We start from the raw sequence: 115343 nt of genomic DNA, 5'->3' as shown, positions 1-115343 counted from the left end.
TCGAAAATTCGCAACAACGGCTCGATCGTCTCGTGGCGGCTCATGTTAAACCCGAACCGCAAATCTTTCACCTCCTCGCCGTCATACTCAACCGTCACATCATACCAACGCTCGACCATCCGCATGATGTCCTCCAAGCGCACATCACGGAATCGGAACTTACCGTCTTTCCACGCCGTGTAGTAACGACTATCCACCTTCTCCACGCACACCTTCCCTGTCGTTTTATCCAAAACCAACCGCTCATCGACCTTCAACCTCCTCGAACCGTCAATTCCTTTCCCCGACACAGCCACGGCACCCTGCGCCAACGTCGTACTCGACTCGATCTCGTTACGATACGCGAAAACATTAAACCGCGTCCCCAAAACCGTCACGTCGTAACACGCCGTCTTCACGACAAACGGCTTAGCCTCGTTCCGTGCCACCTCGAAATAAGCCTCTCCCTCCAGTTCCACCTCTCGGGAATCCCCGCCAAACTGGACAGGATAACGAATCCGGGTCATCGAATTCAAATATACCAGCGTCCCGTCGCTCAACACCAACTGGTACTCCCCGCCTTTCGGCACCGTCACCACGTTATATACCAAGCTATCCGTCGGCACCATCCCCGTCGTGTCCCGGTAAGAAAGCAAACTACCGCTATTCCGCACGATCATACCCTCGTCACCCCGGATATTCCCGGAAATTGTTGCCAAATCAACCACGTCACCGGTCGACAACGTCAACGAGGCCCTCGAACCACCCGGTTCTATCACGTGGCTCGCCATTACCGGCAAACCGTCCTTGTCCCCGTTCCATTCCTTCCAGAAATACAATACCACACACAAGGGAATCAGCAACACCGCCGCGTAACGGGCAACTCGTACCCACACGTTGATATACCTTCTTTCACGGCTCAATTTCCTCTTGTAACCTTCCCACCCGGCATCCTTATCAAAAGAAGCAAAACGCTCCTTCTTCGCCTTCCGGTTCTCCTCATCCAGCACACGTTCATACAATCGCCTGTTTTTATCGGAACGATCTCTCCATTCAGCCAATTTTCTTTCTTCCTCCTCCGCCAACTCCCCCGCCAGAAAAGCTGCAATCCACTCCGCCACTTGAAAAGGAGTGCCGTCCCGCCACATCCCGTTTTTACTGGAATCATTCATCTTGTCATCTTTTCTTCTCGTCATCATAGATAAATTTATTGTCTATAAAATCGTTCTTTTACTCCTATAACACGAAAATCCATATCCATGGGGAACGGGAAATCCATTTTTTTCAATTATTTTTTCAAAAACACAAAATAATCAGGCTACCAACAATTTAAATCCTAAAGAAAATAACTACAATACTTACAAAAAACAATATTAAAACACAGTCAGGCAACAAAAGCTTTTACACCCCATTACCTGACTGCAACTTTTAGAAACAATAAACTCTACACCATCTTCATCACCCTAAAATCATGACCATCAATACCAGTCTTCAAAACTCGTATGCCAGCCGATCTGCTTCATGGAAACGACCTTGCCACCCACATTCTTTTTAAAGAGCAACCGCGGAGAGGCTATATTGGTTATATCATAAGCAAAAATATTTCCGTCTTCACAACCTACCCACAATTGATCCAAATTGGCATAGGCATAAGCCAAGGACGTAATTTTAGAAGAAAATTCAGCATTGAACTCTAAAAACCGCACGCTTTTATCATAATAACCCGTATTGCGCTGTATGTAATACAATTTATTGCCCACAGTATAAAAATCTCTATATTTTGCGGCATTAACTTCTGCACTAATGTCACGTTGCGATGCACTGACAAGAAAAACCGAAGAGGCATCCAATTTCACGGGCAAACGGAACCAACGCTCAAACCCCATATATGTCAATGCACTATTCCTATTATCATACGAAAAATCACCAACAAACGTGTTTTCAGTAGATCTCGTGGGATCGTTATAATAAATCGTAAAAAGTCCTGTCGTTCCACCATATCCCCAACTGATATGATTTTTTGCGGAAAGATAAAGGACTTCCGTCCCTTCCGGGAATCCAGCTACTTCCACCGCATAATCCTCTTTGATCGGAATTACCCGTGTCTTGTAAACAGAGGTACCTTCTCCCATTTCCCCACTTTCATTAACATCTACCCTCCAAGTAGTCGCCATCACAACCCTTCTGTTCTTTTCGTCATAGCAGGGTATCATCCCTCCATATAACGAATGTCCGATCTTCGTAATTCTATATCCCTTCGCATCAATATAATAAGGTTCCGAGAGATACTTCCCGCTCAAATAATTTGCGGATCTCATTCGGGTAAACAACCGCCCATCTTTCGTGGCAACAAAAGAAGCCGCCCCCTCCCCGAAACTCGGGCTTTGCGGGGCTTTCTCTTTCATAATGGCAATATTGAAATTCTCAGGCGTACCATCCAAAAATTGATCTTTCACCTCGCTCACCTTCTCCATGTTCTGGGTATTCACCTCGTAGGCCACTTGATCGGTAAGAATCACGCAAGCGCCACTGGGACTCACGTCACGCGAAGTCTCCATCACCAAATCAAGCGGTTTACCCGGCACCTCATGCCCGTTAATCTGCTTGTAGACATTATCGTTCAGCTCGTAGCCCCAAACCTTTTCCCCAGCTTCCGAAACGACTCGCCGGCGAATAACCGAAACCTTAGAGTTCCCGCCATTCTCGGACAAGATAAACCAATCATTCACCGCAAATCTCGGGTAAATCCACACGTAAAGACGGGCGGGGAAAACAACCCCGGTCTTTTTCTCGATCACGTTAAACGTTCCCCACTCTCCTTGGCTGTTACTATAACGTTTCATACCGATCTTCTCCACCAATTCATCCGTAGGTATCTCAAAATCCAATTCTTCACCAATTACCACATCCCCGATTTTCCACTCGTAACGCACCTCTGCGGCACGGGCGGCAGAATCGCCTTCCCAGCGGAACATGCTGCTACCTAAAAATTTCATCACCTCACCATCACCCGCATAACCATATATATTCTTGGGGGATATTTCATTAAATTCTTGTACCCAGATCGGGGGATTTAACTCTGAATAGGTGTAGTTTCCCTCATCTTCAAAACATCCGGTCAACCAACCGAACATGAACAATACAAAATATAGTTTTATATTTTTCATCATACATTCTCGTTTATCAATTAAATTTCCACTTTCATCCATTCATAATGCTCCTCATCCCAAGTCGGATTCTCTGCCAGATATTGCTTGAACAACTTCGTCAGTTTGAACGCCTCATCCGGATAATTTTGGATCATCTCGCCATCTAATTCATAAGCTCCCGGCACATTCTCCAAGAACAATTTATACTTCAACGACGAATAATTCCCCAACAATCCGGCGGTAACTTCACCCGTCCACCATACCGGTTTCACGGCATCCTTCGTCAAGTGAATCACGGCTCGGGATCTCTCGTATTGACCGACATACAACTCTTCCGTCGGCACGATCTCCACAGTCAGACGAAGCCCCTCCGGCAATTCATTCAAACGGGCACTCCGGTTCATGCGAATCTGTATCGTATCCAAAATCAACTTGTCCCCCTCTGGAATCTCGCGGGCACGAAACGTGTAAACATCATCCAAAACATATTCATCCGGCTTTGCTGTGGTCATCTCATCCACCACTTTCAACCCGAAATGAAGATCCTTCGTCAAAGGTCTTCCTGCCAATGCCACTACCACATCTGCCATCACGTGGTCATCCGTCGGCTTGGCAAAAAAGAAAGTCACATCCGTGGAATCGGCCTTTGACGTACCCGGTTCCCTCTCGTCCATGAAGAACTTATAGAAATAAATTTCATGACGATCACCGAACGGCTCAATATCCTGCTCGGAACAAGCCCCGAATACGACAGCACAAATAGCGAACAATAATATTCTTTTCATACTCTTTCAATTTTAACGATTACATATTTTGGTTATCCGGCACGGGCAACATATACTCCGATTTATTCAATTCACGCACTTCATCCGGCTTCAAAGATATCTTGGCCCCCAAACGTTTGTACAAGTAGAATAATTGCCCCTCGGAAATCCACTCCCGTTGAGCATCGCGAATCAAATCCCGCTGGAAGGTCGCATAATCCGAAGCGACAGGCAAATCCTCCATCGTCACCCAATCCGGGTATCCACCATCCGGTCCCTGCACTTCTGCCCAATCCGAACGATCCCGACGAATATTATTCAATATATCATAAGCCTCTCCAAATTGTTGTTTCTTGGCGTAGTACTCTGCCATGATATAACGCATCTCCGTCGCCCGGATCACCGGCAATATCTGAACATTTGCCCGTCGGATACTTGCATCTTCACTGCAATACCACTTGGCGGATATCTTGTAATTCCCCCATATATTCCGGTCGTCCGGCTTGTAAAGCAAATAACTGGAGCGAATATCCACGTTTGACTCATCCATCGTTCCGTCCGGTCGTTGAAAAATATTCTGGTTATCTAAATCAAGCATTAACCAGTTACCTTGATTATTCCCGTCCGCTTTCTTTCTGAAGAAGCTGCTCAAGCCGTAATCATTATACGCCTCTTCGTTATAGATAGCAAAGATCAAGCCGGACACATTCTTCAAATCGGTTTTTTCCTCGTAATTACTTCTACGGATACCGTTAAAATCATCCCGGGAAAACATATCGTACGAACTTCCTCCGGGACCCGTCGCCTTGAATTCCAAAACCTCCTTTGCCATGCGGAAGGCATCCTCTTGCATATCCGCATATTGATATACCCTTGCTAACAAAGCCGTAATCGCATAGTAACTCAAACGGTAACCTCTTCCCTGGTAAAAGCCATCCACCGTTGCCTCTTTCTGGTATCCCTCCATTCCGTACTCCAACTCACCGTAAAAACGGGATTTACCGGATGCGCTCATACTCATTCCCAAAGCTGTAGTATCAAACTCCATCGTCAATTCCCGTGCCGTTTTCAAATCCCGGATCACCTTCTCCAAGAATGGCTTCACGCCGATCCCGTTCGGCTGAATATTAGGATAATCCTCCACGTAAGGTACACGTTGTTCCCCCTCATCATGTATGGGGGCGGGAGCAAACAGACGCAACAAGTCAAAGTGCATCAACGCCCGGCAAGCATAAGCCTCTCCCAAGATCATCTTCCGCTCCGGCTCACCTCCCGCAAATAAATCTGAAGAAACATTTTCCAGATTCAAAATCAAGTTATTTGCGTTGGCAACCACGTTGAAACCGTCTTTCCAGATGGCATCAATCATGGAACGTACGTCCGTGTGATAATAATTGTATTCCCGGGCAATCTTGTACACGTTATCAGATTCTCCTCCTATGTTATATTTCCAACTCCACGTATATTGTCTCGAAATACAATCCACCAACCCGAACTGCAACTCTACACCATACAAGTTCTTCGACGCCATCGCCTGATAAATCCCCGCCAAGACGGAACGATACCCGTCGCCCGTGGCAAACAAGTCGTCACTCGTTGCCTGTCCTTCCGGTTGCAAATCCAACCAATCCTTACATGAACTGAATGACAGCAAGGACAATAAAAGCATCATTTGTAAAAATATTTTCATATCCTAAATCATTAAATAATTTAAAAACCAAGTGTCAGCGTGAAACTGTAATTTTTAGCATAAGGATAACTTGTTCCTCTCTCTTGCTTGATGGACGACCAACGACATACATCATTCATGTTAAATCGCAATCCCAGCGAAGTCAAGCGATATTTACGTATCTTTTCTTGGCTGAAGTCATATCCGCAAGAAAGGCCGCTAAACGCCAAGTAATTATTGTCCTGCACAAAACGGGAAGTCGGTTGCGTCTTCTCCCTTCTTGCCAAATCAAAGAACGGAGCCACATCTCCCGGCTTTTTCCAGCGTTGCGTCAACACGCGTCGATCCACGTTGCTACCATCGATATCAGCCTCTTCCACCTTATTTTTGAGTGTTTCATTGTAGTCCTGCGCCCCCCATTGATACAAGAACGTCGTGTTCACGTAAAATCCTTTCCAAGCGATATTGATACCGAAAGAACCTTGTGCATCCGGGCTCTTATCCCCGACTACCACCTCGTCGGCTGCATCCCACACGTAAGTGCTCCGACCGTTTCTCTTGCGGAACAACTCCTTGCCGTTAGAAGGATCAATCCCATAAGAAGGCACGGCATAAATAGCCGTCGTCGATGCTCCCACGTAATACTGGGTCAACGGGATATAGAACAACTCACCACGAGCCTCTTTATCCTCATCACTCAAATCCGCCTCATCTTCTAGCCTTTTCCCATTGTGGAAATCTTGGATGGTTTGATTGTATCTCTCTGCTTCTTGTCCTAACTTTGTAATTTTATTTTTATTGGCAGCCAAAGTAGCATTCACCGCCACCGTCCAATCCCGATTTTGGAATACCGTGGCATTCAATTTGAACTCGAACCCTTCGTTCAAGATCGAACCCGCATTCGTATAGTAACTTGAAAATCCAGAAGAGGTTCTGACTGACAATTGTTCCAACTGATTTTTCGTCTCTTTCCGGTAATAGTTCCCCTCGATGACATAACGGTCATGCAGAAGACCTAAATTGAAACCGGCATCCACCGTATACGTTTTCTCCCAAGTCAACTTCGGGTTACCCAACGCAACCAACGTATTCGACGGAGTGTTGTAATACCACTTATCGGAAGTCTGGTAAGTGGAGATAGCGGCATATGCCGGGAAATTCACGTTACCGGTTACACCGTAAGTTCCACGCACGCGCAAGGTGCTGACCAACCAATGATCTTTCAACCACGAATAATTATGCACGTTCACCCCGACACCAAATGACCAAAAAGGAGCGAAACGTTTGTCTTTCCCGAATTTAGAAGAACCATCCATACGGAAAGAAACATCAAACAGGTAGATATTATCGTATGAATAATTGGCAGATGCCAATATACCGATCAAACGGCTCTTATCTGTGGACACGCTTGCTTTGCGGGTTTGCTCCGCGGCGTAAGTCGGCGAATGCAGGTTGCTCAATTGGAATCCCTGATACTCCAATAAAGTCGTCTTATTGTGCGATTCTTGGATATTCAATCCGGCAGTGGCATTAATGAAATGCCCCCCTATAGACTTATTGAAATAAAACATCGCATTTGTGTTCCAGGTAAACGATTTATCGGAAGAAATCGACAATGAACCTCTTTCACGCGTGGAAATTGTCTTGTAAGAAGGGTCTTTCGGATCCTTAAAACTTTCCGTTTCAGAATCGGAACGTGTCATGGAAAGCTGCCCCTTAAAAGAAAAGGCTTCCGTGAAATAAATATTGATACTGAAATTATTCGTCAAGTCATTCAATCTCATTTTCCCGGTATAACTGCCTAATTCCCGGGCTCGATACAACGGATTAACCGTTTTCCCGTCTTTCAACGTTTCCAACAACTCCCCGTCATTCGAATACGGCGCCCAATAGGGTTGCAATTGCGTGTACAAACTGAATGTGCCATAAGGGGAATCCGATGCTCTCGTCACGTTAAAAGTAACGGAATTCATCACTTGCAACCACGACTTATTCCGGTAATCCAAATTCAGACCTACGCCCATGTTATCGCGGTAAGAATCGATCATTGCCCCATTATGGGTACCGTAATTCAAGTCCAAGCTGTAACGGATACTCTCCACACCACCGGAAACATTCAAACTGTGCGTGTGATTGAACACGTTCTGCAACGGCTGTGCCAACCAATCGGTTTCCACACCTCTCCGCACTTCATTCACCAAATCATTGTAAGCGATATCTTTGATCAACTGCATCCCCGGATCACCATCCGACGCAATATATTTTCCTGACAACCGTTCCACTTCCACTTTCTCCCACGCATTACACAAATTGTAATCCGACAAATCAGGGAATTCCGCTCCGGCATTGAAATTATAAGTCACCCGCAACTCACCAGGCTTCGGGGCTACCGTAGTCACGACCACCACGCCGTTCGCTGCACGCGAACCGTACATTGCCGTCGCTGCCGCATCTTTCAATATCGTCATGCTCTCGATACGGTTCATATCCATATCGTAAATCTTCTGCACGGATACCTCGAAACCATCCAAAATAAATATAGGCAAATTCGGGTTGTCTTTCAAATTCGTCCGCTGTGAACGTCGGGCTTGCTCCATATCCAAACCGCGGTTCATACCGATACTCCCCTCGCCCCGAATCGTGAACTCTGGCAGCGAGTTCGGGTCTGAACCGAACAACTTGTTCTCCTTGATGCGGAAAGAAGGATCAAATGCCTGCAAGGCGGCAATCACGTTCTTGTTATTCGTCTTCAGCAACTGATCCTTGCTCACCGTCGTGGCATTTCCCGTGAAACTCTCCTTGCGCACGTTCATATACCCGGTCACCACCACCTCGTCCATCTTCACCCGGTCCTCCTTCATCACCACGTTGATCGTGTCCTTGCCCGTGTACTTCACCTCTTGGGTAACCATGCCCACGAACGTGTAAACCAACACCACCTCCTTCATCTCCGGCAACGCCAGCGAATAGCGTCCCTCGGCATTCGTGGCAGTTCCGAGATTCACACCTTTGACACGCACCGTCACCCCCGGCAAAGGTTGTTTTGCCTCGTCCGTCACCCGACCGGCAATACGGATTTCTTTCTTCTTCTCGTCCTCCTTCACCGGTTTCAACACGATCACGGCATCCTCGATCACGTAAGTCAAACCCGTCCCTTTCAAACATGCCCTCAAAATCTCCTCGATACCGGCAGCCTTGACATTCACGCTAACCTTCCCGGCTTTATCCAAATCCTCCTGGTTATACATGAACACGAAAGTTGTTTGACGCTCTATCTCCCATAAAACATCCTTCAAATAAGAATCTTTCATCGAGATAGAAATTTGTTGCCCAACCTGAGAATACACGGATGCATTCACGCTCGTGATTCCCAACAAAACAAATAATAGTGTACACTTCATCATAAGCCACAACTTTTTAAACTTCCCGAGATTACCTCGTGGGAACATCGACTTTTTTTCCATAAATTTGTTTTCTAAATGCGTTAATAAATTATCTCTGACCTAACGGGGATAATTCTGGCAGGAAATGTTACCGGCATTTCCTGCTCTCTTTATCTGCCGTGTTTAATTTTAAAATTTAATCCATTTTCTTTTTACTTTATAATTTAACTCTAAAATTCTTCACCTCATCACATTATTGAAAAAGCCGCCCCATCACTAATTATATAACACAAAAAACCATTTTCATGGGGAACCCAAAATCTATTTTATTTCATTTATTTTTCCAAACGAAACAAAACTTTCAGATTTACAATGATTTAATTTTTAAAGAAAATCAACAAAGAAATACAAATACCAGATAATAATACTCCTTCAACGCCACGCGCAGCTTCTTGTAAGCAAGTTTTTTCAACGTGTGTACGGAACTCTCAGCTACCCCCAGCCGTTCCGCAATCTCGGAATTTTTCAGACCGTCCAGAGCCAACTGTATCACTTGGCGTGTCTGCGCGGGAAGGGCATCCACCGCCTCGTAAAACATCCTGTATGCCTCCTCCTCGATTAAAGTCTCCGTGTAAAACTCCTCCGACATCACCACGGATAAATCCTCCCGGATCAGTTTGTTATCCCGAATATAATTCAAGCAGTGATTACGCACCATCGCGTAAAGGAAAGACTTTATATTAAAGGCATCATCCAAATCGGCTCGACGACGCCAAAACTTCACGAAGCACTCCTGCACGATATCCGCCGCCAAAGTATCATCCCTCAGGTAAGTGGCGGCAAACACGCACAAAGCCTGATAATACGCATCGAACAACTCTCTGAAAGCCTGCTCGTCACCCTGTCTGATTTTTTCGATAGATAACCCCATTCCAGCTATTTTTCGGGATGATTTGAATACAAAATTATAAAAAATCGACTAAATAAATTACTTTACAAAAAAAATCAGGAACAAAATTTATATTTCAAGATACACGAAACGATTCGCCTTTTTCATCACGACACGGTCAAATCGTCTACTAATCAAACCTATAACTCGTATCAATACAATTACATTCCCGTATTAATTCCGGTTTAATTACGTCATGAACGCTATACGAACCCTATACGAACGCTATACGAACCCTATTATTAATAGCGTTCATAAAGGATAACTAAAGCTTATGAACAATCTTTTTAACACTATTCCACCGGAATTCACACGGAAGTATTACTTTATTCATTCAGGTGATGAGCGTGAATAGGATAGTTCTCGTGTTACCCCGTGCTGATTCTCGCTTTTTATCATTATATTTGCCGCGTAAGATAAAGATAGTATGTACATAGATACGCATTCGCACATTTACGCGGAAGAATTTGACAACGATCGGGACGATGCCGTGCAGCGGGCTTTTGAAGCCGATGTGCGGTATATTATTTTACCGGACATCGACCAGTCCACTAGACAATCCATGCTGGCTCTTGCCGAACGATACCCGAACAACTTGTTCCCCTTGCTGGGAGTCCACCCGACCTCGGTCAACGCCGCTTACCGGGAAGAGATGAAGGCGTTCGAAAAACTGCTCGGGCAAATACCTATATATGGTATCGGGGAATGCGGGATCGACCTCTACTGGGACAAGACATATTATAAAGAGCAAATCGCCGTTTTCGAGCGGCAATTGCATATCGCCCGGGAAATGGACCTCCCCGTGGTCATCCATTCCAGGGAATCCCTTCCCGAAATCTTCGCCGTGTTGAAAAGGCAGCATTACAACATGAAAGGCATCCTCCACTGTTTTCCCGGCAACGAGGAAGACGCCCGGCGGGCTATCGACCTCGGGTTCCTGTTAGGCATCGGGGGAGTCGTTACCTTCAAGAAATCCTCCATGGCGGAAGTCGTGCAAAAAATAGGAACAGAACATCTTGTCCTCGAGACAGATGCCCCCTATCTCGCTCCCGTTCCCTTCCGGGGAAAACGGAACGAAAGTAGTTATATTCCGTGCATAGCTGCTAAAATTGCTGAAATTGGAGGTATTGACACAAAAAAAGTGCAGGAAATAACAACGAATAATGCACGGAATTTATTTAATTTGCATAGCAAAAGTGTGAAAGAAAAAAATTGATTTATGACAAAACCCGTGTTGATCATATATACTGGCGGAACCATCGGAATGGTGAACGATCCCGAAACCGGAGCATTATGCCCGTTCAATTTCGACCAGATAGCTTGTGAAGTTCCCGAAATCAAAGAATTCGGGTTCACGATCGATAGCTACACGTTACCGGAAATCATCGACTCGTCGGATTTGCAACCACAGTTGTGGAAAGACTTGTGCCAGATCATCCTGAAGAACTATGACGATTACCGGGGATTCGTGATCCTACACGGGACGGATACCATGGCTTACTCGGCTTCGGCTCTGAGTTTCATGTTGAACAACCTGACGAAACCGGTTGTTTTCACCGGTTCGCAATTGCCTATCGGGAAAATTCGCACGGACGGGAAAGAGAACCTGATCGCCGCCATCGAGATCGCCGCGGCTTACGACAACGAGCAGGCGATCGTGCCCGAAGTGAGCATCCTGTTCGGATCGAAACTATTCCGGGGGAACAGGACGACCAAGATTAACGCCGAAAGCTTCGACGCGTTCCAGTCTTACAACTATCCCCCGTTGGCTAGTATCGGGATTCATATTCATTACGATTATAGCGCAATCGATTACAACCCGAGGGTTAATCCCGTCGAGGCGTTCTGCGACGTGGACACGAATATTGCCATATTGAAAATATTCCCGGGTATGCGCCCGGAAGTAATAGACGCCGTGACGGGAATACCGGGATTAAAAGGTATCATCCTGGAAACTTACGGGTCGGGGAACGCCCCCACGAATAAAGTTTTTCTTAACAAAGTGAAGGAAGCCTTATCCAAGGGTATTTTCATATACAACGTGACCCAATGCCAGGGCGGCAGCGTGGAAATGGGTAAGTATGAAACAAGTAGAGAACTACTTAACGCCGGGGTTATCAGCGGGCATGATATCACGACCGAAGCGGCAGCGTGTAAAATGATGTACGTGCTGGGCAAATATAAAGACCCTAACGAAATAAAAAAATATTTAAATAACGCCTTGAAAGGAGAAATATCTCCCAAATATATTGGCTTTTAACATTTTTTTTATACCTTGGTGCCCGATTTGGACTCAAGGTGGTGCAAATGGAAATAAATAACAGCTTAAAACAAAATATAGAGTTAAAATTTAATTATTAATAAACTAAAAATCAGTTAAATTGATCATGAGAAAATTATTTGCACTAATAGCAGTTTTAGGAATGCTTTCTATTGGAGCATCATCTACGCTAATGGCTCAAGAGGATGAAATGACTCAGACCGAGACCACCGAAACTTATCAAGACGAAGAGACAACCACAGACCCGACCATTCTTGAAGATGAAGGAGAGATCGAAAGTACCTCCCTGCACGCTGTTATCAAACAGAAATTCATCGAAGGTGGTGCCATGTTCATGAGCTTCGTTATCTTGGCTTTGATCTTCGGTCTTGCCATCTCAATCGAGAGAGTTATCTACTTGAACTTGGCAGCTACAAACACGAAAAAATTAATTGCCAGCGTTGAGGACGCACTGGAAAACGGCGGAGTTGAGGCAGCGAAAGAAGTATGCCGCACGAGTAGAGGTCCTATCGCAAGCATCTTCTATCAAGGATTGTCCCGTTATGACCAAGGTATCGAAATGGTTGAGAAATCAGTTGTATCTTACGGATCCGTTCAGATGGGACTTTTGGAGAAAGGGATGTCTTGGATCGCCTTGTTCATCGCTTTGGCTCCTATGTTAGGATTCTTGGGAACAGTTATCGGTATGATCGACGCCTTCGATAAGATCCAGGCTGCAGGTGATATCCAACCGTCATTGGTTGCGGGAGGTATCAAAGTTGCATTGATCACGACGGTTGCCGGTTTGATCGTTGCCATGATCCTTCAAGTATTCTACAACTACTGTGTTGCAAAAGTTGAAAGTATCGTGAACGATATGGAAGACGCATCCGTAACCTTGTTAGATATTCTTGTGAAATACAACCAAAAACACTAATCATGCTTAAAGTAACCAAGTTATTAAATATCCTGACCATTGTAATGTTCGCCATTACAGTCGTGTTAATTGGGTTATTTGTCTTCGGGGGAGAACTTCCGAATTCCCAATATCCATCGCCTGTATACACTGACGAACTGATATGGTGGGCTTATATACTGCTGGCGCTCACTGCTATCGCGGCCATTGCTTTCCCGGTTGTCAAATTATTCTCCAACCCGAAACAAGCGCTGAAAACATTGATCGCCATTGTTGGAATATGTTTATTAGTTTTGATAGCTTACTCCTTGTCTGACGGAACAATCATGAAACTGCCCGGGTATGACGGTCCGGATAACGTGGAAGGTACCTTGAAATTCGCCGATACCATGTTATTTACCATGTATTTCCTCGGGATCGGAGCTGTATTGGCTATCATCGTAACGGAAATCATTAGACGAGTAAGATAAATGTTTTCTCTGAAAGGAGATTATAATTAAAATATTATATGGCAAGAAAAAAGACACCGGAAATTAATGCCACTTCAACGGCGGACATCGCATTCTTGTTGTTGATCTTCTTCTTGGTATCAACAACAATGGACGTCGATTCCGGTTTGTTCAGACGTTTACCGCCCATGCCGCCTGAAGACATGGTGCAAATTCCTCCCGTTGCCAAACGTAACGTTTTACAGGTAATGGTGAACAAGGAAGACCAATTGGCGGTGAACTCGGAACTGATGGATATTTCCCAATTGAAGGCAAAGGCTATCGAATTTATCCTGAACAAGGATAATAAACCCGACCTCCCGAGCAAGAAGATCAAAGAGCTTCCTTTCTTCGGACAAGTCGAGATTTCGAATGGTATCGTTTCGTTGCAAAGTGACCGGGGTACATCTTACAAAATGTATATAGCTGTTCAAGACGAATTGACAGCCGCTTATAATGAAGTAAGAGATATGAAGGCCATGGAGCAATGGGGAAAGAAATACAGTGAACTCACGGAAGAGCAGATGGATGCAGTAAGAAAGTATATTCCTACCGCAATCTCAGAAGCTGAACCCAAGAACGTAGGACAGAAAGGAGGAAAGAAGTAATGGCTAAATTCAGAAAAGAAGGCTCGAAAGATGTGCCTGCTATATCAACAGCATCTCTACCTGACATCGTTTTCATGTTGTTATTCTTCTTCATGGTAAGTACCACGATGCGTGAAGTGACACTTATGGTCAACAACGGTATGCCCGAGGCTAGACAATTTACTAAACTGGAAAAGAAATCCTTGGTTAGTAATATCTATATCGGAAAACCGAAAGACCAGTACATTGGCATATACGGTAGTGAACCGCGTATCCAATTGAATGACAAACTTTCCAACGTTAGTGAAATCAGTACTTTCGTTGCCGCAGAGCAAGAATCTCGTAAAGAGGAAGATCGTAACATGATCACCAACAACCTGAAAGTTGATCAATTTACCAAAATGGGTATTGTAACCGACGTGAAACAAGAATTGCGTAAAGCAAATTCTCTCCGTATCAGTTACGCCACCCGGAAAAAAGTATAATGCTTTAGCAATTATAATTTAAAAAAAGGGGGCAAATGCTCCCTTTTTTTTAAAAAATTGATTAGCTTTGTACCCGATAAATATGGTCCCCTAGTTCAATGGATAGAATGAAGGATTCCGGTTCCTTTGATATGGGTTCGAGTCCCGTGGGGATCACCACTAAAAACAAAACTCACTGAAATACAGTGAGTTTTGTTTTTACCCAAAGCACAAAGTTGCAAAATATTCGTCGCTCCTGCAAGTTTCTGATATATACCCATTTTACGGATTCGAATTACCGGGAGATTTTATATCTTTGTACAAACTGATAGCCATGCAGAAAAGACCATTCAAATTTACCAAGTTCAAACTGATAACGGGGTATATGCTGATACTCCTTTTAGGTGTTATTGCCATTGTTTTCATTTACAACCAAACGATAACCCTCACGGAAAAGAAGAATGATGAAATTGTCATGCAGCAGAAATTATTCATCATTGGGAATACGCTGGCAAAACTGTACGAGGCGGAGAACACCGGGCTCTCTTTCTCGCAAACCGGTTCGGAGAAAAACCTCAACACGTATATGCGACTCATTCAAGGTATCCGGCACAACATGGATACCTTGAAATACTTGTCTGTGAGTGAAGAACAAAACAGACGAATAGATACGATCCACGCCCTGCTGACAGATCGGATTCAAAACTTGAAAAACCTACTCTACATTAAAAAATACTCTATCCCCGAAGATTTCTATAACAAGACCGTCGAAAAGATCGAGGGGCTGAAGGACTCCATCAACAAAGTGCCCGACATCCGCCCACGGATGGTGACCACGGTAGACAGCAGCATCACCATTAAAGAAAAGAAAGGATGGTTCGGGATACGCACCAAAAGGGATTCCATTTTAAGGGTAGACACGACCTATCATTACTTTATCGACACGCTCGGGATGTCCAATGACACGGATACTCTCATGAATGTTATCCGAGACTCGTGGAGCCAATACCAACAGCAGAAAGAGGAGATCGATGCCAGAATCTCCAAACAAGAGCAAATCGTTATCCAAAGCGGGCAGAAGATCACGGAACGTTTAAAGCGCATCTTGAAAGCTCTCGAGAAGGAAGAAATCGAAAACACGCAGATTCGTCTGGAACAGCAACAAGCGACAACCAATCAACTGACTCACACGCTCTCGTGGGTTGCCATCATTGCCTGCCTCCTCGTGGTCTTTTTTGTTGTTCTCATTATCAACGATATCAGTCAAAGCCAACGATATAGAAGGGAATTGGAAGCCGCCAACGCTTACACGGAACGTTTGCTCCATAACCGGGAAAAGTTGATGCTTACTGTCACGCACGACATCAAATCGCCCTTGAGTTCTATCATCGGGTACATTGAATTGTTAAGCAATACCCCGCTGGAAGAGCGCCAATATTATTTCCTCCGGAACATGAAGGGGTCTGCCGAACATATTTTACACTTGGCGAACGACCTGCTGGATTTCTCCAAACTGGAAGCCAACAAGATGGAAATTAATACCGTGGCATACGATCCCGGTCGCCTTTTGCAAGAAACTGCCGATAGCTTCCTACCTTTAGCCGCGGAAAAAGGACTGGAACTAAGGAGTGATATCAGTAATGCCCTGAACGGCCATTTCTCGGGCGACCCGATGAAAATACGCCAAATCGTGGTGAATATTCTTTCCAATGCGATCAAATATACCCAAAAGGGAAAAGTTTCCCTCTCCGCCTTCAGCCCAAGTGGAAAAGACGGGCAACTTATGATCGTGATTAAAGACTCGGGACCCGGCATGACGGAAGAAGAACAGGAACTGATTTTCAAGGAATTTACACGATTGACGCCACAACATAACAACGGGGCGGAAGGCACGGGGCTGGGACTCACCATCACGTTGCAACTGGTGAAGCTATTGGGAGGGGAATTAACCCTCACCAGCAAGAAAGGGGAAGGCAGTACTTTTACCGTGAAACTGCCTCTGGTGAAAGCTCCCTCGCAGGAGGTCACTCCCGTGCAGGCGGCGACCGATACTCCTGTCATGCACGAGGGCATGAAGGCATTCCTCGTGGACGACGACGAATTACAACTCACCGTCAACTCGGAATTTCTGCATAAAGCGGGTATCAACAGCGATACCTGCCCCCAACCCCTAGAGGCATTGTCCCTTCTCGAAAAGGGGGATTATGATCTCGTCCTGTCAGACATTCAGATGCCCGGGATGGACGGCTTCGAGCTGGTGAAACAAATCAGGCAATCTGACTCGGAGAAGATAAAGCACCTTCCCGTCATAGCCTTATCGGCACGTGCCAATATGCAGGAACAAGCCTATCTCGATGCAGGCTTTTCCGCTTACCTGAACAAGCCGTTCACGCCGGATCAGCTTTACGCCCGAGTGAACGAGTTACTGGGATGTGACATTAAGATCACTCCCGCGAAAGGAGAATCCCACGACACGAATACGCCTTTTGATTTAAGTATGATCATGGTCTTCGCCGATAATGACAAGGTTGCGGCGAATCAAATCATACAGTCGTTTATTGCGGATTGCGTCCAAAATTTCAAAACACTGGAAGAACACGTGCAACGGCATGAGATAGAACAGGTCAAGAAACTCGCCCACAAGATGCTCCCGATGTTCCGCCAATTATCCATACACCAGGTTATCCCCCTGTTGCTTTTCCTTGAAAGAATGGATATGGAACAAACGGAAGAGGCTGAAGTGGTAGAAACCGTGAGCAAAGTCGTGCAGACGGGCAATGAAGTAATACAGTTACTTGGGAGTTGGGACTTTATGGACTACAAATCCTCCAACCCGTAACTCTTCAGCTTATTATAAAGAGTCTTGCGGTCGATCTGCAACATTCGGGCTGCCTCGCTTTTGTTGTTCCGGCATTTTTGGAGGGCATCCTTAATCAATTCGATCTCCATTTCCCGGCGAGTACCCATCGGCTTTTCCTGTTCAACGGGCTTTTGCGATAACTCCGGGGGCAAGCACATCTTCGAGATCAGCTTTCCCTGGGAAAGCAATGTCGCCCGTTTCACGATATTTCTTAACTCCCGAAGGTTTCCCGGCCAGGCGTAAGTATTAAATATCCGCATCACCTCGTCGTCAAAGCCCGCTACTTGTTTGCCCAACTCTTCGTTTGCTTTATCGAGGAAATGATTGGCAAATACCATAATATCATCTTTCCGTTCCCGCAGAGGCAAGGCATAGATGGAAAATTCGTTCAGGCGATGGTATAAATCTTCCCGAAAACGCCCGTCGGCAACAGCCTCTTTCAGATTCTCGTTTGTAGCAGAAATGATGCGCACGTCAAAAGGCACATCCGCACTACTCCCCACGGGGTGAACCTTCCGTTCCTCCAAGGCACGCAACAATTGTACCTGCACGTCATAGGGCAAGTTACCGATCTCGTCAAGGAAAATTGTACCCCCGGAAGCCGTCACGAAATACCCTTGCTTATCGGTAGTCGCACCCGTGAAAGCACCTTTCACGTGTCCGAAAAGCTCACTCGTCGCAATATCGCGAGGGATAGCCCCGCAATCCACTGCCACGAAAGGTCCGTCTTTCCGGGCACTCGTGTTATGTATCAGACGGGCGATATATTCCTTACCCGTACCGCTTTCCCCGTTAATCAAAACGGTCATCATGGTAGGTCCTACCAGATGGATATACTCGTATTGCTGGCTGGCACTCTCGCTTACCCCTTTTATATAGGAGAAAGTCGTCGATTTGGCTTTCGCCGGAACCGGCTTGGCAGCAGGCTCCACTTCCAGCTTCAACGCTTCCTGCAATTTCTTCAGAATTTCATCCGGAATAACGGGTTTGGCAACATAATCGAATGCCCCCAGTTTCATTGCCGTTACGGCAGTCTGAATATCCGCATACCCGGTCATCAACAAGACCTGTGTCACCGGGGTTTTCTCTTTAATCAACCGAAGCAAATCAATCCCATCCTTATCGGGCAAACGCAAATCCGTGAGCACAAGGTCAAATGTTTCCTTGTCTAGTTTTTTCACCGCTTCTTTGTACGAGAACGCATTCTCCACTTCAAATCCTCTTTTCCCTAACCAGTTCTTCAACATGATACAGAAAGTCGTATCATCGTCTACCACTAAGATTTTTGCCATATGTCGATTATTTTACACACGAAAATAATCCTAATCGCCTAAAGAAAAAAGTTTTTAACGCTATTTAGGAAAAAGAAAATGGTATATCCTCCCGGATACACCATTTTTTAAACAAATGCAATTCTCTCTCTCCTATTCTCCTACTTATGAACAAAGCTCCTGTCTTCCGAACAGACGGGCTTTGACGCACGTCCATTCCCTCTTAGTCGTTGTATTTAGAATTGCTTTACGCAACCAGCTATCAGTGTTCTGCTTTATGTTCGGGATCACCTAAAAAGTGCGGCAATAAAAGCCCCGAAACAGCCATTACGATGAAAAATATGTACGTTACCATAATTCCTCCTTTTTTATCATTCAATCCTTTACCTATATAATAGAGAATTGTATGCCATGAAGAAGAGGATGGATTTGTATTAATATAAATACATTATTATCAGCACATTATATAAAACATTATTCCCCGTGAAACGTAATTCATGGGGAATAGTGTGGAAAAAGTGTAGAAAAAAGCTACAATGTCAACAATCTTTTTTCAGCTTCCCGCACAGCAGAAATGTCCCACTCAGTCATTCTCCGGTTGAACTTATCCGTTATCTCATGCAAGCAAAGATTCCCGATGCTTCCCTCGTGCGTGTGGTGTATTTCCCGTACCCCTGCATGATACTCACCTCGTTGCACCCGTTCCCCAATCACCCGGTAGGCTTCCCGGAAAGGCACTCCCGCTATCACCATCCCGTTCACGTCCTCCACGGAGAAGATGTACCCGTAGCAGGGATCATCAAGTATATCCCGCTTGAGTTCCATATCTTTCAACACGAGATGAGCCATGAAAAGGCAATCGTTCAGTTCCCCGAAAGCGGGCAAATACAATTCTTTTGTCAATTGCATATCCCGAAAATAGCCGGAAGTGAGATTCCCGCAAATCATCGCCATCTGGGTGGGCAATGCCTGCAAGCGGTTGCATTTCGCCCGAATTAACTCGAATATATCCGGATTTTTCTTGTGGGGCATGATACTCGAACCGGTCGTGTATTTGTCCGGCAGGTGCACGAAACCAAAGTTCCCGCAAGCGAACAAACAAACGTCGGCAGCCAATCGTCCTAAAGTAGTCGCCACCGTTGCTAACCCGAACAGCACGTTCTTTTCCATTTTTCCCCGTTGCATCTGGGCGTACACCACGTTATACGCCAAATCGGGGAATCCGAGTAACCTGGTCGTCATTCCGCGATTCAAGGCAATTGACGAACCGTAACCTGCCCCCGAACCGAGCGGGTTGGAATTCACCATGTCGTACCCTGCTTTCAACATTAACAGATCATCTGCCAGCGATTCGGCATAGGCACTGAACCATAATCCGAACGACGAAGGCATCGCTACCTGCAAATGAGTGTACCCCGGCAATAGTATATCCCGGCTTTCCCCCGCTCGCTGTATCAGCAACATGAACAAACGTTTCATGTTTTCAAGAATCTCGAAAAGAGCTTCCCGGGAAAATAACTTCAAATCGAGCAACACCTGATCGTTCCGAGAACGTCCCGTGTGAATCTTCTTTCCCGCATCACCGCATTCCCTCACCAGCATCAACTCGACCTGCGAGTGCACATCCTCGATTCCTTCCTCGATGACGAACTCTCCCCTTTCCACTTGCTCGTAAATGCTCACTAACGCCACCCGCAATTGCCCGTGTTCCTCATCGCTCACCAACCCGATAGCGTGCAGCATCTCCAAATGTGCCAAACTTCCCGTGACGTCGGCTTTTGCCAACATCACATCTAATTCCCGGTCTTTCCCGATCGTGAATGATTCGGTAAAAGCATCTATATCGTATCCTTTATCCCAAAGTCGCATGATATTTTGATTTTCAATTATTTCCCCGTTTAATAATCGAATAAACGTTTCCACGCCTTTCTCGATTTCGTCCAAACGGATATATTCATTTGCCGTATGTGAACGGGCGCTATCTCCCGGACCTATTTTCAAAGAAGGACAAGGGAGAACCGCCTGGTTTGAAGTCGTGGGAGAACCATAAGGTTCCAACCCTAGTTGCCGACAACGTCGCACGAGCGGATATTCCAACGACACCGAAGATGAGTTGAGAGAGATAGAGCGGGGGGACACCTCGCATTTCACGTGGCGACGGATGGTATCAAGTATTTGTAAGTTCGTGTAAAGTTCATTTACCCGTATATCCACCATGAAACGGCAAACGGCTGGCACCACGTTGTGCACGGTACCCGCTTCAATCCCCGTAACGCTCATCTTTACCGCTCCCAACAGTTCCGACTCCCGCTCAAAACGGTAGGTGCGGAACCATTCTATATCTTCCAATGCCTCATAAATAGCATTCACGCCTTCCTCCCTAGCGGCGTGTCCCGTCACCCCTCTGGCATGACAGTCCAGCACCATAAGCCCTTTCTCGGCAACCGCCGGACGCATCCCGGTAGGTTCTCCCACGAGAGCAAAATCAATCTTTCCCAACTCCGGGAATACGCTTTGTATTCCCCCCGCTCCCGTGTTCTCTTCCTCTGCCGACCCCAAGTACACGAGATTGTAAGCCTGTGGGGTTTCGTTCAGGCTGATAAAAGCCGCCAGCATCGCCACGATGCTTCCACCCGTGTCGTTACTTCCCAGACCGAATAATTTCCCGTCCTGCACCGTCGGGGCAAACGGGTCAGTTGTCCATGCCCCGTTCGGTCGCACCGTGTCCAAGTGTGCATCCAGTAATAACGTGGGCTTCGCCGCATCGAATTCTCGTGAACGACTCCACACGTTATTACCTTGACGATGCACGTCGAACCTATATCTTTGCAGCACTCCGGCAATGACATCCGCTACCTGTCCCTCCTCCCCGCTGAACGAGGGGATGGATATGATCTGTTTCAACAGTTCTATTGCTCCTTTCGCATCCATTATTCTTCTCCTGTTATCCGGGTTCCAGCCACGGGATTATCCAATTCATCGGGATGCAGCAACCGCACGGATTTCACACCCGCCTGTATCGTACTGAAAGCGTAATCCAGTTTAGGAATCATACCCTCGTGTATCAGTTTCTCCCGGCGTAAAGCCTTGTACATTACTGGTGTCAAGCCGGGGATCACGGTTTTGTCATCGTTCACGTCTGCCAACACACCCCGTTTGTCAAAACAATAAATCAATTCTACCTCCCCGAGGCGTGCCAATGCTTTTGCCACCGCAGCAGCAATCCCGTCCGCGTTGGAATTCAGCAAGCCTCCCTGCCCGTCACACGTGATCGGCGAGAGTACCGGAACAATATCCTGGTCGAGCAGAGCCTCCAACATCCCGGTATTCACACGTGCCACATCTCCCACGTGCCCCCATTCCAATCCCTCCTGCACTCTCCGTTCCGCTCTCACCATATCCATGTCGCATCCCGACAACCCGCAAGCATTCACCCCGAACGATTGCAACCGGGCTACAAGAATCTTGTTTACCCACCCGGCATATGCCATCACCGTCACCCGCAGCATATTGTCGTCCGTCACCCGCCGTCCGTCAACCATTCGGCAAGGAATTCCCAATTGCTTCGCCAGCTGTCCGGCAAACACGCCTCCCCCGTGAACAAGCACGAAAGGCGTCTTTATTGCCGTAAGTTTCCGGCACAACCGTTCAAGTTGTTCTCCATCTTCCAGAAGCACCCCGCCTATTTTTATTACACAGCGTTTCATTTTCAATTGTATGTAAGTCTTTCCACGAAATAATCCGCTTCTTCCTTTCCCATACATAGCGGAGGTAACAGCCGGAGCGTATTTTTCCCGCTATACCCGGTAACAATCTGGTAATTTGCCAGCAAGCGGCGACGGAATATCACGTGCGGAATATCCATATCCACCCCGATCATCAGCCCCTTCCCCCGTACTTCGATTACCCCGGGCAATCCTTTTATTTTATCAAGCAAATACTCCCCGATCACAGCAGCATTCTCGATCAGCTTTTCATCTTCTATCACGTCCAAAACGGCGATAGCCGCCGCACACGCCAAATGATTTCCTCCAAACGTAGTACCTAACATTCCTTTCTTCGCCTCTATCGTTTCACGAATAAGTACTCCAGCCACGGGAAAACCATTTCCCATACCCTTTGCCACGGTAATCATATCGGGTTTTATCCCCGCATACTGATGGGCAAAAAAACGCCCGCTCCGCCCGTAGCCGGATTGTATCTCGTCAAGGATAAGCAACGTCCCGTGATGATCACAATATTCACGAGCAGCCTGCAAAAAGCCCGGCTCTGCCACCCGGATTCCTCCCACACCCTGTATGCCCTCCACGATCACGGCAGCATACTCCCCGCCGGACAATTCCCGACCGAGAGCCTCCACGTCATTCAACGGGATAAATGCCACCGGGTGTCCCGCATTCCAAGACGCCTGTATAGCGGGGTTATCCGTCACTGCCACCGCCCCGCTTGTCCGACCGTGGAATGACCGCCGCATGGCAAGTACCTTCGACCGTCCCGTCACGAACGAGGCTAGTTTCAAGGCATTCTCGTTTGCCTCCGCCCCGCTATTACACAGGAACAAATTATAATCCGTACACCCCGAAAGATTCTTTAACTTTTCTTCCAATTCCTCCTGTAAAGGATTCTGCACGGAATTGGAGTAAAACCCTATCTTTCTCAATTGCCCCGAGATCCCCTCCACGTAACGAGGATGCGTGTGACCGATAGATATCACGGCATGCCCCCCGTAAAGGTCCAGGTACTTGTTGCCTTCCCTGTCCCAGAAGTACATTCCCTCCGCCCGGACAGGCTCTATATTCATTAAATCATATACATCAAACATATCCTGCAAGTATTAAAAGTAATTTGCCTTCAAGTGCAATCCCTCCGCCTCATCCAACCCGAACATCAGGTTCATATTCTGCACTGCCTGCCCGGAAGCCCCTTTCACCAAGTTGTCAATCACCGAAGTCACCAGCACATTATCATTTTCTTTCACAAGGTGGATAAAACAATGGTTCGTGTTCACCACGGGTTTCATCGCCACGGGTTCGCCACTCACCGTCACGAACGGGTGGCTCTCGTAGTATTCACGGTACAAGGCATTCAGCTTCCCTAACGGGACATCGCACTGGAACACGCTATTCACGATAATTCCCCGCGTATGACATCCCCGCATCGGCACGAAAGCAATATCCGCCGTTCCCCCCGCCGCCTGCAAAGCTTCCCGCACTTCTCTCAAATGCTGGTGGGTAAAAACCTTGTACACGGACAGGTTCTGAGCCCGGTTGCTGTAATGCGTTTCCTCCGTTGGTCGCTGCCCGGCTCCCGTCGAACCGGTCACACCGAAGACCGTAATCCGCTCCGGCAACAAACCGCTCTTCGCCAACGGCAACAAGCCTAGTTCTATTGCCGTGGCAAAACACCCCGGGTTTGCCACATTTCTTGCCCGGGCTATTCTTTCCCGGTTCAACTCCGGCAACCCGTACACGAAATCACCCGCCGATATCCGCAAGCGGAAATCATTACTTAAATCGATCACCCGCACAAAAGACGGTATCCGGTTTTCCGCGAGAAAACGGGCAGACATCCCGTGTCCCATACACAAGAAAAGCACGTCCATATCGTCAAAATCCAAACCCGAGAACACCAGCCCCGAGTACGCCAAATCCCGGTGTACCCGTCCCACCGGCTCTCCCCCGTGCGATTCACTCTGCAAGTACTGCAACTCCACGGCAGGATGATTCACGAGAATCCGTATCAACTCCCCCGCCGTATATCCGGCAGCACCCGCTACTCCAACTTTTATCATACACTTGATTAATTTTCAATTCTCCATTGCCCCATGTATCCTCTGCGGTATCGAGAGTATTCGAGTGAACCCCTTCACGTCCTCTGCCGTCCACGCATTATTTTCTTCGCCGTATCTGGCAAACGAGGCATTCATCAAGTCATATGGAGAACTACATCCCAGCAGGTCGAAATGGTAAGGGCGCATCAGTACTCGCACCTCGCCCGACACGTTACGCTGCGAATGTTCGAGAAATGCCTCAATATCCCGCATCACCGATTCCCCATGCATCGCCTCGTGGAGGAACATTCCATACCAGTTTCCCAGCTGTTCTTTCCAGTAAATCTGCCACTTCGTCAACGTGTGTTTTTCCAACAACTCGTGCGCCTTGATAATCACCAGTGGGGCGGCTGCCTCGAAGCCCACGCGTCCCTTGATTCCCACGATCGTGTCACCCACGTGCGTGTCCCGCCCGATCGCCCACGGGGCGGCTAACGCCTCCACGGCACGTATGGCGTCCACCTTGTCGGCATACACCGTCCCGTTCACCGCACTCAACTCGCCCCGCTCGAAAGCGAGGATCAGTTCTTCTTTCCCTTCCCGCTGCAAGGGCGAGGGATAAGCCTCTTCCGGCAACGGCTGGTCGGATGTCAAGGTTTCCCGCCCTCCGACGGAAGTTCCCCAAAGTCCCTTGTTTATGGAGTAAGCCAGTTTCGTCCAGTCCCGTTCCACGCCCTTCGCTTTCAAGTAAGCGATCTCGTCCTCCCGGCTCAACCGCAGGTCACGAGTCGGCGTGATAATCTCCATCTCCGGCGCAAACACGGAGAAACAAAGATCAAAACGCACTTGGTCGTTTCCTGCCCCTGTACTCCCGTGAGCCAATGCGCCGGCACCGATCTCTTTGGCGTAACGGACGATCGCCAGTGCTTGGAACGTCCGCTCGGAACTCACGGAAACGGGATACGTCTTGTTACGCATGACATTGCCGTACACCATGTAACGGATACACCGCTCGTAATACTCGCCCGTCACGTCCAGCGTCACATGCCGCATTGCCCCAAGGGCATACGCTTTCTCTTCTATCGCTGCCAGCTCCCCGGGCGAAAAACCACCCGTGTTGGCTAGTGCCGTATACACCTCGAGCCCCAACTCGTCGCTCAGGTATTTTACACAATAGGAGGTATCCAGCCCCCCGCTGTATGCTAAAACTACTTTTTTCATTTTCCTGTTATTTACAAACGACAAACAACACCCCCGTACTCCTGTTTCCCGCCGGGGTGATTCCCGGGAGCCTTGAAAGCGGCTAACATCACGCTTACCACGCGACGCAACCGTTTGATGATCCGCCCGGGTAGACTTCCCGCTCTTTCGCCCGGCACTTCCCCAGAACGGGTTTGTGCTTCCGGGTCGTAGATCATCCCGGTGCACAGGCATTTGGTCATATTCGTCCGTTGCAGGATGTCGTAATTCACGCACGACTTGCAACCCGCCCAGAACTCCTCGTCGTCGGTCAACTTGGCGAAAGTGACGGGCACGTATCCCAATGAAGTATTGATTCTCATCACCTGCTCGCCCGTGGTCAGCCCGAACAACTTCGCCTGCGGGAATCGCCTTCGCGACAAATCGAAAGCGGCTTTCTTGATCCTCTTTGCCACTCCCAATCCCCGGTACGCCGGCACGACGATCAACCCGGAATTAGCCACGAATTTCTGGTGTCCCCACGATTCGATATAACAGAATCCCACGAACTCCTCCCGGTTTAGGGCGATGATCGCCTTACCGTCACGGATTTTCCCGGTGATGTACTCGTTGGTTCTCCTTGCTATACCTGTTCCACGCGCCTTTGCGGCGTTGTCAATCGCGTCATTTATCGCTGTCACGTATGACAGATGCTTCTCGGACGCAACTAAAACTTCAATCTTCATTTTCGTACAATTTAATCTAAATCATTCAAATCATTTTTTGTTTTCGCTATATGCATATTTATTCTTTGATTTTGCAAATATATGCATTAATATTTAGTAGAAGCAAATATTTATCTTATTTTTTTTATATGCAACTTTACAATATATCGCATTTTATTGTATTCCAAACACTTAATGCAACGCATAAGAAACTGGAAAATACAAACCAAGGCTTATGATGAATAATTATGCATTACAATTGAAAATCATATAATCACAGAATAAGCGATAGCCTTGTACGGTTGGAATTTAAAATCTAAAATTTAAAATCCCAAATGGATCATCTTTCTCTTTTTCTCATGCATGGAAATTCACAAAAATTCCGTAATATTGTAGTTTGTAATTTGTAACAACAAACTATGTACAGGATTTGTTTCTTTTTGATACTTATCGGCTTCCTCGCAAGTTGCGAGGACACGTCTGTCAAGCCCTCGCCCTACACGGGCACGTACACGCGTATCAACACGTTCACGAAGGACAAGATGACCGACCAGTATTTCTGGGCTGATGAGGTCAAGGACAAAAATATAGAGGCAGACCTTGACCCCGCGACTTACTTTGCCAACATGAAATACGCTGGTGACCCGTGGTCGCATATCACGAAATCACAGGGACTGGGCGAAATTGCGGATGCCAGTGGCAACGAGAACGGGTTCGGGTATAACCTTAACTTCTGGGAAGACGGGGGATACATCATTGCCGAGGTTAACTTCGTGTATTCCAATTCCCCAGCGGCAAAGGCAGGACTAAAACGCGGTGACATCATCACCCGCATGAACGGGAAAAAGATCACCACGGAAAATTATACCGACCTTTATTACAACAACACATTATCCATCGGTCTGTCCGAAGATGAAATGTCGGAACCTTACAAAACCCTCGAACTGACCGCACAAAATTTCACGATCAATCCCATCCTTGAATACGGAGTCATCACTCACGACGAACGAAAAGTCGGTTACGTGGCATACTCCAATTTCGTGTACCGGAACGCAACCTCGTTACTTCAATTAAACGACGTGTTCCAAAAACTGAAAGAACAAGGAATAGAGGAACTTATCCTCGACCTGCGTTACAACACGGGCGGGTATATGCTCGCCGTCAAGCGCTTATGCTCACTAATCGCCCCGGAGGAAGTAGTGGAAAGCGAAGAAATACTGATACACAAAAGGTGGAACGACGCCTACCAGAAGAAATACGCGGATACACCGGAAATGATGGAAGAACGTTTCGACAAAACGGTGCCTACTGATGCCCGCCTCAACCTGCCCCGCTTGTGGGTCATTACCAGCAAGGTGACAGCATCAGCTTCCGAGCTGCTCATCAGCGCCCTGTCACCTTACATGGAAGTCCATGTTATCGGTGAAACCACCGTCGGAAAAAACATGGGAGGCATCACCTTCACTCCTCCCGAGAACGACTTGCAAGGATGGAATATATCTTTAATCTCCCTGCTTTACACGAATAGCGAGGGCAGATCCGTGCGGAACGGCATTGTGCCCGAAATCCCTGTAGCAGAAACATTCCCCCACCGGGAAAGCCTCGGCGATCCTAAGGAACCACTGCTCGCCGTCGTTCTCGAGATGATCCCCGGGAAAATAGAAGCAACGATGCCCGCAAGAAGTATGTCCACGAGTAAATACCGCCAGATCATCCCCGAGCGTGTGAAAGCCAATTCAGTGGTATTATTTGAAAATCAAGAGGAAGGAAAGTAATCATTTCACTTTTTCTTGGCAAGGGCTCCCCGACCGCTAACGTCTTGTTTCGTGATACGGGGGTTACCGTCGTACACGAGCAATCCGGCCGAGGATAACTGGACTCCGAGGGTGCCGGAAACGTACACTTCTGCTTTGGCAGCATTGCTGATTTCCGCCTCGCAGTCGGCAGCACGTAAATCCCATGCTTTCAACGTGGCAGAAGAAGACATCTCGAGTTCCAGACGATCGACGGCACCTTTCAATTCCAGTTTAGCCGCATTGGAGGCTTCCACGTCTAGTTCCTTACCTTCCACTTCCAACTTCACGACAGCCGTACCGGAAGCCGAGAGTTCCAGTTTGTCCACCCGCAAGGGAGAACTACCGATCAAGCGTGCTGCCGATGAAACATCAAGGCCGGTGATCTCGGGAGTTGCCACGGACACGTTCATCGCCGTGAAACTACGGATAATCACATTCGGGTCGAGAAAAACGTTCAATTGCCCGTTCTTTATCTCCGTTTTCACGTGAGAGATGATATTGTCATCCGCCTCTATCGTGATCCCGAATTCCTTGCCTTGCTTCAAATACAAGGTGATACCCTGTTGCACGGAAATCTTCGTGAAAGGCTTGCTGGCATCCCGTGCTTGTACCAGAAGGTAGCCCGTACCCTTGATTCGCTTGACCTGCGCCACAGCAGTCCCGACAATCAATAACGCTAATAATAGGAATAAGTTTTTCATGGTGTTAGTTTATATAATTGAAAATGGAGAATTGAAAATGAGTTTCTTTGCAAGAACTAAAAACTGTTTGGTAATCCAGCTCTCCCTCTGTTTATGGAGGGAGTACAGCGGAGCCGGGAGGGAGTTTTTAAATATCATAGCAAGAACTCCTCCGGCACTCCGTGCCACCTCCTCTATAAACAGAGGAGGAGCTGGAATATTTTCAATTGTTTAGTTTCCCGATTGATTTCAAATATTCCGCCTCGCTGAGCCGCAGAGCGGCTTTGGCATCGACCCAGTCGCTCCATGCTTGCTGCCATTGTACTTGTGCTTCAAGGAGATTTGTCAAAGTTTCCATGCCGACGTCATACTGGTCACGGGAAACCTTCAAGTTTTCCTCTGCCTGCGCCAAAGCCGAACGGGTAAGATTTACCCGAGTTTGGGCATCGGTCAGCTTAAAGCGGTTACCAGAAATTTCCAGTTGCATCATCTCCGCCAATTTCTCCTTGTTCAGACGGGAGATTTCCTCCTCTGCCTTTGCCACCCGTATCTTGTTGCGCCCTTCTCCCCAGTTAAAAATCGGTATTTCGACGGATGCCATGGCACTGAACGAGGCTGAATGGGAATCATCGCCGTTGAGTTTCAACCCGCCCCCGTAGCTATACCCCGCTGTGACTCCTACTTGAGGCAAGAAGTCGGAACGGGTGACGTTGACCTCCTTGCGCTTCATCTCCACCTGCTTATCAAGCATATTGTAATCGGGACGCTGAGCGAGATCGACGGGCAGGGACAAGATGCCAGGCGAGAGAGTGCCCGAGAGGGAATCGGTCAATTCGAGGGGAGTATTCAATTCCAACCCGATCAAACGGCAGAGGTTCATCCCCGCCAACGTCTGACCGTGCCGTGCTTGTTGTAATTGCAACAAAGCATCGTTATACTTCACCTGTGCTTTCAACACGTCATTCAACGGAGCCATTCCCGCCGCACGGGCATCTTCAAGATTCTTCACCAGCTCACTCGTGACTTCCTTGTACTTCTCGGCAACCGTGACCAACTCTTGCACACGGACGTATTGCCAGTAAGCCTGTTCCAGCTCCACCAGCACTTCCGAACGGTTGAGGCGGACATTCTCGTCCGCCAGTTCCTCGCCGAACTTCGCCGCCTGATGTGCCGCCCGCACCTTGCCGCCCATGAAGATCGGCTGTTGCAGTTGTACCCCCGCCATGTATACGCCCCTTAGCGAAAGCGTGATCGGGATATCAGGGAGAAAAGCGTACTCGTGGAAAAGAGGCGTTCCATTGACACCCGTGACCGGCTTGCCATCGGCACCCACGATCACGTTCGGTTGCAGCTTTCCCGCCGCATCCGGCACGTAAGTCGGGAGGTATCCCCCAGACAGTTTATACTCCTGCTTTTTTTGGTTATAAAAATACATACCCGAAGCAGACAGGCGGGGATAGTAATTCGCCCGGTACTCCTTCTTCATCCACACGGCCTGCTCCTTCTGCCGGTCGGCGATAGCAAGCTGCTTGCTGTAATCGAGAGCCATCGCCCGGCACTGTTGCAGATTCAACCTCTGTTGCGCCCGGGAGGGCTGGTACATCGCTAAAAGAATGCATATGATAATACAATATTTCATGATACTGTGCTTTTTAATTTACATGATTACCAGAAGACCGTTCCATTTTTATCCCGACAAAAAGGGAATACAACACAGGTAGGATGACGAGCGTCACCACCGTGCCGACAAACAATCCCCCCATGATAGTCACCGCTAGCGAACCAAACATATCGTCGTTAACCAAGGGGATCATCCCGAGTATCGTGGTCATCGACGCCAAGAAAACCGGACGCAGACGAGAAGAGGAAGCGTCGAGCAAGGCAAGCGCCCTGTCTTTCCCCGAGCGGATCTGGATGTCGACTTCATCGACCAGCACGACCCCATTCTTGATCATCATGCCGACTAGCCCGAGCGCACCCACGATAGCCACGAATCCGAACTCTTTGCCCGCCAATAACATCCCGAGGACGACCCCAGTGATGGCAAGCGGCAAACAAAGAAGGATCATCAACGGGCGGCGGAAATCCTTAAAGAGGGCTATCAAGATAGCGAGCACGAGGACGATGCCGATAGGCACGTTCTTGAACAAGTATTGCTTAGATTGCGTGCTGGCAAGGTATTCTCCCTGCCATTCCGTGGAATACCCCGGCGGGATGTTCAGTTGTTCAATCTTGGGGAGAAGACTGTTACGCACGTCATTCGCCGTGTAGCCCGGGGCATTGTTACACTCCGCGGAGATGGAACGCTGCCCGTTGTAACGGCGTACCACGGGAACCTCCCACGAGGCAGTGATGCCATTGGTCGCTTGGTTGAGCGGCGTGGAACCCGCCACTGCCGTCATCAACTCGTCGGGCGAGATCATCCCTGCCATCAATTCCTTCACCGTTTCGAGGCTGAGCATATTCGTCGAGGGGACAAGGCTCCATACCGGCACATTGTTTAGCCGACCGGGACGTTGCCGGTCTTTCCCGACACTCTTGATATAAATGGGCAAATCGTGTTCCCCCTCGTAGTACGAACCCACGGGCAGACCGTCCGTGGTCGCCAGCAACGCCAACCCCACATCTTCCCGGGAGAGGTTCGCCACCCGGGCTATCGGCTGATAGTAGTCCACGTTGAGCACGGGGGTGGTAGGTCCCCAGTTGTTCGTCACCAGCACCGTGGTCGAGTCCTCCCTCATCATCTCCTCCACCTGGGCGCAAAGCCGCTTCAACACTGCCGGGTCGGGACCCGTAATCATAAACTGCACGGGGTAATCCATATACATGAGGTTGTATTGTTTCATGCGCACGTATGCCTCCGGGTAATGCTCGGAGAGGTAGCGTTGCAACGTGTCAAGATTTGTCTTCAACGCCTCAGGCGACGTGAAATCCACGATCAATTCCCCGTAGCTGAGGGCGGGTTCGGCAACCGTCCGCACCAGATTGTAACGGGACGGAGTTCCGCCGAGACTCGTCGTCACTGCAGTAATCTCCGGGCGACTCGAGAGGTAATCTTGGATAGACGCCAAGTCACGCTTCACCGTTTGCGGGTTCGTGCCGTAAGGCATCTTGTATTCTATGTATAATTGATTGTAACTCAAATCAGGGAAGAAGCCCTGCTGTATGAAGCGGAACAGATACACGCTGACCGCCAGTACAAGGATCACGCCGCCAAGTACCGCAAACCGATGGCGTACGGAAAAACTCAGGGTGGAACGGAACGCCCGGTACATCCGGGTACCGTACATCTTCTGCTCGTCCTCCACCTCGCCCGGTTTTACCTGCAAGCCCCGGTCTGCCTGAATCGGCACAAAAGCGAGTGCCAGTATCCAGCTCAACCACAGGGAAACAGCCAGCACGATAAACAGGTCGCGGACATATTCCCCCGTCGTGTCCGGGGAAAGGAATATCGGCAGGAAGGTGAGAATACCTATCGTTGTCGCCCCGAGCAGAGGCCACGCCGTTTTCTTCGTGATATTGACTAACGCCGCAGGTTTCGGAATACCCTTCTTCAAATCGACGAGTATCCCGTCCGTAATCACGATGGCATTATCGACGAGCATTCCCATTGCCACGATAAAGGAAGCGAGTGATACGCGCTGCAAGGTGCCGTGCATCATGTACAACACGAGCAACGAGCCCAAGACGACAATCACCAGCCCCGCCCCGATGATGTAACCGCTCCGAAAGCCCATGAAAAGCATCACGACTAGGATCACGATCACCACGGACTCGATCAAGTTGACCATAAAGACATTAATAGCACTCCGCACTCTCGCGGGCTGGAAGAATACTTTCTGGAAATCTATCCCCACCGGGATGATCTCTTGCTTGAGTTCTGCCAGTTTACCATCAACCTTTTTACCCAACTCGAGAATATTCCCCCCGGTTTCCATGGCGATGGAAATGGCTATTGCCGGCAAGGTGTCATACAACAAACCTTCCCGCTGGGGTTCCACGTATCCTTTCGTGATCTGAGCCACATCGGAGAGCCGTATCTGATCCTGCTCGTGCCCCTTGATAAGAAGATTCCGTATATCGTCGATCGCCTTGTAGGCGCCGTTCACATTCACGCGTACCCGCTTCTCCCCGCTGTCGAAGTAACCGGAATACACTGTCTTGTTCTGCCCGTTGAGGGTCATAATGATCTCGGCGGGATGGACACCCATGTTTGCCATCTTGTCTTCGAGGAACTCGACGTTGATACACGCCTGCCGTTCGCCGTACACGTCCACGCTGCTCACCCCGTCGATGTCCAGAACGGAACGCCGCACCAACTCGGCGTAGTCGGACATCTCTTGATAATCGAAACCGTCGGACGTCATGGCATAGAACATACCATACACGTCGCCAAAATCATCCATAACAATGGAGGGTTGGGCTCCATCCGGGAGTTGGGATTGTACACCCATCACTTTTCTTCGTAAAATATCCCACTTCTGCTGCAACTCCGCTAACGGTACCGTACTACTCAACTCCACCATAATCTCCGACACGTCGTCCATCGAACGGGAGGACACGTGGTCCAGATCGCCCATGGAACGAATCGCTTTCTCGAGCACGTCCGTCACTTCCAACTCCACCTGATAGGCAGAAGCCCCCGGATAAGCCGTCACCACCATAGCCTGCTTCACGGTAATCGCCGGGTCTTCCAACTTACTCATCGTGAAAAACGAGTATATTCCCCCCACGACCAAGACGAAAACAAAGAAGTAGACAAAAGCCCTATTCTTTAATGCATATTCCGTAAAATTCATAATATCTTGTTGCTGCGCAACGTTGCAAGTTATCAGGTTGCAGGTTGCAAGTTCTCTATTATCTAAAATTAAAGCAGCTTCCCTACATTAGAAGAAGACACAGGCGTCAATCGCCGTACCTTTTGCCCGTCTTTAAGACTGTTGGTTCCTGCCGAAACAATCACCGCCCCATCCGAAAGATCGGATTCGACGATGACCTGCCCGTCCTTGTGAAGTTCCACGACTTGAACGGGATGCGGGTTCACGACCTCCTTCGCGGTGTCATAGACCCACACGTATGATTGAGCTTCTTTCTGGAAAAGGGAAGAAATGGGAACAATGGCAAGCCCCTCTTGTCCGGGGGAGAAGCGAATCGTCACGCTAACGCTCATCCCTGCCGCCAAACTCAAGTCGGACTCCGGTTTCATCCGGAAACGTATCCTGAATAATTGATTGTAATTCGCTTGTTGTGTCATATCCAACAACTCCAACGGTATTTTTACTCCCGGGTAAACATCCGCCTCGCAATAGAATTCCTCGAAACTCTCCCGACGAATGAAATCGCTGGAAGGAATGTCGATATTTACCTCATAGTAATCGTTGTTAATCATGGACAGCACGGGGGTTCCCGTGTTGACGATCTCGTGGGCGTCAAAGAATTTCTTTTGAACGTACCCGTCGAACGGAGCCTTTAGCTTCGTGTCGTTCAAGGCATTCAGATGGGCGTGATACAATGCCGCTATCCGTTGCTTCGCCGCTACCGCCTTGTCGTAATCATTTACCGGGACACTGTTCCGGTGATACAACTCGATCACCCGATCCGATTCACCCGTCACCTGCTCGTATTCTGCCTTCGTGGCGTCATACTGCAACTTGTAGTCCCGAGGGTCTATTTCCGCTAACACTTGTCCCTTCCGCACATACTCTCCCACCTCAGCGTTAAAACGTAGAATAGGTCCCGCCACCCGGAAAGCCAACTGCACGTCGGAAGCCGCTTTTATCTTCCCCGGGTAAGTCGTACTGCACTCCCCTTCATACTTCTGCACCTCCGCCGTCTTCACCAATTGCGCGATATCCAAACCGGGCGTAGCCCTGCGACAGGAAAAGGCGAGCAATAAAAGCCCCGGAACGAAAGTCCATTTCAATACTGAAAACACTGTCTTGTTCATATATATGTCTTTTTAATCGACTATATATACTCAAAAGCCCGTGTTAAAGTTTCTATAAAATCATTTATTGGCAACATATTCCCACCGCACGGCATCTCCCAAGAGCACTTGATCGGGTTCTCCCCGGTCTGTCAGTACCACTTTGCACTCTCCCGGGGTAAGCCGGAAACGTCCCAAAAATGTCCAACCGACCATTCCGTCGCATTCCCCGACAATCTCTTGTTTCTCCCCACCATTCACCAACGTGTAATATTGTTTAAATTCTTCCCCTTTCATATCGGTAGAAAAGCTGCTCATAATCGTAAAACTGCCCATCATTTTTCCCGACTGTTCTTTATCCACTTTAAAGGTATTCACCTTCAACGGAAGATAAGCATACAGGTCATATTCTCCTTCCCGTTCTATCGGCGTCACCCATTCCATGCTCGCACCCCCACCCTGCATCATGAAAGCATGGGTACGCTTGGACAACCCGTAGGCAGATTCACCTTGAACATAGCCCGGCAATACCTCCACCCCGTCCATCAACTGTAGTGAGAACCCTTGAACGTTATATTTGCTTTTCTTTTCCTTGCCGAACCAATCACGCAAGCGCTTTCTGGGAGAAGACTGTACAATACGAAAGCCCTCGTCCTCGTTGTCTACCACAATTCCATTCTCCGCGGCAAAGAAATCGGAACGATCAATATCTTTCACGTAAGTATTCGGTTTTTGATCGACGGATCCCTGTATTCTGGCATCCAACCCCAGCGGGATATTCACCGATAAGTTTGTATGCAAAGAAACCCTGCCCTCGTCAAAAAAAGTCACGATCTCTTTCCCGCTATTCGCCTTCACCAGATAGTTGCGAGTAACCACAGACTCACTCGCCCGCTGTCCCCGCGGACTCATATTAAAACCACCGGGAGGCATCTTCAAAGCACGTGCCTCGATGGATATAATCCCGTCGACATCACTATCGTTAAAAACAGAAACACGAACTTGCGAACCCTCACTTCCTCTTCCGGCAAAAAATACACTCCCTCCTCCACCAATAGATATGGATTGACTTTGCCCCAGCTCCTTTTCTTTATCCATTTTCACAACATCCACTTTAAACTCTCTTATCAAAAACTCCGGCAAACGCTTGCTGGTATACCAAAACGGTAAAATATCTTTCCAGCTTACACCGATACTTCGCATGAATGCCTCATCAAACGAATTGAAATCAATCTCTTGAAAACGATGAGCCGCAGCATATTCGTTCAAAAACTGTATGACTTGTTCCTCCGTGATGTCGTCCAGACTCAACCACCGGACTAATTCCCCGGTTTTCATCCCCAATATATGATGAAACACGACAGGGTCTAACTCCCGATCATAAAAAGCCTCTTCAAGACTATGGGAAGCCAGGTAATTCTGAACACGCTCGGTTACTAGCATCCTGGAATAATTCCGCACACGGGTTTTTAGTACATTCAACAACACCGCATTAATCACCGGGTTATCATCCGACCGGAAACGAAGGGAATAATCATAAAACAAAGGAGCCGCATAATACAAACTATTACGGGTCGAGTATCCCTCTCCCGCCACATTCTTGATAGCGGAAGGTCCGAACCAACGCATAAGGAACTGGCTACGATTAAATTTCGAGGTCGTGGCATTTGTCAGTAAAGAAATTACACTGCTAAACACGCTCATATGCAGCCTTTCCGTTACAGAAATATCCATACCGCTACTATATTGAGCCATCATTTTCATGTGCGTCGCAAACGTTACTTTATAATCAGACCAAACCCCTATTCCCCGCTCTGGCAAAAAGACCATCTCGGGCTGAACAAACTCGCTCGCCCCTTTCTCTTGACGGAAGAAACTGGCTAACGTAATAGGAATTTCCACGACCTTGAAGCTAGTATACGGATAGGTATGGAACATTCTTTCCTCTACTCCTCCCCGTATTTCCCGAATCAAGGCAGGTATCGAATCCGACAACTCTTCCAAGCCTCTCAAAATATCGTCATGTCCTTTAAAAAGATAAAGCTCGTAGCGCACGGAATCCACAGTTATTCCTCTCTTTTTATAATCCCCAATACAAAGAGAAAGTCCATGTAAAGGAAGAGCATTCGTGAAACAAAGCCCGTCATGCGTTATTTCTTGCTCCCCCTGAGCGATCACCATCCTCTCTCCCGGGTTCAGCACACGCAACGAGTAGAACGTGAAATCGGAAGATATATCATAAGAATGAGCCGGATTCACGGGAGGTAAAGCCACCGGGTACCACAGGCACTCCGGCGTCAGAAAAGTATAATTGTTGGTCAGGAACATAAACTTTTTCCCGTATCGACATTTCAGGTAAGCATTCTCCTCCTGCCCGAACACCATTTCATCCGGGACGTCCAAGTAACACAGCCGTTCGTCTATCCCTCCCCGGTACTCCATCTCCAAGATGATTTCTTGGTCTGGTTGCAATTCCCGCTGAACTCGGACCACTTGCCGCTCTCGCTCGAAAGGCAACTCCACCTCCCCTTTGATCGCAAGAACTTCCAACGCCGGGTTCAAGTAAAGGATAATCTCGGGCAATGTTTCCCGAGTCCGATTCCGAAGCACGAGAGTACTCTTTGCACTCATATTATCGCCTTGCTGTTCAAAACTTATATCGTGTTTAATTACGCTCGCTTTCGGTACATCATTGTATTTGTTGTAAGTTTCCGCGTAGACCTTTCTCATGGAAACTTCCTTGCCGTGGAAAGAATAAACAATGCCTCCCGCCAAAACTCCCGCAACCATACAAACAACAGAAATACCCATCACACGCATTCGGTTCACCGGACGATTGGAAAGCCGCTTAAATAAAACCACCGAGAATCCCAGGAAACCCAAACCGACAAGCAGCCAACTGAATCGTTGCAAAAGATACCCCATCATATCGGGATGCCCCGTTACCCCGGAGAATGCATTCGGCAAACTATGCCCGAAAAGATCGAACACTCCTTGTGCCGCATCCCCGACATAAAAGATAATAAAACCGACGGAAACCAATAATATCAAGATACTCAACGCCTGATTACGCACCCAAGTATGGATGAAGAAAGAATAACCAAGCATAAAGATCAATGCCGGAATGATCAACGTGACCAGATAGAACAAATAAATCCCGATATTCAGCGGAGAGTCACTCGCAAACAAGTGCAGCAAGAAACTAAGGAATAAAGAAACAACCGCCATGATGATAAACACCCCCGCGAAACCACCAGCCATTCCCAGTATATATTCGGCATTGCTCTCCGGACGATAATAAATCGCATCCATCGAGTCTACCCTCCTTTCCCTCGTCAGAAACATTCCCGCGAGAAATATTAAAGGAATCACTTGTAACCCCGCAAACAAATAGGCATTCATGTACGGGAAAAACGACGATAGCGTGATTAACCCGCTATTCTGCGCCAGATAGAGATTCGACTGAATAAATATCTGATACAGGACAATACAACAAAATGTCAATAAGAAAAAGATACGGAATAACCAACTACGTAATAATAATCTTGCGTTGTAAGTGGCTACTGTTTTCAAATTATGAAGATTCATCACAACAGCATTTAAGAGTTTCTATTTAGTAAGAAGTATCGCACACATTTTCACAATGATAAGAAGAATAAAATATAATTACAAGAAAGAGAGCACCTTTCTTCGTCAATCACGACACCCTATCCATTCAAAAACTCCGGGAATCTCCTTACAAAAGAGATCCCCGCACAATCAAAATATCATATTATTTATCCTTCACCCGCACCCATTTGATAGCATCACCCAAAAGAATCTGTTCCGGTTCACCCCGGTCATCCAATACTACTCTACATTCCCCGGCAACAAGCCGAAAACGTCCCAACAAAATCCATCCGCGGGGATTCGTTATCGTCCCGACAACTTCCTGCCCCGTTCCATCATTATAAATCGTGTAATATTGTTTTATCTCCGGTCTATTATTCAACTCGACAGAAGATACCGTAACATTTATCGCACCACTCAATGCCATCCCGCCCCTTTTCGTTTTTTCCCGCCGGGCTACATCCAATGCTTCCGGCAAATAGGCGTACAAGTCATATTCTCCCGATTGTTCAATAGATGTTTTCCATTCCATGCTTGCCTTCCCTCCCTGTTCCATATACACGAAACTACGTAAAGGTAACCCGTAAGCCCACTCCTGTATAGCACATCCGGGAGTAACTTTCTCACCCTTGTCGGCTTCAATCATAAAACTGACCATTTTTCTCTCGGGTTCTTTATTAAAAAGACGACGTAAAAATGAACCTTTCTTCTCCGGTGCATTCAGACGGAAGCCTTCATCCTCATTATCTATAATAATTTCTCCGGGAGCCGGCAGAAAATAGGAACGATCAAGTTCTCTCGTGAATTGAACCGTATCCAACGTGTAGCGATCGTTTTCGCCATGCCTCGTTCGAAAAGGAATTTCTCGCGGAAGAAAAGGTGAAAGATTCATATCCAATATTGTCATATTCGCTATATCATCACTCGTGAAAGAGATCTCCACCCCTCTCCTTGCTTTCACCAGATAGTTACTTATCTTCGTGTTCCTTCTTATTCTATCCACTCTTTTTTTCGTTTCTAAATCGAAAGAAGCCTTTCCAGTCCGGATTGACACAACTCCATCCACATCACTATCATTATAAACCGTTGCCCGAACGTGCACCCGCCCTCCATAACCAGGAAGTATAACCTGCTCACCCTGTTTCATCAGTTCAACCCGTTCCATAAACTCCTCCATCGTCATTTCCTTAGGCTCTTTTCCCACATTCGCCACTTCAAAATCCTTCACCCAAAAAGCCGGCAAATGATCCACCGAATACCAATCCGCGAGAAGATGTGACCATCCGCCTCCTACTTGTCGACTAAAACAAGTATCAAAATCACAAAATCGAACCCGTCGAAATGTATTCTGAGCTAGATATTCTTTCAAGAAAGTTATCGCATCTTCCTGCCTGCCCCCATCCACTGCCATTCGCTTTTGCAATTCATCAGACTTCGCCTTCAACAACCGATCTACAAAATAAGGTGTCAACTTGGCATTTTGAACGGCACTTTCCAGACTATGTGTTTTCAGATATTCCAAAATATCCTCGTTACGCCTATCCAAAGATTCAAAGCCCTTTAGCAAATCTATCAACACGACCTCCATCACCGGAAATTGATCTGACTGGAAAGAAATCGTATAATTTAAAAACATGGGATACACATTATACGGGTTCTTGTCCCGATAATAGAAATTCCTGTAATTTGAACCACCGAAATTATAAACAACAAACCTCTCCAAAACATCAAATCCACGCGGGAATCGCTCTTCATCTTCAAATAATAGGACAATGCAACTTTCCAACAGACCAGCGCATCTCTCTTTCTCAGATCTCTCCTCCATGTACATTTTGGAATCTCTCGGGTAATGCTTATAATCTCTAACAATCTCCACGTCTGGAAAAACACTCATTCCCCGCTCCGGCAGAAAAGCCATCCCGGGCTGCACGAACTCACTTCCACCCCGGTTATTCCGGTAGAAACTTGCAAAAGTGATCGGGGTTTCGACAAGCAAAAAATAGGCATACGGGTATTTCCTTCCGGATTTATACTCCATAACCTCCCGCCAATCCCGAATCAATACCGGCAACGTATCCTGCACCGCTTCCAAGCCATTCAATAAAGCACCATGCCCCTTGAGTAAATAGAGTTCGTAACGAGTAGAATCCACCTCGATTGCCCGTTTCTCAAATTCTCCCATGCAAAGCGAAATTCCATGTAACGGATGATTGTGACGAAAAACAACATTATCTCCTTCCGCCGATCGTTCTCCCTGCGAAACGACCTCTCTATCACCCCGTCCGGACACCCGCAACGTATAGGTTGTAAAATCCTTCGGAATATCATACGGCATCGCCGGATTCACCGGAGGCACAGTCATCGGGTACCACAAACACTCGGGCACCAGTAACGTGAAATGATCATCCAGAAATGCATATTGCTTCCCATAACGACAGATCGAATAGGCGTTCAAATCCTCGTTGTATAGAATATCATCCGGGACATCCAGATAGCAAACTTCCGGGTCGATCTTCCCCTCGTACTCGATGAGAAACTCCAAGGTCTTTCCCGGTTCCAACGCCCTCTTCACCCTCAGCACCTGTTCCTCTCGCTCGAATAACAAATCCGTATCCTTTTCCTTAACAACACGAACCGTCAACGCGGGATTCAAATAAACCACTATCTCGTCCAACAATTCCGTTCCTTTATTCTGTATCACGAGATCACTTGTTACCACAATACGTTTCCCCTCTTGTTTGAAATCAATCTGATGCGCTACCACGCTACCTTTCGGATCTTTGGCATACTTGTTATATACTTCTATATACTTGTTCCGTAAAACCTTCTTCTCCACCTGCCGGAAATAAAAAGTTCCACCCGCCAAGACTCCCAGTAACAAAAAACAGACAGCAAGCCTTGCCACCTTCTTCCGATTCAACGGATAATTTACAAGCCGTTTAAAACACAATACCGACAATTCCACCAATCCCAACCCGACAAAGAACCAGCATAACCGCTGCAACAGATAAGCACCAAGATTCGGGTGTCCCGTGACAGAGGAAAACACGTTCGGCAAACGTAACCCCAATGGGTCTAAAAGTCCTCGTCCACCCCAGACTAACAGAACAACAATTCCCAAAAGAATTATCACTCCTATACCCTGACTACGTACCCTGACATGAATAAAAAAAGAAAGCCCCAACATAAAAACCAACGCCGGCACAATCATCGTGACCAGATAGAATAAATATATCCATACCTCCAACGGATTCCGGGAAGCAAAAAGATGCAGCAACAACCCCAAACACAAAGAACAAACCGCCATCACAACAAACACGTTGAAGAAACCCCAGAACATTCCCCACACGTATTCGGCATTACTTTCCGGACGAGAATAAACGGCATCCATCGTATCCATGTTTTTCTTCTTCACCAAAAACATCCCCGCCAAAAAGATCAACGGAATAGTCTGCAAAACCGTGAACAAATAAGCATTCACGTATGGAAAAAAGGAAGGCAACATCGTCAATCCCCTCGTCTGCTCCTGAAATAGATTACCTTGTTCTATCGCTTGAAAAAAGAACACTATACCAAATAAAAACAAAAAGAACAAACGAAACAACCAGCTACGCAACAACAACCTCGAATGGTTAGTAGCAATAACCTTCAGATTATGAATATCCATATGGCGACGATTTAAAAGATTTCGAGTATTCAACAACACACGTCCATCTTTGCAATATTACGAATAAAACCAACCAAATGCAAAAAATAATTCTATTAATACTTCAAGATGTAAGATTAGTGATACTCGCAAACATCCCGGTGAAAACAGGGGAAGAGCTGAAATACTTACTATCTTTGGCAAGGACCACCAGCTCCTCCTCTGTTTATAGAGGAGGAGGCAGCATAGCTGACGGAGGAATTTTAGAAGAAAATAGACTTTTGACACCCCTCAGTTACAATCTGCCCGTCGCCTTCAGATACTTCGTTTCGCTCAAACGCAACTCCGCTTTGGCATCGATCCAATCGCTCCACGCCTTTTGCCATTGGGCTTGGGCTTCCAAATAGTTCGTGATCGTTTCCATGCCCACCTCATACTGGTTCTTGCTCACGGTCAAGTTTTCTTCCGCCTGGCACAACGACTTACGGGTCAAAGTTACTCGGGTACAGGCATCCTCGATATTATAACGGGCACGGGCTATTTCGAGCAACATCAGTTGGGTCATTTCCTCCATCTTCAATCGGCTCATCTCCCGTTCAGCCTTCATAGCCTTGATCTTACCCCGACCTTCACCCCAATTGTACAAAGGTATCTTCAACGATGCCATTGCCGTGAAAGAAGAAACATCCGTGGACTTCCCGTTCAAAGAAATACCGCCATGAAAACCGTACGATGCAGAAACCCCTAACTCCGGCAAAAAGTCCGAACGAGTCAGTGCCACTTCCCTACCCTTCAATTCCACCTCTTTCTCCAACAAGTTATACTCGGGACGCCGTTCCAATCCCCCGCTATTATCCAATATACCGGGAGTCACGTTTTCCTGCAAAGAATCGCTTACCATGACCGCTGCATGAAGGTCTATGCCGATCACCCGGCAAAGATTCATACTTGCCAATGCCCTTCCGTTCTCTGCCTTTTGTAACATCAACTCCGCCTCGTTCAGACGTACCTGCGCCTTCAACAAATCATTGCGGGAAGCCATTCCCGTTTCAAAAGCATCCGTCAAATTACGCACCAATTCGGATACAACCGCCTTATATTTCCCGGCAGAAGCAACCAGCTCCACCACTCGCAGATACTGCCAATACGCCTCGTCCGCCTCGGTAATCACTTCGGCACGGCTGTATTCCTCGTTAATCTCCGCCATCTCCTTGCCGATAGATGCCATCCGGTAAGCGGAACGCACCTTTCCTCCCATGTAAATAGGCTGCTCCAACATCAATCCTGCCGAATATACCCCCCGCAATCCTAACTCCAAATCAATGTCCGGCATAAAAGCATACTGATTAAATATCGGATTCCCATCCGGTCCGATTAAAGGTTCTTTCGTCAACGGATTCAATAGCAAATTCGGTTGCAACGTACCGTCCAATTGGGGTACGAAAGTCGGCAAATATCCTCCATCTATCGTGAAGGAAGTCTTCTTCTGCATATACGCGTACAACCCCGTCGCCGATATTTTAGGCAAGAAATTCGCCCGATACGACTTCCAGGCCGCTTCTGCCTTCTCTCCTTGCTTTGCGGCAATTGCCATCTTCTTGCTGCTTTCCAGCGCCATTTCCCGGCACTTCTCCAAATCCAGATGCACTTGCCCGAAAAGTGAAGTGCAAGCACACGACAATAATATAACCAGTATATATTTCATGACTCTTTACCTATTACTTTTTTCTCCTTAAAAAATACCGCGTACAACACGGGAATAAACACCAGCGTGATTACCGTCCCGACCAGCAAACCGCTCATGATCGTGACCGCCATCGATCCGAACATATCATCTCCCAGCAACGGCAACATACCCAAAATCGTTGTCAACGATGCCATCATCACCGGGCGAAAACGCGAAGATGACGAATCGAGTAAAGCCTCCGTCTGGCCCTTGCCGGAAGCGATCTGCAAGCCGATCTCGTCCAACAACACCACCCCGTTCTTTATCATCATGCCGATTAACCCCAAGGCACCGACAATCGCCACGAAGCCAAATTCTTTCCCACTAATCAACATCCCCAGCACAATTCCGATTGCCGCCAAAGGCAAACAACAGAATATAATAATCGGCTTCTTAAAATCCTTGAACAACATAATCAGTATCGCGATCATCAAGATCACCGCCAACGGAATATTGGCAAATAAATAACGCATGGAATCCCCGCTCGCTTTATGTTCTCCCAGCCACTGCATAGCATATCCCTCCGGCAAAACGATCTCATTGATCTTCGGCAGCAACAACGACCGGGCACTCTCCGCCGTGTATCCCGGAGCATTGTTACATTGTGCCCTCATCGCACGCTGCCCGTTATAACGACGCACTACCGGGTCTTCCCACTTCATCGTGATGCCCCGTGTCGCTTGGTTCAACGGGATCGACCCGATAGTTTGTGACAACAAATCCTCGCCAGACGTGGTTCCCATCAACAGACCTTTCAACGTTTCCTCGTTCAAGGCAGCCGTCGACGGCAACATACTCCACACGGGTATATTATCCAGAGCTTCCACTTGCTCGCCCTTACTATCCAAACTCTTCAAATAAATCGGTTTCGCGTGTACCCCCTCGTAATACGAACCGAGAGGCATCCCGTCCGTGGCAGAAAGCATCGACAATCCCACGTCCGAACGGGACAAACCGATCGCCCGGGCAATAGGCTGGTAATAATTCACCATCAACGTCGGCGTCATCGGTTCCCAGTCATTCGTCACCAGCATCACGGCGGACTCATCCCGCATGATCTGTTCCGCCTGTTCCGTCAAGTCTTTCAACACCGCCGGATCGGGTCCCGTGAACATCAACTCGATAGGATACTTCTTGTACATCAAGTTATAACGCTTCATCCGCACGTAAGCATCCGGATAGTTTGCCGTCAGATAATCCTGAAGCTCGTCCATCGTTTCCTTCAACGCCTCCGGGGTCGTGTAATCCACGATCAACTCCCCGTAACTCATCGACGGTTCGGCAATCGACCGTACCAGATTATAACGGGCAGGCGTTCCCCCTATACTCGTCGTCACGTGTGTAATTTCCGGACGCTCCATCAGATATTCCTCAATCTCCGCTAGATCGGATTCCACCCGTTCCACTCTCGTGCCCTCGGGCATCTTGAATTCTATATACAACTGCGTGTAACTTAAATCCGGGAAGAACCCCTGCGGAATATACCGGTACAGAAAAGCCGTTACCGCCAATAATATCACGACTACCCCGATCGCCATCGACTTGTGCCAAAGCATAAAAGCAAGGAATTGCCGGAACAGACGGTAAATCTTACTGTCATACAAATTCTCGCCCTCCTTCTTCCGTTTCACCTTCAACGAGTGATCCGCGTGGATCGGTATATGCGTCAACGCCAATACCCAGCTCAACAACAACGACACCGCCAACACGATAAACAAATCCCGCACGTATTCCCCTGTCGTATCCGGGGAAATAAATATCGGGAAAAACGCCAGTATCGCGATCACCGTGGCTCCCAACAAAGGCATTGCCGTCTTTTTCGCTATATTCGTCAGCGCCGCCGGACGCTTCACCCCTCGTTCCAAATCAACAAGAATCCCGTCGACAATCACGATAGCATTATCCACCAGCATCCCCATCGCCACGATCAAAGACCCTAACGAAACCCGTTGCAACGTACCGTCAAACAAGTAGAGCACCACGAAAGACCCCAACACGATAATCACCAGCCCCGTGCCGATAATCACTCCGCTACGGAATCCCATCGTCAGCATCAACACCAGAATCACGATAATCACCGATTCTATCAAATTCACCATAAACACCCCGATCGCGTCATTTACCCTGTCCGGTTGGAAAAACACCTTGTGAAACTCCACCCCCGTCGGAATCCGAGATTCTTTCAATTGCTGCAACTCCTCATCGACCTTCTTGCCGAGGCTCACGATATTTCCCCCCTTCTCCATCGACACGGCAAGCCCGAAAGCCCGCTTCCCGTCATAGCGCATCTCGTTGCGGGAAGGTTCCTCGTATCCTTCCGTCACGCTGGCAATATCCCGCAAGCGTAATTGATCGTTCTCGTGTCCCTGTATAATCAGATTCCTTATATCCTCGACAGACTGATAGCTATCATTGATCGCTACCCGCAAACGCTGGTCGCCGCTATTAAAATAACCGGGATACACCGTCTTGTTCTGGCTATTCAACGTGGACAATATCTCCATCGGGTGTACCCCCAGGTTTGCCATTTTATCCTGCAACACCTCTATATTGATACACGCCGTCCTATTCCCGTATATCTCCACCCGCCGTACACCTTCCACCTCCTGCAATTCCCGTTTCACCAACTGGGCATAATCCAATAACTCCTCGTCACCGATACCATCCGTCGTTATCGCGTAAAACATCCCGTACACGTCCCCGAAGTCGTCCATCACCACGGAAGCACGCGCCCCGTCCGGCAACTGCGCTTGCGCATTCGTCACCTTACGCCGCAAAATATCCCATTTCTGTTCCAACTCATCCGGTCCCACCGTACTCTCCAACTCCACCGTAATCATGGACAAATCCGCCATCGACTTCGACTCGATGCTACCGATAGCCCCCATCGAACGGATCGACTTCTCCAGCACGTCCGTCACCTCCAACTCCACCTGATGCGCTGAAGCTCCCGGGTAAACGGTCACCACCATAGCCTGTTTTACCTTGATCTCCGGGTCTTCCAACTTACTCATCGAAATGAAAGCAAAAACACCCCCGATCACCAGCACTGCGATGAAAAACTTCACCAGTGCCTTATTATTCAAAGCATATTCCGCGAGATTCATAACAACCCTCCCACGTTCGTCTTCGATACCGGCTTCAACAACTCGACTTCCATCCCCTCCTTCAAGCTATGCACACCCGCCGACACCACAATCTCCCCGGGAGCCAGTCCCTCGGAAACAATCACCTCTCCCGTCCTCAACAATTTATTCAGATGCACGGGACGTTTTCCCACTACCCGTTTCTCCGGATTGTACACCCACACGGAAGCCTGCCCGTTATCCTCGAAAATAGCCGACAGTGGCATAACCACCAATGCATCCATGTTAGGATTATAATCTATCGTCACGTTCACGCTCATTCCCGCCGCTATATCCAATCCCTCCACCGGTCTTAAACGCAACCGCATCCGGTACAACTGATTCAGATTCGCCTTCCGTGTAATCTCTATCAATTCCAGCGGGAACACTTTCCCCGGAAACACGTCTATCGTACAGGAAAACTCCTTAAACTGATCCTGCCGCACGAAATCACTCGACGGAATATCAATCTCCACGTCAAAATAATGACTGTTAATCATCGATACCACCGGATAACCCGCTGCCACCGTTTCATGCGCATCGTAATATTTATTCTGCACGTACCCGTCAAAAGGAGCCGTCAACCGCGTATCCTCCAATGCGTTTTTATGCGCGTTATACTTCGCCGTAATCTGATTAATTCCCGACACCGCCTTATCGTAGTCATTCACCGGAACGCTTCCCCGCCGATACAACTCGATCACCCGTCCGGCTTCCTCTTTCACCTGCTTGTACTCCGCCTCTGTCGCCGACAACTGTATCTCGTAATCCCTCGGGTCTATCCGAGCCAACAACTGACCTTTCTTCACGAAAGCCCCCACTTCCGGCAGCACCTCCTTGATCGGTCCCGCCACCCGGAAAGCCAACTTCACCTCCGAAGCCGCCTTCACCTTGCCGGGGTAAATAATAGACAACTCTCCCTGATAATCTTTTACCGTATCAGCTTTCACCGTCGCCCTCGTACGCTCTTGTCCGGATTTATTACTCCCGCAAGCACACAATAACAAAACTATTCCTAGTAAAGGAAGCACTACACCTTTCATCATCTTTTCATTTAAATGTTCAGATTCAGTCTTCTTTAGTCCCTGTTACGAAATTACTAAATCTTTTTTATTTTTCAGCTTTCTATACTCTATTTTATACAACAAACATGCCACAATGAAATATACCAGCGCTAAAATCCACAATCCCCAAAACTCCGGCAACACCTCCGACAACGTGGCTCCCGTGTTATTCATCTTCACGAAACCATCAATCCCGTACGACGAGGGAAACAACTTACTGAACCACACCCAATACTCGGGAATAGCCGACTTCGGCCATGATATTCCCGATATAAACATCAACGGCACCGACGTGAACACGAATATCAAGAACGGCATCTCCCGTTCCCGGCTCAAGAACGACATCGCTATCGCGAAGAACGCACACGCCAGCAAAAACGGGAACAAAAACAGCATCAACTCCCCCCGCTCCCCGATCTGCGTCATCCCGAACAACCGGGGCACGATAAAGAATACCCAATACCCCATCACAAAATAAATAGGCAGATAAGCGAACGCCTTACCCAACACCACCCGTACCGGGCGACAGAAATGACACCCCACGGGTAACCGGCTTCCCTTGCGCCGCCTGTCCCGTTCGGTTCCGGCTATCGTCCCCACGCCCAACAACAACGACTGCTGAATCACCAGAATCAATACCGCCGGGATAAGAAAAGAAGTAAAACCACCCTGCGGGTTAAACATTTTCACGTCTTGAATCTTCACGGGCGACGCCTTAATTTCCTCCGTGATCTTCGTGGCATACTCCATACCCCGAATCTGTATATCTTTACTCATCTGCAACGCTACGTCCGTTCCCGTCATCAGCAAAGCCTTGTAATTCAGCAATGCACCCATATCACAGAACAACGACACGTGCGCCTGCTCCCCCAGAGCAATATTTCGGCTAAAATTCTCCGGAATCTCCAGAATCCCGTAAATATCCTTCTTGTACATCAGCATCTTCGCCTCCTCCATATCCGCACAACGGGCTACCACATCCACGCTCGCCGTCGCATCCCAGTTCCGTACAAACTCCCGGCTCGCCGACGATTGGGAGTGATCGACCACGGCAACCGGCACCTCATGTGCCACCTCGTTGCTGTAAATAAACGTGTACACGACCGGATAAGCCAACGTCAACGCCAAAAAGAAAGTCAACACGGCATGATCCCGGAATACCGAATAAAACTCCCGCTTGAAAACGTAATATATGTCAGTCCAAAAAAACATCATCTCATTTTAGATTTTAAATTCCAACCTGCAACTTGCCGCAGACAAATTCAACTTGAAACCTGCAACCCGTAAACCGCAAGCGGTTTACGGCAAATATTTAAACTCCAACAAATCCTGCTTCAGCTTCGGCAAAATAAACAGAGGCAAAAACAGGAAAACGATCAATGCCGCGTAATTCAACCACGAATAAATCAGCGGGATACCATTCAACGCCTGATCCACGTATATCAAAAAATAATGACGCATCTGGAACAGGTTCGAGGCAATCTGTGCCAACTCCGGCATCGAGCGCACCGGATACGTGAAACCGCAAATCGAAAACGACAACACTCCCCACAAAGCACATACACTCAACGCGATCCTACTTCGCCGGCTAATTCCCGTCACGAACAACGCAAAACACTGCGAAGAAAGGATCATCAGCACCATCGCCAAGAACATCGGGAAGAAACCACTATTCAACGGGAAATGCGCGTACCCGTAAAGCAAGGAAAGGTACAACATTCCCATCGCAGTGAAAACAATCGCCTGCGGAGCCAATTTTCCCAATAATGCCACAACAATAGAATTATTGCCGACACGCAACCATTCCTTCGAAGTCTTCCGCTTGATCTCATCGCTGATACTGTACACCGTGGTGAACATCACGAACATACACAAAAAAGCGGGTAACAAAAAATTCGCCAGATAAATAGAGTAACTCAACCACGGGTTATTCAACGGGTGAGTATCCAACACCACCGGCATCAGCTTCGCCGCCAACACGGGTTGGTTCTCCCCCCTCGCCAACAGCAATGTCTGCTGCACCGCCCCGTTCGCCAAATTCGCCTGCATACGCATATCCTTGTATAACAACGACCCCGCTAAAAAATAAGTATCATTCGTGTAGAACGACAACACGGGTTCACTCCCCGTCGAGGCATCCCTCCGAAAATCTGCCGGAATATAAAATATCCCGTACACCTCACCCCGCTGCAAAGCCTCCCTCGCCTCGCTGAAATTCGCCGTCCGCATCACCACATCCGTTTGGGCAAAGGCATTCAACGAACGTACCAGCGAACGGGAAGTCGTCGTGTTATCCTCGTCCACCACCGCCACGGGCAACTTCTTCGGCAGCCCGTCTTTCAACAAATCCATGAAAAACAAGAAACAGAACAGCGGGGCAAATACCATCACGAACCAGTAAATCCGCCGCCCCGCCAGCATCCGAATCTCCCGCTTCATCAGCGCCCCCACCGCTTTTATATTTTCACGCATATATTAATTTTAGATTTTCTTCAGAACACTCATCCCCGGTCTTAGCCCTTCCACTTTCTCCGTCGGCACAGCCTTCACCTCAAAAGTCTTCACGTCATATTGTCCGGTCGTCTTCGTCGCCCTCCAAGCGGCATAAGTACCCATATTCTTCAGGTAAGTCACCTTCAAGGACACCTCCTTATTCCCCAATGCCGGGATATACCCCTTGAACTCCGTCCCCATCTTCAAATCCCCCAACAAATCCTCCCTCACGTTAAACACAACCCACATATCCTCCAAGTCCAGCACATTCATCACCGGGGAACCCGTCCCAACCAACTCGCCCACCTTCGGGTAACGTTCCGAAATCTCCCCGTCTATCGGCGAAATCAAGAAAGTTTCCTTGATATAAGAACTCACTTCTTCCACCGCCCCTTTAGCCCGGCTCACTTGAGCCTCGGCAGCCTCCTTATCCTCTTTCTCCGCCCCGTTACGAGCCATTTCGTACTGGGCTTTTGCCGCCTGCTCGGTCGCCAGCATCGCTTTATAATTTGCCTCTGCCTCATCCCGCTTCTGCGCGGACATCACCTCGCCCTCGTACAACTTCTGCACCCGCTCGTACGATTTCTTGGCAACATCAAGTGCCGCCTGAGCTTTTTTCCACGTCTGGAAAGCCATCGTCTTCTGTTCCTCCCGCGCACCCTTCTGAGCCTTATTACTTAGAGCCTGAGCCGCCTCTTCCGCCGCCTGAGCCTGATTATACTTCGCCATCACTTCCGGGCTGTCCAAAATGGCAACCGTGTCGCCTCTCTTCACCCGATCCCCCTCGTTCACGAGGAACTTCTCTATTCTTCCCGGCACCTTACCGGAAATCCGCACTTCCGTAGCCTCCGCTTCCCCTTGTATCACCTCCGGCACCGGCTCCCAAAATATAAATCCAAAAACAGCCACCAAAAATACGATGACGACAATCCCCGTAAACATCAATACCTTTCCGCTAACCTTCTTTTCCTCTTTCATAACCTTTTTATATAATAATCACTATACCATCAATCATCCAATCCCTGAATTTCTCAATCTAAAATCACTAAATCATAAATCTAAAATTCCATACGCTTTTTCCAGATAAACCTTACACAACCTTGCCTCGATCCGCGTGTCTATCAATTCCGAGTTCGCCGTCAGCCAAGCCGTTTGCGCTTCCAACACGTTCAACACGGGAATCGTCCCCTCCCGAAAACCCAGATCGGCAAACTTCAAGTTCTCCTCCGCGCGTTCCAAATTCTTCTCCGCCATCGCCAACTTCTTTGCCACCTCTTTCATCTTAAACTCCGCTTGATGCACCTGCAACTCGATCTGCTCCTTCGCCTCCTCCAACCTGTAATTCATGGCATTCGTCTGAGCCTTCGCGTTCCGCAGGCTCTTGCGAGAAGCCCCCCAGTGGAAAACCGGGGCTTTTATCCCCACGCCCACGCTCCACATACCCTCGAACTTGGTACTGATCCCATCAAAGAAAGAGGGCGTCATACTCATATAATTAGCCGTCAACGCCACGGTAGGCAAATACTCGGACAAAGCCAACTTCTCCTTTTTCTTGTATATATCCGCAGCCAGTTGCAGGCTCGCCACCTCCGGGCGACGGCTATACACTTGGTCAAGCGTCTCCTCGGGCACCTCCTCCACCTCCGTGTCGGTCATTTCTTCCTTCAACGTCACAATCGTATCCGTCGGCAACCCGCAAATCTGGTTCAGCAGCATCCGGGACAAACTCAACCCGTTATCCACCTTCGTCTGCACCATCTCCCCCTCGTTCAACTTCACTCGCACGGAAAGCACGTCCGCCTTCGTCGCCACTCCCGTCGTGTGCATCAACTCCACGTCCTTCACGAACTTCTGCAACGTCTCCACGTACTTGTCCGCCAACTTCTTCCGGTTCACCAATGAAACAATCTGCCAGTAAGCCTCGTCCGTCGCGAGGATCACGTTCTGCACTTCCCCCGAGCGCTTGCTCTTTGCCAACTGCTCCGACAACCCGGCTATCTGATTATAGGCACGAATCTTTCCCCCCATGTACACCGGTTGCGTCAACCCCACCTGCACCACCCCGACATTCCTGGCATCCACCGTCATCGCCTCCTTCGGCAGAAGGGCAACTTTATCCGGAACATATTGACCATTTACAACAAGAGGTTTTCCATCCGTTCCGACTTTCAAATCTGGTGTAAACTTTCCATCCGCTCCAAAAGATCCCACGGGCAAATACGCATTCTCCGACAAAAGATTAATTTCTTTTTGATTACGCAAGTACACCCCCATAGCATCAATACCCGGCAAATACTTCGTGAACGCCTCGGCTTTTTGAGCCTCGCTTGCCTTCACCTCCTCGTCTGCAATTTTCAGTTTCTTGTTATTCTCTATCGCCAAGCGTCGGCAATCCTCCAGGCTCAACGCTTTTTGCGCATTCACGGACAACGTAAAACACAGAAAAACAACACTCCAACCTATTCCCGATTTACATACTGTAAACATTTTCATTACCTTATCGTTTTTATTTTCCTTTTTCAATTCTCTCTATTTTTATACTTTTCGGTATGTTTCTCTATACAAATCTTAGTGCACTTTCACGAGCGAATAAAGTTGCTCGTACTGGTAACGCACGGAAGATAAAGCGTAAGCAATATCTTGATGCATGACCACGTAATTAATCAACCCAATGCTAATATTCAGCAAATTCTTTGCCAAAATAGACGTATCCACATCATCCCGAATCTCTTTATTTCTCTTCGCCCCCAAAATCACCTCTTCCAACTTCGACATCCACGAAGCCTTCGTGTTCCCCACCATCTGCTTGAACTCCGGGTAAAGCGAGATCACCTCCACCATCAACGACAAGCACAAAATCTCCGGAATATCACTATCGAACCGCTTCGCCCCGTAATTCTCGATCTCCATCAAATTATGAATCGTCAAGTCGATAAACTCCCGCAAGGAATGTACCCGGCTGATCTCCTCCGCCCTCCGGCAATTCAACATCCGGTAATACCTCGTGACGCCCTCCTTCAACACTTCCTCCTTGTTCAGAAAATGATAATAAAAGGTACCTTTCGTCATCCCCACGGCTTTTTCCAAATCCGTGAGCGTAACCGCTTTATATCCCTTTTTCAGGAACAACAAAAACGACTTCTCGATGATAGTATCCCTTGTTCCGCTCATTTCTTTATCAACATATAATACTGTTCAAACTGCATCCGCATATCGGAAAAAATGTACTGGAAATTCGGGTCGTCAAACTCAATATTCAACATACTGCTCGACACCGATATCAGATTACGGGCAAGCGCCGAGGTATCCAACGTTTCCCGTATCTCCCCGCTCTGCTTCGCCTTCAGAATCACGTGTTCCCAACGAGTTAACCGCATTTTCGACAACGTGTAAATCCGTTCCCGGAAACCGGGAAACAACGGTGCCACCTCCAACACCAGCTGGAAAAACAACACTTCCAAAACAAAACACCCGAATAATTTCTGCGACAAATCGGCTCCTTCCTCCTTGTTTCGGATCACCAGATCGATATACTCCCGCAACGACGCCACCCGCTCCACATCCTCGTCCGTCTCTTCCCGCATCACACTGAAATAACGCTCGATACCCGCTTCCAGTATCTCCTGCTTATCCTTGAAATAATAATAGAACGCCCCCTTCGTCAGTCCCGTAGCCTGCTCCAAATCCTTCAAAGACGTGGCTTTATACCCCCGGTTCAAAAACTGGAGAAACGACTTCTTTACTATTTCATCCCGAAGTTCAACCATAAACCCATTTGTTATTCTCTCGCAAAGATAGAGATAAAAACCGAAATATAACTATCGTACGTTAAAAGTGCATAAACAGTTACCGACATCAAAAGATTCTGTCACCTACAAAACATGGTAGAACACCATCTTATTTAATAAGCAGGGGTAAACCTACAAAAGATCTGGTAGAAATAAATGCCTTTTGTTTCCCCTTCATTTGAAAAGAAGGTAAACAAAAGGCATACATAGCTAAAAATGATTATATAACTGGTTATTCCATTCTATGCAATGATTTTATTTGATACAAAATGGATTGATAATGTGCCCGATCCGAAGGATTCGCCGTTCTCAACCGCCCCTCGATCAACTTCCGTATCTTATCGAACATATCCATAATATATGCGAACGACTCGTCTATCGGCTCCACGTTCACCCTCTTTTGCCAACCGTAAGGGTCTACACCGATAGCGTTATGCAACAGCAACCTCTCCGTCACGAATTCCGACCCGTACTCCCTCTCGAACTCGACCAAACGCTCCCGGAAACGCCGCACGAAACCACTCCCGTCCAGACCGGACTCGATAACTTCATCCACGCTCATCGTCATCATGCCACTTTCCGTCGCCCCGGTCAACGCCCTGCCATCCTGACGCATCACACCTCTCGCCTTCTCCAAATTCATCGACACGCACAACCGCTGCAAAGCCTTCTCCCCTTCCGTCAACTTTCCTCCCCGGGCAACAGCAACCCAAATACCCGTGTAAATATCATCGTAATAATCTTTCACCGTGTAAGGCTTCTCTGTCAAATGAGAAGAGAACGTCACGAAAGGCGCACGCCCGAACAGCATCCTGCCTGCCACCCCTCTCAACAACGACGAATACTTCAGCGACAACCTCTTCTTGCTCAACTCCTGCTCGTCCAACCAACCGCTCCCTTGCAATTCCCGGATAGCCCACAACATCGAATTCCGTTGCACCTCCCGGGGCAATGACCGGTAACGCTCATCCGCAACACCCTCCTTCACCGTTTGCAAATCAACACCTCCCACCTGATGCAACACGTTAGCGATATAACCGAAATACTGGTTCACGATCTGGAAATACAAATCCATCCGGTACTCCGAAAACTCGTCTTTCTCCACCCACGTGTTCACGTTAGGCAGGATATACTTCAAATTCTTAATCCCGTAATCACCGGCTTTTATCGGGTCATCTCCTAAATCTTCCGACAACGCTCCCGGATCATAAGTCACAAACATCTGCTGTTGCCCGTAACAGTACATCGGGTCGCCAGCCTTCTCGTCCACCCACTCCCGCACGAACTCAGCCTCCTCCTCCACAGTCTTCTTTCCCGCCACCGGGGAATATAGCCATTTGATGACATACTCATCATAAACCCCAATCTCCGGCGGAGTCAACTTCACCCCTTCATCCCCGGGTTGCGCCACGTAATTAAAACGAGCGTAATCCATGATCGAGGGCGTCGTCCCGTACTTTCGCGTAAAACTTGCAGAACGCAACGAATCCACCGGGAAGGCATGTGAAGCCTTCATGTTGTGCATCAGTCCCAGCGTGTGCCCGATCTCGTGAGCCACCAGGTAAGCCAAAGCCTCCTCCAACCGCTTGCCCGACAACACTCCCGACCGAACCGAATCATCCACTTGTGCCGTTTGCACGAACATCCATTGCGTTGCCAACTTCACCGCGTCATTATAAATAATCACCGAAGCATTCACAATTTCCCCCGTGGTAGGATCCACCCACGAAGGTCCCATGGCATTCTCTATCCCCACGGGACAATACCGGATACAGGAATATTTCAAATTATCCGGATCGAATTCCGGGTCATCCAACGGAAAATCACTCACACGGACGGCATTCTTGAAACCGATCTGCTCAAACGCCTTATTCCAGCGCAACACCCCCTCCTTCAACGGCTTCTTCCAAGCCTCGGGGAACGTGTTGTCCAGATAATACACGATCGGCTTTTTCGGCTCCACCAGTTCACCTCGCTCCCATGCCTCCATGTTGCGAGGCTCCAAGCGCCAACGGTTCGCGTAAGAATAATACTTCGCCCCCCTCTCGGAAGACATCTCCTGCTTCCCCGTCAAGAACACCCCGACCCGGGGATCCGAGATTCTCGGCTTCATCTTCTTTTCGGGCAACAACAGCACGCTTTTCACCGAATTTACCGTCACATCCCCCAGCCCGATAAACGTTTCTCCATACTTCAACGCACAAGCATACGTTTCCTTCATCTCGATAGAAACATTATCGTCAAAAGCCTTGATCGCACCGATAGACGACAAATTCTTCTTCAACTCTCCCACGAGCGGCAATCCTTCAAAATACCCCCCTATCGGCGACAACCGGGTATTCTTCTCCGTGAAAAACTCCGTCACCTCGAACACAACAGTAGAACGGTCCGTGTTGTAAGTCACCACCTTCATCTTCTGCTGCTTGACATCCATAAAGCTATTCTCTGCCGCCTTCTCCAGATGCTTCTCTCCCTCCCCGTGAGTCACGTAAGTATTCCGTTCGCACATGAAAACCGTGCTATCCTCCAGCACAAACCGCACGTGCATCGGAGTCCTCACCTTGTACCCCACGTTCACGAGCAACGGCTCACTCGTGGCGGCAGCCGTGTTGGCTATCAACAAATCCCGCCCCATGTATTTCAACGGGTACTCGAAATAAATCTTATCCCCAAGCCTATGCACCGTGATAAACCATCCCTTTACCGACCGCAACCCTTCCGCTTCAAGGAATACCTCGTATTTAGACTTCTCCGAAGCCACGGTTTCCGTCTTCGCGTTCTTCTTCTTTTTACCCCAAGCATAAACGTCCGAAGCGTTCAGTACACACAAAAACAGCATCCCGAACAACAACCACCTGTTCACATTTCCTCTCATACCCGCAACTTTTAATTTCCTCCATTCAAGGAAGCGACCTTCTGTTTCAAAAATGCTTGCAATTCCGCATTTTTCGACTGCATACTGATAATATAGGCTTGATTATAGCAAGCTTTAGCGTTTTCCCTGTCGCCCGCGGCAAGGAAACAATCCCCTTTCGTCATGGGAACCCACAACTTCATCCCGGCATCAAGATCCCGTTGCGCCCCGATCACGTCTATCCAAGCCATGCACACCTTAAAAGTCTTTTCCGTGAATTTCTTGCCTGTCGCCTTTCCCAAATCAATAACCGCGTTGTACAAATCCTGCCATCTCAATTTATCCCCCAACACTTTAAAGTACTCGTTTTTAACATCCACGTAAGCATCCTGATCCTTCTTCCCGTGAAGCCAGTAATCCGCATCCGCCTGGTAACGCATCACGGTATCCATGCCCACGAAACTCTTCACCGTGGCATACGCCCGGGCTAGATCGCCGCCAACGCGCTCCACGGCTTCCATGTAAGCCTCGTTGCCGGAATACGTCAGGCGCCCGATAAGCTCCATGTTCCGATCCACCAAAAAGCCGGCAACTTCCTCTTCTGAAATGATTTCCGAAAAACGGTCGTAATTTTCCAAAACAAACTCGAATATCGGGTCAAACAACTTCGCCTCATCCAAATAAGACGTCAATATCTTGAAATCCTTCGCGTTCACCATGTCGCCCATATCTTTATCACTCACGTACCTCTGCAACAGAGCCTTCACCTCCCCCGTCCAACTGTCCAACGTTTCTCCCTGCAATACCGGCAGAAAAGACAAAGCCTCCAGCAAAGCCGTCTGCATGGACTCCAAAGAATAATCGCTAGCTGTCACTGCACCGAACAAATCTTCCAACGAAGGACTCTCGTGCAACATCACCCGCCCGATATGCTCGAATACCTCTTTCGGGATATCCCCCACGATCCGGTAAGCCTCCTTGCCGGTTTCATTCAACCAGATCACCAACGGCACTTCCGTCACCCGGTATTTTTGAATCAATGCCGTGTTCTTCTTATCGGCTTCCACCTGTATATTCATAAAGCGTTTGTTATACAAGGCGCCTAACGTATCGTTCGCAAACACACCATTTTCCAGCAGAGTACAAGGTTCCGCGTCTTTCAATCGGAAATACAACAACGTCGGCAATTTGCCTTCCCGGGCTTCCGCCTCGGCTTTCTCGAACTTGCCCTTGTAAAAAGCCACCCCTTGAGCCTTCACGTCATTCATGACAACGTTCGCCACGAACACCGAAAACAATATAAATAATTTCCACATAGACTTATGAACATTATAAACCAGAGGATGTGTCAAAACACATCCTCTTCAACTAAAACACAATATTACTCGATTACCTTAAAAGTATAAACATTCTCTATCACCCGGCTATACCCGTCATTCGACAAGCGAAGCGACACGGTATAAAATCCCGGTCGAGCGTTATTCTCCAAAGGATACATCATAACGCCACCACCCTTCACCACCAATTCCTTTTTGAATGTAGCCGCAGCTTCCTCTCCCAAGTTTGAAGTCACAGACTCCAATTGGAAATAAATTGGTTGCGTTCCCTCGTATCCTTGCAAGCCCAAGGTTACCCAATATGAATTGTCCTTCATCCGGAAAGAATCCAAATCCCAAATCGGATTTTTGCGAATAATCGACGTGTCCGGGTCATACGAGGCATTCTCCACGTTCAAATATCCCACGGTCGTTTCGTGGCAAGCACAAACGGCAAGCATCAATACAGCAGCCCACAATATTATATGTTTCATAAACTATTCATTTTTTATTTTTCTTCTTGACCAAGTGTAAACCAATACTCGAGTGCATGCACCACTCCGTTGTCCTGTTCCATATCACCGGAAGAAATATCAAACTCCCGGCTCACTTTTTTGAAATACACGAAAATCGGTCTCGCCCCATTCTCTACAATTCCACCTTTTTCATCTACCCAAGTACGCACCCAAAGCTCCGTGCCTCCCAGAGTAGGAAACGTGATACCACCCGTTCCGATAGAACCGAAATCTCCCGGTTCCCCGATAGGGAAATCAGTTCTGAAATGCTTCCCGTCCACCACGTGTTGCAACAAGATGGATTTACACCACTCTGCGTCCAAATCCCTCACTTGCTTGATGTCATTTTGCAACAAATAACGCCGTATCGAGTGATTGGTCATCCCGAAAAAAGTTATTTCCGGATGCTTTTCATCCTTCCCCTCGAACAACTTCACCATATCTTCACCCGCGTGACGAATCATGATTGCCGTCGAGTCCCAATCGTAGTGATGTGCCTCCAGATACTCTAAAGTACTCCCGTCAAAACGTCCCTTGCTGTTGCCCGTGCTAATGAAATTGTCTTTCGTGCAACCGATAGAAAGTAGCAATAATGCGGTTACTATTATCAAATATGCTTTTTTCATCTTTTTCCCTAATTACTGGTTTTGTGTTCTCTTGTTCCAATACACGTTTTGCCGCAATAAATCGTTATTACTAAAAGCTGTTTCCACGATTCCTTGATAAAGAGCACCATCCTCAATATCCTGCGGCGACAAGTAAGAATAAATCTTAAAGAATCGTTGCACGTATTCCACCCCGTTCCGACGCGCGTCATAATAACGGTGGCCTTCCATCAGCAACTCTTTCTCCCTTTCCCGGAAAATCGCCAATTGCAAATCTTTATCCAACCCCTTCTCCACGTCATCGGCATTCGGGTACTGGTAAACGAAATTACTTCCCGCATATGCCCGCTGACGAACCGCATTCAAATCATCCTTGGCATTGTCTTTCCCCTGACGCACCCGGCACTCCGCACGGAGCAGGATAATCTCTGCCAAACGAAACCTCGACACGTTCTGGTCCATACCCGACCAAATGGGCGTGGCACTCCAACTATAATACTTGTAACACGGGTAACGGTACTTGGCAGGGAAAGCCCATTTTAGATCCTGATTCCCCCAACGTGCGGTCACTTCGCCCTCTGTTCCCCGTTCCGTATCCACTATCGTTTCGTCACCTACCTTTTTCACGAATATCGAGTCCGCGTCCGTTGCCCAGAAATAAGCCTCCCGACGACCGTCCTCCACGTCATACAACTCTCTCACTTGCTCCTTGGTCAAATAATAATCCGGTTCGGTTGTCGGATCCTTGGTCACGATAATCGGGAAACCGATCGACTCCTTCACTCCCTGGTAATAAAAAACAGACCCTTGTTCTTCCAACTCGCGATAATATTCCCAGATACTCTCCTTGCTATCTTTGTGCAAACCGGACAAACACAGTTGCACCGGATTCTCTTCCAGTGCGTAATTTCCCACCTTGTTCTCGATGATTTGCGAACACAAATCCTCGGCTTTCTCCCAGTATTCGGTTTTACCTTCCACACCGGCTCTCCAGGCATAAATATGAGCTAACAAGGCGGTAGCGGCACCCTTACTGGCATACTGCTTGCAAAGGGGTAGATCGCCCAACTTCAAATTCTCGTAATTAGGCAATTCCATCGCTTTCAACGCCCATTTTTCCGCCTCATCCAACACTTCGCTCACGGAACTTTTGCCATATTTCTTGTAAGTACGACCGTCTTTGATAATCGGGACTTCCCCGAAATCGGTAGCCAAAGCGAAATAAGCAGCCGCCTTGGCAAAATAAGCCTGCAACACGTAAGGTTTAATGACCTCTTCCTCCAAGGGAAAACGGAAAGCATTGTCTATAATAATATCCGCCGAAGCAATCGTCTCGTAATAACGCTCAAAATTAGAGAGCATCATCGGCAAATAACTCTCATCGAGATTTCTCGATTTATTTAATTCCGTGTACGAGGCAAAAGGAGAGAATAACGTCCGCACCTTAACCTCCAACGAGAACAACAAAGCTTGCGCATCCTTTTCCGACTTGAAATAACTCTCGTATGTCACCGAGTTCTCGGGTACCACGTTTATCCAATCCGAACATCCGTTCACGATGAACAACACGGGCAACAATATGATGTATATATACTTTTTCATCTTCAATTAAAAATTTAACGTTAAACCAAACGTCCACTTGCGAGGTAACGGATAGGATGTCCCGCTATCATGTCCAGAATACAGATCCACCACTTCAGGATTATCCCCCGAATAATTACTCAAGTAGAACAAATTCTCCGCCGTAACGAAAACACGGGCTCCCGAGAAGCCGACTTTTTTGATTAACTCGTTAGGCATATTATATCCCAGTGTAATCTGCTTCAACGACATCGAGTGCACCGTCTCTATATTCGTGTCAAAAAAGACCGCTACAGACTCTCCCAACCGCGGCAAATTCGCCTTGCATCCCGGCTCTGTCCAATAATGCAAATCCTTGTAATCCGCAAATTTCGGACCTTTCTTGCTCAATGAAGTATTGCGCCCGTTGATCATTTTCCGACCGAACGAGAAATTAAACAACACGTTCAAGTCAAAATTCTTCCAGATCACCTCGTTCACCCAACCGCCATAAGCCACGGGAAGCGGCGAACCGGCATAATATTGATCGACACGGCCATCATGATCAAAATCCGCGAATTTATAGAACCCCATCAAACCACTATTCTGATAACCATCCGACACCAACGTCCCAAGTATATAAGTTCTTTGACCGTTTTCCTTATAATAAATATCGAAATCCTCCTCTTTTTCATAAAATCCTTCATTTTTCGTCACCAGCATCATACTCAACGGACGACCAATCACCAAACCGCCCAAATCTTTACCGGAATACGACTTCTCTAAACGGTTCCAGTTTCTGGAAAGATTCAACTTGGAACGCCAACTCACCGGTCCTTCCCGCAAAATATCAGCAGTCAACTCCAACTCGATACCCTCATTCGATACCTCCATGGCATTCTCCGTGCGACTGGAATGCAAATACAATGCCGCCGGCAGGGGTACCTGGTAAATCAATGAACTCGTGTACTTGTAATAATAGTCCAACTTCACGTTCAAGCGATAATCAAACATATCCAAATCCAATCCCAAGTCATATTGTTCCGTCTTCTCCCACGTCAAATCGCGAGCAATCGGGGAACTGGGTGTCGTTCCGAAATTCCCCATAAAAGAATTATACGAATCCACACCAATCAAACCGTAAGCCAAGTACGCCTTGGTAAACGTCTGCCCCGAGGTCCCGTAACTCCCCCGGATCTTACCCCAGTTCAACCACCCCTCGGTAAATCGTTTGATAAAAGGTTCCTCCGAGAACGCCCAACCGACAGCCACGGATGGGAAATTCGCCCAACGGTTACCTTCACCGAAAGTGGAACTCCCGTCTCGACGGAAGGTAAACTCTGCCAGATAACGTTGCTTGTAGTTATACCCGATACGTCCGAAATAACTCACCATCACCTTTTCCGTGAAATCCGACGCGTACGTGGTATTGGAAATATAATTATGGTAACCATCCTTACCCACGTCGATCACCGGTTTCACCCAGCTCGGGTTAAAATAATACGTGTAATCGGAAGGCGCACCCATACCGGCACCGCTCATACCGAAATTCTGCTCCTTGTTGGCATTTATACCCAGCAAAAGGTCAAAATTATGCGTCTCGTTAAAACTCTTGGAATAATGCAACAACTCCTCCGTCATAATCGACACCACCCGGTTCACGGAACCCGTCGAACGATTACGGTGATACTCTTCATCCAAATTACTCGGGTAAAACATATTCAGATTCGCCTGGGCATAATCCACGCTCCCCGAAGCAGAGAGTGACAGACCTTTCAACAACTCCCATTCCAGGAACATACTCGCCATGGCACGATAATCGTCTGTGCGGTCCTTCACGTACTTCATTCTCTCCAACCATTCATCCTCCAACTCCTTACTTCCCCCCATATAGGTCGGCTGCTTATCCGGGGCGACTTCCATACCATCGTAATTGTTCACGCTCTTATTCATTGAACGGTCCACGTACGAGAGATACACACGGGCATCCGCGTGCAGTTTATCCGTCAAATTGGCATTCAGGTTCACGCGCATGTTGGCTCTCTTGTAAATACTGTTAATCATAATACCCGTCTCGTCGTACAAGCCCGCGCCGACCATATACTGGAATTTATCCGAACCGCCGGAAGCCTGGATGTTTGCGTCCACCACTTTTCCCGTGCGGAATATCTGTTTCCACCAGTTCCGTTCGTTATTGTAAAAAGGATCCAAACTATCCTGCAACTGGTAATCCGTACCCACATCATTTTTACCGTTTCCCCAGAACTTATCGTACGTACCGCTCCAAGCACTCGAATTATAGAAAACATCCTCGTATGAACTCGGATAACAATAAGCCCCTTTCTTGCTGGACCAGTAACTCTCTATCTGATGACGCGCATGATTCAAATCCAACCATCTCTCCATCCGTCCCCCCGTCTGCAACGGCCACGCCATCAACTGGGACAACGAATAAGAAACATTTGCCGCGAATTTGGCTTTCCCCTCTCTTCCTTTCTTGGTGGTAATCAGGATCACCCCGTTACCGGCACGGCTTCCGTAAATAGAAGCGGCGGCAGCATCCTTCAACACCTGCACCGACTCAATCATACTGGGATCCAAATCGGCAAGCGTATTCGTCCCCGTCACCGGAGAAACGAAAGAGTGCATCGGCACCCCGTCTACCACCCACAACGGCTGACCGTCACTCGCTCCGTCCACCAGCAAAGAGTTGAAACCGCGCACCGACACCACTGCCGCGCTACCCGGTGCACCCGATTGCTGGATGACATTCAACCCCGCCAGACGCCCTTGCAACATACTGGTAATACTGGCAGACGGAAGCTCCTTCATCTCCTCGGCATTTACCGTAGAGATAGCACTAATCATCTCCCGCTTGTTCTGCGTACCGTACGCACGGACCACCACCTCGTCCAACTCGGAAGCGCTCTCCTTCAACGTCACAACCAGCTCCTGACCGGCAGAGAACACAACCTTTTTCGTGTCACATCCCACGAAAGAGAACACCAACTGCCCGTTCTTCTTCGGGACCGGCAAATTAAAGGTCCCGTCAACAGCCGTCGAGGTACCGATCGTCGTGCTATCCAAACGGACAGTCACTCCCGGCAAAGGCAATCCTTTTTCATCCAACACCTTACCTTTCACAACCAGATTACCCTGCTCTTTCTCCTGTCCGCCTTCCTTGCGGCGGATCAAAATAAAAACACCATCTTCCTTGTAGGTGAACGGTAATTCCGCCAAAACCTTATCCAAAATCTGGAGCACCGTCTGTTCCTTCACGCTAGCCGTCACCTTGTAAGGTCGCAAACTCTCACTGTTAAACATGAACTTATACACGTCCGATTTTTCCAAGGTATTCAACACCTCAAGCAACGGGGTTTCCGTCCAATTGAAACTCAATTTTTTCTGCTGCCCGAACACCCCCAGTGTCATACACAAGAGGCAAAACAACAAGCAAAAACGTATTCCAATCCGATTTCTTCGCATTTCCCCGTCAGAATGGGATGAATGTCGCTTTTTTTCCATACATTTGTAATTAATAATTTAACAATTTATTTTTAAAACCGCATAGGTTTACAAGGGATAGCGCCAACTATCCCCTTTTTCTTATATTCCATTAAAATTATTTTACTGAAACAACAAGGCTCTTTCCGTTCCACCGGACCTCTAGAATCCCCAGCTCCCTCAACCGTTCCACCAACTTTTCCGGCGGTTCCTCCCGGTTTACCCAAAATTTAAACCGCATATCCTTCACGCTCGGATTCTCGTAAAACACGGAAAAATCATACCAACGCCCCAGTTCATCCAACATATCTTCCAACCGGGCATCATTGTAAAAGAAGAAGCCATCCTTCCACGCCACGTAACTCCTCACGTCCACCTTCTCCACGACCAACGTCCCCGTTTCACGCCACGAGGCATTCTCGCCCGGCTCCAAAAGTATCTCTTCCGCATCCTCCCGATTCTCCCTCACCGACACGCACCCCTGCACCAGAGTAACAGCCAACGGTTTGCCGGGATAATCCCGCACGTTAAACTCCGTCCCCAGCACACGGGTAACCACCTTATCCGTCACCACCGTGAAAGGACGGTTCACGTCCCGGCTCACCTCGAAATAAGCCTCTCCCTTCAACAACTCCACCCGCCTCGAATCCTTCTCGAACACCACGGGATAGCGCAACTCCGACTCCGCATTCAGCCACACCTTCGTCCCGTCCGCTAACTGCACAAAATACTCCCCTCCCCGGGCCACCCGCAACGTGTGATACCTCTTTTGCAAACCGCTATCCGCCTTCACGTTCAAATAACTCATCCCGTGAATGGAATCCGAAAACACGTTCTGCTCCCGCGCGTTCTCGTCCAATTGCAACAATCCGGCGGCAGTAATCTCCCGCGCCCCCTCGTCCGTGACAATCGTGACCTCCGATACCCTACCTTTGGCCAAAGTCCTCTCCACAGCTTTCCCCGGCGAATCCGACCGGTAAAAGTACATCCACGCAAACCCGACCAGCAACACCGCGGCAACAGAAGCCGCTATCGAAATCCAATACCCCGGCAACCGTTTCCGCCTCATCGCATGCCGCCCGATAAAGACCCGCCACTCCTTCTCCACGTCCGTTTGCTCCTCCAGGGAAAAACCGCCTTCCCGCAACACGCACAACTCCTTCACCAACTCTCGGTGCGCCTCATCCTTCAACCACGCCTCCACCCCGGCTCGATCCAGCTGCCCCGGGCAAGTAATCAATTGCAGAGCAAACTCTATATCTTCATCCGTGTATTTCTCTAAATCCATAGTTATACATTTGTTCCTATATAATACACACGAAAGGATACAAACAGGGTAACGGAAAAAACACTTTTTTTCCATTTATTCTGCAACTTTTTTACAAATAGCTATGATTCAAGCGATTTCAAAAAGTGATATTAATGGCGACATTTCACGAAAGCCACATACAAAAGCAACTGTTCCCCCGAGAACTTCTCCCGCAACAAGCGCAAAGCCTTTTTCACGTGAGCCTTCACCGTGTTAATCGAAATCCCGAGTTCATCAGCCACCTCCCGGTATTTCTTCCCGTCAAGAAAACACATCTTGAACACCGCCTTCACCTGTTCCGGCAGCAACTCGATCGACTCCCGCAACTGAAACATCAACTCCTCACGCTCCAAATCCTCGTCCTCCATGGCCTCCTCCATCGTCCACAACGCATCCGCGACAAACCGCTCCCGCGATTTAGAACGCCGCAAATAATTCATGCAATTATTCCGCACAAGAGTATATAACAACGGAGTAATCGGCGTGCTCAATTCCAATTGATCGTAACGACTCCAAAGAATCTCGAAAGCATCATGCACCATATCCCTTGCCACCTCCGAGTCATTAAAAAAACTCAGCGCGTGGCAATAAAGCTTGGAATAATTCTCCTTGAATACCCGTTCAAAATCAATATCTTTTTTCGAGTTCTCACGCATACGCACCTCTTTAAAGCGAGCAAATATAGATATTATCTCTCGAAAAGTCAATCGAAAACGAATAAAACATCAAACACATTCACATCCTACCCCATCAATAGGTTTACCCGGTGTTGAAATACCCAATTCCCGACATAATTCAATATTATACCCGTATCAATTCCGGTTCAATTCCGTCATGAACGCTATAGGAACCCTATATGAACCCTATACGAACCCTATTTAGAATAGCGTTCATACAGGATATCTATAGCTTAATTAAAGTATTATACACGGGAGTGATACGGGATTACACCCCTAGTAATATTAAATTAATACAGGTATTCTTCTTGTTTACCCTATAACTACTCGATGATCACGACCTCTTCCAGTTCCTCGCAGGTACCCGTGTGTTTGCTGTCACGGTTAATACGATCCATGATAACGGCGATCGCACCGTCACCCGTGACGTTACAAGCCGTACCGAAACTATCCATAGCGATATACAACGCGATCATCAATCCCTGCGCCGTTTCATCGAAGCCGAGCATGGATTGCAATAATCCCAACGCTGCCATAATCGCCCCGCCCGGTACTCCCGGGGCGGCAACCATAGCGATACCCAGCATAAAGATAAAGCCAGCCATCATCCCGAAGGAGATCGGCATCCCCGACATCAGCATGATTGCCATAGCACAAGCCACGATTTTCATGGTGCTGCCCGAGAGATGTATCGTTGCGCAAAGCGGAATAACGAATGCTGCCAATTCCCGGTTCACGCCGTTCTTGATCGTCTGCTCAAGAGTGACGGGAATCGTGGCTGCTGACGACTGCGTCCCCAACGCCGTCATGTACGCGGGCAACATATTGCGGAACAGGCGGAGCGGGTTCTTCTTCGACACGAACCCGGCAATAAAGAACTGAATGAACAACAGCACGATAGTCAGCAAGAAAATGACCACGATGATTTTCACGAACACGCCCAACACGCCGGATACCTGACCGGAGTTTGAAATATTCAAGAATATACCAAAGATGTAAAGAGGCAACAAGGGGATGATCACCGAAACAATCACCCTGTTGATAATATCCTTGAAATCTTCCATCGCCCCTTTCAAGGTTGCGCCGTTGATCACGGACATACCCAGACCGAGGGTAAATGCCAACACGAGGGAAGTCATCACGTCCATCAAGGGAGGCATCATCACCGTGAAATAAGGTGCCAACGGTACTGCCGCGGAAGCCTCTATCGGGTGTAATTCCCCAGCGTCGCCAAGCAACCACGGATAACTCAACTCACAGGCGAAATAAGTGAAAAACCCCGAGAAAAGGGTAAACCCGTAAGCCAGTAAAGCCGTGATTAACAACAGGCGCCCGGCTCCCTTGCCAAGATCCGCAATACCGGGTGCAACCAATCCCAAGATCAACAGAGGAATGATGAATCCCAAAAAATTACTGAACAGACCATTTACGGTCAAAAATATTCTTACCAGCCAATCGGGGAAGAAAAGCCCGCATACTATACCTAAAATAATCGCCACGATAATCTTAGGCAATAGCCCCACTTTTATCTTTTTCATACACTTAACGTTTATCAATAAAATAATCTATTTACAATCTTAACCGGTATCCTCGTTCTCGAGTACACCAATTATACGTTCTAAACGAAAATGTAAACAAAAAAGTTTATTCTTTTCATTTTTTTGTAATTTTGGGAATGAATAGTCGGAATGAATCAAACTATTCCGACAGCAAAATAATAAACTATAAAAAAACAAGAAACGCCATGACAATTTGCATTTTGGTCATTATTATTACTATTTTGATTGGAATATTAATCGGGGTAATCACAAAAAACAAGACCGTTAAATATCTTTCATGGGGAATTTTAGGATGCGGTATCGTATTATTTTTACACTTATATTCTTCTAACACGCCACAACAAGCGCAAACAAGAAAAAATGTTTTGATAGATTTACAAGACGAAGAAGAGGAAAGCGATACCCGTGATTTGTCAAACGAAGAACTCACGGAGGCGGGACTAAAAGACATCCGGAACAAAAATTTCGAGCATGGAATAGCTTACTTGACCCGTGCAGCAGAACAGGGACACGTTCCAGCCCAAATACACCTGGGTAATTTAAACTATACAGGATGGGGAATCCCCCAGGATTACGAAAAAGCTCTCTTTTGGTATCTCAAAGCAGCGGAAACCGGAGATGCCGAGGGACAATTCAACGTTGCAGAAATGTGTTATTACGCAGAAGCACAAGGAGACTTTTATGAAACGAAACAACAGGCAAAACAATGGGCAAAATTAGCAGCCGCACAAGGACACGAAGAAGCCAAAATTCTTCTGGGGAAAATTGAAAAAATAATAAAAAAAACACTGGACGATCGTGACACTAGAGCTGACTATTTTTTTGATTGCGGATGCCATGGGTTAAAGTACGGGAAATCCCCAAAATCCATCGAGATGGACTTATTTATCTCTACTTGCAGCGGGAATGGTGATGCCGCACTTCAACTCGGCATACTGTATTTTGAAGGCAATATTCTCGAACAAAATGACGGAAAAGCAGAAGCAACACTTCGTCAGGCACTCGCCGCAGGAAAGGAAGAAGCAAAAGAATATTTAAAAGAAATAGAGAAACGAAAAAAATGATTGCCTATTTCCATCAAGAAGAATAATAGGCACCCCCCAAAAACGCAAAAAGATAATCTCGAAATTATATGCAAGTCTCCACCACATGCAGGAAAAGCATCAGGAGCGGGAGAAGGCAACGAAAATTGAAAACCAACTGTCACCGTATAAGTTGTAGAAAAGTTACATTTTCTAATCGGACACCAAGCGGGTATGCATTTTTCGTACAAATTTTATCGCATCCGCAAATACCAAACGTTTAGCATCCTCCATCTGTTTCCCCCGGTCATCCAATATCACTTTAGCCTGCCCCGCCTTTAAAGCAAACTCACCAAGAGAGATCCAATACTCGCTTCCTTTCATCCCAGAGCGATCACCTGTATCTATCACGACCTCGGAAACCTCCTCCCCACTAATGACCGTGTAATGAAGTTCCGCAAACGAAGGTAACGTGGGATATTGCGGTCCGAACTGGATATATCTCGCAAATATTTCATAAATCCCATCTCTCGGGATTTCGGTCATCCATTCAGCTTTTGCACTGCCATCCCCAACTAGTTTCACGCAAGCACTCTTTATGGTATTTCCATAACAGTAACTATTCAAAGTGTATTGCCACCTGGAAGAAGCTTTCCAAAATTCTTTGTATTTCTCTTTCTTTCCCCGCAACAACGCCAATGTCTCCCGCTCGTCTTTATCTATTAAACGAAAGTTGGGATCATCATTATCAACTATAATTTCATCCGATTTTGTTTCAAATACCCCCGGCGTACAATCAAAAATACCAATCTGTTTGTCTGAAGTCCAAGGAGCAGACTCGCACCTGTATTCAAAAAAATTCGGCAAATTGGCTGCAACACCCATAGATAAAGTCAACAAATTAGGATATGTATCAAAATACAATTTCACTTCTTTGCATTCTCCCGGGGATATCCAGAAATAATGAGTGTCGAAAGGTACACGAAATCCATTAGGTGTAATCAATACGGAAAGAGTACCCCCGGCTTTCCCTGTATTACGGACCTTAAAATGTATCTTGTATTCTTTTCGCTCTAAACCGGGTTCCATCGACACACGAAAAAAAGAAACGTCACGCACATCGAAACAAGGCAAAGCAGTATCCCGATACCACATTTCCAGAAAAGGATAAATATTTACACCATATTTATCCTCTATTTCCCGATTAAATTGCTGTAAAGTAGGCCATTTATAGCGATTCCGGTTTTGAAAATCAGCCAAGAAGTTATATATCTCGTAATTCGGAATTTGACTACACAAATAAGCGTTAATACTCAATGTCTTGAGTGTAAGTAGACGCTTGCGGAAAGCAAGCGAAAGCGAAGAATCACGCAAAGCGTCTTCCAAGCTATGCTTCGAAAAATAAGACAGAAAAGGAAGATCGTTTTGCATCGGATTTATCATCCCCCAACCATAATATTTATCCCACTCTATTTTCATTCTCCTCAAAACATAATCGACCACCGCCATATCCCGGGAGAAAAGGTAAGAAGAATAATCCAAAAATAATGGCTCCACGTAACGGGATGAAACCCCGCTTTTTTCAGAAGTGTTGTCTAGAAAAGAGAATAACCGCTCGATAGGGGTACTTCCTTTATAAAAACGGCATATGGGGTTGAATAATGTACCTTGAATCAAGGAGGTCAGCCGATAGCGTTGGATTTCTTGCGGTTGCCTCTCCTCTTGTAAACTTGAGCGTGCAAAATTTTTAAGGACCGCTCCTCTCTCCAAGGTGGTTCCTTGTTCGGGAAGAAATATCATACCGGGTTGGATGAAATCGCTTGTCCCTTTCCATTCCCGAATAGGCACGAAAAACGAAATAGGACTCTCCACGAGACATAAACGCTTGTAAGGATAAGTAAGCAACGAATTCGCATCCATCACATCCGCAACAATTTTTTTAATTTCTTTTTTATCCAATAGCGGAAAACTCTCAAAGAATTTGTGTCCCCGAAAATAATACAACTCAAGGGAGTACTTTCCCATCCACATTATTTTTTTCTCGTAATCACCAATACAAAGGGTTAATCCCGGGCATTTCGGGTCAGTACCAACCACCTGTTCTTTATCACGACGAATCATGCCCTGCGTGATAACCGTCTTACGACTTTTCCCTGGCAAATCAAGCACAAACGAGGTAAAATCCAATTGCACCAAATCCGGATGATGGAGATTCGTTGGGGGATACGTCAAAGGATACCACAACACCTCGGGTAAAAGCAACGTGTAATCTTCTCCAACATAACAATACCGCTGTCCAAAACGAAAAGGGGTATCACCATAAGAATTCGACATACGCAAAGGTTTATCCAAATAACAGACATTTTCATCTATACACCCACTATACTCCATGAACAGACGCAATGTATCAGACGGAAGCATTTTCCGAGAGATAACGATCGCCTGATGCTCTCTCGTGTACCCAAGAGGTTGCCCTGCCGACACCAGTGTATGCACTTTTAAGCCCGGGTTAAGGTAAAGAATCACGCTATCCACTTCCCGGTCAAGGGTATTTATCAAGGTGAGTTTTGAAGACAGATTTAATTCAGCCCCCTGTTGCCGATAAATAATTTCATGATACTCCACGTGTATATTTTCCACGAGTCCATATTTGAGGAAGGTATCTCGATAAACGGCACGAGCAACTTCGGTATCTGAATAAAAACGGTGATAATTCCATGAAAAAATCTCCCCGGCGAAGAGTAAAAATATTGAAAAAAAAAGCAATCCGATCTTTTCTTTCTTCCCGTAACATAAACGCCACGAGAGCATTATTGAAAGAAACAAGCACCCTATTCCTAACAAAAAAATGGCAATCCGTTGAGAGAAAAAATTACCCACGAAAGGATGCCCAATCACCATAGAAAAGAAATTAGGTAATAACACCCCCAACACATCGAATGTCCCGTAAAACAACGACGGCAACACGAGTATCACGGAAGCAATCCAACACAACAAGATAAACAAGGACAAAGCAGCATTCCTCACAAAACGGACAATCAAAAACGAAAAACCTAACACGAAACACAACGACGGTAAGTTGAGCGAAAAGAAATAGTAAAGATACAAAGAAAACCGGAGAGGCGCCTGACTCGCAAAAAGATTGATTAAAAAGGCCACCCCCAGCGAAACCATGTTTACCCCCAAGAATACTCGAAATACGCCCAACGCTTTACCGATCGTGTACTCGATATTACCCTGCGGTCTAACATAGATCACTTGCAATGAATCTGTTCGGATCTCGCGCCTATACCAACCAGAACAAACAAATATTAGAATAAAGGATTGAAAAATATTAAACAAATAAGCATTCATCAACGGTATGGACGAAGGCATAGACACAAGACACCAGGGCGAAGCTCCCCCAAAGTTCCCTTGCTTCACGGCTTGATAATAGGTAATTACCCCCACTACTAGAAATATCAACACCCAAAACAAAAAATCACGCCGGATGATTTTACTCTCGTATCGAGCTACAAGCCACACCGAGTGCCAACTATTTTTAATATCCATTCCTACTATTTTTCAATCCATATTTTTATTAATCTTTACGAAGACACAAGAAGTTTCGTTCCATTATCACCACCTCTTTGGGTGAAGGAATTTCAGTATAAAAATTCTCTTGTTGCTTAGTTAACCGAAACACATGCTCCTCGAGATCTAATACATAAAAATATGCATACTCCACCTCATAACCATCAACATAAATTGATACGTATATTAACCCTGGAGCCAAAAGTTCAACAGAAAAAAAACCATCAATAATTGCTCCCGAATAAGTCCCGTGTTCAGTATTAATTACATAAGCACCGTTCAATACACCTCCCTCTTGATTCACGACAAAACTATAAAAAGGATAAGTACGTTCATTAGCTTTTGCTGTACTACTTAATCCAATACCTAACACAAGGCAAAAAAAACATCACAAAAAGATTCTTTTTCATATTCAAATAAATTTATAAATACGAATGTAATTTATAAAAAAATCTAATTCCATGCTCCCGCCTTGTTTTATTTAACATTAAAAAACATTCATTTATCTAGAGCAAATCACACGCAAATAATTTATACCACTGAATATCAATATATTTTAATTCAATACGTTTCCCTTATACTTCTCAAAATGCAAAAAAAATGGATGCAAACACTTTCGAAAAATAATTTCTTTCTATTGCAACTTAAAACTAATGAGTACGGTCATGATTCTTCGCACATTTTACCGATGAAGCGAGCTCCAAGCGGAAATGAAGTTCAGGACAGACTTCACAAACCGTACAGCCTCTATGTTAAGACCATATGCTCCACATTTCAACAAATCATTTCGCAAAATTCCCTCGTGCAAACAAAGGAAGTCAAACGTAATGCGCACACGTGAATTCATCTTTTCCGACCTCCCGATCGCATGAATTGGGAATCTTAAATAAACATATTCCCCAAAATAACAAACATGAGCGTCCTTATTCATTATCTCACACAGTTTTGCCTCTTTCAGGATATTCAAATGAGCAAACTTTGGGGTGGCAAAGTAGCGCTCTCATGCTTCATTTTACTCATCCAAATAGTTGAGATAATGCGAACGAAACACCCGCACCTCCCGACGTAATTGGTCGAGTTCCTGCTGCATATCGTGCATACGTCCCATCAACTCGTGGATGACTCCGATGCCCTCGATGTTCACGGATAAATCTTCATGCCAGTGTACAAACCGCTCCAGATCCCGTAATTGAGAAATAGATAAATAACGCTCCCCATCGACAACCTGAATGTCAATCAAACCGTCTTCTTCCAAAGAAATGATAAATGACGGATCGACGTGGCTTTTCTGGCAATATTCCCTGACTATTATCAAATCTGCTTGCATAACTGACATGTTTTAATTAAGACTTTGTAATTCCTTAAACAAGGCTTTCTGTTTCTCCGTCAGGTTGGTCGGAATCTGCACGGAATAAGTCACGATCAGATCGCCGAATTTGCCTTCTTCCTTGTACACGGGAAAACCTTTACCCCTCAATCGTACTTTAGCACCATTTTGTGTTCCGGGTTTTACTTTCAATTTTACTTTACCGTCCATCGTGTCGACCATTTGTTCGCCACCGAGAATTGCCGTGTAGAGATCCAAAGGAGCCGTCACGTACAGGTCATTTCCCAATCGCTTGAATACCGGGTCTTCCGCGATCACGAAAGTGATATACAAATCCCCGTTGGGTCCGCCATTCACACCGGGAGCGCCTTGTTCTTTCAACTTGATGGTCTGTCCGTCAGCCACTCCTGCCGGAACGGTGATCCGTATATTTTTACCGTTTACCGATAACACTTGCTTGTGCGTCTTCGCCGCATCGTGGAACGATAAGTGTAATTCTGCATTATAGTCCTGTCCCCGGAATCCAGCGGAACGTCCTCCGCCCCGACGAGAACCGAACAGGGATTCAAAGAAGTCTGAAAATTCGCCCTCATCCCCCATCCCGGAGAATCCGCCTCCCGACGACCAGTATTGACCGCCGCCAGCGAAACCTCCACCTTGTTGCTGACGCTGCTTCTGGGCTTCAAATTCATCGGCGTGTTTCCAGTGTTCCCCGTATTGGTCATATTTTTTCCGCTTTTCCGGATCGCCCAATACTTCGTTTGCCTCGTTTATCTCCTGAAAGCGTTGCTTGGCATTCGGGTCATTCGGGTTCAAGTCCGGGTGATACTTTCTGGCCAACTTTTTAAAAGCCTTCTTGATATCATCCCGCGAAGCACTTTTATCAACCCCTAAAATCTTATAGTAATCTATATAGGCCATACTTTTATGATTTATACATTCTATAATATGTTAATACAAACTATGTACCAACTTGTAATATACGTCCCGAACTGACGCTTGGTTACGCGTGTCATGACAAAATGGCTAATCCCCACGGGTGCTTTATTCTCGAAACATGATCCCGACCAACCATTCCCGCTGGTTGTAAAAAGCACCCGTGAGGATCTACCACCTCAAATATTACAAGTTACTTATTTGTCTTTCAACATCTTATCAATTTTATAAAGCATATACTCGTAATGAGCTTTTGTTTCCTCGGTTGCATTTCCCACGGCACCCCGGATCAAGCGCCGTGTCTTCAAGAGCATCTCGTAGTACAGTGCCGCATTTGAATAACGATTCGCCACGATTTTGGTCATCATCGGGTAGAATCCACACTTTTCTATAAAATCGGGCTCCTTGGAATATTTCGCCCATTCGGACAAATCTTCATTACCTAGACGGGCATAAATTTCTTCCACATTCTCGTTCCTAGAAATGGATACGCCATTGACAGCTATCTGTTTCGTACTTTCAAATGTCCCAGCAGGGGATGCGGCTTGCGAAGTCATAGCTATTGACCCGAGCAAGCTTTGCTGCAACATGATATCTTCTTTTGTCAACGAACGTCCGACTATCGTTGGTTTCCACACTTCCCGATACACGTCATCTATCAGTTCCTCCGGTGAATAAGCATTCGGATCTTTCTCCACACATACGGCTAACCGCCCAATACATCCTAACAGAGAACCGATAATATCTTTCCGGCGTACCCTTGAGTCCGTTCCGACCTCAAACTCCCTGGATATTTCGGCATCGTATAGCCAATCGATGTCTTTTGCTTGGGCGATGACATATTTCACGATTTCTTTTTGCTTTTCCCTAGGGACAACCTGATAAGCGGGCAAGCCATCTCCCACTTTCACTTCGTTCATGTAGATTCCTCCCACGTGACTGATAACATTACCCAATTTTCCTCTAAAGATGAAGCCGATACGTCCTAGCAAGAGAGTCCGATACCACATATCCCGGTCATTATCGGCGAACCATTCGCGGAAGTTTTCCTGGTAACGCTTTATATTCTTTTTGAAATATTCCAGCGCTTTAACCGGATCATTCCCCAAATCCCCGGTAAGGGCAGAAGGGTCGAGCGCAAACATGGGATACTGCCTCAACGTGTAGCGATACACGGGGTCACCCGCTTTCTCGTCAATCCAACGATCGAGTACGGGTATTTCTTCCCGTGCGCCATGCACCCCGGCTATCGGCTGATACAGCCAGCGGATGGCATAATGATCGTAAGGACCTACCGCTTCCGCCTCCAACAGGACTCCTTTTTCCACATCCTCGGGTTGGGCTACATAGTTATATTGTATATAGTCCATCACAGAAGCCGCAATTCCATTCTTTCGGGTAAACGAAGCGGAACGCAACGAATCGACCGGATAGGCATAGGAAGCCGCAACATTCGGGAGAAGCCCCAGGTTGAAGCCCATTTGCTGCATCACGTTCGCACGAATCAGGCGTCCTGCCAATTCATCCGGGATTTGAGCGCATCTCACGGAAGGGTCCGACGCCATCGTGTACATGGCACGCTCCCTTTGCATAACGGAAATCGCATTATTGTGCAAGTAAATGGAAGCATTCAAGATTTCGCCCGTACGAGGGTCAACTAACATAGAGTATTGCATATTATACGACCAAGAAGGTGAATAGCGAATGACAGAATGAGCGATGTCATTCGCATTGAAGTTCGGATCATTTTTCGGGAATTCCCTAACCTGTATCGTATTTTTAAAACCAATCTTCTCGAACGCAACATTCCATGCTTCGATTCCTTCCTTCACGTATTTTTTCCATACCTGAGGAACCAGCGTATCCATGTACATCACGATCGGTTTCTTGGGTTCCACCAACTTTCCTTGGGCGTAAGCAACCACATCCGACGGTTCTATCCGCCATCTCTTCGTGTAATATACCGGAGCCATCGCCCCGAATTTCCCGTTAACCCCTGACTTATGCACGAATGCTACCCCGATACGGGAATCGGCAATCCGGGGAGTCATCGGGAGTTCAGGCAACACGGTCAACATTTTATTCGCCGTTAAGGTCACGGGTACATCCTTACGCCCCGGGGTCCCCAACACGTAATAATCTACTTTATAGAACAATTCACAAGTAGCCATCACGGTAGAAGGATAGGCTTTCACGTTTTTCAAACGGGAGTTTTTCAAATCAAACTTGTGATCCCGGTAAATGAAGCCAAACATGGAATTTCCCGCCATGCCAGGAAAAGGGCTAGCGTACCTGATATGATCCAAAAGGAATTGTGTCATATCGACCACCATTGCGCTACTATCCGGGGTATATGCCAAAATCTTCAACGTCATGTAGACTCCCGGCATTTTGGATTTCTCGATTGCCGAAATCACGTTCGGATCACCGCTATCGTTCACCGGCTCACTCACGACTACCATGCGGGCATGCAGGATGGAATCCATTCTCGTGAACCGGAATACGCACCCGTCATCCGAGAATTGCCCCACGATACCTTCGCCGTTGTCGCTGATCTCCTCGATAGAGGTCGAGTATAACAGATCTTTCCCCAGTAAAGCTACCGGAAACTCGACATAGGCTTTACCGTTCATCATGTGGACGGTCATCAGTCCTTTTGTCGTGGTCACATTTTTCCCCTTGAACAATTTCTCGTAAGGGGTCAGCACCTCTTTCTCGACTTTCGTTCCAGTTGTTTTCTTTCTCTTTTTAGCAGAAAGTTCATGACTCCATCCTCCTAAAACGAAAACAAGAGATAATATATAAATCAAACTCTTCATCATTCCTCAACATTAATTGTTTAACGCTTGCCCGATTTTGTAAAGTAACAGTTGGTAATGCCGTCTTGTGTCGGCAGAACCCGTACCCGCTTTGCTCTTCAATAATTCGTGAGCCTGTTTTAGCTTTTCGAAATAAATATGCTCTATCGGTTCGGATACGTCCACCACGCTCACGTAAAAACCAAAACCCATCTGTTCTGCAGGGTCAATGTCCCGCATCGCCTGTTGTTCACTCTCCCGATTCGTGAAGATTCCCATCACGCTTTCCGGCAACACACCATACACGGCTCGGCTTTGAGCCTTGATGCATTCCGGGATTTCGACCATCGCTTCCGCCGCAGCAATAGCCAAAGAACTGCCACTCATCGTCTTGGTTGCGGCACCGGAAGAATTGAGCAGATGGGCAAGTAATCTGATTTGTAATTTCTTTTCCACGTTTGTTAAAGTTTTGCCCTGCCGAGTAGGCTTCCACACGAAATCCGCAATGTCATCCCAAAGATCAGTACGCCCGTAAGCATCCTTTCCGGCTTTATCCGCCGCAATAGCCACTAACCGTTGGCGTCCAACCAATCCTTTGAAGATGGCATCCTCGATATTCGTGGATATATTACCCTGCAGATCAAAACCTTTGAGCAGTTCCTCGTTATCCAGCCAGGATAGATCTTTCAATTCGTTCAGAATAAAACGAGTTGCCCGCCTTTGCTGTTCTTTCGGAACCGGGGTATAAGCTGGCCATTTGTCGCCATCGTAGCGTTCATATAGATAGATACCGCCAATATTGGCAATCACGTGATTTATGTAACGCATATACTGGTACAATACCTCGTTGTACATTTGTTTGCGAAACGCATAATCCCGATCCTCTTCACCAACCCATGTGTTCAAATTTTCCAGTATGTATTTCAGGTTTTTTACCCCGTAACCTGCCGCTTTCACCGCATCATCTCCCAAGTCCTCCTCAAAAGAAGTCGGATCAAGATGCCCACGCAGTTGTTGTTTCCCGTAACGATAGATCGGGTCTCCTGATTTTTCACTAATCCAACGATCCAGAACAGGCACTTCTTCTTTAGATGTTTTAGCATCCAAGAGCGGGGTATATGACCACTTAACAGAGAAATAATCATACAAGCCTAAACGGGGAGGCGTTAATTTTACACCTCTTTCCTTATCCCCGGGTTGTGCCACATAATTATTACGAGCATAATCCATGATAGAATAAGTTGTCCCGTGTTTTTGAGTAAATGACGGGGAACGCAAGGAATCTACCGGGATCGCTGCCGAAGCCGACATATTGTGCATGAAACCGAGACAATGCCCCACTTCATGAGCAATGACGTAGCGAATGCAATCCCCGATAATTTCTTCCGGCATATTCACGGAACGCACGTCAGCATCCGCCTGTGCCGTGTGGAGGAATCGCCAGTTCTGCACGAGTTGCAACATATTGTGATAGACGTACACGGAAGCATTCACGATTTCGCCCGTTCTCGGATCTGTCCACGAGGGTCCCATGGCATTCGCCACCCACGAGGGAGAATAACGAACACAAGAGTATTTCAGGTTATCCGGATCGAACTCGGGGTCATCCGTCGGGAAATCGACAGCACGCACGACGTTTTTAAATCCGATCTGCTCAAAAGCGGCATTCCATTCTTCGATGCCTGCCTTGATGTATTTCCGCCAGCTTTCAGGAAAAGCATTATCCACGTAGAACACGATCGGCTTTTTGGGTTCAACTAACTCTCCATTCCGGTATTTCACTTCGTCACTCGGCTCCACCCGCCAACGATTAGCATAGTAGAGAGGCTTCATTCCACGAGGTTCATTCGTGAATTCCGATTGATATTGATAGAAGATATTAACGCGAGGATCAGCTATACGAGGACGCATTGCCTCGCTTTTTTCCGGCAAGAGGATGAAACTCCGGGTCATAACTGCCGTGAAAGGAACTTTGTAGAGATAATAATATTGCTTATCCCGCAAGCTAACCACGTAGCCCAAGGAGGAACGGACACTCACGTTATCCTCGAATGCCTTGATGTCGGTGATAAACGAATTGTTTTTTTTGAATTCTTTCTCAATCCATCTTCTGCCTAGAGCAATGGCATACGGAGAGAACGGGTGCATCCCTTCCCGGTCGTCCAACAGAAAATCTGTAATATCAATTACCACCGCCGTGCTGTCTTCCGAATACACTTTTATAGGAAAACGCATCATCACTGCCGGTTTTTTACTAATCCTGATCCTCTCTGCCAGCAGCGGATCCTCCGACACGTAATCCGTGTTGACCGAACATAGATTCACCATGGAATCCATTTTCGTGAATATCACGTGCTGGGGGTAAAACGGTTTCTCTCCCACGTTAGCAAATTGGTTGTCGGTGATCTCACTCACGGTAGAGCCTAGTAACATATCCCGCTCCATGAGTGTCAACGGAAGTTCAAAATAGATTTTCCCATCCATTTTGTGGAGCGTGAATAGCCCTTTTTTCGTTTCACATTTTTTCCCTTTAAAAAATTTCTGGTAAGGGGTCTCTTGTTTTTTCTCTTTAATCTCTGCAACCACTTTTTTCTTTCTTGCTTCGACGAGATAAGGCATGAGTAGTAATAACAATACTACGAATAATCTGTTTTTCATAAAAAACTATTTTAATGATTTACACTTTACAATAACATCCGATATGGTATGCGTTTCCCGAGAGGACGTGTAAAACACGCCCTCTACCCAAGAAACAAACATTAAAATCTATCTATTGAAAATAATTCGGTTTATGGCAAACATCCGCAATTTCCCCAAAGTTAAACCTACATAACTCGTTATAGACCACGTTGGTGTGGAAGTTATACGGAACGTCTATCAACACAAAATCACCATTACCAAGCCCCAAGCCTACTTTCGACACGGAAATCAAGTTTTCAATTCTCAAAGCCTTTATCTCAATACCCTCAAATCCTTTCACCAGTTTTGCTGCAATGAGAGGAGCGGTCGAATTGTAAAAATAAAGCTGGTCGTTCGCCGCTCCTGCCGTAAATAATACATAACCGTTAGTCGGGAAGTAGACAAACTGGCTTTTCTCGGTCAGCACCGCATCTCCTCGTTCGAAACCGACCCGTGCCTGCGTGGCGGTAAGGGTGAACACATCGGTTGCCGCATTCTGCGTGATATTAAATCGTTGGCAATAGTACGTTTGTGCCTGCGGATCTTTCAATACCATAAAATATCCCATCCCGCCAGCCCCAGGCATCGTACCCGTGGCGTACACCAGTTCCATCGTACCCATGTCACTTAACTTCGTGTACGGGGTGGGATAATTATAGTCCCCATCCGGAATATCCTGAAAACTTCCTCCCGTGACATAACTATTTGTCGCAAGGCACAACAAGCGATTATTTTTCGAATCATGTACTAAGATCTGATCCGGCCAGAAACCGGCTCTAGGTTTAATCAACCGGGAAACATGGGAAGACTTTCCCCCGATATTCATATTCATGGGTTCATTATTGTACGGGGCAACATGGTTGGCTACCCCCGAATAACGCATATACAGTTGTCCGTCCTGACTCAACAGGATGTTTACGTTCGTATTATAATAGGCATCTATCGGGACAAAATTTTCCGGGACCTGCCCGTTCAAAAACTCGTCTTCCAGAAAGACAACTGGGCTTAATGTATTACCACTTAATTCGACAGCTCCTCGTCCCCCGTGCTGTATTACCAATATCTCGGGCGTGTGATTTTCCAGTTTAACGGGATCGCTTCCCATTTCCTCGCCGTTATTATAAAACACATCCCGATAAGGGGTATATTCATACGCACCATTCACGTATTTGCTAATTACCATGCTGATTTGCGATTGATTTCCATCTTTCGTCAGAATCGTCCAACCATTTGAGAATATAGAGGATACAGCGATGACAAATTGCTTGTCTTTACGCATCCCCGTTTCCCGGTCGATAACGCTAAAAATACCCCATTCGGAACCGATAGCCTTTCCAAAATACTCCAGCTCCCGATCCGTGGAATACAACTCTCCACTCATTCTCCATTCAAAATCAAAACGATTGGTATCCTGTTCGTTACTATAAGTCAATTTCGGATAAATCTTGATAGACTCTCCCATGACTGCTTGAAATGTCCCTGTTTGCCCCAGATCGATTTCCAATATTTGAGTTGCCGGAATCTTGTAATCGTAGTTGCCCTTATCATCAAAACAAGAAGACAAAAGCATTCCGCAAATCAGCACGAATATATTTAATCTAATTTTCATATCTCTTTCATTTTATATTATACAATCCGAATCATTCCGGCATCAGGAACCGATCACAGGTACGGTCGATAACATTTCGACATTCCCGTCCATGATAGGAGGATTTTGCCGCTTCAGAAAGTTTTTAAACTGGATAGCGTATGCACGGAGGCTTCCCTTAGCTGCATCGGTCAAAGCATCTCCGTTCATCTCGAAATCTCCGGTATAGACATGATCGATAAAAGTCTGATATTTCACGTCCGAATAAGCACCCAAGTAAGATTTTACGACTTCTGCCGTCCACCAATCCGGTCGGCTGAGCACATTGTTTACCCGGAATACACGCTGGGTGTAATTTATCTCTCCCATCAATAACTCATTTCCATTTTCGATATCCACGACGACCGTGTAAGTATTCTGGTCCCCCTCCTGGATTCCTGACTTTTTCAGTATCAGATACACCGTGTCTTTAGATTGATTCGCCTTGAACAACACTTGTTCATCCCAACCGTATATATCGGATGTTGCGGTCAAATTTTCTTTATCGACTACCAAGTTTATTGCGGCAGGCTTATCCAGCAAATCTCCTATCAGTTTCACTTCCAAAGGTACTCGTATCTCTGTCACTCCCGGATAAAAACGGAATGAAAGTGTAACGGTGTCCGTATACAACCGGGTGAATTGGACGTACCTCTGTGCATGGTAGGTGTCCACCTCAACCTTTGAGCAAGCTGTCAAACACAGAACTGTAATTATATACCATATAATGTATCTCATATTCATTCGATTTTAAATTAATAGACATCTTCACTATCCGGCGTGGGAATGACAAATTTATCTCCCACGGGAATTACTCCTATTCCTACCCGAATAGGTTGATTCAAACGTTTATAGAAGAAAAAGGTCTGGCCTTCGGTCATGTATTCTTTCCTGATCTCTCCATGCAAATCTTCCAACACGTCATTTGATACGGCGGCAATCTCTCTTGATTCTCCCCGATGTTTACGCACTTCGTTTAATATTTCCGCCGCCCCGGTTGCATTTCCATCCTTCACGTAGCATTCTGTCAGAATGTAAAATATCTCGCTCAATCGAATCACGGGGATAATGGAATAATCCCTATCGCTCAAGTCTTCGCCGGCAACCCCGGTTCCATCCCATTTCACACATTTCTCGTTCCCACCGTCACTATATATCAGTTTCCACCTGTAATCATCCTGATCTTTATTCTCGAGAGAAGATTTGATTCCATTCAGATATAACGGTCTTCCAAAGGTTGCCACCAAATTCGCAATATCTGTCACCAGATTCTTATTCGATAGCCCGAAAAGCATATCACTGGAAAATTTCCCTTTCGCAGTTGTCTCACTTACCGTCGAGAATCCCCATCTTTCACTCGTGTTATCATCTTCATCCGGAGCATACTTATTGTACACGTATTCGGCATAATGTTTTGCATTCGTATAATCACCGGCATACATATAGACCCGAGCTAACAATCCGTTTATTGCCACATAGTTCAACCGGACGCCCCGATAACCGAAAAATGTACCTCCGACAGCCCCACTGCCATTCAAACGCACGGTACTTGTATTTAATAGCATATTACGATTCAAGATCGTGTCATTGGGTGCCACCAGATCTTTCGCCCGAAGCAAATCTTTCGCCACTTGTTGCAATACTTGATCGGCACTCCACTTCGATGCAATCTCCACGGAATAATTCATCCGATAAGGCATATAGCCTTTCTTGTCATTTAGAGCAGGAGCCGGGGCAAATAGGCGACACAGGTCGAAATGAAGCAAAGCCCGGACAGCTAACGCTTCGCCCAGTATGATCCCCTTTTCTTCTTCCCCGTACAAGAAAAAGGAGGCATCCTGTTTTTCCGTTTCTTCAATCAATTTATTGCAGTTGGCTATAATATTGTAAGCCGTTGACCACATGGTAGCCAGTCTTGATTTCAAACTTGCGTACTCGTAATTATAACGTTGTGCGGCCTGGTAGGTGTAATCTCCTTCTCCTGCCATATAATCCTGTCCCAACACACTCGCCAGTCCCCAGCTCAATTCCCGACCGTAAAGTTCGGAAGTTGCCAAAGAAGTATAAATTCCATTCAATGCATTTCTGAACCCGCGGTAATCTTCAAATAGATTTTCATCCACGACTTGATCTTTCGGATCTATTTCCAACCATTTGTTACATGACGTAAAACCGATGATTGCCAGAAATAGGATACCTATATATCGATATTCTTTCATAATTTTCCGTTTTTAAAAACTTATATTTAAAGCGAAATCAAATGTCCGGGCAAAAGGATAAGATAACCCGCGCTCTTGCCTCACGTTACTGATGTTCGCTATATCCTTCATACTGAATTGTGCCCGTAACATTCCCAAACCGATCTTTCTCATCCATTCGGCATCGAAATCATAACCCACGGTCAACGAATTGAATTTTATCGTGTTGTTCGTCTGCACGAATCTCGATGTCGACCGGGTTGCCACGTTATTAATCTGAATGGATTTGAACTTTGCTTTATCTCCCGGTTTTTGCCACCGCTGGGAAAATACCCGGCGATCTGCATTCGTGCTATACAAGTCCACGCCTTCAATTTTGGTTGCCAAGGTCTCGTTGTAAACATCCCCGCCAAATTCATACAGGAAGCTGGCATACAAGAAGATGTTTTTATACTGTACGTTCAACCCGAAAGCACCCTGCACTTTGGGTTCTTTGTTTCCGATAATCTGTTGATCCGGACTAAACCACGTGTAGGTAATCGTTCCGTTTGATCTTTCAAATATTTCATCCCCGTCTGCCGGGTTTATTCCCAAAGATTTCATCCCGAAAATGGAATTCAAAGACCCTCCCTCCACATATTTCAGCAAAGGCTTTGCAAATGCCTGGTCTTTTCTTAAAGCCCCGTTGGCTTCATATTGTGCGAACTCCTCGTCAATTCTAGCATTATACGCCTTCAACGATTCGGATATTTTCAATATCTTGTTCCGGTTGTGAGCCAGATTCCCGTAAACGACCACCGACAGGTCTTTCTGCCGTATTGCATTCACTCTCAAGTCCAGTTCGACACCCCGGTTCTCGATTTCCCCCACGTTATCGTTATAACTGGTAAAACCGGTTGACGTTTGAACCGTAACGGGGGTGATCAAATCCTTGGTCACTTTATTATAGTAGTCAAACTTCAAAATGATCCGTTCTTTCAACAAACCAACATTCATCCCGACATCGAACTCGTTCGTCACTTCCCATTTCAATTTCCGGTTGCCATAATATTTCAGTATCGCCCCACTACCCGTATCATACCAATCTTCCAACAAATCATACGAATGTTTCGCCGCATAAGCCGGGAAATTCACTTTTCCGGTCTGCCCGTAAGTAATTCGGAACCTCAAAGTACTAAATAAGTCATTCTCTTTCATGAACTCATACTTGTGAACATTCAAACCCACGCCTCCAGACCAGAAGGGGGCAAACTTTTTATCGGCACCGAACTCCGAAGAACCATCCAAACGACAAGAAACATCCAGAAGGTAAATATCATCATACGTGTAATTCAACGCAAAAAAAGTCCCGAACAAACGGGTATGATTATCCGAGAAAGAGGCTTTCCTGGCTTCTTTAGCAGCATACTGAGGGGAGTGTAAATGCCCCGAAGGAAATCCCTCAAAAACAGACGAAGAAGATTCATACCTCCGCTCCACTGTGTTCAACCCGAGGGACACGTTCAAATTGTTTTTCCCGAACTGATTCACGTAATTCGCAAACAAATTGGTATTAATCCGAATCTCATCCGATTTGTTTTGTGTTAATCGTCCCGGATATTGGGCATCTGTCAAGAACTCTCCCGACAACGGATCTAAAAAGTCTTCTGCCAAAGAATTCTTTTTCGATATGGTAAACTGTCCTTTTATTTGTAGGTTATCCAGCAAATACCAGTTCACACTCAAATTATTCGTGATTTCATTATACGTGCTCTTGCTAAAATTAGACAATTCTTTCGCTTCATATAACGGATTTACCAGATTACCCGCCGGAGCATGCCAACCGTTCCTCCCGTCTTCTTGTTGCAAGCGACGCACATAATGCCCCTGATCGTCCTTAAATTTATCATACGGTAATTTCTCAGCATAATCTTTAAAATTACCATAAGGGGATGCTTTTGCTTTAACCTCATCGTACGTGATATAATTTTTCACTTGTAATTTTTTCAGCCGGTAATCCACGTAAAACCCAACCCCCATCTTGTCGCGTCCGGATTCTTTCATTACACCACCCTGAATATCATATTTCAAATCAACCCCTAAACGGATATTTTCACTTCCCCCGTCAATGTAAAGGCTATGCTTGTGGTTAAACTGATTTTGCAAAGGTTGTCCCAACCAGTAAGTATTCACCCCCTCATTAACTCGGTCCCATTTACTCAAACGTTCCTGTTCCAACCTATTCATTTCGGAAGAAGAGGCATTCTCTTTCGGAACATAAAATTTGGCAGCTTCTTCCGCTTCTATCTTTTCCCGTGCATTCATCAGATTATAGTCAGATAAATCGGGAGCCGTTAATGAAGTAACCAAATTATATGACACGTTTAATTTCCCCGCCCTCGGTGCCACACTTTCGATCACGATGACCCCATTCGCAGCCCGAGACCCGTATATTGCCGTTGCCGCCGCATCTTTCAGAATGGTCATACTCTCGATCCGGTTCATATCCATATCGTACACTTTTTCCAAACTTACCTCGAAACCATCCAGGATAAATACCGGGGCATTCGGATTACTCTTCAAATTGGTTTTGTCCAATTCTTTAGTTCCGATACCGGATTGTCCCCGGATATAGAACTCGGGTAACGTGTTCGGGTCTGAACCCATTTCGTTATTTAACATGACCCGCAAAGAGGGATCAAATACCTGCAAGGCATCCACCACATTCCGACTTGACACCCGCATCAACTCCTCCTTGTTCACCTGCACAGAGTTTCCGGTAAAACTTGTTTTCCTCACGTTAGCGTATCCCGTCACCACCACATCTTCCAGTTCTCCCACGTCTTCTTGCATGGTTACGTTTATCAATTTCTGCCCGGTATATTTCACCTCGGTCGTTTTCATCCCGATAAATGAAAACACAAGAACTAATTTACTTGAATCTGTAGTCGTCAATTCAAACTTACCATCTACATCCGTGGCGACCCCAACTTTCGTTTCTTTGATAAGAACAGTAACTCCTGGCATCGTCACACCCTTCTCGTCTTTGACAACTCCCCGGACAACATATTTCTTCAATTGATTCAAGGAATCCGCAACAGAAACTTTAGATGGCATTATTAAAATATAATCCTCCATCAATTTATAAGTCATCCCGCTTCCCTTCAATAGTTCCTTGAGAAATACATCCAATTCCACATCTTTAAAATTAGCTACCACTTCACGAGTCACCTCGAAATTATCATCACTATAGATCACGATCATGTTCGTCATCCGCTGGAATTCTGTCAAGGCTTCCTTGATCGTAGTTTTACCCAAACTCATGCTCACCCTCTGTTGGGATAAACTATTTCCAAAAGAGGCAAGCACGAAAAAACAACACATAAACAATGTCAATTTCATAATCGTACAAATTTTATTCCACCTGCTTTTAAGAATGACAGGTCGATACTTTCGACTTTTTTTCATACATTTGTTTTTAAGTTTTATAAATCACACTCCCTTTTGCCGAGGGAGATAATATCGGGTAATGTTGCAAGCGTTACCCGATTTTCATTCTCTATTTTTTATCTATTACAACCTTATTATCAACCATTTTAAATGACACATTCGTAATTTCCCCAATCATTTTCATGATGTCGTTTATATCATCGTATTTCCGGAAACCACCCGTGAAGCGTATCTTTTTCAAGGTTTCATCCTTGAATTCATAAGAAACATCGAACCAACGGCTCAATCTCGACATCAATTGTTCCAAAGGCATTGCATCAAAACGGAACAACCCATCCGTCCATGCGATATAAGTTCTTGCATCCACCTCTCGCACTCGAGCCTGCAAAGTACTATTATCCAACACGAATTGTTGATTGGGCTTCAAACGTTCCTGATAATCTGCCGCATTCACTTGGACAGCACCATTCACCAGTGTTATTTCCATACGCACCTCTTCCGGATAAGCAGACACGTTGAACAAAGTACCCAACACCCGCACGTCTGTTTTAGCCGTATGAACGACAAACGGTCTCAAAGAATCCTTCACGATCTCGAAACAAGCCTCCCCGTCAAGAAAAACCTCCCGCTTCTCTCCCGTGAAATTCAACGGAAAACGCAACTTAGACTCGGCGTTCAACACCACGGAACTCCCGTCCGGCAAACGCAAACGATATTCACCACATTTCGGGACAATCAGCTCGTTGTATCCCATAACAATTCCTGTCTGCCCAGTATAGTCCAAATAAGCCGAATCGGAACGAATAACCATCCCTTCATCATTAATCTCACCTTTGCCCACCATCTTCAAATTGACCTCCTCCCCCGAGGAAAGTATTAATTTTATGTCAGCATTTTTCCATACCGATATATGCTCCGTAACTTGTACTTTCTCGTCTTTCGACCAATTCCACCCGACAAAACCTATCACGAACACAACAACAGCCGCCACTGCCACCCGAGACCACATATTACGATATTTATACCGACGACGACGCAACACTTTTTCCCATCCACTATCCCGATTCACACTATCCCGCAATGCACCCCATTTACCCGCATACCACAAGGAACAGAATTCCTGATACGCTCCCTGATTCCGCTCGTTCTCTTCCAACCAAGCATGTAATCTTGCCTCTTCTTCCGAGTCAATTTCCCCTGCCAACTTGGCTAGAATTAGTTCATGTATCTCTTCCGGTAACTTCATTATTATCCTGTTTTTACCAGTAAGACTCAAAAATCAAAAAAACGGGTAGGTGATTTTCTATTTTTTTTCATAAATAATAATCCGATCCTTGAACAATCCTCTAAATTTGTATTACAAGTATCTTAACACGCAAGTCAGCAATGTCGATAATTCATTCTCGACGTTGAACTCTACGCAAGAAAAGAAAAAGGATATCCGATCTCACGGAAGCAAATTTTTCCCGCAAACGCTTCGTCCCCTCTTTTAACAAAAACTTCACCGTATTGATCGAAATACACAATTCTTCTGCCGCCTCCTTGTATTTCAATCCTCTCAACATCACACATTCCACAACCTGACGGGTTCTATCCGGCAAACGTTCAACCTCCCGCATCACAATCTCCATCCGTTCCTCGTCAATATCCACAACCATTTCCTCGGAAATATCCATTCCTTCCAATTCTTTGCTACCACGTAATATATCCTTTTTTTGAAGACAAGAAATCGCCCTATTTCTCACGGCTGAATAAAGGTAAGAAGCTAAAGACACATCTGTTACCCGAATTAAATAGTCATCTTCCCATAGTTTCACAAACAACTCCTGCACGATATCTTCTGCCTCCAAACGATTTTTCAGAAATTCATCGGCGAATAACACCAACGGACGATAATACCGGACAAATAATTGTTGTATTCCAGCTGCTTTATCTTTCCGAATGAAGTCTAAAATATCCGTATCCGACAAACCCATAGTTATCCCTTTACTACCTCAAAGATAATAAAATTAATCATATATCATTAATTATCTAATACAATTTGGGGTTGTTCAAAAAAAGATTTTCTGAACAACCCCAAAATAGGATACCACACAATTACTTTACTGTGGCAAAATATAATTCTCGAAATAATCTTTGAAACGATCTTTCAATAAATCTTTTATCTGCAACATTTTATCCATCTCGAATTGTCTCATCTTGATCTCGGAAGCAACAAACTTGCTAACAAAATCATTCGTTCCCAGACTCTCGATCAATTTGATTTTCGCATCAATCTCGTTCTCGTATATTTTGGTCAATTCTTTGACGTCGTTTTTCTTCAGTTTCAATACTTTGGTTTGAGCTTTTACCAAACTATCGATCCCTTTCTTTATATCCTGGCTCTTTTCCAATAACATTTTATAAAGCGTGGCATCATCGCCCAATTGCTTTTTGAAAGCCTCTACCCGGGCAGCCTGGTCTTCCGGCGACAATTGCTCTCCTTGTTTCAACATTTTGGCTTCTTCTTCCAAATTTTTTAAATACATTTCGTAAGTCAATTCCTCGGGAGCCAATTTAAACGTGATCGGCAAAGTTTTGGAGAAACGTACGGGTTGTCCGCCCATAGTGGCAGGTTTCCATTTTGGCATATTTTGAATTACCCGCAAAGCCTCGGCATCCAGAATCGGATGTGCCGAACGCACCACTCTAACCTGTGAAACAGCACCATCTTTCTCTACCACGAAGGTCACGAACACCTTACCCTCTATACGTTCCTGTTGAGCTTCCTCCGGGTACATGATATTTTCCCCGAGCCATTGATTCAAGTTCCCATTAAATTCCGGTTGAACATCAGCAACTACATACACGGTAGTATCTCCGTCAGCCTGACGAACCTCCATTCCATGAGCCATTACGGGAGATATCCATCCCAGACTAACGACACACGCCAAAACAAATATTGTTCTAGCCCAATTGTAAGTTTTATTCAATCTATGCATAAATATATTTATTAAGTATATACCTATTTAAACAGCCATAAAGCTACAACTATTATCACAAAAATGTACCTGAAATCGAAAAATATTTGTCACTCGAGAATCTCCAAAAATGAAAATTTGACATAATAACCATGACAAAAAGTCCACAAACCGCATTGGCACAAGCTTTGCACTATCCATTATCGAACAGCGGTTCATAAAAGAACCGAAGTCCGAAGAAAAGATTGAATGTTAAACTTAAAGATAGGAGACTTTAATTATGATGCCTGTAAGAAGAACTCAAAATTGGTTACCAAGTATCTTTAATGATTTCTTTGATAACGAGTGGATGACGAGAGCAAACGCAACTGCACCAGCAATCAACGTGATTGAATCGGAAAAAGATTATAAAGTGGAAGTTGCTGCCCCGGGGATGACGAAAGAAGATTTTAACGTTCGCATAGACGAAGACAATAATCTCGTCATCACCATGGAGAAAAAAGTTGAAAACAAAGAGGAAAAGAAAGAACAACGCTACCTGCGACGTGAATTCTCGTACTCAAAATTCCAACAAACCATGATTCTGCCCGACGACGTCGACAAGGAAAAAATTGCAGCTGGAGTAGATAACGGGGTATTGACCATCGATCTGCCAAAAATATCCGTAGAGGAAATTAAAAAAGCACAGAGAACTATCGAGATAAAATAAGATTTAAGGTAACCATAAAAAATCCGGTCAAATCGTTTTGACCGGATTTTTTAATATATAACATTTCCTATTTCTTCTGTGCCTCAATCATTAACAGAATAGACTGGTAATGAATTTTATCGCTAGCGTTTGCTGTCGACACCTTCGTTTTTACCAACTGCTCTATTTTCTTTAACATGGCAGCACAATAAGCAGCAGATTCGTCTATCGCTCCCACGTTCACTTCTTTCTGCCAACCATAATCACCCGTATCCCCGAATTGATGTTTTTTCTGCATACAAGCTGCTACATACCCTTTGCCATATTCTTCCTCAAGTGCTCTCAATTCAGGCAAATGTTCGTTAATCCAACCGGTGGCATCCAACCCCCGAAGGGCGATTTCATCCACGGAAGGTGCATAAATCATACCTAATGTCTGCAAAGACTTACCCCCACTCTTTTTCATGATTTTTCCGGCAGAAGTGATCACCTCTTGCACCGCCAATCTTTGCAATAATTTATCGCCTACTGTCAATTTACGCCCTTGGATCGTCGGTTCCCAAACACCGGAGAAAAGGTCATTGTAATATTCCTCTGACGTATAAGGTCGAGCACTGACATGAGCAGACAGCAACACGCCATTATTCAGCTGGAACAACTTTTTCCCCACGACCGTTTTCAAAACAAGAGATTTATTTACCGACAACGGGAATTTGTCAATCACCTCCTTTTCATCCAACCAATCGCTTTCGCACAGTTGTTTAATCACCCATTTTAACGATTTTTGTTGCACCTCTCTCGGCACGGATTTCCAACGATCGCCAGGAGTACCATCTTTTACTTCCGTCAAATAAATACCTCCCACGTTTGCCAAAGCATTCATCAAATAACGGGCATATTGGTTGCAAAGATCGGCATACAATGCCTGGCGATGAGCTGTCGATTCGTCGTCCTTAATCCAAGTATTCAAGTTTTTCAAGATGTATTTCAAGTTCTTGATACCGTAATCACCCGCTTTGCAAGCATCATCCCCTAAATCTTCTTCAAGCGCACTCGGGTCATAACGGGAATACACTTGCTGTTTCCCGTAACGGAAGATCGGATCACCGGCTTTTTCATCCACCCAACTTTCCAATATTTTAGCCTCTTCCTGCACGGACTTATTACCTGGGATCGGAGAATACAACCATTTTATGGCGTACTCGTCATACACGCCCATATCCGGAGGCGACACGCGTACTCCCTCATCACCCGGTTGAGCCACATAATTGAAACGGGCATAATCCATGATAGAAGGCGTCGTTCCGTATTTCTGCGTGAAAGTGGCAGAACGTAACGAATCTACCGGATACGCACTAGAAGCTGCCATGTTATGCATCAAGCCTAACGTGTGACCAATCTCGTGGGCGAACACATAGGCCAGTGATTCATCCACAACCTCTTGAGGCAACTTTTTCCCTCGCACTCTCGGGTCAATCTGCGCCGTTTGCACGAAACGCCAACTATTGATCAATTTAATCACATCATTATAAACCAATACAGTGGCGTTGATAATCTCTCCGGTCCTCGGGTCCACCCAAGACGGTCCCATAGCATTCTCTACAGAAATCGGAACATAGCGGATGCACGAATACTTCAGGTTATCTGGGTCGAAATCCGGATCATCTTTCGGAAAATCACGAGCGATCATAACATTTTTAAAACCAATCTTTTCAAACGCCTTATTCCAAATCAAAACCGATTGTTTCAACGGTTCTTTCCACGACTCGGGGAAAGCGTCATCAATATACCACACGATCGGCTTCACCGGTTCCACCAGTTCCCCGCGTTCCCACGCTTTCATATCCTTCGGTTCCAAGCGCCAACGGTTGACCAATGCGTAACTTTCAATTCCATCCTTTGTCATCGTGATATTTTCTTTACCGGTAAGGAATATCCCGATACGAGAATCTGCAATTCTCGGTTTCATTTGGTCTTCCGGCAACAGCAATATCGTGCGCACGAGTTTTGTTGTCAACGCACCTGACCCAAGTTCCTCGCCAAAAAAGGTGATACTATAATCATACGTCATGTACGACTCGATGGTGATATTGTCACTGAAAGCTTTGATTTTATTCAACATTCCGAATCCCGGTTTCAAGCGAGAAGTTATCCCGAGAATACTATAATTGCTCTCCACCGGCTTCAACGCTTCCTCATCCCCGATGAACATTTCCGTCATGTCAAAGACTACCGATGTCGAATCATTATTATAGGTTACCACCGGATACTTTTTATAAAACGAATTCAGATAATTACGTTTGATAGCCAATCCCAATTCTTCATCGCTCTCCATCGAGGAATTAACCATCTGAAGCACGATCGTGCTATCCATCTTGACAAATTTAACGTGCAACGGGTCATTCATCTTGTACCCGACCATAGCTAACATGGAATTACTGGATTCCGCTGTCGTGGAAGCAATCAACAGATCACGTCCACAATACTTTAACGGGAGTTCCACGTAAAGTTTTCCCTCGATTTTATGCAAGGAAAGGAATTCTCCCGTGGCAGATTCCCGTCCCGCTTTTTTCATCAACTTCTCGTATTTCGTTTCCTTAGCAACAGGAAGCTCGCCCTTGTCTTTCTTTTTCCTTTCACTCGCAGTAACTCCATGTACTAAAGGCATTAAAAACACCAAAAGCAAAAAACACACAATCCATCTTTTCATACAATACATTTTATACATACAACATTATTCATAAACAATATTACCTATTTTACAAATATCTACACCATATTGTTCTTTCAAACAATTCACCAATATATCATACTTCTTCCTAATCAACGGGTTCTCCAAATCTTCCGCCCACTCTTCGGTCGTGCGATACACCAAAGAAGCCAGATAAGCGTTTAGATCGTCCGCGGCCGTGATCTGCCACGTATCATAACTCCACTCGCTATCTGTTTTCGGGTTATACACGAATCCCCATTCTCTTGCTTCCTCCGAACTACTTGCATATGACTTCGAGTAATCGCTTTCTGCATAAAACTCGTCTGGAATTGTTATCACCCCGTAAGTCACACAATACTCCAAGAAGGTCGCCTGCAAATAAGATTTAAACTCTCTTTTTTCCACAGAAGACATATCTGCCACATCTTTTTCCACCTTGTTTATAGCAATCTGATTCTCCAAATAACGAGCAGGGATATCCACCCAATTTTCCCTCCACGAACCGATATCCTCTTTCAAAATTCCGGTCAAAAATACTCGATAAGGCATCATTTTCTTCAACACTTCCACATTATATAAATCAAACCAAGTAATTTTCAACAGGTTCAGTAAATTCTCGACATCATTCGGATCTATCGGCTCGTATTGATAAAAAGTTAAAGACGCCGTCTGAGTCCATTCAATATCTTTTTCAGTGTATTCATACAAGAAATAAGTATTGTAAGTTTTATACAACTCTAAAATAATCTCATCCGCGGCAGCATTTCCCCCCTGGGGCAACACGTAATCCGGATCGGTTATCTGGATCTCTTCTATTTTCTTATCTTCGGCACAAGCTCCTAAAAACACGAAAGCAAACAGAAGTGCATATATTCTTATTTTCATTATCATAACATTTAAAAATTCCACTATTTTCATCTTCCTTGGCGTACTGGCTGATTTGCCGATTCATTTTGCCGTAATGCCGGATTCTCGTTCATCACTTCATTCGGGATAGGTAACGTGTACAACGGATCTTTCTCCTGCAAAACATAAATTTGCCAAGATGCGGATTTTCTTACTTTATATTGATGAGAAATCGAGGGCATCCCGTAACGACGCAAATCAAACCAACGCACCTCATCATAACAAAGCTCCAAACGACGCTCTTCCCGAATCTCTTCCAGCAACTTTCCCGCATCCGTAATCTTCGCTTCATTATAATCCCGATAACGATTCTCCCGCAAATGCTTCAAATCATCCCAAGCCAAACCGATTTGCTCATCCTGCACGAGAGCTTCAGCACGATTCAAATAAGCTTCCGACATCCGGATAGAATTCGTCGGCATTCTCGGGGTACCGCTCGGGTAACTTACACGTTTTTTACAAATATTCCAGTTACCATCAAACCAAAGTGCCCGACGGGTATCATTCGGATTAGCCTCCAACTTTTCACGTAAGCCCGTGGAAACGACCACTGCATTCAGATTGCGAGTCGGCGTATTCCCATTACCATATACCCACTCCACTTCCGAATAATTATAATTGGCTATACAAATCGGACTTTCCGGCAGATTCACGTAATTCGTCAACAAGTTACCGTTCTCTATCGCTTTCGTGGCGGCAGCAATTGCCTCATCCCAAACCTCCATGTGCAAATAAACACGGGATAAAAGAATATTCACCGTCGGCAAATTCACCCGGAAACTTCCCCGCCGTTTAGCGTGTTTTTCAAACAAAGCGGACGATTCCGACAAATCCTTCACGATCTGCCCGTACACCTCTTCCACCGTACTCCGGGGTTTCCCGTTCGTTTCCATATCGGCAGTCAACTTCAAAGGCACCCCCAACGCACTCTTGTTATAATTATAGGGCTCCCCGTAAAGATTCACCAGCATAAAATAATAATACCCTCTCAATGCCAAAGCCTCCGCTTTCACTTGATCCCGCTCTTCCGCATCACCTATCGCTTCGTCGATCCCGTCCAACACGGCATTCACACCCTTAATCCGCTCGTAAGTGGAGGAATACATTTCGTCATAATTACTCTTGTCCACCTCCTGGCGTTCCCACATATCCGGTTGCCACGTGAAGAACGGAAAAATATTCACCGCCCCCGTGTAATCTTCATCATCTTCAAGATTCCTTTCATTCAACATGAAATCATCATCCAGCAAATAGAGTGTATTATAGATAGACTTCGACGGTGACGGATAACCAGCACCCAAAAGCAATTCACTATAATCGGAAACCGTCCTCACGATCACCTCATCCGAGGACTCTTTATCCAGATAATCGGAACAAGCCCCCGCACCAAGCAATCCGAGCAGACATATCATGAATTGTAACTTCTTCATCATATCACTATTTTTTATTCAATATTTTCAACTTATCTCTTAAAACATCACTTGTAAAGACAATGAAGTAACCCTTCTCGTGGGCCAATCTCCCGTCTCCGGATCCAACCCATTCCATTTGCTATCGGAAACCCACATGAACGGGTTCGTCATACTCGCTTTAAGCAACAATCGTTGCGCCCCGATACGAGATAACCACTTCTGTTCGAAATCATAAGACAGCGACAACGAACGGCAACGGATAAAATCCGTGTTAGCTACCCGCAAATCGGAATTATTATACATATCATACAACCGTCTTTCCGAACCCGCTACCGAGGCTGTCATCGGGAGATTGATATAGGCGCTACTTGTTGGAATCGAAGGGATATCCGTCTTATCCCCCGGTTTCCGCCAACGTTTGGCTAAATCCCGGGATACATTCTGCTCCGGGGTCGGAATCCCGTAATTACTATCCGTGTCATACAACTTCGGCAAACGAGCATGCCCACCCCATTGCACGTTGAACAACGCATACAACGACCAGTTCCGGTACTTGAACATCATGTTCAAACCACCTGAAAAATCGGGAGTAAACTTACCGGACTTCACCAGATAATCTCTCGGGCTTTCCCCGTTCTCGATATCCATATATTTAAATGTAGGCGTTCCGTCCTCGTCGTTCAACCCGGCATACTTGAAAGAATAGAAAGTTGAAAAAGCCTCCCCGTTCACCACGGCACTACCATCCAAGTAATCGTTCAACGTGTTCACCCGTTGATTCTTATTCACCTTGTTTTTCGTCACGGCTGTGTTCAACGACAATTGCCAGGTGAAATCTTTCGTGCGTACCGGGATCACATTAATCACGAAATCGTAACCCGTATTCGTCATCTCACCCCCGTCCACGATGGCTTTCTCGACACCGTTTTCCCGCGGGAGATTACGGGAAGAAAGCACATCACTCACTTTCTTGAAGTAATTCACCGTGAAATTCAAACGTCCATCCAAGAAGGCGGCATCCACGCCGAAATTGTAAGTCTTCGTCTTTTCCCAACCCAAGTCAGAATAGGGCAAAGATTTTATATTCAACAGATAATCATTATAATATTCATTCACGCCCCCTTGCTCCGCAATCAAGTAAGGAGAAACCGATTCCACCGCGTTCCCCTGGTAACCGTAAGAAGCGATCAAATCCAAATTATTCAACCACCACAACTCTTTCGCAAATCTCTCGGAAGCCACTCTCCACTTCGCCCCCACGGACCACGTGGGCTCGAAACGCTTGTTCTTATCCTGGCCGAAACGGTTGGAAGCATCTACACGGGCACTGACATTCAACACGTAACGATTGTCGTAAGCGTACACGGCTGAAATATACTCACTCAACTTGTTATCAATCTTATTCAACACGGTCGCCTCTCCTTGCGCCAAATCATTATCTATCGGATCGCCCCATCTATCTTTGTACGTCGACGGCAGATTCACGAAAGTCTCACCTCGGTCTCTCAAATAACCGTAACGCTTAGCGGTAGAACCTCTCGTTTTAGAAGAATTCGTTTCGATACCCAACTGCAACGTCATCCGGTGCACATCCTTGAACATTCGATCATACACCAAAGCGTTCCGCACCGTGACCGTGGTTACATCCGTCAACCCGGTTTCCAGCAATCCCCCGAAAGGCAAACGGGTATAACCGAACTCATCGGCAGAACTCTCGTAAGCCTCAAAGTCATACCCCCGAAGTGTTGACGCGTAAAAAGAACGTTCCGTCGCAAACTTCTTCACGTCAGCCGACGAGGAAGAATAAGACACTAACCCCTGGTATTCCAAACCCGGCAATATTTTCCACTTTAAATCCAAGGTAGCGCCCCAACTCTTCGTGTTGTTCTCACTTCCCGTGTTATCCAACTCGTTCTGGATGTTATACAAGTAATTGTACTTATTATTGATTACCGTACTTCCCTCATCAGCCCATTTTTCATGATAATACAAACTTCCATCCTCGTTATACATCGGAATCACGCGACTCGTGTTATAGGCATACTTGAAAGGATCCACGTCGTATGCAAAACCTTCCGCTTTCCGCCAGGTACCCTTCAACAACAAATTCACCATCAACTTACTGTCAATCAAATTCACCGTCGTGTTGGAAGTTGCCGTAAACAACGCCACGTTGTTCCCGCAAGCCTCACCTTTCTCGTCCGTGTACCCCAACGACGTCCTGTTTTGAATTTTCTCGGAACCGCCGCTAATACTCAAACTATGTTTATGGCTAAACGAATTGCGGAACAACAAATCAAACCAATCCGTATTTTCAGAAGCCATTTTCTTGTATCGCTCGTCAAACTGCTCCTTCGAAATCTTTTTATCCAAGTAAGACTTCAACAATCCCGCGTAACCGATCTCCAGAATCGTACTCGGGTAAACCACCCGATCCTCGTACATCTGCTTGGAAAACTCCATCATTTCCTGGGAATTCATCCGGTCATACAACCCGTAACGAGGTCTTTGCCCGATAGAGAAATCCCCGCTGTACGATACCGACACCTTACCCGCATTTGCCTTCTTCGTCGTGATAACGATAACCCCATTGGCAGCCTCCGAACCGTAAATAGCCGTGGCAGAAGCATCCTTCAAAACCGTGATCGTTTCAATATCATTGGGATTCAACCATGAAATGGCATTACCCGCCAACTGCGAAATATCATCCGCATCCACCGAGAACTTCGTGTTATCCTCCGAGTTAAACGGCTGGGGATCCCGTTGCACCACTCCGTCAACCACCCATACCGGCTCTTGGCTTCCCAACAAAGAAGAAGTACCCCTCACGCGAATCTTGGGAGAAGAACCCACCATACCGGTTCCCGACTGCACCAACATTCCCGGCACCACACCCTGCAACATCTGGTCGATAGAAGAAGCTCCCGCCATCATAATATCCGCCACTTTCACCGTGGTAGCGGCTCCCGTGTAATTACCCTTCGCCGTGGTCCCGTAACCGGTAATCACCACGTCATCCAGAGCCTTGACATCCTCCTCTAGCACCACGTTAATCGAATCCTGCCCCGTGTACTTCACCTCCACGGTCTTCATCCCCATAAACGAAAACACCAGAACGACATCATCCGCCTTCGTCAAAAGCAACGAGTAAAAACCGTTATGATCCGTCGTCGTGCCCAACTTCAGGTCTTTCGCCATCACCGTCACCCCGGGAAGAGGCAACTTATCTGCGTCGGTCACGTGCCCCACAACTTTCAACGATTTTTTCTTTTCCTCCGGGGCTAATTTCAAAACAATAAACTCATCCATCATCTCGTAAGTCAAACGAGTCCCTCGCAAAATCTTACCCAACACAACCTTCAAATCCGTTTCCACGAATCCCGCTTCCACGATTTTCGACTTATCCAGTTCATTGTTACTATACACGACAGTAAACCCTGTCTGTTGTTTAATCTGTCTAAACAACTCCAAATAAGTCACAGTCTTTGCCTCGACCGTGATCTTCACTTGAGCCTTAACACCGGCAACCGCCAGATGCATACTTGCCAATAATAAAATTACGCTTAGTTTCATTACTCTCAATAATTTTCGTGGTTCAAAACCTCGCATGAAAAACCACCTCGTTCGCTTTTTTTTCATACTTTTGCAAATAGGTATATTATTATTATTAATAAGCCCTATCCCGGATCGTGCGTCACCATGGTTCGGGATATTTTACTTCATGTAAGTTTCATATCTTCACACGAATCACGACCTTTCCCTCCTTCTCCGCAAACTCCACATTTGTCGTCTTCGCTATCATACCCAGCACGTAATCCAAACTTCTGTACTTAGTCACAGCCCCGGAGAAACGCAATTTCTTTGCCTCCTCATCCCCAAAAACGAAAGCCACGCCATACCAGCGGGACAATTTCACGGTCAACTCCTTCAAGGGCATATCCTCGAAATTGAATTTACCGGTTTTCCAATCAACAATCGACTGTACATCCCCCTTCCGAAGTATCGTTTTTCCACTCTCCCTATCCAAAGAAACTATCTCGCCCGGTTCCAGCATACAAGCCCCCTTTTCCGTATCCAAACACACTTTCCCGCGCAACAGGGCAACTTCCGTAAGTTCCTCTTCCCCGTAAGCCATCACGTTAAATGCCGTACCCAGAACACGAACTTTCGCACCTCCCACATGCACGTAAAACGGTTTACCGGTATTTGCTACCACCTCGAAATAAGCCTCGCCTTCCAACTTCACTTCACGGGAAGCCCCGAAGAAACGATTCGGAAATTCCAAACGTGAATCCGAATTGAGCCAAACTTTCGTGCCATCACTCAACACTACAAAATACTCTCCTTTTCGAGGAACAACAATTGTGTTATTCTCGCATCGTCCCTCCCCGGGCATCCCTTTATCCTCGAAACGCACTCCCCCGATCGAATCTTGAATCACCCCGACACCAGAAATATCCGCCACCTGTCGATTCTCCCCCTCCCTCAATTCAACCCTTTCCCCGGTGGGAGTCACGAGAATCGCTTTAGCAGATCCGGCTTCCACTTGTAGCACACTCGCAAACGTATCCCCTTTACCTTTATCCACCCGTTGTCCCTGCCACACGAAAAACAACCCAACCAATACAGCAATTGCGGCGGCAGCACCACTCCCCCACGCGTACAATCTTCGCCCGCGACTTTCCAGAACCGGAGTTATACGCTTCCATACATTTTCCTGCATACGGTCCAACTTATTCCATCTTCCGACAGCATCCACACGCACCTCCATCTGTAGCCTCTCCCGAAACTGTTTTTCATGCACGGGCGAAGCTTCCAGCCACCGGAGCAAATTACACTTATCACGCTCTGAAAGTTCCCCTTGCCTGTACCGGGCAATCCACTCATCTAATTCATTCCACGATTCCATGATTTATTTTCTTTCCCGTATAGACAACAAAAAAGAAAATCGGGTGAATCAAAAAAAAGAAAAATACAAAAAAAAATTACGCCAAAAACACAAATGTCACTTAATCAGCATTATAATAAGAAACAAATCCATTCGTTCGGCAAAACGCTCCCGCAAATGCTTTATCCCGTTTTTCAATAACGTTTTCACAGTATTTATAGAAATTCCCAACAAATCCGCCACCTCCTGGTATTTCATCTCCCGAAAAAACACGCCTCTAATAATTTCCCGGGTCTGTTCCGGCAGCCGGTCTATTTCGCTTTCCACTTCTTGAATCAATGCATCATTCAACTTCATCATCTCTTCCTCTACCACCTCTTCCCGAAGCAGATCCAATCGACCGCGCTGCACATCTTTTTTCTTCAATCGATTCAGGCAATTATTCTTTACCGAACGAAATAAATAAGTCTTCATGACCTCATTCCGGACTTTTTGATATGTTTTATCCTTCCAGAAATTCACGAACACTTCCTGCACCACATCTTCCGCTTCCTCTTCCGCTGTCACAAAACTCAAGGCATAAAGAAACATCGGCTTCGAGAACTCTTTAAAAATTTGCTCGAACCTATACTCCTGAATCTTTCTATTTACTGATTCCGCCATGATCCTATTACTTTACATTCCGGACTAACGCATATACACTTCTATACCTTCTCAACACAAAACTACAACTTTTCTCACCAATCGCAAGTATCCACGATAAAAAATCTCTCCCTTCCCCGAAATTCCCTCACATCCGACCATAAATAACAATAAGTTACTAGAATATATCATCAAACAAGTAAAAGCATCTTTGTGCTAAAAACGTAGAAGCTAAAGACTATATCCCGTTCCGTAAGCTTCTGCTAACCAAAGTCCAAAGAAACGATCATAAACATAATAGAATACACCTTCCTTGGTCACAAATTCTTTCTCAAGCAATTGTTTTACCGCTGATTGCACGGAACTCGGGGAATGTAAGCCATGTTTCTTGATAAATTCCGTTGAAGTTATTTCCGTGGCTTTACCTTCTTTAGCCATAGCAAATAATACCTCTTTTTGTCTTTCAGACAACATAGTCACCATACTCTGGTAAACGGTCTTGTTTGACTCTACCGTAGAGTGCAATAACTGATCGGCAAGTGCTATTGTCATATCTTCACCTCGCTCCAATTGCTCGTAAAAACGATTGAACAATACCTGCATATACCAGGTGTGACCTTCCAACAAGTCATATACCCGTTCAATACATTCGTCAGAGATCTTTTTACCCGCTTTGTTAAAATGATAATGAACAAATGCCTTGTAACGTTCCAGCGTTATTGCTTCAAGATTTAGAAGAGACGCACTCTGGTAAAACGGTCGCGATGCTGAAAAAAACATATTCTGCATCATGTGTCGTTGGCTACCGGAAAATATAAAATTAGCATTTTTACACTTCTGAATATAGGTACGCAACATGGCTTCTACATTCCTTTCCGGATATTTAGCGATTTGCTGGAATTCGTCAATAGCCACGATACAACGTCTATCCGCTTTTTCCAAATACCTGAAAATCTCTTCGAGAGACAACTCCGGTTGTCTAATATCTCCAATCCCTATATCAAAAACAGGCTGACCGCTTACCGTATCCAACTTAAACGCCGGACGCAATGAACTTATAATGGTAAAGAATTGCTCGACAAATTTCTTCCCCTTAGGCTTGAGCGTTTCAAAAATATGTTTGCCAAGAGCAAACACAAACTCTTTTAATGTACCAGTAGCATAAATATCGATAAAAAACGTGTGGAACTCTTCTTGTGTTCGTTTATAATGAAAACAATGTTCTATCAGCCCGGTCTTACCCATACGCCGTGGAGACACAATTACCATATTACGTTCATTAAAAAAAGCCCGTGTAAGTTCATCGCTCTCAACCTCCCGGTCACAAAAATATTCAGCAGAAACATACCCGCTAATCACAAATGGATTCCTGATCTTTGCTTTCATTACCAGATTATCTAATTTTCAATTATTGCAAATATAATAATTGCAAATCAAATAATCAACCCTGTTCAAATAAAAATCATTCTCACGATAGACCATAAAAAATTGGCTCGCCGTGAAGCGAGCCAATATCCTGTGTTCTAAATATCTTATGTAATGACTATTTCTGCAACGGGAAAGTCAATACTTGTTCTTTGTCTTTCTTCACGTCAGACTTGTTGATTTCGATGTTCTCCACTAAAATAGAAGAGGGATAAATCATAGAAGACAACACTTCACCATTAAAAATATAGTTACTTACATTTTCCTTGCTGGAAATTCCTAACATACGTTTCAAGTTAGGTAACGTGAATCCGGTTACATCCCCGAAACGCACTTGAGTCTCACTTCCGTCTTTCAAATCTACCCGATAGATACGAGAAGCCTTTCCGGCAAGACTGCGTACAATATAAGCATATTTCAAACCTTCCTCTTTGGCAGCTTTAATCAAAGCACTCTTCATCTTCTCCGGCTTGGTTCCCTTGTCTGCTTTGATATGTATTGTTCCGGGAGCCAAATTAAAAGCACCGTTCCGAGAAGACAGGGAGAAGCGCAAACTACCGGTTGATTCGGGAGCTTTCACAGCCGGAACGTTTCCGTTCAACATACCCATGAAAATACCGTTTTCAACTAAAGTCACCTCTTTCGGCGGGACAACACCTTCCGCGTCAATCGTGTAAGCCCCTAACAAAGAAGTTCCGTTATACTTATCCAAAGAAGAATAATTCTTGATTGTCAAACGAGAATCTACAATCTTCATTCCCATGCGGTCATTCAAAGTTTTCATTGCCTGCACTTGATCCGTGTCGGGCTTACGATAAGCGAAAAGAGCCCCTTTCTTCAACAAATTAGACATGAAAACGGTTGAACAAGCCCCTCCTTCAAATAAAACCGGACCACCATAATATTCCGTGATAACCGGAGCATCTTTCAATTTAATCAAATTTTCGGCAAATGCCTTCACTCCCTTTTTCAAATCTTCAATAGAAGGTAAATCCTCTGGGCGAGCCACCAAGATAGAATAAGCATCATCAATACGAATACCATCCTCCGTAACAACATAAGCAGAGGCATACAAATTAGTATATCTCATCGGTTCTTTCAAAATCACGCTGTCCGTCGTCATCTTGTAAATCTCGATATCCGAACCGCTAATCGTCACGGAAGAATTGAATATATCCTTGTATTCCTTAAAGATCGCGGATAACTCTTTTGCCACGTTCTCCAACGAGGGAAGATCCACCGAGTAAGCATTCTTCGCGTTCTCGATTCTGGTAACAGGCTCAACCCGTTGACGATCTTTCAAATCTGCCTCTTCCGGTTTTCTCGGGTTTGCTTTCAAATAAGATTCTTTCATGTTGGCAGCCTGCAAAGACCATTTATACATGATATCCGACCCCATCCAATAATTCCTACGCAGAACATCATAATCTATATCCGCCGGCATCGGCAATTGTGCAGCCGCGAACCCGTAAATAAAATCATTGTTATGGTCATCATTACCCAAAAACATTTGTACGGCACCCTGAGAATTCCAAGGCGTTTCGTAAGCGTTTACAATACCTCCTAATGAAGCACGAACTTCAAAACTACGGTAACGTCCCAAAGTATAAGAAAGATAATAAGGTCTCTGCATCCCCGGCAACACCAACTGTTCCTTGTTCCGTTGCATTTCATCCTGCATAGCTTTAAAGATCACCCGATCTTGGTCATTTTGTGCGGCAAGCGGCGCAACAAGCAGGAAAAACAATAATATCGATAATATATATTTCATTTCAATTTTAGATTTTAAATTTTAGATTTACGACTCACTTCCCCTCTCTCGCAAATCATCATTTTCAATTTTCAATTCTCCATTTTCAATTATTTCCCGGTGCCGGTAAAATAGGAGGTAAATCCGTAGATTTCTGACGACGTTGAGTCTCGATCTTGTTCACTAGGATCATCGGGGAACTTGCCGTAACAGGCACCCAACCGGATTCCGCTCCACACTCACCCGTGAATACACTCGGGGTATCGCCACCACATACAATGTTAGAGAACATGGATAGCGGGGTACCGATCAAATCCACTCCGCGAACCAACTCATCGGGGCGTCCGTCAACATATACCCGAAATACTTCCAACGGGGTCACGTTAAAGGAGTTCAAGCTACCGCCTTCTCCGGTCAACGTGAAACCGCTCGTTACTTCTTTGAAATAATAACCATAATCTTTCCCTTGTTTTTTAGCCTCTTCGATCAGCATCTGGCGCAATTCGGCTTCCGTTTTCGGGGCTATTGTTTCCACTACCAGATTAGACTGACGCGATACAGGATCACCACCACCGGAAGTACGGGCGTGTCCGTTCGTGCTAGGGAACCCATCCAAAGGCACGCGGCTCATCAAAAACTCTCTCAAGATACCGTCTTTCACCACATCCACGCGGCGGGCTTTCATACCTTGGTCGTCATATAAATAGAATCCGTTCAACTCTTCACCTGCATAGCTACGCAAGGTCGGGTCACAATATACTTGGAATTCCTTCGGCAATACATACTCGCCCACCATCTTTTTGAAAGTCTGTCCACCTGATTTCAAACGGTGACCCTCGATACGGTGACCAAAGATTTCATGGAAGAAAACACCACTTGCAGGACCTGACAACAAAGCCGGACCCGTATAAGGATCAACCACCGGGGCTGTCCGTAACACTCTCAACCGTTCGATCATCTTCTTTGCGTCTGCGATCATCACGTCCGTACCCGGAAGATCTTTCAACTCGTAAGCAAAATAAGACATATTCAACGGTAACTCCATACCATCATCGGCTTTCATGGAAGCACTGATAATGATGCGGGCATACGTGCGGTTTTGCACCACTTCCGTACCTTCCGTGTTCACGAAATAAGTCCGTAACACGCGGAAATTCAAGCTGGCATCTCCCGATTGCAACAAAGGCTCACTCTTGAACGCGGCAGAAACTTCATTTAATTTCTTTTCCCAAGCTTCTTTATCAATCGCTTGTTTTTCAGCGGGGATCGGGGCCTCGTAATATTTCTCTACCGGGGCTTCGGAGAAAGAAGGCGCCTTATCCTCGTCGGCAACACTTACTTTGCTTTGAGTCTTTGCTTGCTGGTAAGCTTCCACGGCGAAATTATAACGTTGAATTACCTCGTACCAGATAGCCTGGCGAGTTGCATCCAACCCGTTCTCGTCATCCAATCCCAGGTAAGCCATCCGGTAATTCCCATTCCGGTCTGGTTCTGCACCCATGGCGTTATATTTAAAGTTATCCAAGTTTACATCCCCTACACGTATTTGCGGTACTAAAGAACGCACGTGTTGTTCCTGTGAACGCATAGTAGCCCCGAAAGCACTGGAGATACTCACCGTGCGATCATCCATGACACGGAAATTCATGTGGTAAGGAGGATTCTCCTGTTTTTGCAGCTCTTGCATATCGGCTGCCAACTCTTCTTTCAATAGCTGCAACAACTTATCCTGCGCTTGTGCATACGTCTTTTGGACGGCAAACAGCGAAAGGACGCAACTAATAATAATTAATCCTAATTTTTTCATCTTTAATTGTTTTAATCATTTCCTTAAAAGTTCTTTGAAGAACACGCACTATTTTTGTAACAGCAAATTTAAACTTCTCATTTTGTTATTCAAAAGGATTCTACATTAATTCTTTGTTAATTCTTTATCTTTTTAGTATATACCTAGAACAATTCATTTTTAACATTTCGATAAATAACAAGATGCAATCTTAAACGCAACCAACAATACACGTCAAAACTCTCGAAATTATAATCCTACTTGAAACAAATCGTTTCAAAACTCTTGGCAAATCGTCACTCTCAAAGTTCGATAAGTCAACAACAGATAAATTCAAAACATTTGTTGACAAAAGTTTTCTTAATTCTATCGTTTACACCACTTCATCATTATTAGATAAACCTTTATTTCTCTAACAAAAAGATAATAACATAATGATGACTTTTCACTCAATAAACGAAAATTCTATGTCACAAACAATACATCCTATAAAAATATTCTTATTCTACCTTCTCGTTATCAACGACTGTCAGTTCGGCACTAAAAATCATACGCTTATCCGCTCTTTCGTCAATAGAACGAGCGATGTTTTTCAATGTTCTTTTCACCTTACCGTTAAATATCTGATTCCCGTTGTAAAATATTTTCACGGGTTGCTCGAGGTCAATCAATTCATCATTCAACCGGATTGTCAACCGCTTGTAATCGTTTTTCAATATCGTGAAAGTATTTCCCTCTTTTTCCACTATTGCCACCATCCCGTGCTTTGCCTCCTTCGGGTCAACGCTTAACCAATAGAGAGAAGGCATCACCACCTCCTCCTGCCTCCATACCACTTTCGTCGGGTAGGGATTGCGCCGGAACTTTGCCATCCAGGGAATGGCAACACGGTCTTCCTGATCCATCCAGTGTCCTTTTCCTTTCACGATATGGGTTTCGTGAATATACCCGTCCGGGTCAGCCGCATGTAACGAATCCATCACCAAACCTTTCACTGCTGCCAGTTTATTGCGGTCATAAGCGGCATCGTTCTCGCCCATCCAGATCATGAAAGGAACGTTCCTCAAATTCACCTGGGAAGCCTCTCCCGGATGTCCCGCCATCATGGAAGCCGCCGCCCAACGGTCTGCCATGCGGGGTGCCATACGCCACACGCCGTCACCACCAGCCGAGTATCCCAACAAATATACCTTATCCGGGTTCACGTCCATCATCACCACTGCCGTCTGTATCAACGCGTCAAAAAACTCATCCAAGCCCGGTTTGAACCACATATTCCAGTCATCCCAGGGTGCCCGGGGTGCCACGTAAACGCCCTCCTCCGGTTGGTACAATTGGATTTGATTTTTCCATTGTTGCGTGTTCAAAGCTTCCGGGGCATTTCCCCCGCCATGCATAGAAATATAAAGACTTCTGCCGTCTTCCGGTTTCTCGCCGAATAATTTGTAATCGAAAGGCATCTGCAAGGCTTCCCGCTTGAAACACTTCAATCCCCACATTCGCTTGTAAGTCGCCTTGATCTCTTTCAACTTCTCCTCGAATAATAAATCCGCCATTTCCTTCGCGTTCTCCCGGGTCAACGCCTTCTCGTAAATAGCCAGTTTATCCAATGGTTTCCGGGCATCCGCCTCTTTTCCCAACCACGTTTTTAAGGCTTTTACCTGAGAAAAAGCAGTAAACGGATTTCCCAAGAATACACCTCCAAGCAATAAAATATAAACAGTTTTCATCATTTTCAAACAGTTAAAATACTATATAACACAACTTATTCCCGAGTCTATCTCCCTCACGAGTAAACCCGAAATTCGTGCTAAAAATAATGAAATTACGCACAAAACCCAATCTTTTAAGGGGAGAATAAGGAGTTCCTCTCATTTTACTCGTGCTTCACTCACGTGTCAAAAACGCTCCCGAAGGTCTTTGCACCGAAGTTGATCCGAAATTGTACCGAAATTAATTTAGGATTACCTCCTTATTTCCCTAGGTTCACATGGGATTTTCTCCAAATCCCGATCACGTGCAAGCTAGGCTAATTTTATAAACACAAAAAAGGAGGTGTGTCAAAACACACCTCCTGGTCCATAAGGTCCATAAAGTCGAACCTTCGGTTCTGAAAGTTTATAAAGTCAAAAAATTATACAGATTATTGATTATCAATGCGATCATCTATAACATTTGTAAGATTCCGACCTTACGACTTTATGGACTTTTCAACCTTATAGACCCGAGGGTGTGTTTTGACACACCCTCCGGATATGTTATTCACGACATTAAATTGAAGAAAAGCGATTTCTACTTCAAGTTAAGAAATTTTTTATACCACTCTATATATTGAGGATCTGTAAGAGAATCCACAATCTCTTTTCCCCACGCGTTCCACTCTTCCGTTCTCCCCGGCTCCATCGCGAGAATATTCGCATATAAATCCGCAAACGGGATTCCTTCCGGCTTCATGCCTTTGCTTGCTTTCTTGTAGTCCTTAACGCTGCAAACCTTATTCTTAAACAGTTTGACGATATTTGCCAAACAAATTAATTGTCCCGAATTCTGTAACTTACTTTGTTTGATGAATTGTATCGTCCTATCTATATCTTCGACAGAAGTTCTCGCTTTCGCATTATAAAGGACTTGATTTAGGTCCGAATTAATCTGGTAGGTTACCAGCTCGTCCACTTTCTCGGCACCTAATTTCTCGCGAAATTCCTGAATATTCGAGAACAAATAATTCTTCATATCCGAACTGATCATGGAGAATCGAGGGTGATACAACACCCAAAATTCGGGAGAAACCCTCTGCTCGTCATCAAGTGCGGCGAATAATTCCACGGCAACGAGCGGGGCTTTTGGACTGGCAATCTTAATCAATGCCGTCAAATACTGCAGCATAAATTCAGGCTTGCGATCCCCCATGTTGTATCTAGTTTCGAGTACCCCGATAGCTTTATTATTGTCGAAAGTTTCTTTCATCCGTTCAATAAAATTGCTGTCCATGAGATTAGTTACCCGGTGCCGTACATCCCCGTCTTTATCGAGCACGACAACCACGTTGGGTACGATGACGCCGGACCTTCTGGCAAGTTTCGGACCTTCGCCTTCCCCGACGTGAATCTTATAGTTTATAAAGAACCTGTTCATGTAATCTCCCACGTCTTTCCGGGAGAATAATTTTTCATTTATGAGCCGGGAGGTTTGACCATCATTATGGAAATACAGGCACACACACCTGCCCTCGAGAGAAGCACGTTCCAGAACGTCTTTCAGTGATGGCAGATCTTCCCAATACACGCCGTCATCTCCCGACATTCTCCTGGATGTTAACCCGATTTTCATAATTCCTTCTTTAACCACCTCGTCTTTCACGGCTTCTTGAGCCCGTAAAGCGATCTCCCCGAGCCTTCTCGTCTGTTCTTTGCCGTTGGCAAGCGAGATAAACAATTTAGCCCCCTCGAATATCGTTCTTTTTTCCGAATCCTCCCACACGTTCAAATTGGCCTCAAGGATGTCCAAGTAACCTTTCTCGTCGTAATTTTTCCGGGCTTCAGCCAATTCGGCCATTTTCAAAAGAGCTTCTTTGCGGGGGACATCGTTGTTTTCAAGCAAGTCTTTAATGGCCGGGATTTTCTCGTACTTCTTGGCGGGCAACTGGTAGACAATCATCATGTTCAATTCTGTTATGAAGGAATTGTAAATCAACTTGCCGACCTCTTCCGTCCCCACTTCTTTCTCGAAATAGTCCCGGTTGGCGCAAACGAACTTCATCTCCTCGCCATCCACGGATTGTGCCCTCGAGCGTAACAATGGCCAATAAGTGGAGTTTAGTTTGTCTTTCTCTGAAAGCTTTCCCCAAAGCTCGTCGCCCACGGTTTGAGCCTTCACCACCTCGCCGGAAATGGAGAGCAATCTCCAGTACGCCATTTGTTCCGCCAGATCCAATTTCCCCGCCTGGTATGACGCCTCGTACTCGGCAATGCTGTTCGCTTGCAGGCCGCACTCGACATTCTCGATCAACTCCTTGAGCGACATTGCCCCGACGATTTTATGCATTAATTTGCCATCGGGATTGATAATCAAGAAGGTGGGATACGCGTCGACCCCATACTGTTTGCCTATGACCGGACCTTCGCCTTTCTCCATGTCTGTCTTCACGCAGACGAAGTTCTTGTTGAAATAGTCACCGGCAGCCTCCTGCGTGAAGACCTCGTTCGCCATCATTCTACAGGGACCGCACCACGACGTGTAGCAATCCAAGAACACAGGTTTATTTTCCGCTTTCGCTTTCTCCCGGGCTTTCTCTAAAGACAATTCCTGGAAATTCGTTTGGGCGAAAAGCGCCAGGGAACACAATAGTCCCACAAATACCGATAATACTCTTTTCATCTCTTTCTTTTTATAATATTAATTCTATTTCTATTTTTTAGTTTCTGCAAGCATATTCCTCAGTCCCGCCCGCAAGGGGTTGTGGTCGGTGTGCTCGTAAGTGTACTCGTGTATTTTCAACACCCGCTGACGCTGCTCTTCCGTCCCGACATTCGCGAGATAGATGGTCACGGGGAAATAAAACCACACCAAGTTTTTGCCTTCTATTTTCGGAAATTCTTTCTCACACAACACGAGTAGTTTCTCTACTTTTTTCTCGTTCTCCTTATCCGCCCAAGCGGCACGCAGTGCCTGTGCCAAGGCGACGTAAACGTCAAGACGCGAGCGGGAATTAAAATGATGCGGCTTCATTTGCTTCACCAGTTTATCCAACCCGTCCATCTTTTCCCGACCGCGGAGCATATCTCTCAATTTCATCTCAAAAGCCACCGAAATTCTTTCCAGCAGTTTTTCTTCGCCCATGCTTTCGCGGAATTGGTCGAAATGCGCGAACAGGAAATCCATCGCTTCCGAGCCCACGGGGGAGAGTTGTTCATTATCGTAAATATACCAGTATTGCCTGTCCGATTTCCCGGCATCCGGAAGCGCCTTGAACAACTCCGCGCGCACTTCCTGTGCCTCCGTCATCATCTGGGCTTTCAAGAGCTCCTGCAAATAATGGTTCAGGAAAGAAGCTTCCCTGTTGCCTCCCGCGTATTGCTTTCCCAAGTTGGCAAGCGAGGCAGACATCGCCTCCGTCACCATTTTTTTGAATTCCAATGGATCGAGCGTGGCACCGACGATTTGATTCTCCAAACCCTGGTCCGTGTTGAGCAGCAGAAATGTCGGGTATGCCTGAACGTTGAATTTTTGGGCAAGTGCCTTGCCGTCATCCTCCGCACCCGTGTCATACTTCACGCACACGAAACGCTCGTTCATAAACTCGCCCAGCTGCACGTTCGGGAAAACATCGGCAGCCATCATTTTGCAAGGACCGCACCAGGACGTGTAAAGGTCCACAAAAACCATTTTCCCTTCTGCTTTCGCCCTCTCGCACGCTTCATTCAAGGTCAATTTCCTGAAATTCGTCTGCCCGAAAGCCAGCACGGAACACAGGATTCCCACGTAAATTAATAAGATTTTCTTCATTTCAGTCGATTTAAATTATACAATACAAAACATTCTTTTCCGTTGTCATAGACACGTGTCGCCCACGGGAAGAGGGCTATGCGCTCTTCCCGCAACAGCAACACGCTGTAAATAAATCAAAAATCTATATTGACACTCCTATTTCCTTCAATACCGACACGATGATTCTATACTTCGTCATCACGGCGTCAAACGCCCCGTAGGCCGCTTCAAACTCTTCCGGCGTGAAGGCAAATATTGCGCTTATATACATGCCGACATCCTGGGTTTCCGTGGGCATGTTACCATAATCATAAGGATTCGGATCTTTCAAAAACCCGACAGCCCGCGGATCGGAGAAGCCGTACCGATTATAAAAATACCAACCGGCACAACCATACAAATCAGCCTGCGCGTAGCAACCGCGAGTCGTCTGGTAAAACGCGGCCAGTTCCTCGGTATAAGCGGCAACCGGCGTGGCAAGCAGCGCATTCAGTACCGCACTTTTCATGTTCAACCGTTCCGCCTCACCCATCGTTTTCAACTCGGGAACACGGGAGATCAACACGGTATTCAATCCCTTGAAGGCCTCATTGCTTATTGTCGTATTATAGGATGCTAAAGATTTCAAGAACAGGATACTGCGAATTTTTATACTCCCGGGCAACAGCGGCACGATTTCTTTCCGCAAAAATTCAAGCCCGTCAACGACATACTCCTTGGGACACAACTCATACGCGTAAAACGGGTTTGGCGTTGCCGTTCCCCCCAGGGCCGATGCGCCGAATTGCAATACCTCGTAGTGTGTATAGGAATTTCCCCAGTTGTCGACACGGGTTTCTTGCCCGATCGTATCGTTATAGAAGACGGGAATTCCCGTTTCCACGTAAAATTGATAAATCGCCCCGTCCACCGGATCATCCGAATCCTCAATCGTGAACCAATCTTTGCCCAAGTTGGAAGGCGTCAAATCATCTTCCTTGTCACACGCGATGAACAGCACGGACAAGAATAACATATAAAGGAATCTATTCTTTCTCATAATCAATTTCTTTGAAGTTCTCTATTCGGGCGGATCTCGTTCTGAAGTTCTCCCCGGTTAAATTCGATGGCATAGTTCGGGATCGGGATTATCCAAGCCGCACGGTCTTTCGCGTAAGCATTCAACTCGTAGTAACCGTCCTCGTACCAAGTCTGAGAATTTGCTTCGTAAGCATTATTCCGGTGACGAATCGTGAAATTATCCGGAAGAGGACGTATGCTGTTGACGGTATAGCGACGCAGGTCAAACCAACGATGCCCCTCGAAACAAAGTTCCCGACGGCGTTCTTCACGGATGAAATCGATCAACGCTCCCCCCGTTTCCGTCACCGCGGGAGCTGCAGCGAAGCGTTTGGAACGCAACTTTTCCAACTCGGTTTTCGCATCCCCGTCCCGGGTCAACATCGCCAAAGCCTCCGCCTTGTTCAAGATCACTTCCGGCAAACGAATCAAGAAATCCGCCCCGATTTCATCTTCATCGTTATAATTCGTCCAAGTCTTGTATTTATCGGGAATAAACGCATGCAAAGAGTTTTTGAAGAAAGCGGTTCTACGCAAATCCCCATCGGCATAACAAGCCAACAAATCCTCGGACACCTGATAGGAAAGCGACTGATTTTGTTGCACGTAACTTCCATTTTGCAGTACCCAGGCCGTCGAGTAATTCAAGAATGTTCCAGCCACGGCATTCCCACCTTGCGTGAAAATGGTTTCGGGGGATGTCCAGGAAATCACGTTTTGCCCGGCAGTCCAACCGTTTAAATCCACCACCGAATACGTACCCGCCATGACCTCGTCGGCCGCGGCAATACATTCCTCGTATTTTTCCATGTAGAGATACACTCTTGACAGCAGCGCGTTGGCAGCGACTTCCCCGACCCGTAATGTCGAAGAAGGCGTAATCCCTTTCAAACAAACGACAGCACGCTCAAGATCCTTGACAATCTGCACGTACACCGCTTCCACCGAACTACGGCTAAAATATTTATCCTCTATGTGTTCCGTGATCTTCAAGGGCACGCCGGCATCCCGGGACGCGGTGACTTTATTATAAGGCATCCCGTAAATATTCACCAGCAGGAAGTAATAACCTGCCCGCAAGAAACGCGCTTCGCCTTCCACCCGGTTCAACAATTCAAGGTCCTCTTCTTTTGAACGGAATTCGTCCGCCATGTAAATGATGGAGTTCAACACCCCTATACTCTTGTAAAACCGTTCCCAATCGTTATCCCTGTACTGGGCATTCTCCAGCGTCACAAACGGGTCGGAAGCCCAATGGTAAAAAGAACCGAGCACGTTACGCGGGTAACTTGAAGTAGAAGGCAATCCTCCCACCACGACTTCTTCCGCGTCATCATCCATCACGTGCAGCCACGGGTAATTCATGCCAAGCCCACTACTAAAGCCCATCGTCTCCTGAGTATTGGAGCTAATATTCGGCGTTTGCATGAAACATTCGCCACGAAGCAACTCGTCCAAATCCTGTGCAGTGGTCGCGTAACGCTGGTTCTGCGAATATTCCTCCAAGAAATCACCACAAGCACCAAGCCCCCAAACCAGTACACTGAATAATATATAAATTAAAACTCCTTTTTTCATCGCTCAAATTTTAGAAAGTGATATTAAGATTACATGAGTATGTCGGACGCACCGAAAGATTCACGTTCGGGGACGATCCGGACTGGGTAGGATCTTGTCCGCGCAATTTCTTATTGGCTATCGTGAACAAGTTCGTTCCCGTCAGATTGATATAAGCGGACTTGAGTCCCAGTTTCTTGCAGAACCGTTCATCCACGTTGTAACGGAAAGAAAGCGACGACAAACGCAAATAGTTTCCACTTACCACCCGGATATCCGAATTATCGTACATCTCGTAAATATTAGACGCGATACG

76 protein-coding genes, 1 tRNA gene and 1 pseudogene (2 of these 78 cut by a window edge) are annotated in these 115343 nt (G+C 46.3%); 12 read left to right on the top strand and 66 right to left on the bottom strand.

The genetic code is table 11. From position 1 onward, the window contains the following. The 6 genes from A3CY_RS0116105 to A3CY_RS0116080 all read right to left on the bottom strand — a co-directional run. Window positions 1-1178 carry the 5' portion of a FecR family protein gene (locus tag A3CY_RS0116105; protein ID WP_018338967.1) on the bottom strand. Its footprint begins 64 nt before the window's first position, so 1178 of the gene's 1242 nt are visible here — the first part of the coding sequence; the start codon lies at window positions 1176-1178; its stop codon lies beyond the left edge, outside the window. Window positions 1179-1457: 279 nt separating this feature from the next. After that, entirely contained in the window at window positions 1458-3149 is a 1692-nt protein-coding gene (locus A3CY_RS0116100) for a PKD-like family lipoprotein (RefSeq protein WP_018338966.1), read from the bottom strand. Window positions 3150-3166: 17 nt separating this feature from the next. Next, window positions 3167-3913 carry a DUF4843 domain-containing protein gene (locus A3CY_RS0116095; protein WP_018338965.1) on the bottom strand — a complete coding sequence of 249 codons (747 nt, stop codon included), beginning with the start codon at window positions 3911-3913 and terminating at the stop codon, window positions 3167-3169. A gap of 19 nt (window positions 3914-3932) precedes the next feature. Continuing rightward, the gene (locus A3CY_RS0116090; protein WP_026207765.1) at window positions 3933-5582 is read right to left on the bottom strand and encodes a RagB/SusD family nutrient uptake outer membrane protein; all 1650 of its coding nucleotides are present in this window, start codon (window positions 5580-5582) and stop codon (window positions 3933-3935) included. A 20-nt stretch (window positions 5583-5602) separates the two neighbouring features. Continuing rightward, the gene (locus tag A3CY_RS0116085; RefSeq protein ID WP_051082749.1) at window positions 5603-8965 is read right to left on the bottom strand and encodes a SusC/RagA family TonB-linked outer membrane protein; all 3363 of its coding nucleotides are present in this window, start codon (window positions 8963-8965) and stop codon (window positions 5603-5605) included. A gap of 373 nt (window positions 8966-9338) precedes the next feature. After that, window positions 9339-9875, bottom strand: coding sequence for an RNA polymerase sigma factor (locus A3CY_RS0116080; protein WP_018338962.1), 537 nt, complete (start codon window positions 9873-9875; stop codon window positions 9339-9341). A 445-nt stretch (window positions 9876-10320) separates the two neighbouring features. Here A3CY_RS0116080 and A3CY_RS0116075 point away from each other — a divergent pair, with 445 nt between their 5' ends. The 8 genes from A3CY_RS0116075 to A3CY_RS0116040 all read left to right on the top strand — a co-directional run bounded on the left by A3CY_RS0116075 (window position 10321) and on the right by A3CY_RS0116040 (window position 17447). Then, window positions 10321-11109 (top strand): TatD family hydrolase, encoded by a 789-nt coding sequence (locus A3CY_RS0116075; protein WP_018338961.1) that lies wholly within the window; start codon window positions 10321-10323, stop codon window positions 11107-11109. 3 nt (window positions 11110-11112) lie between these two features. Then, window positions 11113-12153: an asparaginase gene (locus A3CY_RS0116070; protein ID WP_018338960.1), complete on the top strand. Its 1041-nt coding sequence runs from the start codon at window positions 11113-11115 to the stop codon at window positions 12151-12153. A 127-nt stretch (window positions 12154-12280) separates the two neighbouring features. Beyond that, on the top strand, window positions 12281-13090 hold the full coding sequence (locus A3CY_RS0116065; protein ID WP_026207764.1) for a MotA/TolQ/ExbB proton channel family protein: 810 nt from the start codon (window positions 12281-12283) through the stop codon (window positions 13088-13090). A 2-nt stretch (window positions 13091-13092) separates the two neighbouring features. Next, complete coding sequence (locus tag A3CY_RS0116060) at window positions 13093-13539, top strand: hypothetical protein (RefSeq protein WP_018338958.1); 447 nt, start codon at window positions 13093-13095, stop codon at window positions 13537-13539. Between the two features lie 38 nt (window positions 13540-13577). Next, on the top strand, window positions 13578-14165 hold the full coding sequence (locus A3CY_RS0116055; protein WP_018338957.1) for an ExbD/TolR family protein: 588 nt from the start codon (window positions 13578-13580) through the stop codon (window positions 14163-14165). Next, a complete protein-coding gene (locus A3CY_RS0116050) occupies window positions 14165-14629 on the top strand; it encodes an ExbD/TolR family protein (protein ID WP_018338956.1) in 465 nt (154 codons plus the stop codon). Before A3CY_RS0116055 ends, A3CY_RS0116050 begins: the two co-directional genes overlap by 1 nt. 84 nt (window positions 14630-14713) lie before the next feature. After that, window positions 14714-14788: transfer RNA gene (locus A3CY_RS0116045), tRNA-Arg, on the top strand. A gap of 154 nt (window positions 14789-14942) precedes the next feature. Next, window positions 14943-17447, top strand: a complete 2505-nt coding sequence (locus A3CY_RS0116040; RefSeq protein WP_018338955.1) for an ATP-binding protein — start codon at window positions 14943-14945, stop codon at window positions 17445-17447. Here the strand turns inward: A3CY_RS0116040 and A3CY_RS0116035 are convergent. From A3CY_RS0116035 to A3CY_RS21355, 8 genes and pseudogenes are all read right to left on the bottom strand, one after another. Continuing rightward, window positions 17426-18760: a sigma-54-dependent transcriptional regulator gene (locus A3CY_RS0116035; protein ID WP_018338954.1), complete on the bottom strand. Its 1335-nt coding sequence runs from the start codon at window positions 18758-18760 to the stop codon at window positions 17426-17428. The genes A3CY_RS0116040 and A3CY_RS0116035 overlap by 22 nt on opposite strands. A gap of 510 nt (window positions 18761-19270) precedes the next feature. Then, window positions 19271-20608, bottom strand: coding sequence for an argininosuccinate lyase (gene argH, locus A3CY_RS23140; protein ID WP_026207762.1), 1338 nt, complete (start codon window positions 20606-20608; stop codon window positions 19271-19273). A gap of 42 nt (window positions 20609-20650) precedes the next feature. Then, a pseudogene (locus A3CY_RS23135) lies at window positions 20651-21670 on the bottom strand (M20 family metallo-hydrolase); the annotation flags it as partial. Next, on the bottom strand, window positions 21670-22452 hold the full coding sequence (argB, locus tag A3CY_RS0116025) for an acetylglutamate kinase (protein ID WP_026207761.1): 783 nt from the start codon (window positions 22450-22452) through the stop codon (window positions 21670-21672). The gene argB and the pseudogene A3CY_RS23135, both read right to left, overlap by 1 nt. After that, on the bottom strand, window positions 22449-23561 hold the full coding sequence (locus A3CY_RS0116020) for an aspartate aminotransferase family protein (RefSeq protein WP_018338951.1): 1113 nt from the start codon (window positions 23559-23561) through the stop codon (window positions 22449-22451). The genes argB and A3CY_RS0116020 overlap by 4 nt, the downstream gene beginning before the upstream one ends. Window positions 23562-23573: 12 nt before the next feature. Beyond that, window positions 23574-24530 carry an N-acetyl-gamma-glutamyl-phosphate reductase gene (argC, locus tag A3CY_RS0116015; protein WP_018338950.1) on the bottom strand — a complete coding sequence of 319 codons (957 nt, stop codon included), beginning with the start codon at window positions 24528-24530 and terminating at the stop codon, window positions 23574-23576. 15 nt (window positions 24531-24545) lie between these two features. After that, window positions 24546-25730, bottom strand: coding sequence for an argininosuccinate synthase (locus tag A3CY_RS0116010; protein WP_018338949.1), 1185 nt, complete (start codon window positions 25728-25730; stop codon window positions 24546-24548). A gap of 11 nt (window positions 25731-25741) precedes the next feature. Continuing rightward, complete coding sequence (locus tag A3CY_RS21355; RefSeq protein ID WP_018338948.1) at window positions 25742-26434, bottom strand: GNAT family N-acetyltransferase; 693 nt, start codon at window positions 26432-26434, stop codon at window positions 25742-25744. A 398-nt stretch (window positions 26435-26832) separates the two neighbouring features. Between A3CY_RS21355 and A3CY_RS22225 the strand changes: the two genes are divergently transcribed. Further along, the gene (locus A3CY_RS22225; protein ID WP_018338947.1) at window positions 26833-28188 is read left to right on the top strand and encodes a S41 family peptidase; all 1356 of its coding nucleotides are present in this window, start codon (window positions 26833-26835) and stop codon (window positions 28186-28188) included. 5 nt (window positions 28189-28193) lie between these two features. On the opposite strand, the gene A3CY_RS0115995 is transcribed toward A3CY_RS22225, so the two are convergent. Further along, complete coding sequence (locus A3CY_RS0115995; RefSeq protein ID WP_026207759.1) at window positions 28194-28910, bottom strand: head GIN domain-containing protein; 717 nt, start codon at window positions 28908-28910, stop codon at window positions 28194-28196. Here A3CY_RS0115995 and A3CY_RS0115990 point away from each other — a divergent pair. Continuing rightward, complete coding sequence (locus tag A3CY_RS0115990) at window positions 28909-29124, top strand: hypothetical protein (protein ID WP_026207758.1); 216 nt, start codon at window positions 28909-28911, stop codon at window positions 29122-29124. The genes A3CY_RS0115995 and A3CY_RS0115990 overlap by 2 nt on opposite strands. On the opposite strand, the gene A3CY_RS0115985 is transcribed toward A3CY_RS0115990, so the two are convergent. From A3CY_RS0115985 to A3CY_RS0115875, 23 genes are all read right to left on the bottom strand, one after another. Next, the gene (locus A3CY_RS0115985; protein ID WP_026207757.1) at window positions 29113-30528 is read right to left on the bottom strand and encodes a TolC family protein; all 1416 of its coding nucleotides are present in this window, start codon (window positions 30526-30528) and stop codon (window positions 29113-29115) included. The two genes, A3CY_RS0115990 and A3CY_RS0115985, sit on opposite strands and share 12 nt — an antisense overlap. 13 nt (window positions 30529-30541) lie before the next feature. Further along, on the bottom strand, window positions 30542-33688 hold the full coding sequence (locus tag A3CY_RS0115980; RefSeq protein ID WP_018338944.1) for an efflux RND transporter permease subunit: 3147 nt from the start codon (window positions 33686-33688) through the stop codon (window positions 30542-30544). A 68-nt stretch (window positions 33689-33756) separates the two neighbouring features. Continuing rightward, window positions 33757-34836, bottom strand: a complete 1080-nt coding sequence (locus A3CY_RS0115975; RefSeq protein ID WP_018338943.1) for an efflux RND transporter periplasmic adaptor subunit — start codon at window positions 34834-34836, stop codon at window positions 33757-33759. Between the two features lie 60 nt (window positions 34837-34896). Continuing rightward, a complete protein-coding gene (locus A3CY_RS0115970) occupies window positions 34897-38403 on the bottom strand; it encodes an ABC transporter permease (protein WP_018338942.1) in 3507 nt (1168 codons plus the stop codon). A gap of 184 nt (window positions 38404-38587) precedes the next feature. Then, window positions 38588-42091, bottom strand: coding sequence for an ABC transporter permease/M1 family aminopeptidase (locus tag A3CY_RS0115965; RefSeq protein WP_018338941.1), 3504 nt, complete (start codon window positions 42089-42091; stop codon window positions 38588-38590). A 274-nt stretch (window positions 42092-42365) separates the two neighbouring features. Then, window positions 42366-43775 carry a TolC family protein gene (locus A3CY_RS0115960; RefSeq protein ID WP_018338940.1) on the bottom strand — a complete coding sequence of 470 codons (1410 nt, stop codon included), beginning with the start codon at window positions 43773-43775 and terminating at the stop codon, window positions 42366-42368. Continuing rightward, window positions 43772-46903, bottom strand: coding sequence for an efflux RND transporter permease subunit (locus A3CY_RS0115955; protein ID WP_018338939.1), 3132 nt, complete (start codon window positions 46901-46903; stop codon window positions 43772-43774). The genes A3CY_RS0115960 and A3CY_RS0115955 overlap by 4 nt, the downstream gene beginning before the upstream one ends. After that, window positions 46900-47967 (bottom strand): efflux RND transporter periplasmic adaptor subunit, encoded by a 1068-nt coding sequence (locus tag A3CY_RS0115950; RefSeq protein WP_018338938.1) that lies wholly within the window; start codon window positions 47965-47967, stop codon window positions 46900-46902. Before A3CY_RS0115950 ends, A3CY_RS0115955 begins: the two co-directional genes overlap by 4 nt. A gap of 42 nt (window positions 47968-48009) precedes the next feature. Further along, the gene (locus A3CY_RS0115945; RefSeq protein ID WP_018338937.1) at window positions 48010-49200 is read right to left on the bottom strand and encodes an ABC transporter permease; all 1191 of its coding nucleotides are present in this window, start codon (window positions 49198-49200) and stop codon (window positions 48010-48012) included. Window positions 49201-49284: 84 nt separating this feature from the next. Beyond that, window positions 49285-50457, bottom strand: a complete 1173-nt coding sequence (locus A3CY_RS0115940) for an ABC transporter permease (protein WP_018338936.1) — start codon at window positions 50455-50457, stop codon at window positions 49285-49287. Between the two features lie 9 nt (window positions 50458-50466). Further along, window positions 50467-51456 (bottom strand): HlyD family secretion protein, encoded by a 990-nt coding sequence (locus A3CY_RS0115935; protein ID WP_018338935.1) that lies wholly within the window; start codon window positions 51454-51456, stop codon window positions 50467-50469. A 72-nt stretch (window positions 51457-51528) separates the two neighbouring features. After that, on the bottom strand, window positions 51529-52971 hold the full coding sequence (locus A3CY_RS0115930) for a TolC family protein (protein ID WP_394330667.1): 1443 nt from the start codon (window positions 52969-52971) through the stop codon (window positions 51529-51531). Window positions 52972-53046: 75 nt separating this feature from the next. Further along, window positions 53047-53649, bottom strand: a complete 603-nt coding sequence (locus A3CY_RS0115925; RefSeq protein WP_018338933.1) for a TetR/AcrR family transcriptional regulator — start codon at window positions 53647-53649, stop codon at window positions 53047-53049. Further along, window positions 53646-54245 (bottom strand): TetR/AcrR family transcriptional regulator, encoded by a 600-nt coding sequence (locus A3CY_RS0115920; protein ID WP_018338932.1) that lies wholly within the window; start codon window positions 54243-54245, stop codon window positions 53646-53648. The genes A3CY_RS0115925 and A3CY_RS0115920 overlap by 4 nt, the downstream gene beginning before the upstream one ends. A gap of 253 nt (window positions 54246-54498) precedes the next feature. Further along, window positions 54499-57141, bottom strand: coding sequence for a zinc-dependent metalloprotease (locus A3CY_RS0115915; protein WP_018338931.1), 2643 nt, complete (start codon window positions 57139-57141; stop codon window positions 54499-54501). 11 nt (window positions 57142-57152) lie between these two features. Beyond that, window positions 57153-58436, bottom strand: a complete 1284-nt coding sequence (locus A3CY_RS0115910) for a thioredoxin fold domain-containing protein (RefSeq protein ID WP_018338930.1) — start codon at window positions 58434-58436, stop codon at window positions 57153-57155. 65 nt (window positions 58437-58501) lie between these two features. Next, on the bottom strand, window positions 58502-58930 hold the full coding sequence (locus A3CY_RS0115905; protein WP_018338929.1) for a hypothetical protein: 429 nt from the start codon (window positions 58928-58930) through the stop codon (window positions 58502-58504). Between the two features lie 14 nt (window positions 58931-58944). After that, window positions 58945-59577 (bottom strand): fasciclin domain-containing protein, encoded by a 633-nt coding sequence (locus A3CY_RS0115900; RefSeq protein ID WP_018338928.1) that lies wholly within the window; start codon window positions 59575-59577, stop codon window positions 58945-58947. Window positions 59578-59589: 12 nt separating this feature from the next. Further along, window positions 59590-61158 (bottom strand): RagB/SusD family nutrient uptake outer membrane protein, encoded by a 1569-nt coding sequence (locus A3CY_RS0115895; protein ID WP_026207754.1) that lies wholly within the window; start codon window positions 61156-61158, stop codon window positions 59590-59592. A gap of 6 nt (window positions 61159-61164) precedes the next feature. Then, a complete protein-coding gene (locus A3CY_RS0115890; protein WP_026207753.1) occupies window positions 61165-64641 on the bottom strand; it encodes a SusC/RagA family TonB-linked outer membrane protein in 3477 nt (1158 codons plus the stop codon). Window positions 64642-64738: 97 nt separating this feature from the next. Then, window positions 64739-65908 (bottom strand): FecR family protein, encoded by a 1170-nt coding sequence (locus tag A3CY_RS22220; RefSeq protein ID WP_018338925.1) that lies wholly within the window; start codon window positions 65906-65908, stop codon window positions 64739-64741. Window positions 65909-66039: 131 nt separating this feature from the next. Next, window positions 66040-66585 (bottom strand): RNA polymerase sigma-70 factor, encoded by a 546-nt coding sequence (locus A3CY_RS0115880; protein WP_018338924.1) that lies wholly within the window; start codon window positions 66583-66585, stop codon window positions 66040-66042. A 344-nt stretch (window positions 66586-66929) separates the two neighbouring features. Beyond that, the gene (locus A3CY_RS0115875; protein ID WP_018338923.1) at window positions 66930-68144 is read right to left on the bottom strand and encodes a dicarboxylate/amino acid:cation symporter; all 1215 of its coding nucleotides are present in this window, start codon (window positions 68142-68144) and stop codon (window positions 66930-66932) included. A 137-nt stretch (window positions 68145-68281) separates the two neighbouring features. Between A3CY_RS0115875 and A3CY_RS0115870 the strand changes: the two genes are divergently transcribed. Then, window positions 68282-69229, top strand: a complete 948-nt coding sequence (locus tag A3CY_RS0115870) for a tetratricopeptide repeat protein (protein WP_018338922.1) — start codon at window positions 68282-68284, stop codon at window positions 69227-69229. Window positions 69230-69400: 171 nt separating this feature from the next. Here A3CY_RS0115870 and A3CY_RS0115865 read toward each other — a convergent pair whose 3' ends face one another. From A3CY_RS0115865 to A3CY_RS22210, 13 genes are all read right to left on the bottom strand, one after another. Continuing rightward, complete coding sequence (locus A3CY_RS0115865) at window positions 69401-72739, bottom strand: golvesin C-terminal-like domain-containing protein (RefSeq protein WP_018338921.1); 3339 nt, start codon at window positions 72737-72739, stop codon at window positions 69401-69403. Window positions 72740-72767: 28 nt separating this feature from the next. Continuing rightward, window positions 72768-73133: a carboxypeptidase regulatory-like domain-containing protein gene (locus tag A3CY_RS0115860; RefSeq protein WP_018338920.1), complete on the bottom strand. Its 366-nt coding sequence runs from the start codon at window positions 73131-73133 to the stop codon at window positions 72768-72770. 639 nt (window positions 73134-73772) lie between these two features. Then, window positions 73773-74087: a chaperone modulator CbpM gene (locus tag A3CY_RS0115850; RefSeq protein ID WP_018338918.1), complete on the bottom strand. Its 315-nt coding sequence runs from the start codon at window positions 74085-74087 to the stop codon at window positions 73773-73775. 12 nt (window positions 74088-74099) lie between these two features. After that, entirely contained in the window at window positions 74100-75008 is a 909-nt protein-coding gene (locus A3CY_RS0115845; protein WP_018338917.1) for a DnaJ C-terminal domain-containing protein, read from the bottom strand. Between the two features lie 212 nt (window positions 75009-75220). Beyond that, window positions 75221-77845 carry a zinc-dependent metalloprotease gene (locus A3CY_RS0115840; RefSeq protein ID WP_018338916.1) on the bottom strand — a complete coding sequence of 875 codons (2625 nt, stop codon included), beginning with the start codon at window positions 77843-77845 and terminating at the stop codon, window positions 75221-75223. 9 nt (window positions 77846-77854) lie between these two features. Continuing rightward, window positions 77855-80479: a zinc-dependent metalloprotease gene (locus A3CY_RS0115835; protein ID WP_071596006.1), complete on the bottom strand. Its 2625-nt coding sequence runs from the start codon at window positions 80477-80479 to the stop codon at window positions 77855-77857. Between the two features lie 112 nt (window positions 80480-80591). Then, entirely contained in the window at window positions 80592-82109 is a 1518-nt protein-coding gene (locus A3CY_RS0115830; RefSeq protein WP_018338914.1) for a PKD-like family lipoprotein, read from the bottom strand. 42 nt (window positions 82110-82151) lie between these two features. Then, window positions 82152-82865: a DUF4843 domain-containing protein gene (locus tag A3CY_RS0115825; RefSeq protein ID WP_169503690.1), complete on the bottom strand. Its 714-nt coding sequence runs from the start codon at window positions 82863-82865 to the stop codon at window positions 82152-82154. 17 nt (window positions 82866-82882) lie between these two features. Beyond that, a complete protein-coding gene (locus tag A3CY_RS0115820; protein ID WP_018338912.1) occupies window positions 82883-84346 on the bottom strand; it encodes a RagB/SusD family nutrient uptake outer membrane protein in 1464 nt (487 codons plus the stop codon). Window positions 84347-84358: 12 nt separating this feature from the next. Beyond that, on the bottom strand, window positions 84359-87706 hold the full coding sequence (locus A3CY_RS0115815; RefSeq protein ID WP_018338911.1) for a SusC/RagA family TonB-linked outer membrane protein: 3348 nt from the start codon (window positions 87704-87706) through the stop codon (window positions 84359-84361). Window positions 87707-87863: 157 nt separating this feature from the next. Continuing rightward, window positions 87864-89000 (bottom strand): FecR family protein, encoded by a 1137-nt coding sequence (locus A3CY_RS22215; protein ID WP_018338910.1) that lies wholly within the window; start codon window positions 88998-89000, stop codon window positions 87864-87866. A 151-nt stretch (window positions 89001-89151) separates the two neighbouring features. Then, entirely contained in the window at window positions 89152-89730 is a 579-nt protein-coding gene (locus A3CY_RS21335; protein ID WP_018338909.1) for a sigma-70 family RNA polymerase sigma factor, read from the bottom strand. Between the two features lie 126 nt (window positions 89731-89856). Beyond that, window positions 89857-90735 (bottom strand): energy transducer TonB, encoded by an 879-nt coding sequence (locus A3CY_RS22210; protein WP_081619491.1) that lies wholly within the window; start codon window positions 90733-90735, stop codon window positions 89857-89859. A gap of 259 nt (window positions 90736-90994) precedes the next feature. Between A3CY_RS22210 and A3CY_RS0115795 the strand changes: the two genes are divergently transcribed. After that, window positions 90995-91423, top strand: coding sequence for an Hsp20/alpha crystallin family protein (locus A3CY_RS0115795; protein ID WP_018338907.1), 429 nt, complete (start codon window positions 90995-90997; stop codon window positions 91421-91423). Between the two features lie 67 nt (window positions 91424-91490). Here the strand turns inward: A3CY_RS0115795 and A3CY_RS0115790 are convergent, their stop codons facing one another. The 15 genes from A3CY_RS0115790 to A3CY_RS0115720 form a co-directional block, all read right to left on the bottom strand. Beyond that, window positions 91491-94112 (bottom strand): zinc-dependent metalloprotease, encoded by a 2622-nt coding sequence (locus A3CY_RS0115790; RefSeq protein ID WP_018338906.1) that lies wholly within the window; start codon window positions 94110-94112, stop codon window positions 91491-91493. A gap of 24 nt (window positions 94113-94136) precedes the next feature. Beyond that, complete coding sequence (locus tag A3CY_RS0115785) at window positions 94137-95000, bottom strand: hypothetical protein (RefSeq protein WP_155828411.1); 864 nt, start codon at window positions 94998-95000, stop codon at window positions 94137-94139. Between the two features lie 29 nt (window positions 95001-95029). Then, window positions 95030-96454 (bottom strand): RagB/SusD family nutrient uptake outer membrane protein, encoded by a 1425-nt coding sequence (locus tag A3CY_RS0115780; protein ID WP_018338904.1) that lies wholly within the window; start codon window positions 96452-96454, stop codon window positions 95030-95032. A gap of 36 nt (window positions 96455-96490) precedes the next feature. Then, entirely contained in the window at window positions 96491-100006 is a 3516-nt protein-coding gene (locus A3CY_RS0115775) for a SusC/RagA family TonB-linked outer membrane protein (RefSeq protein WP_051082746.1), read from the bottom strand. Window positions 100007-100163: 157 nt separating this feature from the next. Continuing rightward, a complete protein-coding gene (locus A3CY_RS0115770) occupies window positions 100164-101342 on the bottom strand; it encodes a FecR family protein (protein ID WP_018338902.1) in 1179 nt (392 codons plus the stop codon). A gap of 96 nt (window positions 101343-101438) precedes the next feature. Then, window positions 101439-101984, bottom strand: a complete 546-nt coding sequence (locus A3CY_RS0115765; protein WP_018338901.1) for an RNA polymerase sigma-70 factor — start codon at window positions 101982-101984, stop codon at window positions 101439-101441. Window positions 101985-102194: 210 nt separating this feature from the next. After that, a complete protein-coding gene (locus A3CY_RS0115760; protein ID WP_018338900.1) occupies window positions 102195-103349 on the bottom strand; it encodes an AAA family ATPase in 1155 nt (384 codons plus the stop codon). Between the two features lie 157 nt (window positions 103350-103506). After that, window positions 103507-105159, bottom strand: a complete 1653-nt coding sequence (locus tag A3CY_RS0115755) for a metallopeptidase TldD-related protein (RefSeq protein ID WP_018338899.1) — start codon at window positions 105157-105159, stop codon at window positions 103507-103509. 85 nt (window positions 105160-105244) lie between these two features. Then, window positions 105245-106945, bottom strand: coding sequence for a TldD/PmbA family protein (locus A3CY_RS21325; RefSeq protein WP_018338898.1), 1701 nt, complete (start codon window positions 106943-106945; stop codon window positions 105245-105247). Between the two features lie 479 nt (window positions 106946-107424). After that, on the bottom strand, window positions 107425-108657 hold the full coding sequence (locus A3CY_RS0115745) for an alpha/beta hydrolase (RefSeq protein ID WP_155828409.1): 1233 nt from the start codon (window positions 108655-108657) through the stop codon (window positions 107425-107427). A gap of 559 nt (window positions 108658-109216) precedes the next feature. After that, window positions 109217-111301 carry a thioredoxin family protein gene (locus A3CY_RS22205; protein ID WP_018338896.1) on the bottom strand — a complete coding sequence of 695 codons (2085 nt, stop codon included), beginning with the start codon at window positions 111299-111301 and terminating at the stop codon, window positions 109217-109219. 30 nt (window positions 111302-111331) lie between these two features. After that, entirely contained in the window at window positions 111332-112429 is a 1098-nt protein-coding gene (locus tag A3CY_RS0115735; protein ID WP_018338895.1) for a thioredoxin family protein, read from the bottom strand. A 124-nt stretch (window positions 112430-112553) separates the two neighbouring features. Beyond that, entirely contained in the window at window positions 112554-113450 is an 897-nt protein-coding gene (locus A3CY_RS0115730; RefSeq protein ID WP_040371928.1) for a hypothetical protein, read from the bottom strand. Window positions 113451-113452: 2 nt separating this feature from the next. Continuing rightward, window positions 113453-115048 carry a RagB/SusD family nutrient uptake outer membrane protein gene (locus A3CY_RS0115725; RefSeq protein WP_018338893.1) on the bottom strand — a complete coding sequence of 532 codons (1596 nt, stop codon included), beginning with the start codon at window positions 115046-115048 and terminating at the stop codon, window positions 113453-113455. 10 nt (window positions 115049-115058) lie between these two features. Beyond that, a protein-coding gene (locus A3CY_RS0115720) for a SusC/RagA family TonB-linked outer membrane protein (protein ID WP_018338892.1) crosses the window boundary here: on the bottom strand, window positions 115059-115343 show its end. Its footprint extends 3363 nt past the window's final position; only the last 285 of its 3648 coding nucleotides appear in the window; the start codon falls outside the window, past its right edge — the gene reads right to left on this strand; it ends in the stop codon at window positions 115059-115061.

It is taken from the genome of Butyricimonas synergistica DSM 23225, from assembly GCF_000379665.1.
Classification (GTDB): Bacteria; Bacteroidota; Bacteroidia; order Bacteroidales; family Marinifilaceae; genus Butyricimonas; species Butyricimonas synergistica.
The sequence above is the reverse complement of the archived record's forward strand: the minus strand, read 5'-3'. Positions and strand labels throughout refer to the sequence as shown.

Excerpts from the sequence above, each read along its gene's own strand:
- A3CY_RS0115940 (WP_018338936.1), bottom strand. The coding sequence starts at position 50,457 with ATGCGTGAAAATATAAAAGCGGTGGGGGCGCTGATGAAGCGGGAGATT.
- A3CY_RS0116065 (WP_026207764.1), top strand. The coding sequence starts at position 12,281 with ATGAGAAAATTATTTGCACTAATAGCAGTTTTAGGAATGCTTTCTATT.
- A3CY_RS0115780 (WP_018338904.1), bottom strand. The coding sequence starts at position 96,454 with ATGATGAAGAAGTTACAATTCATGATATGTCTGCTCGGATTGCTTGGT.
- A3CY_RS0116075 (WP_018338961.1), top strand. The coding sequence starts at position 10,321 with ATGTACATAGATACGCATTCGCACATTTACGCGGAAGAATTTGACAAC.
- A3CY_RS0115970 (WP_018338942.1), bottom strand. The coding sequence starts at position 38,403 with ATGAATCTTCATAATTTGAAAACAGTAGCCACTTACAACGCAAGATTA.
- A3CY_RS0115760 (WP_018338900.1), bottom strand. The coding sequence starts at position 103,349 with ATGAAAGCAAAGATCAGGAATCCATTTGTGATTAGCGGGTATGTTTCT.
- A3CY_RS0115765 (WP_018338901.1), bottom strand. The coding sequence starts at position 101,984 with ATGGCGGAATCAGTAAATAGAAAGATTCAGGAGTATAGGTTCGAGCAA.
- A3CY_RS0115825 (WP_169503690.1), bottom strand. The coding sequence starts at position 82,865 with ATGAGATACATTATATGGTATATAATTACAGTTCTGTGTTTGACAGCT.
- A3CY_RS0115835 (WP_071596006.1), bottom strand. The coding sequence starts at position 80,479 with ATGAAAAACAGATTATTCGTAGTATTGTTATTACTACTCATGCCTTAT.
- A3CY_RS0115925 (WP_018338933.1), bottom strand. The coding sequence starts at position 53,649 with ATGAGCGGAACAAGGGATACTATCATCGAGAAGTCGTTTTTGTTGTTC.
- A3CY_RS0115865 (WP_018338921.1), bottom strand. The coding sequence starts at position 72,739 with ATGGATATTAAAAATAGTTGGCACTCGGTGTGGCTTGTAGCTCGATAC.
- A3CY_RS21355 (WP_018338948.1), bottom strand. The coding sequence starts at position 26,434 with ATGAAGATTGAAGTTTTAGTTGCGTCCGAGAAGCATCTGTCATACGTG.
- A3CY_RS0115935 (WP_018338935.1), bottom strand. The coding sequence starts at position 51,456 with ATGAAAGAGGAAAAGAAGGTTAGCGGAAAGGTATTGATGTTTACGGGG.
- A3CY_RS0115875 (WP_018338923.1), bottom strand. The coding sequence starts at position 68,144 with ATGAAAAAGATAAAAGTGGGGCTATTGCCTAAGATTATCGTGGCGATT.
- A3CY_RS0115945 (WP_018338937.1), bottom strand. The coding sequence starts at position 49,200 with ATGATGTTTTTTTGGACTGACATATATTACGTTTTCAAGCGGGAGTTT.
- A3CY_RS0116085 (WP_051082749.1), bottom strand. The coding sequence starts at position 8,965 with ATGATGAAGTGTACACTATTATTTGTTTTGTTGGGAATCACGAGCGTG.
- A3CY_RS0115770 (WP_018338902.1), bottom strand. The coding sequence starts at position 101,342 with ATGGAATCGTGGAATGAATTAGATGAGTGGATTGCCCGGTACAGGCAA.
- A3CY_RS0116055 (WP_018338957.1), top strand. The coding sequence starts at position 13,578 with ATGGCAAGAAAAAAGACACCGGAAATTAATGCCACTTCAACGGCGGAC.
- A3CY_RS0115735 (WP_018338895.1), bottom strand. The coding sequence starts at position 112,429 with ATGAAGAAAATCTTATTAATTTACGTGGGAATCCTGTGTTCCGTGCTG.
- A3CY_RS0116035 (WP_018338954.1), bottom strand. The coding sequence starts at position 18,760 with ATGGCAAAAATCTTAGTGGTAGACGATGATACGACTTTCTGTATCATG.
- A3CY_RS0116040 (WP_018338955.1), top strand. The coding sequence starts at position 14,943 with ATGCAGAAAAGACCATTCAAATTTACCAAGTTCAAACTGATAACGGGG.
- A3CY_RS0115995 (WP_026207759.1), bottom strand. The coding sequence starts at position 28,910 with ATGAAAAACTTATTCCTATTATTAGCGTTATTGATTGTCGGGACTGCT.
- A3CY_RS0116010 (WP_018338949.1), bottom strand. The coding sequence starts at position 25,730 with ATGAAAAAAGTAGTTTTAGCATACAGCGGGGGGCTGGATACCTCCTAT.
- A3CY_RS0115840 (WP_018338916.1), bottom strand. The coding sequence starts at position 77,845 with ATGATGAAGAGTTTGATTTATATATTATCTCTTGTTTTCGTTTTAGGA.
- A3CY_RS0115985 (WP_026207757.1), bottom strand. The coding sequence starts at position 30,528 with ATGAAATATTGTATTATCATATGCATTCTTTTAGCGATGTACCAGCCC.
- A3CY_RS0116100 (WP_018338966.1), bottom strand. The coding sequence starts at position 3,149 with ATGATGAAAAATATAAAACTATATTTTGTATTGTTCATGTTCGGTTGG.
- A3CY_RS0115725 (WP_018338893.1), bottom strand. The coding sequence starts at position 115,048 with ATGAAAAAAGGAGTTTTAATTTATATATTATTCAGTGTACTGGTTTGG.
- A3CY_RS0115830 (WP_018338914.1), bottom strand. The coding sequence starts at position 82,109 with ATGAAAATTAGATTAAATATATTCGTGCTGATTTGCGGAATGCTTTTG.
- A3CY_RS22215 (WP_018338910.1), bottom strand. The coding sequence starts at position 89,000 with ATGAAGTTACCGGAAGAGATACATGAACTAATTCTAGCCAAGTTGGCA.
- argC (WP_018338950.1), bottom strand. The coding sequence starts at position 24,530 with ATGATAAAAGTTGGAGTAGCGGGTGCTGCCGGATATACGGCGGGGGAG.
- A3CY_RS0115920 (WP_018338932.1), bottom strand. The coding sequence starts at position 54,245 with ATGGTTGAACTTCGGGATGAAATAGTAAAGAAGTCGTTTCTCCAGTTT.
- A3CY_RS0116080 (WP_018338962.1), bottom strand. The coding sequence starts at position 9,875 with ATGGGGTTATCTATCGAAAAAATCAGACAGGGTGACGAGCAGGCTTTC.
- A3CY_RS0115955 (WP_018338939.1), bottom strand. The coding sequence starts at position 46,903 with ATGAATCTCGCGGAATATGCTTTGAATAATAAGGCACTGGTGAAGTTT.
- A3CY_RS22210 (WP_081619491.1), bottom strand. The coding sequence starts at position 90,735 with ATGCATAGATTGAATAAAACTTACAATTGGGCTAGAACAATATTTGTT.
- A3CY_RS0115895 (WP_026207754.1), bottom strand. The coding sequence starts at position 61,158 with ATGAAAAAGTATATATACATCATATTGTTGCCCGTGTTGTTCATCGTG.
- A3CY_RS0115930 (WP_394330667.1), bottom strand. The coding sequence starts at position 52,971 with ATGAAAATGTTTACAGTATGTAAATCGGGAATAGGTTGGAGTGTTGTT.
- A3CY_RS0115850 (WP_018338918.1), bottom strand. The coding sequence starts at position 74,087 with ATGCAAGCAGATTTGATAATAGTCAGGGAATATTGCCAGAAAAGCCAC.
- argH (WP_026207762.1), bottom strand. The coding sequence starts at position 20,608 with ATGCGACTTTGGGATAAAGGATACGATATAGATGCTTTTACCGAATCA.
- A3CY_RS0116070 (WP_018338960.1), top strand. The coding sequence starts at position 11,113 with ATGACAAAACCCGTGTTGATCATATATACTGGCGGAACCATCGGAATG.
- A3CY_RS0115990 (WP_026207758.1), top strand. The coding sequence starts at position 28,909 with ATGGTGTTAGTTTATATAATTGAAAATGGAGAATTGAAAATGAGTTTC.
- A3CY_RS21335 (WP_018338909.1), bottom strand. The coding sequence starts at position 89,730 with ATGGGTTTGTCGGATACGGATATTTTAGACTTCATTCGGAAAGATAAA.
- A3CY_RS0116050 (WP_018338956.1), top strand. The coding sequence starts at position 14,165 with ATGGCTAAATTCAGAAAAGAAGGCTCGAAAGATGTGCCTGCTATATCA.
- A3CY_RS0115980 (WP_018338944.1), bottom strand. The coding sequence starts at position 33,688 with ATGAATTTTACGGAATATGCATTAAAGAATAGGGCTTTTGTCTACTTC.
- A3CY_RS0115845 (WP_018338917.1), bottom strand. The coding sequence starts at position 75,008 with ATGGCCTATATAGATTACTATAAGATTTTAGGGGTTGATAAAAGTGCT.
- A3CY_RS0116095 (WP_018338965.1), bottom strand. The coding sequence starts at position 3,913 with ATGAAAAGAATATTATTGTTCGCTATTTGTGCTGTCGTATTCGGGGCT.
- A3CY_RS0115795 (WP_018338907.1), top strand. The coding sequence starts at position 90,995 with ATGATGCCTGTAAGAAGAACTCAAAATTGGTTACCAAGTATCTTTAAT.
- A3CY_RS0115790 (WP_018338906.1), bottom strand. The coding sequence starts at position 94,112 with ATGAAAAGATGGATTGTGTGTTTTTTGCTTTTGGTGTTTTTAATGCCT.
- A3CY_RS22220 (WP_018338925.1), bottom strand. The coding sequence starts at position 65,908 with ATGGATTTAGAGAAATACACGGATGAAGATATAGAGTTTGCTCTGCAA.
- A3CY_RS0115950 (WP_018338938.1), bottom strand. The coding sequence starts at position 47,967 with ATGATGAAAGGTGTAGTGCTTCCTTTACTAGGAATAGTTTTGTTATTG.
- A3CY_RS0115965 (WP_018338941.1), bottom strand. The coding sequence starts at position 42,091 with ATGGATATTCATAATCTGAAGGTTATTGCTACTAACCATTCGAGGTTG.
- A3CY_RS0115910 (WP_018338930.1), bottom strand. The coding sequence starts at position 58,436 with ATGTGGAAATTATTTATATTGTTTTCGGTGTTCGTGGCGAACGTTGTC.
- A3CY_RS0115870 (WP_018338922.1), top strand. The coding sequence starts at position 68,282 with ATGAATAGTCGGAATGAATCAAACTATTCCGACAGCAAAATAATAAAC.
- A3CY_RS0115730 (WP_040371928.1), bottom strand. The coding sequence starts at position 113,450 with ATGAGAAAGAATAGATTCCTTTATATGTTATTCTTGTCCGTGCTGTTC.
- A3CY_RS0115960 (WP_018338940.1), bottom strand. The coding sequence starts at position 43,775 with ATGAAATATATACTGGTTATATTATTGTCGTGTGCTTGCACTTCACTT.
- A3CY_RS0116090 (WP_026207765.1), bottom strand. The coding sequence starts at position 5,582 with ATGAAAATATTTTTACAAATGATGCTTTTATTGTCCTTGCTGTCATTC.
- A3CY_RS0116020 (WP_018338951.1), bottom strand. The coding sequence starts at position 23,561 with ATGTTTGATGTATATGATTTAATGAATATAGAGCCTGTCCGGGCGGAG.
- A3CY_RS0115900 (WP_018338928.1), bottom strand. The coding sequence starts at position 59,577 with ATGAAAAAAGCATATTTGATAATAGTAACCGCATTATTGCTACTTTCT.
- A3CY_RS0116060 (WP_018338958.1), top strand. The coding sequence starts at position 13,093 with ATGCTTAAAGTAACCAAGTTATTAAATATCCTGACCATTGTAATGTTC.
- A3CY_RS0115775 (WP_051082746.1), bottom strand. The coding sequence starts at position 100,006 with ATGAAACTAAGCGTAATTTTATTATTGGCAAGTATGCATCTGGCGGTT.
- A3CY_RS22225 (WP_018338947.1), top strand. The coding sequence starts at position 26,833 with ATGTACAGGATTTGTTTCTTTTTGATACTTATCGGCTTCCTCGCAAGT.
- A3CY_RS0115890 (WP_026207753.1), bottom strand. The coding sequence starts at position 64,641 with ATGGAAAAAAAGCGACATTCATCCCATTCTGACGGGGAAATGCGAAGA.
- A3CY_RS0115755 (WP_018338899.1), bottom strand. The coding sequence starts at position 105,159 with ATGAAATATATATTATCGATATTATTGTTTTTCCTGCTTGTTGCGCCG.
- A3CY_RS0115785 (WP_155828411.1), bottom strand. The coding sequence starts at position 95,000 with ATGAAAATAAGAATATATGCACTTCTGTTTGCTTTCGTGTTTTTAGGA.
- A3CY_RS0115915 (WP_018338931.1), bottom strand. The coding sequence starts at position 57,141 with ATGAGAGGAAATGTGAACAGGTGGTTGTTGTTCGGGATGCTGTTTTTG.
- A3CY_RS0115820 (WP_018338912.1), bottom strand. The coding sequence starts at position 84,346 with ATGAAAGAATATCGATATATAGGTATCCTATTTCTGGCAATCATCGGT.
- A3CY_RS21325 (WP_018338898.1), bottom strand. The coding sequence starts at position 106,945 with ATGAAAAAATTAGGATTAATTATTATTAGTTGCGTCCTTTCGCTGTTT.
- A3CY_RS22205 (WP_018338896.1), bottom strand. The coding sequence starts at position 111,301 with ATGAAAAGAGTATTATCGGTATTTGTGGGACTATTGTGTTCCCTGGCG.
- A3CY_RS0115880 (WP_018338924.1), bottom strand. The coding sequence starts at position 66,585 with ATGCGTGAGAACTCGAAAAAAGATATTGATTTTGAACGGGTATTCAAG.
- A3CY_RS0115745 (WP_155828409.1), bottom strand. The coding sequence starts at position 108,657 with ATGATGAAAACTGTTTATATTTTATTGCTTGGAGGTGTATTCTTGGGA.
- A3CY_RS0115975 (WP_018338943.1), bottom strand. The coding sequence starts at position 34,836 with ATGAACAAGACAGTGTTTTCAGTATTGAAATGGACTTTCGTTCCGGGG.
- A3CY_RS0115815 (WP_018338911.1), bottom strand. The coding sequence starts at position 87,706 with ATGAAATTGACATTGTTTATGTGTTGTTTTTTCGTGCTTGCCTCTTTT.
- A3CY_RS0115905 (WP_018338929.1), bottom strand. The coding sequence starts at position 58,930 with ATGAAACATATAATATTGTGGGCTGCTGTATTGATGCTTGCCGTTTGT.